Here is a 113,876-nt window from a genome sequence, read left to right on the forward strand (position 1 = left end):
CGGCCGAAGCGGCGGGATGCGTCACTGTTGATGGTTTAGGCATGCTTTTGCATCAGGCGGTGCCGGGGTTCGAACGGTGGTTTGGCGCGCGTCCTATCGTGGATCACGAAACACGCTTGGCGGCGTTGCGCTGATGTTTCTACTGGGTCTGACCGGGTCGATCGGCATGGGGAAATCGACCACCGCAAAAATGTTCGCTGAACTGGGCTGTGCCGTTTGGGACGCCGATGCCGCTGTGCATCGTCTTTATGCCAAAGAGGGCGCCGCAGTTGCTGCCTTTCAAAAGGAGTTGCCCGTTGCCGTCGTCGCGGGCGAAGTATCACGACCCGCGCTGAAAAACTTGATTGATGCGGACTCGACCGTATTGAAAAAGATCGAAGCCATTGTGCACCCGCTGGTTGGCGAAGATCGCGCGGCTTTTCTGGCCGATACCAAGGCAGAGATTGTTGTGCTTGATATCCCGTTGATTTTTGAAACCGGCGGCAACAAACGCATGGATGCGGTTGCCTGCGTTACCGTTTCGGCGGAAATCCAGCAAAGGCGGGTGATGGAACGCGGCACAATGACGCTTGAACAGTTCGAAAACATGCGCGCCAAACAGATGCCAAACGATGAAAAATGCGCTTTGGCCGACTATGTGATTGAAACAGACACCCTGCCCCATGCCCGCGCGCAGGTGCAGGCCGTTATCGACGATATCAAAGGAAAGCTGTCCCATGCGTGAGATTGTGCTGGATACGGAAACCACCGGATTCGACCCTCAAAGCGGCGATAGGATCGTAGAAATCGGCGCGGTTGAACTGATCGGGCATGTGGCGACGGGCAATACCTATCACCAGTATATCAATCCCGAGCGCAGCATGCCCGCCGAGGCATTCGAGGTGCACGGGCTAGGCGACGAGTTCCTGCGCGATAAACCCAAGTTTGCGCAGATCGGGCAGGAATTTCTGGATTTCATCGGCGATTCAAAGCTGGTGATCCACAATGCGGCCTTTGACATCAAATTCCTGAATGCTGAACTCAAGTGGATGGGCCTGCCCCAGATCCCATGGGAACAGGCGCTGGATACGCTTGCCATCGCACGCAAACGCTTTCCTGGGTCGCCGGCGTCGCTGGATGCGCTCTGCCGTCGTTTCGGCATCGACAACGCATCGCGCACGCTGCACGGGGCTTTGCTTGATAGTGAAATTCTCGCGGAGGTGTATCTTGAACTGATTGGCGGGCGGCAGCCTGATTTCGGTCTGTCGACCAAGCCAGAGCGCAAAGAAGGTGATACCACCCCTGACTGGACACCCAAACCGCGCCCGACGCCCCTGCCCTCGCGGATTACCCCGCAAGAGACTGCCGCCCATACCGAATTTGTCGATAAACTGGGCGACAGCGCTGTGTGGAAGACGCTTTAGGCGTCTGCTTTTTGTGTATTCTCGGTCTGACGGCGCGCGATTTCGTTGCGATACAGCGCGACAAAGTCGATGTTTTCGAGGTTCAGCGGCGGGAAGCCACCGTCGCGGGTCACATCGCTTACAACACGGCGCAGGAACGGGAAAATCATCCGTGGGCATTCGATCAGCAAGAACGGGTGCATCTGATCTTCTGGCACGTTTTCGACGTGGAAAATCCCGACATAGTCGATTTCAAGCAAGAACAGCGTCGCGTCGCCGCCTTTGGCCTTTGATGTCACCTTGAGCTTGATCGCGGATTCATACTGGTTGTCAGCAGACCGCTTTTTCGCATCCAGATTGACCTGAACCTGCACGTCTGGCTGCACATCCGTTGGCGCGCCTTTTTGTGCCATGATGTTTTCAAACGACATATCGCGGATGAATTGACCCAGAATGCGCATCTGCGGCTGTGCGGCTTGGGTCGGTTGTGTTGCTTCTTCTTCAGCCATTCAAAGGCTCCTTAAGACAATAAACTCATTTCGTAAGGGTTATCAGATCGCTTGGTCGCGCTCAATGGCCCGCCTTAATGGTCCGTCCAACCCGACGGGCGCTTGGGCCCGCGGTCCTGCTCTGACAGCTCGTGATATTCTCCGTCAATCACATCGCCCTGCATCGGACGATGGGGCTGCGGGCGCCGTGGCCCTGTGGTGCCGCCCATTTGAACGCCAGAAACCTTAACCTTGCTCCGGACCGCTTTGAAGGCTGCTGTGCGCACGCCTGGGACCAAAAGGGCAAAGCCGATAGCATCAGTGAAAAAACCCGGTGTCAGCAGCAGGGCGCCAGCAAACAGGATCATCGCGCCATGCACCAGCGGTTCGGTCGGGTCGCGGACTTCAGACAGGGAGGATTTGATCTGGCCAAGCGCCAGGGCCCCCTGTGCACGCATCAAATACGTCCCGATGATTGCTGTCGTCACAACAATCGCCAAGGTCCAGCCGAGGCCAATCGCCCCACCCACTTGAATGAACAACGTTATTTCTATCAGCGGTACGGCAATAAAAGCTAAAAACAGCCACATGGCAGGCGTCCTTTCCTATGGGCCAGAGTGGACTTGGCCCTGTTCACACCCTACATAGGGGCACTAGACCGACGTTTCCATGTTTCTTAGCACGAGGTACCTATGAATTCGCCCATGATACAGCTTCTGGTACTGGCCGCTATTGCCGTGTTCCTGATCCTGCGGCTCAAGAATGTGCTTGGCACACGCACCGGTTTTGAAAAGCCGGCCGAGGTCAGCGAGAAACCCGAACGCCCCAGCGGCCCCGCGTTCGAAGTCATCGAAGGTGGCCCTGATCTGGATATTACCGATCACGCGCCCGAAGGGTCCGACACTGCGCTCGCTCTGGCCGAGATGAAGCGGATCGAGCCGTCCTTCGGGGTCAGCGACTTTTTGGGCGGCGCCCGCGGTGCCTATGAGATGATCGTGATGGGCTACGAACACGGTAATCTGGACGAAATCAAACCCTTCCTGTCGGAAGAGATCTACGAAAGCTTTGTTGAAGGCGTCGCTGCACGCGAAGATCAAGGCCTGACCGTGGAAAGCCACTTTATCGGCATCCGCGAAATGGAGCTTGAGAGCGCCACGATGGACAAAACCACTAACGAGGCGGAGCTGACGATCCGTTTCGTGGCCGAACTGACGTCGGTCGTGAAAGACAGAGACGGTGAAGTCGTCGAAGGCAGCACGACAGAGGTCAATCGTCAAAAAGACACTTGGGTGTTTGCCCGTGTCATGGGCTCGGATGATCCAAATTGGCTGCTTGTTTCTACAGACGGTTAAAAGGTGCCTGTGCGGGTGCATTTCTGTGGGCGGGCCTGATGGCACCGCCCGCTTCTGCGACCGATGTGTCCTATAGCATCCTGTCGTTTGACCAGCTTGACGGCTGGCAAACCGACGACCATGCCGCAGCGTTGCGCACCTTTGTAAACACCTGCGGCGATATGAAGAGGGTGGATTGGCGCAATATCTGCGCCTATGCCAAGTCCGATCCCGACCCGCGCCAGTTCTTTGAACTGCTGTTCCGGCCCGTGTTGATCGAAGACGGTGCCGAGGCGATGTTCACCGGCTATTTCGAACCCGAACTTGATGGTGATCTCTACCCGTCTGACCGCTATCGCTATCCGGTATATGCCATGCCGCCAGAGGCAAAAGAGAATAACCCATGGCTGCCGCGCCGCGATATTCTGGACACCGATGTGATGAAGGGGCGCGGCCTTGAAATCGCCTATGTCGACGACCCGGTCGAACTTTTCTTTCTTCAAATTCAAGGGTCTGGCCGGATCAAATTGCCCGACGGCAGCTATCGGCGTGTGGGCTATCGTGGTGCGAACGGCCACCCGTACCGGTCGATCGGCGTCGAACTGGTACGCCGTGGTGTCTATGATCCGCATCAGGTCAGCGCCGAGGTGATCAAGAATTGGGTCCGCCGGAACCCCGAAGACGGGCGCGAACTGCTGTACCACAATCCGTCCTATGTGTTTTTCCGCGAGGTCAGTCAGGTACCTGCCGACCAAGGGCCGCTTGGCGCGATGAACCGGTCCGTGACAACCCTGCGCACCATCGCCGTTGACCCCAAATTTGTACCTCTCGGGGCGCCTGTCTGGATCGAAAAACAGGGCAAGGAACCCATGCACCGCTTGATGATCGCGCAAGATACCGGGTCGGCGATCAAGGGCGCGCAGCGGGCGGATGTGTTCTTTGGCACTGGTGACGAGGCAGGCCGTGCGGCCGGAAAGCTGCGCGACCCTGGCCGGATGATGGTCCTGATGCCGATCCAGCGGGCTTACGCCCTTCTGCCGGAGCCGCTGCTATGACCCGAAAACGCTTGAACAAGGATGATCTTTCCCTTTGGAAAAAGGTGGCAGAGCGGACAGAGAAGCTCGACGTTGACAAGCTGTTCCGCGCCGAAATCGACGGCGCCGCTGCTCTCAAGGGCCCTGCCCCGACGCCGCCGCAGATCCGCAAGACGACCTCTGTCCTGCTGGGCAAGCCCAATCCCAAACCACGGCGCAACACGCATGATCTGGTGCCTTCGTTGCCTGAACAAATGCGCCAGTCGCCGGTTCAGATGGATTCAAAAGCCTTCGGCAAGCTCAAGCGCGGCAAGATGCGCCCCGAAGGGCGGATCGACCTGCACGGCATGACGCTGGACCGCGCCCATCCTGCCCTGACCAAATTCATCCTCGGGTCTCACGCTAAGGGGCGGCGCCTTGTGTTGGTGATCACCGGCAAGGGCAAGATGCGCGACGAAGGCGGCCCGATCCCCGTGCGCCACGGCGTGCTGCGCCATCAGGTGCCGCAATGGCTGTCGATGCCGCCGCTCTCGTCTGCGGTGTTGCAGGTCAGCCAGGCGCACATTAGCCACGGCGGCGGCGGCGCCTACTACGTTTACCTGCGTCGCCACCGGTAACGATCCCTAGGGGGTTACCAACCGCTTGCGATACAGCAGTACGCCGGCGGTCGCCATGATCGCTGCGATGACATAATAAATTGCGATCGGGATCATCTGCTGTGGAAAATCAACGCCCAGATCAATGAAAAGCCCCGTCACGCCCGGCCCAATGGCCGATCCAAAGACCATCAGCGCGGCCCCCACGGCCTTGATCGACCCGATATAGCGTTTGCCATAAAATTCGGCCCAGAACACAGAGGTCGCAGTCGCCTGCATGCCCTGCCCCACGCCAAAGATCATCAACCCCACACCCGCCATTGCGATGGTATCGGCAAAGGCCAGAACCGCGAATGACACGGCAAAAGGCAGCATCTGCACAGGTGTCACCCGCGTCACGCCGAACCGGTCAATGGCCCAGCCCGACACAAAGGTGGCGATCACTGATGTCACTGTATAAAGCGGCATCAGCGCGACAAAGCTGACCAGTGTCCAGCCTTTCACCTCTGTCAGGTGGACTTGCTGAAAGAACAGCGCCGTGCCCCACGCGGCAGGCCCGATGACCAAGGGGATCATCAGCCAGAACAGCCCGTGCCGGAACATCTGCATCCGTGTCCAGTGCTGCCCGTCCATCCCCGCCGATTGCGTGCTTTGCGCCATGGATTGCGGTGTGCGTTCTTGCTGCAGCAATAGCAGCATGACAGGCATGGTGATCACCACCAGTACAGCTGCCAGCACCCAGAGGCTGCGCCAGTGGAAACTGGCAAACAGGGCGACGAACACAACGGGCAAGATCGCCTGACCCGCTGCAAACCCCATTGACGACAGGGACAAGGCCTTGCCGCGTGCGGCCTCGAACCAGCGGACCATGGCAACGGCACTCAGCTGGGACATCATCCCCTGACCCGACAACCGCAGCGCATAGATGACAAAGATCAGCGCGATCCAGTTCGGCACGGCAGCCATCGCCAGACAGGCCCCCGCCAACGCGACCATCACCCAGAACGACAAACGGCGTACCCGAAACCTGTCAGTAAGCACACCGGCCCAGACCATCGTGATCGCCGAGAGCGTCGTGCCGATGGTATAGATCCCGCCCCATTGACCGTCAGACAGGCCAAAGCTGCCCTTAATCTCGCCTGCGAAAAGCGAGATGAAATAGGTTTGCCCATAGGCCGACGTGAATGTCAGTAGGAAACCCGCCAACAAGAACACCCAATTGGCGCGGATAAATCTGAAGTATGCCATGCGCCATCCTTCTCAGGCGCATGGCATATTGAAAAGCCCTAAAGAACGTAGCGCGACAGATCGGTGGATCGCGTCAGCTCGCCCAGATTCTTTTCGACGAAGTCGCCGTCGACGGTGATCTTTTCGCCGGTGCGATCCGGTGCGCTGAACGACAGCTCTTCAAAGACGCGCTCCATCACGGTGTACAGGCGCCGTGCCCCGATGTTTTCGATGGACTGGTTCACATCGGCCGCAATCTTGGCCAGTGCCTTGATGCCTTCGTCGGTGAACGTGACCTCGACTTCTTCGGTGCCCATCAGCGCGGTATATTGCAGCGTCAGCGCGTTATCGGTTTCGGTCAGGATGCGAACGAAATCATCTTCCGTCAGCGCACGCAGTTCAACTCGGATCGGCAAACGACCCTGTAGTTCGGGCAACAGATCCGACGGTTTGGCAATGTGGAAGGCACCCGAGGCGATAAACAGGATATGATCCGTTTTCACCGGCCCGTGTTTGGTCGATACGGTAGTGCCTTCGATCAGGGGCAGCAGGTCGCGCTGCACGCCTTCACGGCTGACATCGCCGCCACGCGCATCAGAGCGGGCGCACACCTTGTCGATCTCGTCCAGAAACACGATGCCGTTCTGCTCCACAGACTCGATTGCCGCGCGGTTGACGGTTTCGTCATCCAGCAGCTTGTCGGCCTCTTCGCTGATCAGCACCTCGTAACTTTCGGACACCGAAAGACGCTTCTTGACCGTCCGACCGCCCATGGCTTTGCCAAACAGGTCGCCAATGTTCATCATCCCCATGCCACCGCCGGGTTGCCCGGGGATATCCATGGTGGGAAACGGGCTAGAGGTGTCGGCGACTTCAAGTTCGATCATCGTGTCGTCCAGCTCGCCCGCTTTCAGCTTTTTGCGGAACATGTCACGGGTGCCTTCGCGGGCATCTTTGCCAGCAATCGCGTCCACCACGCGTTCTTCGGCGGCCTTATGGGCGCTGACCTTTACGTCTTCGCGCATGTGTTCGCGGGTCATCACAATGGCACTATCGATCAGATCGCGAATGATCTGTTCGACATCGCGCCCGACATAGCCGACTTCGGTGAACTTTGTAGCTTCCACCTTGAGGAACGGCGCGCGCGCCAGTTTTGCCAAGCGGCGGCTGATTTCGGTTTTACCGACGCCGGTAGGCCCGATCATCAGGATGTTTTTGGGGTATACTTCGTCGCGCAGATCATCGCCCAACTGCTTGCGGCGCCAGCGGTTGCGCAGGGCCACGGCCACGGCGCGTTTGGCGTCGTTCTGGCCGATGATAAAACGATCAAGTTCGGATACGATTTCGCGGGGGGTAAGATCGGTCATTGTGAGATTTTCTCCACCGTGAGGTTGCCATTGGTATAAACACAGATGTCAGACGCGATCTTCATCGCGTCGCGTGCGACGGTTTCGGCGTCGCGGTCGCTGTCCATCATGCCGCGCGCGGCGGCCAGTGCATAATTCCCGCCCGATCCGATGGCCGCGACAGAATGTTCAGGCTCCAGCACGTCACCCGCGCCAGTGATCACCAGCAGTTCACGCCCGTCTGACACGATCAGCATCGCTTCGAGCTTTTGCAAGTATTTGTCGGTGCGCCAGTCCTTGGCAAGCTCGACACTGGCCCGGGCCAACTGCCCCGGCGTGGCTTCCAGCTTGGCTTCAAGCCGTTCCAGCAGCGTGAAAGCATCAGCGGTCGATCCGGCAAAGCCCGCCACAACGTCAAACCCGCCGGGGCTGAGACGGCGCACCTTGCGCGCGGTTCCTTTGATCACGGTCTGGCCAAGGCTAACCTGACCGTCGCCCGCGATCACGACTTCGCCGTCTTTCTTCACACCGATGATGGTGGTCCCGTGCCAGCCGGGGAATTCTTGCTTTGACATGTAGCCTCCATAGTTCAAACCTATATGAAAACCCCGCCGCTGTTTCGCAAGGCTATTGTCCGGAAAGGATTTGAATGCCACCGGTAGACGACCTTAAAGTCGAGGCTTTTCAAATGTTTGGCAGATTGGCCGCAAAGGCAGGTCTTGCGGCAGAAACCTATGTTTGTGGCGCGGAGTGGATCAAGCACGATCAGAACCAACGCCAGATCGTGCAGCGGTATGACGGGCGCGATAGTGCTGCAGTTGTATTAAAATACGTGGCACGCCCTGCGGATACCGACGGGTTCACCGCGATGCTGGGGGCGCATCAGGCGGCCTGTGACGCGCTGGACGCGATACCCGCCTATACGGTGCCGCAGATATTAGCGGCGGATAGCGAGGCGCAGGCCTATCTGATGCGTTTTGCCAAGGGCGACACGTTTCTGGACCTGTGTCGCCAGACAGACGATCACGCGCCCTTGCTGCGCCGTGCGGGTGGCTGGCTGGCGGCGTTTCACGGGGCCACGGTGCAGGGCACACGCCCGTTCCAGCCGCACTTTATGGTCAATCACCTGCAGCGGTTGGTGGCGCGTGTCGAAAGTGGCCAGCGTCGCATCAATGGCAAGCAGCGCTTTGCAGCTTATGTGGACCGTATTGCCGATTATGCACCGCAAGCCCAAGGGCACGCGGGCAGCATCGCGGCCAAACATGGTGATCTTAACGGGCTTAATCTGGTGATGTCAGTGGATGAAACTGCTGCGTTCGACTTTTCAGCGACCACACCATCGCCTGTGGGATATGACATCGCGCGATTGCTGCAAAGCTATACCCAGATGGCAGGTGACCTTGACGCATTGCCCAAGGGATACGCCGTACCCGCCGCCGCATGGGAGGCATTTTTCCAAGGATACACCCTTGTGCCGCCCGATGATCCCACGGTGCAATTTCTAACGCGGGTGCAAATTTTAACCGACTGGAACCGCATTCAGGAACATGCCTCGCTCGCCAATGTGATGCGGTTCGAGCGGATCAAAAAAATAGCGCGCCAAGCTTTTGCCTGACGCGCCAAATAATGTGCTTGCTGCAGGTGTGGCAGCTTAGATCGACTCTTCGATCCAGCCTTGCAGTGCCGCCTTTGGGCGGGCGCCGGCCAGGTTCGATACGACTTCGCCGTTCTTGAAGATGAACAGGGCAGGGATGCCACGCACACCCATCTGGGCAGGGCTGTTCGGGTTCTCGTCAACGTTGACTTTGACGATCTTTACCTTGCCATCCATCTCGGCGGAGAGTTCCTCCAGCGCGGGGCCGATTTGCTTACAGGGGCCGCACCATTCAGCCCAGAAATCCACCACGACGGGGATATCGGAATTCTTAACTTCTGCGTCGAATGTTGCGTCTGTGACTGCGACGGTTGCCATTTTGCTGCTCCTGCACGGGGGTTGGTTAGAGTGGGAACCTATGTAGCCCCATGCGTCCCGTCAAGATCGCGCACCCGCGATAGGGCGTTTGTGATCAGCGCATCGGGCAGTTCCATCAGCGCAGCAGTACGCGTCCACAAGATCGCAGTGCGAATACGGTGGTCGGGAAACACCTGCGCCAGTGCTGCGGCATAGGCCCCCATCTGGCGCAAAATCCCTTCGGGACAGCGATCGGGCGTGTCTGGCACCACGCGGTTGGTTTTGTAATCCACCAGCAACACATCCGTATCGGATACGAGCAGCCGGTCGATTGTGCCATGCAGGCGCGCGCTGCCCAACGGCGCAGTAATCGGGACCTCGGCCAATGCATCCTTGCCAAAGACATGCGCAATGGCGGGCGTATCGAGTACGGCAATCGCCTCTTTCAAGGCAGCCTGAGCTGTCACATCATCATACCCTTGGGCCAAGGTTTGTAGAACGCCGTTCCAGCGGTCGCTTTGCATCATCGGCAGTGTTTCCAGCATCTTATGGACCAGATTGCCGTATGACTTCGCCTCTGCCTCTGACTGACCATCGTCACCGGGCAGGGCCTTGGCACCGCCCAGATCAGAGGGGGCCAGCGTTTTGGAGCGTAGCGGAATATCGGTAAGGGGCGTGCTGAAAACAGGCTCTAAAACTGGCGTTGTATGGGTTTTAGGGGTGGTATCAACCACCGGCAGCGCATCCCAGTCGCCATGTTCAAAGCGCATTCCGCCCGAGCTGGCTACCGGTTTTGCACCGGCCTGACCCATGGCAGCGCCGACCATCTGATACCAGCTATTGCCATCTTTGGGCAGATCACCTGCTGCGGCGACGATCAGCCATTTTTCGGCGCGCGTCATCGCCACGTAAAGCAGCCGCAGCCGTTCCGCCATTTCGCGCGCTTTGCGGTCGTCCAGCGCACCGCGCATCGCGGCCGGCATGTCCCCTTCGGACAGTTTCCACACAGGCGTGTCGCCGATCTTGATGATCTCGTCGCGGATCACCAAAGGGCGCTTTCCGGTATCCGGCAGGATCACGATCGGTGCCTCAAGCCCCTTGGCCCCGTGCACGGTCATCACCCGCACCTGATCTGACGCGTTATCAATCTGGCGCTTGATCTCGAGGTCGTCTGTCTGCATCCACACCAGAAACCCCGTGAGACTGGCGATCGCGCCGCGTTCGTAGGATAGCGCCTGCGAGAGCATGGCGTTGATCCCGTCTTCCGCCTCTGATCCCAGCCGCGCCAGCAGCTTGCGGCGCCCGTCGTGGCGGGTGAGGATGCGTTCAATCAGGTCATAGGGTCGCAAGAAATCGACCTGCGCCCGCAAATCCCGCAAGATCGCGACGGTTTCGGGATATGCGTCGCTGCTGCGCAACGCCTGCCACAGGTGATCTTCCTTGCGGTAGTGGGACAGGGTGAACAACATCTGCTCTGTCCAGCCAAACAGAGGCGATTTCAGCGCCGTCGCCAGCGACAGGCTATCCTCGGGCGTGGCAAGAAATGACAGCAGCGCCGCCAGGTCCTTGACCGCCAGTTCGGCCCCGACCTTCAGCCGGTCGGCCCCCGCAATCGGGACACCGGCGGTTTTGCAGGCGCGAATGATCTCTGAAAACAGATCGCTGCGGCGTTGCACAAGGATCAGGAAATCGCCCGCACGGATGCGCCGTCGGGCAAAGACACCGGGGGTGTCGGTATCAACGGGAAGGTAATGGTCGCCCTCGGTCAGTTCCTTAATCTGCGACGCGACCTGGTCGGCCAGAACGACCGCATGGTGATGCGCAGATTTCTGATCCACCGGATCGGACCATTCACGGTCATCGGCCTCGTCTGTCTTCTCGACCACGGGCCATAGATCGACACGGCCGGGCAGGGCGGATTTGAACGCTTTATGCGCGGCGTTTGCCTGAAACCCTGCGTCGGTATGGGGGGCCAGCGTCGTATCTACCAGTTGCAGGATCGCCGAGGACGATCGGAACGAATACTCAAGGCTGCGCCGCTGGAAGGTCTGTCCGGCTTGGGTGATTTTTTGCTCGAACAGGTCCTGTTTGTGGTCGAATTCACGGGGGTCGGCGCCCTGAAAGGAATAGATCGACTGCTTTTTATCACCGACGACAAACAGCGTGCGGTCTTCTTCTTCGCGGGCACCGTCGCCGCTATAGAACTCATCGGCCAGCCGTTCGATGACATCCCATTGGCGCGGGCTGGTGTCCTGCGCTTCATCTACCAGAATATGATCAATGCCACCGTCGATCCGGTAAAGCACCCATGCCGCAACCGCCGGATTGGTCAGCAACGCCCGTGCCTTGAGGATAAGATCATCAAAATCCAGCCAGCCGCGTTTTTGTTTCTCGCGGGCATAAATCTCGAGAAACCGCTGCGCAAATTGGTGCAGCACATGAGTCTTCTGCGCAGCCCGCAGTGCCAGCCGCGCGTCCCGGGCATCTTCGACCCGTCGCATCAGATCATCGACCTGCGGCATCAGATCAAACAGCAGCTTTTGGGTCGGTTTGGTGGGCAGGCTGCCGACCTTGGCGGTAAAGGGTTCCTTGGCGCCCGCACCGGTCAGCATCACGTCTTCCAGAACGGGCAGGGCGGTGATGTCCATCGTCTGAATCGTGGCCAGCTTTTCCGCAGCCTTTCCGTCCAGCCCCCCCTTAGCCCGCATCGGCGGGATCATCTGTTCAAGGATCATCGCCTCTGACCCTAGAAACACCGAGGCCGTGATCTTGTCTTCAGTCAGATCGGCGGGTTGGTCGAACAGCGCCAGCACCTCTTCCCACGACAATACATCGGAAAAACCTTCACGTTGGCCGACGATACTGCGGGTGAGCTTGCTGAAATCCTCGCCCGTGTACATCCGTGCCAGCGTGGTGATCAGCCCAGCATCCTGCCCCTCTGCCATCGTGTCCACGATCTCGGCCCGCAACAGATCGGCGGCGCGGTCTTCGATCTCGGTGAACTGGGGGCTCACCCCTGCCTCTAGCGGAAAGCGCCGTAATAGAGACGCACAAAACGAGTGAATGGTCTGAATTTTCAGCCCGCCGGGGGTTTCGATCGCGCGGGCAAACAGCGTGCGGGCCATGCGCAGCTTTTCAGGGCTAAAACCGTCTTCGACGCCTAGCTCCGACAGCGAATGGCGCAGGTCAGCGTCGGTCAGCATGGCCCAAGCGCCCAACCGTTTGAATAGCCGGTTCTGCATCTCTGACGCGGCGGCCTTGGTATAGGTCAGACACAGGATATGCTGCGGCTCAACCCCGTTGAGCAACAGCCGCGCCACGCGGTCGGTCAGCACGCGGGTCTTACCCGACCCCGCATTCGCCCCCAACCACGTAGAGGCATCGGGCCGCGCCGCGTCGATCTGGGCGCGGGTGGCGTCGTCAAAGGGGGCGGTCATGTCAGATCCTCCGGCGTGGGTTCGGTCGTGGCATCCCATTCGCCAAACCGGGCCAACTGGTCATAATCGCCCGCAAAATCCGTGGTTTTAACCATCCGGCGCGCGGTAAACCCCTGTTCATCCGACAGATAGCTAGTGATCAGCGCGTGCAGCTTGGCCAGAACCTCTGCCGGTGGTTCGTCTTCCAGAGGCGCAGGACGTTCCACCGGTTTGCTCCCCAACCCGATATAGGCGGCTTGGGCGACGGGGGCAGGGCCGATCTCCTTGAAGCCGCCTTCTTCGACCATCGCGGCCTCTAGCAGCAATTGCTTATCAAAGGCCTTCTGTTCGGCCACACTGGGCGGCGTGCCGGTCTTGTAATCATAGATCAGAATGTCGCCATCTTCCGTCCGGTCGATCCGGTCGGCAAAGCCCGTAAGGGTAAAGCCCAGATCGGGGAAATCGTGACTGCCCTTCGCGGCTTTTTCAAACGCGGCAGGGGTGGAATAGCTTTGTCGCTGCGTCTCGTTTTCGATGAACCAATCGGCGATGCGTTCGATCTTGGTCAGCCACATGACACGGGCGGCGGGCCAAGGGGCTTCGGTCTCTAACACGGTTTTGGCAGTCTCTAACAGATGGCTTTTCGTCAAAAGCGCCGGGTCCGCTGTCACCGACTTAATGAACCGTTCCATGATCTCGTGCACAATGATGCCGCGCACAGGCGCATCGGGCGACTGCACCAGCGGGTTCAATGCACGCAGTTTCAGGCTGTGTTTGGCGTAGATCGCATAGGGGTCGCGGATCAGGCGTTTGATCTCTGTCACCGACAGCGCATGGGGGCGCGCGGCACGGGGCGGGCGCGGGGACGGGCGCGGCGCGGGGGCCACACGGGTCACGGTTTCCAGCGCGCGCGCCTGATCCAGCCAGTGATTGCCGCGTTTGATCATCGCTTTCCACGCCGCATCACCGCCCTGTGCGGGCAAGCCGTTCAGCAGGTTGCCCAATCGGTTGAGCCAACGCGAAGGCACGGTTTCCGCCTCGTCCGACCGGATCGCGCGGGTCAAACAGACCTCGGGCGCGGCGATGGATTGTTGATAGTCATGCGCAGACAGGCCGATCCGCCGTTCTGGCAGCAGCAATCCGGCTTTCAGGCGCATCTGGCGGTTCAGCCAAGGGTCCGGCGGCGGCGCTTCGGGCCAGACGCTGTCGTTGAGCCCGCCAAGGATCACCAGATCGGCGCCCTGCACGCGGGCCTCTAGTGTGCCCCAGATCATGACGTTTGGATGCGGCGCGTCGCGGTCGCGGATTTCGCCTTGTTGCAGAAGCGCACCGACCAGATCAGTGTAGTCCGACGCCGACATTTCGCCGCCATAGGGCGCATTTTCGGCAAGGTCGTTCATCACCTTTGCTGCCTCTTCGCCGGCGTGGTGCTGCCACAACCCGTTGGGCTGGCTTGGCGCGGCACCGTCGGCGATGGCATCGGCCAGCGCCATATGCAGGGCGACCCAATCTTCCAGCGGCCGGTCGCCTGTTAGTTCACAATCGGTCAGGTGAGTGCCGACCCAATCGGCCCAAACATCCATCTGCGCAGGGTCTTTCGACCGCGACACCGTCTTGCGCGCCAGTTTCAACACGCCTTCCGCATCCGGATAGGGCAGCCCGTCGCGGCGCAGTTGCAGTTCAAGCCGCTGGGTGTTGAGCTGGTGAATATTGCGATCCCCGCCACTATGGGTCAGCGGGTGCTTCAGCAGGGTTAACAACGCCTCTGAATCGAGCTTACGCAGGAACAGATCGCCCACGTGACGCAAGAACCGACCCGGAGGCGACAGGTGCAGCGGCAGGCCCGCGCTGTCGTCGGGCAGGATATTCCAGCGGTCCAACGCCGATGTCACCTGCCGCGACAGCATCCGGTCGGGGGTGATCAGCGCGGCGGTTTTACCGTCCTCGACCGCTTGTCGCAGACGCAGGGCAATGGCGAGCGCTTCGGCGCGCGGGGTGGGGGCTTGTATCAGGGTTAACCCTGCGGTGGCCTGATGCAAATCGGGCAGCTTCGGCCCTTCGGTCAGCCAGACGTGGGTCACTGGGGCAGGGCGCAACGACAGCGACACCAAAGCGTTCCGCGCGGCAGAGGGCGGCGGCGTGTCGGTCCAGGCCTCGATCTTGCTGCGCGACATTTCAAGCTGGCGCAGCAGGTCGCGGAAGCGGTATTGCGGGTGATCCTGCGCGATCTTTTCCTGATCCTCGCCCAGATCGGTCCAGACCGCCTGTGGCATGTCGAAACAGAAACCCGGCAGCACCAACGCACCCTGGGGCAGCTTTGCCACCGCCTCCAATAACAGGGCCGAGGTCCCCCGCGATCCGGTAGAGCCGGCGACAATTACCGGATGCTGGGGCGGGTTTTCTTGCCAGTCCGCAATCAGTCTTAACGCGACTTGCCTTTGGCGTGCGCGCGGATCAGGACGGGTAACGCTTTCGCCCAGATAGTGGTGCGCAATGGCGAGAAATTGTTTCGCGCGTTCCCAATGACCAGACTGGTCGCTGACATCCAACTCGGTCACGGCCTCGACCGGCACGCCTTCGCCCTGCATTTCATCGATCAACTGCGCCAAACTGTCCGAGAGGTCATAAAGCGACGCTCGCGGGGCCAGCTCGGGTGCTTGATCCAGTAGTTTCGACACCAGCGTAATCAGCTCTAACCGGCGGCGTAGAGCCGGACCGGGCCGCGGCAGATCAACGCCGGTCCCCAACGTGTCGAGGTTGTCGATCAGGTGGATGCGCGGCAGCAGGCTGGGTGGTCCGGCGTCAAAGATATCGCGCAAACGGCGTTGCATCCGACGGGTGTTCACCACCAGATCGATCCGCCCGATGGCATGGGCCGGCTGCCCTTCCAGCCGTGACAGCAACCCGCGCACCAGTTCCTTGGGAAAGTCGACGCCGGGGGCCAGCCCGAAAACACGCGGTTCGTCCTGCGGTTCAAACATCGGCGGCATCCAACATGTCTTCGGCAAGGGTGATCCCGCCGGGATGGCCAACATCGCACCAGCGCCCGGGGTATGCCAACCCGTACATGCGCCCACAGTTCAGCATCACGTCCCACAGTAGGTTGAGCGAGAAGGCACGCTCTGAAATCGTCTCTAACAAGTCGGTTTTGATGATCTGCACCCCGCCATAGACGACACCCGGCCCGCGTTTCAGCTGACCGTCGGCATCCATCGTAAAGTCGCCGTCACCGGCGTGACCCACAGCTTGCGCCACGGGCACACCCATCAGCAGTGCGTCCATCTTGGCAGGGTTCCATGCATTCGCCAGCAGGGACAGGGGGTTGGGGCCGGCCCAGATCGCATCGGTGTTCATGGTAAAGACGGGCCCGTTGCCCAGCAGTGGCAGCGCATTGCGCAGCCCGCCGCCGGTTTCCAGAATATCGGGCTGTTCCACAATCGTCTGCACGTCGCGCCCCGCCAGATGATCCAGCATTGCCTGAGGCTTATAATGCAAGTTTACGACAATGCGTTCCGGCGCGATATCGCGGGCCAGATCTAATGCATGGTCGATCAGGGGGCGCCCCGCGACGGGGATCATCGGCTTGGGCTGGTCTTTGGTCAGATGCTGCATCCGCGTACCAAATCCGGCGGCAAACATCATTACGGCTTTGGGGGCGTTGCGCATCTGGCTTTTAAATCCTCTAGAAAATCGGGGGACGGCACGGGAAGCGCGGCATGCAGCACCTTGGCCAGCGGTTCAAGCGCCGGATTATCAAGGTTGCGCTGCACATAGCCCCAAACACGAGGGATAAAGTCGACATAATGCGCCTTGCCATCGCGCAGGCATAGCCGTGCAAATATTCCCAGAATCCGCAGGTTTCGTTGCAGCCCGAGCAGCGCATAGGCGCTGCGGAAGGCGGCGTCGTTTTGCCCGCTGTACTGGATATAATGCGCGATCATTGCCGCTTCGATCTGCGGGGCCACATCGCGCCGCGCGTCTTGCAGGATCGACACCAGATCATAGGCGGGATGGCCTTGCAGTGCGTCTTGAAAATCCAGCAGCCCGACGCGGGCAGAACCGGAACGTTCGGGAAGCCACAATAGGTTTTCAGCGTGGTAGTCGCGTAAGATGTTGACGCGGGGAGTATTGTCGAGCGCGCGGGCCAGCGGGGTGAACAGGGCGTTAAACTCTGCCGCGGCACGGCTGTCGGGGGCATACCAGTCAAACACCATCTGCGCCGCCTCTGTCAGCCAGTCCGCATCGCAAAGCGGCAGATCGGGCGGCGGTGCTTTGTGCAGGTGCAGCAGGCAATCTGTCGCAGCAATATACAGCGTATGTGTCATCGCGGGCGTCTGGATCATCAACCGTGCGAACAGGTCATCGCCCAGATCCTCGATCAGCAGCAAACCGTTATCGATATCTTCGGCATATACCTCGGGCGCGCTGGCACCTTGTGTGCGCAGCCAGTTGGCAATGCGGATAAACGGGCGCACGTCTTCGCCTTTTTCGGCGGGGGCGTCCATCAGCACAGCGGTGCTGCCGTCGGTCTTTGTCAAACGGTCATACCGGCGGTTCGACGCGTCGCCGGCGAGCAGATCACGCCGCGCCTGCGCCCATCCAGCATCGGCAAGGAAGCTCTGGATCGTGGTCTTACGGTCGTTCATTTGCGCCATGCCCCCAGCTTTTCGGGCCATTTATCGTCGTTCCACGTGGCAGACAGCCGCCGCGTGTCGTCGCCGGTGACCGTCAATGTCAGATCAAGCGCGTCTTCGGGGCGCAGATCGCCCAGCCTGTCGGGCCATTCCACAAGGCAGATGGCATCGCTGAACGCATCGGTCAGCCCCAGCTCTTCGATCTCGTAGACAGAGGTCAGCCGATACAGATCCGCATGCCAGATCGCGGCATCTCGGGTGTCATAGGTCTGCACGAGCGTGAACGTGGGCGAGGGAACGTCTTCGGGCACGTCGAGCAAGGACTGGATCAATGCGCGGGCGAAATGCGTTTTGCCGGCGCCGACGTCGCCGGTCAATAAAACAACGTCGCCCGCTGTCAGCACGCGCCCTAATGTCACGGCCAAGCGGGCGGTTTGGTCTGCGTCCTGCAGCGTAAGATCAAATGCGTGTGATGCCATGCGCCAAGGTTACTTGGCTGCGGTGGTGCGCCGCAAGGCGAAAGCGGGGATCAGGTATCTTGTGGCGCTTTCGCGCGGTCGAAATATTCGATTTCTGCGGGATGTTTTCTCGGTTGGTGAAAACGGATCAGCGTGGCTCCGTCGAGGATCGGTGAGAACAGACAGGTCAGCTCGGTCCCATCGACGAGATACAGCGGCATGCTCCAATTCAGGCGATCGTCCCTGTTTTCCACAAAGCCCTGTATCTGCTCCCACGGCAGGTTGGGCGCGGACCGCCGTTTCCAGACCTGAATTGCATCATGGATGGTGATATCGGCAAAGGCCGCATCCGGTTCGACCTTCCAGAGCTCTTGGTAGGCTCTGTTCGAGAACGTCAAAACCCCCGAGGATGAGAATACGCCGATGGCGTCATCCAATGTATCCAGCATGGCTTGGCCCTGTTCCAGTTCGGCCCTGAAGCTGCGGGTCTGGGTGACCTGCGCGCTGATGTCTTCGATCAGAAAGGCCGTGGCACCGTCGGGATGGGGACGGCCTTTGACGCGAAACGTCTGACCGGACTCCAGCGACCAGATTTCTTCGTAGCGGCCATCATGCGCGGCGCTTATCAATTCCGATACGGTATTGCGCCATGAGGCATAATTTTTGGGTTCGGGAATTTTGCGTGTTTCGCGCAGTTTGTCAAAAAAGGTCTGGATTTCGGGGCGGGCACTCAGGAACTGCGCCCCAAGGCCGGTGAGGTCGATGAGGGCTGGATTGAATAGGACAAGCTGGTTCTTGCGATCAAATATAGCGAGCCCGATCGACAGTTGGGCAAAGGTCTTGGTCAAGGTCTGGACAAAGTTACGCTGTGCTTCCTCGGCGCGGATCAGGGGTGTGATGCAAATCGCTTGGTAACAATTGGTGGTGCGTGACTGGCTATGGGTCACGGCATACCAGTTTTTCGCGCCGGTTGTCTGATCGCGCAGCGCAAGGCGGTGTGTCGTATTGCTGAAGTCCGCAGGAAACAGCGCCCTGCTTTCGATAGCCAGCGTCGGGTGGGAGACGTTAAAAAGCTTGTGGTAGGCATCATTGTACCACAGCAGTCGGTGGTGTTGATCCGTGTGCCAAAGCGGCACAGAAACATCAGAGCGCACCCGCGACAGCGTGACCTCTGCCTCTGACCGCAGGTCAACGCCGACGTCTTTGGGATCTAGCACAACGACCCGACACAGGTGTTTGTCCCAGTTGATACGCAGCATTGTCTGGATTTTGGGATCAGTCGCCGCGACAATCATTTGGCCTTCGCCGGTGGAAGGGGGCTTGTCCGGGAATAGCCCGAAACGCGGCAAGATATTGTGATATAAATCGGGCCATTCATGGTGCCCTGCTTCCAGCGGGCAGAACTGTTGCGCCGCGCTAGAGGCATGCTGCAACACGCCGTGGTCGAACAGGTATGACAGCTCGGGTTCGCCCTGCAGGACGGGCTTATCCTTGCGTTCAGGGCTATTGAGCCACAGATAGGCGACATAGCCACTGGGTAGGATGGCCATTATCACAAGCGCGATGTCAAATGTGGAAGCCACGGCGAGACTCATTTCCTTAGGGTTCTGCTAAGTTAAGCGCCAAAAGAGTTAATGGTTTATTAACCGATCCAGAGATCGGCGGGTTTTGTCCCAGAGCGCGCTGACACTCTATTCGTGAAAGATTTACCATGAAAATTGTGTATTTTCCCCCGTCGCGCGCGGCGTGTCACCGCGGTCGGCATCGATCTTCGCCCGCGGCCAGGTCACTTTGACCACAGCCCCAACAGGCGTCTCGGTGCGCGGTGCGGTTTCGGGCCCATTGGCAAAGCGCAGCTCCGCACCGGATCGTTCCAGCAGGGTTTTTGCGATGAACAGCCCCAGCCCCATACCTTCATATTCGGGCCGCTGCGCAGCCTTTGGGTCAGACCGCCGCCGACGCATGAACGGGTCTCCGATACGGCCAAGGATATCTGGCGGGAAACCGGCACCATCGTCAAATATACGAACCGAGATCACGGTATCGGTCCAGTTGGCTTCGACCCAGACTGTCGTTGCGGCAAAATCGACTGCGTTCTGCATCAGGTTACGCAGCCCGTGAATAACCTCGGGCCGGCGCAGGATCGCGGGCTGGTCGGAGACATCACCCGCATCAGGGCCAAGGGTAAAGGTAAAGGTTTTGCCACGCATACGGTGCGGTTCGGCGGCTTCTTCCAGAACAGTCATCAACGGGGCTTGTCGCAGGTGCAGATCGTCTTTGCCTGCACGCCCCATATTACGCAAAATATCGCGGCACCGGTCCGCTTGATCGCGGATCAAGGCCGCGTCTTCTGCCAGTTCAGGCTGGTCTTGCAGTTCGTTCCAAAGCTCGCCACTGGCAAGCTTGATCGTGGCAAGGGGCGTCCCCAGTTCATGTGCAGCGGCAGCCACCACGCCGCCAAGGTCGGTCAACTTTTGTTCCCGCGCCAGCGCCATTTGCGTCGCGGCCAAGGCGTCGGCCATCGAATGGATTTCCGTCGTAACGCGGCGCGAATAGGCGGTAGAGAACAAAATCGCGATTACCAGTGCAATCCAGATGCCAAAGATAAAGATGCTTGGCAGTTCCAGCCGCCCGCCGTTAGCTGTAATCAGTGGCAGGTGGAAAAGTGCCAGCAGTGTCGCCAGCACAATCGCCGTACCGCATAGCACAATGGTCGACCGCAGGCTTAGCGCCGTGGCAGAGATGGTCACAGGCCCCAGCAGCAGCAGCGAAAACGGATTATGCAGCCCGCCGGTCAGGAACAGCAAAAACGCCAGCTGCACCAGATCGAACAGCACCATCAGCAGGTTTTCGTATTCAGACAGACGTTTGTTTTCGGGAAAGACAAGAATGGCGATCAGGTTCCCGAGGACCGACACACCGATGGCCAAATAACACAGCCCCAGTTCCAACTGCAGGCCAAAGATGCGTTGCGCCACAGTGATCGCCGTCAGCTGTCCCGCAATCGCCACCCACCGCAGCACAATCATGGTGCGTAGCCTGATCCAGTTGGCGCGGGCACCCTTGCCCAAGCCTCTCCCCACGGGAATGTCAGCGGCCTGCGTCATCGGCGCACCTTTTCAAAATGTAGATTACGTTGATAGAGGGAAAGCGTAGGTCTGTGTCCGACCGGGATCAAGAGCGCCTAACCGCGCAGGAGAATGAATATGAGAAGAGTAATGGCAATTGGTGCGGTGCTGGTCGTTCTGGCCTTTTTGGCGGTGTCCTTGATGCTCGTCTACCGGTCCGATGGCGACAGCGACAAATACGCGCAGTGCAAAAACTCTGCCGTGGCCGGTGGTGCCGAATTGGGCGGCCCGTTCGAGCTGGTGAATGCGCAAGGCCAGACCGTGACGGACGCGGATGTGATCACCGAACCCAGCCTCGTTTACTTTGGTTATACCTTCTGCCCTGATGTTTGCCCGCTGGACGTAGACCGGAACGCCCGCGCCGTCGATGAACTGGAAGCGCGCGGTATTTCTGCAACGCCGGTGTTCATCTCGGTCGATCCCGCCCGAGATACCCCTGAAGTTGTTGGGGATTTCGCCGCCAACATGCACCCCAAGATGATCGGCCTGACCGGATCGCCCGCACAGGTCAAAGCGGCAAGCGATGCCTACCGCACCTATTACAAGGCGCATGAGGATGAAGGGGAAGACTACCTCGTGGATCATTCGACCTTTAGCTATCTGGTGATGCCCGAAGACGGTTTCGTCGACTTCTTTCGCCGCGATGTCCCGCCAGAGCAGTTGGCCGACAAGGTCGCGTGCTTTGTGGACAACCAGTAGAAAATTTGACCTCCCTATGCTCGCGCCACATATCTGGATAAAGTCGGGTACAACATTCAACCAGCGGAGCATGATATGGTTCAGGAAAATACGCTCGACCTAGGCGAGGATCGGTCCCTCCTTCTGGTGGACGACGACGAACCATTTCTGCGCCGTCTGGCCAAAGCGATGGAAAAACGGGGTTTCGAGGTAGAGACCGCGGGCTCTGTCGCCGCTGGCGTTGCGATCGCGACTGCACGGCCCACGGCCTATGCGGTGGTTGATCTGCGGTTGCAGGACGGTAACGGGTTGGATGTGGTCGAGGTGTTGCGCGACAAGCGCCCCGATGCGCGGGTTGTGGTGCTGACGGGATACGGGGCCATCGCCACCGCCGTCGCCGCAGTCAAAATCGGCGCGACGGATTATCTGTCAAAACCCGCTGACGCCAATGACATCGTGAACGCGCTGTTGGCCACGGGCGATGACTTGCCGCCGCCACCGGAAAACCCCATGAGCGCGGATCGTGTGCGGTGGGAACATATCCAGCGTGTCTACGAGCTTTGCGATAGAAACGTATCCGAAACCGCGCGGCGGCTGAATATGCACCGCCGGACCTTGCAGCGCATTCTGGCAAAACGGTCACCGCAATAGGGCGCTAGACGTCGTACCGTTTGCTGATCTTGTCCACGACCTGACCCGAGGCAAGCGTGACACCTTGGTCAAAGTGCCAATCGCGAAACCCGCGGCTTTGGTAATAGGTCAGCCCGCCGTCGTTGTCAGCGCGGATCGTGGCGTTGATCCAGACATAGCCCAGCCGTTCCGCCGCCTGTGCCGTGGCATTAAACAGCGCGGACCCGACGCCAAGACCTGTGCGACCGACCTGCACAAAGCTCGCGATATCGCAGGCCTCGGGCGGCAGGTTAGGGTGTGGGCTGATCCATTGAAAACCGACGACGTTCTCTTGGTCATCCAGCGCCACATGCCATGCGCTTTGGTCGGCATTGGTGGCCATCCATTCGGTCAGATCCTTACCGGTGACCGGGCGCGTCATCGCGGTGGTGCCGCCAATGGTGACAATCTCGTTTAACAGCTGCGCCATGCTGGACGCATCCAGCGCGATAGAGGGGCGGACCTTGACCATTACAGCGCGCCCAGCAAATCCAGATGCCGCGCGGTGAAGTCATTGCGCGTTTCCACCGGCGGGCGCAGCACGATGGACAGCCCCTCCATCACCTCGGGCTTGGGCCGGCCAAAGAACTTGGACGCCTCTGCCTCCGAGAAACCGGCGATCTGCGTCGCCTCCATCCAAGCGCTGACCTTATCGGCACGTTTGATCTGCTGCTTGACCGATTTGGGCAGCGCTGCGGGCAGACCAAAGCGGATGTGGATCGCGGACATCAACCGGTCATCCAGTGCGCCATATTCCGGCCCGACTGCAGCTTTCACCGGAGAGATCATATCCCCGATCACATATTCCGGCGCATCATGCAGCAAGGCGGCCAATCGCCATTTCGCCGGAGCCTTGGGGTTCATCCGCCCGTAAAGGGTTTCGACCAGCAGGGCATGTTCAGCCACGGAATAGGCGAAATCCCCCCGCGTCTGACCATTCCAACGCGCCACAAAGGCCAGCCCATGGGCGATATCCTCGATCTCTATATCGACCGGCGTCGGGTCCAGCAGATCAAGCCTGCGACCGGATAACATGCGTTGCCATGCACGCGATTGCTGCGCCATTGTGTTATTCTGCCTTTTTTCACGTGGAACATTTGCGGGTTCATCGTGTTCTTCCCACGAAGGAGACGATCATGAAACCTGTAATTTCCGCTCTCACACTTGCCCTTGGCCTCGGGGCTGTTGCCGCGCCGGCCTTGGCCAGCGACGTCTGTATGCCCGCGCAAGAGCTCAAGGCGTCATTGGTGGACTGGTACGGCGAAACACCGGTCGAAGGACAGGATGACAGCGCCGTTCAAATCTGGGCGTCGGACAATACTGGTACATGGTCTGCCGTGAAAACCCTGTCGAACGGGATGGCGTGCGTGACGGCGCAGGGTCAAAACTGGATGGCGGGCATGAAGACCGATCAAATGGTCGTCGCCTCGGCAGAGTAACCGTTTCGTGTGACGGCGAACCACCACCGTTGAGATCACTCCCCCAAAGTGCTACGGCCCTTTTCAAATATAGAAACATTGCCGATCTTTTGAAAAGGGATGCCCCCGATGGCCAACGATTACATCGTTAAAGACATAAGCCTTGCTGCCTTTGGCCGCAAAGAGCTTGATATTGCGGAAACCGAAATGCCCGGCCTGATGGCGCTGCGTGCCGAATATGGCGAAAGCAAACCGCTGTCCGGTTCACGCATCGTGGGCTCGCTGCACATGACGATCCAGACCGCCGTGCTAATCGAAACGCTTGTCGTGCTTGGTGCGGATGTGCGCTGGGCGTCCTGCAATATTCTCTCTACCCAAGACCACGCCGCTGCGGCCATCGCTGAAAGCGGCACGCCCGTGTTCGCGATCAAGGGCCAGTCGCTGGAAGAGCACTGGGACTATCTGGATAAATCCTTCCAGTTCCCCGAAGGCCCGAACCTGATCCTCGACGATGGTGGCGACGCGACGCTTTACATCCTGTTGGGTGCCCGCGCAGAAGCTGGCGAAGACGTGATCTCTGTCCCGACATCGGAAGAAGAAATCGCGATTAAGGCACAGATCAAAAAGCGGATGGCGCAATCCCCCGGCTGGTTCACCAAGATGCGCGACCAGATCAAGGGAGTCTCCGAGGAAACCACCACAGGCGTGCACCGTCTGTACGATCTGGTGAAGCAAGGCCAGCTGCCCTTCCCTGCGATCAACGTGAATGACAGCGTCACCAAGTCGAAGTTCGACAACAAATACGGCTGCCGTGAATCGCTGGTCGATGGCATCCGCCGTGCCACCGACGTGATGATGGCCGGCAAGGTTGCCGTTGTTTGCGGCTATGGCGACGTTGGCAAAGGCTCTGCCGCATCGCTGGCCGGTGCCGGTGCCCGCGTAAAAGTGACCGAAGCCGACCCGATTTGCGCGCTGCAAGCCGCGATGGATGGGTTCGAAGTCGTCCTGCTGGAAGACGTGCTCGACACCGCCGATATCTTCATCACCACCACCGGCAACAAAGACGTGATCCGCATCGAGCATATGCGCGAGATGAAGGACATGGCGATCGTTGGCAACATCGGCCACTTTGATAACGAAATCCAGGTCGCCGCGCTGAAGAACCACAAGTGGACGAACATCAAAGAACAGGTCGACATGATCGAGATGCCTTCGGGCAACCGTCTGATCCTGCTGTCCGAAGGCCGTCTGCTGAACCTTGGCAACGCGACCGGTCACCCGTCTTTTGTCATGTCGGCTTCCTTCACCAACCAAGTGTTGGCGCAGATCGAACTGTGGGAAAACACCGGCAAATACGAAAATCAGGTCTACATCCTGCCCAAGCATCTGGACGAGAAAGTCGCACGCCTGCACTTGGACCGTATTGGTGTGAAGCTAACCCAATTGACCAGCGAACAAGCCGCCTATATCGGCGTAACACCCGAAGGCCCGTTCAAGCCGGAACACTACCGCTACTAAACCAGCGTATTGCATTCGATGAAACGCCGTCTGAATATTTGTTCAGGCGGCGTTTTTCATTTGTCATCCCCCAAGGGTAAAGCGTTCAATTTTGTGGAAACGCCCATCGGCATCTTCGCCACATAGGGTCAGGCTGTCGATGATAAAGGGGGCGGGAATATCTGTCCCTAAATAGCGCTGCAGAGCCGTTTTGACGGGCGTTAACTGGTCGGACGCAAGCGGGCCCGTAAGGGTGATGTGAAACCGGAAATACTCCATAATATGCGGGTATCCGTAGTTTTTAAGGTAAATCCGCTGCTGATCGGTGAGGTGGGGCGCATTCTTGCGGGTAAACTCTGCCTCGGACAAAGGCGCACGGAACGCATCCAGCACGACATTGGTCGTGGCCGCAAGACTGCCAAGCGCGGTGGTATCCCCCTGCGGCACCAGCGCCAGAAACCGCCCGATCTGCGACAACGCTAACCCGTCAAGCTGCACCGGTGCCTGACCTTTGCAGAAGGTCGCAACGCCCGCGATGAGCTGCGCTTCGGTCGACGCTTTTGTCAGCTCAAACGGGGCTTTGACCGTCCCGTGCAGCCCGTATTTTCGTGGCCGGTCGGTCAATTTGGCAATGTCCATATTTTCAACGGCGGGATGTGCGACCGGTATCCCCGCCTGCAGGTCCCAGCCCAACCACGCAGCACCCCGCTGGGCAAAATCCCCCGTGCGCGGCGTATAATAGATGGCATATCGCTTAAACATTCTCGGTCCCTCCGCTCGCTTAGCCTATGCGTCTAACAGCGCAGTATGACACCTTAAAGTGAGGGGCGGTCCGATTTTTTGGCAACTTTTTGAAGGTTCCTGAACAGCTAAATGACGGGGGCACAGGTTGCGCCGGAAACGGCGCAGGACCAGTGTTGCGGGAAAAATTTCTTTCGAACGCGCCAAAACCGCTCTAGGCTTTGACCCAAGGCCGGAGCTACCGGTCACATCAACGGTTGGAGACACCCTATGGGCAAGAGAGACGAATGGATCGAAAAATACGCTGACGATCTGAAAACGAAATGCGGCATGACACCAGACATGGACCTGCTGACAAAAGTGACCATCGGCTGCGGTCCGTCGATCTATAACGCCGACGCCCAAACCATCGCCGCGTCACAAGAAAGCGAGCTTGAATTGGTAAAAGCCAACTTTCTGATGAAAAAGCTCGGCCTCTCTGACAGCCCTGACCTGATGGACGGTATTCACAAAGCCGTGGAAACCTACGGAAAGTCCGAGCGAAACAAATACCGCGCCGTGGTCTATTATATGCTGACCAAACACTTTGGCAAAGAATCCGTTTACGGGTAAATTCTAGTGCATTGAATATGAGACGCCCGCTTTGCCAAGCGGGCGTTTTTCCGTATCGAAATCTCTTGATAGGGTCTAACTTTGGGTGTTCCCCATCGCGCAGATCGCGGTCCATTGTTCCGGCGTGACAGGTTGCACTGACAGGCGCGGGCTTTTGACCAAGGGCATATCGTCGAACCGGCCATCGGCCTTGATATCGTCCAGTGTCACAGGTGCCTCGAACGGGCGCAGGGCTTTGATATCAACACATTCCCACCGCGCATCCTCGGTCGAACTGTCCTGATGCGCTGCGGCACAGACTTCGACGATGCCGACAATCGCGCGTTCCCCTTGCGAATGGTAAAAGAACCCCAGATCGCCGACTGCCATCTCGCGCATAAAGTTGCGCGCCTGATAGTTGCGCACGCCGTCCCATTCCTCGCCTGCCGCGCCTTTGGCGACCTGATCCTTCCAGCCCCAGGTCGAGGGTTCGGATTTGAACAGCCAGTAGGCCATTAGCCGATCACCCGGTTCCACGGGATCAGCTGCACATCGGCGAACAGTCCTGCTTTGGCATATGGATCATTGTCGGCCCATTCCTGTGCTGCGGCTTTATCTGCCACATCCAGAATGACCAAAGACCCGATCATATCACCGGCATCATCCAGCAGCGGGCCGGCTTGGGCAACGACGCCAGTTGATTTCAGATAGTCGACATGGGCGGGGCGGTTTTCCTGACGCACTGAAAGCGCGCCAGCTTTGTCTTTGGCAATAAGGGCAACCAACATGTTATTCTTCCTTTAAGGGGCGGGTCAAAAGCGCTTTCATCGCGCTTGCCACATCTAAGCGGTTCTCGACCAGACCTGCAACGGCGGCGGTGATAGGCAGGTCCAGCCCGTTGTCTTGCGCCAGCGTATCCACGGCGCGCGCGGTGGCGGCCCCTTCGACGGTGGTGGCGCTGTCAAAGGGTTCCCCCCGGCCCAATGCAAGCCCCAAACGGTAGTTCCGCGACTGGGTCGATGTACAGGTCAGTGTCAGATCGCCAAAGCCGGAAAGCCCCGCCAGTGTCACGGGATCGGCATGGTGATGCGCGGCAAGCCGCTGCATCTCGGCAAAGCCGCGGGTCATCACGGCGGCGCGGGCGCTTTCGCCCAGACCGGCCCCGATTGCGGCACCGCAGGCGATCGCCACGACGTTCTTGAGCGCCCCGCCCAGTTCGGCACCCACAGTGTCAGAGGTGCGATAAAGGCGCAGGTTTGCCGTTGTTAGGCTCTGTTGTAGAGCAGCACAGGTAGGCTTGTCGGCACAGGCAATCGTCAACGCCGTGGGTAACCCCCGTGCGATATCGGCGGCAAAGCTGGGTCCGGTGAGGATCGCAGCCGTGGCATTCGGCAGCACCTCGCGGATCACGGCGACAGGGCCTAGACCGGTGTTCAGCTCGATCCCCTTGCAGCAGGCGACGATGGTCTTGCCATCCAGCGCTGTGGCGTTCTCGGTCAGGAAACCACGCAGCTTTTGCATCGGCACCGCCGCCAGCAAGGTCTGGGCCTTGGCGGCTTCTGCCAGATCCTCGGTGACGAACAATCCCTTTGGCAGGGGGCAACCGGGCAGGCGGGCGGTGTTTTCACGGCTTTGCCCCATGCCGTGCGCATCCCGTGCCCACAGCGTGACCGCGCCCTTTCCAGCCAAAGAAATCGCCAACGCGGTGCCAAAGGCGCCAGCGCCGAGAACAGCAATGCTCATGCTTTCGCTCCTTTTTTGCCGCTGCCCAACATGGCGGGCTGCCTTGTGTCCAGCGGCCAGCGCGGTCGGGCCGACAGGGTCAGATCATCGGGGCCGCGGAGATGGCTTTGTTCAATCGCGGCAAAGGCGATCATCGCGGCATTATCGGTACACAGCGACAGCGGCGGCGCGATAAAGGCACAGTCTACTTCACGCGCAACAGTCTCTAATCCGTGGCCTATTGCCTTGTTCGCAGCGACCCCACCCGCGACACAAAGACTGCGCACAGCAGGCGCATGGTCCAGATATTTCCGCAAGGCGCGGCGGGTCTTTTCGGCCAGCACATCGGTGACGGCAGCCTGGAAACCGGCAGCCAGATCGGCCTGATCCTGAACGCTCAACCCGCCTTTTTCGTCAATCACCTTGTCCCGCGTGCGCAGCACCGCCGTTTTCAGCCCCGAGAATGACATATCGCAATCCGGCCGATCCAATAGGGGGCGCGGTAGGGCAAAGCGTTTGGGGTCCCCCGCCTTGGCCGCCTGTTCAATCGCAGGCCCGCCCGGTTGCGGCAGCGATATCAGGCGTGCAACCTTGTCAAAAGCCTCGCCCGGCGCGTCATCGATGGTGCCCCCCAGTCGTTCAAACCGGTCCGGCCCATGCACCAGCAGAAACTGGCAATGCCCGCCCGACACCAGCAGCATCAAATAGGGATAGGGCACATCATTGGTCAGCCGTGGCGTCAGCGCGTGGCCGGCCAGATGGTTCACCCCGTACAGCGGCTTGCCCGTCGCCGCCGACAGCCCCTTGGCGCACATCACCCCCGACAGAACGCCGCCAATCAGGCCCGGTCCCGCAGTCACGGCAAAACCGTCAACATCTGCCAAAGACAGCTCGGCCTCGGCCAGCGCTTTTTCGACGCAGAGGTCCAGTTTTTCAGCATGGGCACGTGCTGCGATTTCAGGGACGACACCGCCAAAAGAGGCATGCAATTCGGTTTGCCCCACAACGACGGAGGACAGCACTTGGGCGCGCTGACCCGGCATCTGGCGTACCAGCGCGGCGGCGGTATCGTCGCAGCTGCTTTCCAATCCAAGAAGTAACATGGCTGTTTCCATTGCAAGGGTGACAGGGGGCAAGTAACACCTCGGGGCATGTGGAACAATCCTTGGGGCCATACCGAAAGATGACAAAACCAGCGTTGATCCTGACCCGCCCTCGCTTGGCCTGCACTCGCTTTGCGCAAAGCCTGTCGCCCAAGCTGCTGTCCCGGGTGACGCTGGTGATCAGTCCTTTGCTCCAGATCGAACCGGTTGATACGCCTGTTGACCTTGACGGGGTCGGTGGGGTGATTTTCACCTCGGCCAATGGTGTGATGCATGGGCCTGATGGGGACGGGGTCACGGCCTATTGTGTGGGCGAGATCACGGCAGAGGCCGCCATAGCACGCGGATGGCGGGTGCAATTTCATGCCCCGGATGCAGCGCGGTTGGTGCCTATGTTGGTTCAGCATGGCCCAGCGACGCCTCTGCTGCATTTGCGCGGTACCCGTCAACGCGGCGATGTTGCCGATAAGCTCACGCAGTCCGGTCTGCTGACGCATGTTGTGGTGCTGTATGATCAAAAGGCGCTGCCGCTGACCGACGCCGCCCAAGCTGCACTGGTGAGCGGGGCTCCGGCCATCGTGCCCCTATTTTCCCCACGCACCGCCGCCCAATTTGCCGATCAGGTACCCGATATGGCGAATGCGATCATCATAGCCCTCAGCGATGCAGTGGCCGAGGCGTTGGGGTCCAAGGAGGTTCGACAATTGTTGGTCGCAGCTGAACCAACTACCACGTCGCTGCGTTTTACGCTTGAAACTGCGGTGGATTGGAACAGGTTAGCTTGAAGGTCGGCCTATATGCCGTCTAAGGTTCAGGAATACGTCTGATATCAGGTCAGAATCGGAAAGGTTTTTAAGCGTGGCGAAAGCGAAAACACCAAATTCAGGTGACGACACCCCGAAGACATCTTCGACATCGCGGGCGTCTGCTGCCGCCGCTAAGCCGAAGACGACTGCCAAAAAAACCGGATCACCCGCCGCAGCGAAGACGACGGCATCCACGTCGACATCTTCGACAGCCAAACCCAAGCCCGCGGTCAAACCATCGCCGGCCAGCGCGGCGACGCCTGATAAAACGACGCCTGGTAAAACGACGCCTGGTAAAACGGCGACAGCTAATACGGCGACAGCTAATACGGCTAAGGACACATCGACGGGCAAGGCGGCGGGCGTGACAGCGATGCCTGACGACAAACCGTCGACCTCTGCAAAAACAACATCCACTAAAGATGTAACCACAACCATCCCCGCGATAACAAAAGCGAGCGACACACCCGCCAAGGCGTCCTCGGCCACCGCTGCAGCGTCCAGTTCTACAAGCTCTACCAAATCCGAAACGACGCCCAGCGATACAAAACCCGATCTGAAAGACGTGAAGCCGGACACAGCAGCAACCAAACCCGCGACACCCGCGTCAAAGCCCGAGAGTGCAAAACCTACACCCCCCTCCAGCGCTGCGACGGTGAAACCTGCTGAAACGACCAAGACGCCGCCGCCCGTGTCGCCCAAGGCTGAGCCTGAAAAGCGTGGCAGTGTCTTTTGGCCCATGCTCTTTGGCGGGATCATCGCCGGCGGGATCGGCTTTGCCGTGGCGGAATATGATGTACTGGAACAGGCTGGTTTGCGGCCCGCAGATACCACGCAATCTACCCTGACAGAGACGCTCGCCACGCAAGAGGCCCGGATCAAGGCGCTGGAAGAAGCCCGCCCCGCCCCTGCGCCTGCCGATGACGCCGCGCTGCAAGAGGTTCAAGCGCAGGTCGCTGAACTGGCAACACGTGTTGAAGCGCTTGGCAATCGTCCTGCGGCAGAGGCACCGGCCCCCGTCGATACTTCGGGCTTTGAACAGGAACTGGCCGCGCTGAAATCCTCGGTCGAGACACAGCGCGACGAAATCGAACGCTTGCTGGACAACGCACTTAGTGTGGAAGAAGCGACCGCGCAGGCCGCACAGGCTGCGACGTTGCAGTCTGCTTTGGGACGGATCGTATCGGCTGTTACCACAGGCCAACCGTTTGAAGCCGAGATCGCAGCGCTTCAGGAGAATGGCATTCAGGACATTCCCGCCGCGCTTGCAGACAACGCCGCGACAGGTGTTGTCACGGGTGCCAACCTACAAGACCGCTTTCCTGATGTGGCCCGCGCGACGCTTGCAGCGGCACGTGCCGCGACCCCAGAGGCAGACGGCGGCGGTATTGGTGGCTTCTTTAAACAACAGTTGGGCGCGCGGTCGGTAGCACCCCGTGACGGGGACGACGCTGATGCCATTCTGTCCCGTACCGAAGCTGCCATTCGCGACGGTCGCCTAGACGAGGCGCTGGCCGAGGTGAAAGCCCTGCCGCCAGAGGCCCAGGACCCCATGTCCGATTGGCTTGCCGATGCGCAAGCGCGCCACGATGCCCAAGACGCCGTACAGACATTGACACAACGCCTGACGGCGAACTGAGGAACCTGATTTATGCTTTGGTCACTGATTAAGATCGTTGTGTTCGTTGCGGTGATTGCCGCCATCACATGGGGCGCATCGTTCCTGCTGGAAAGCTCGGGCGGGTTGCAAGTGACTGTGATGGGCACCGAATACAGCTTTGGCCCGCTGCAATCCGTGATCGCGGTGGTGCTGTTGGTTGTCGCCGTTTGGATCTTGCTCAAGATTTTTGCACTGCTCGTTGCGGTTTGGCACTTCTTGAACGGGGACGAAACGGCGCTGTCGCGTTATTTCGACCGCAACCGCGAACGTAAGGGATACGAGGCCCTATCCGAAGGCTTGATGGCGCTGGCCAGTGGCGAAGGGCGTCTGGCAATGGCCAAGGCCGCAAAGGCAGACAAATATCTTGAACGTCCTGACCTGACAAACTTGCTGATTGCGCAAGCTGCTGAACTGGCAGGTGACCACCGCAAGGCGGAAGAAACCTATCGCAAGCTGGTGACCAACGAACGCACCCGTTTCGTCGGTGTGCGCGGCATCATGAAGCAAAAATTAGCCGAAGGCGACACTGAGACAGCGTTGAAACTGGCCGAGAAAGCCTTTGCCATCAAACCGAAGCATTCGGAAACCGGCGATGTACTGCTTAAGCTGCAAGCCGAGAAAGAAGACTGGGCCGGCGCACGTCAAACGCTGAACACCAAACTCAAGAACGGCCAGATGCCGCGTGACGTACACAAACGCCGCGACGCCGTGCTTGCCCTCTCTGAGGCGAAAGACATCATCGCCGAAGGCAACAGCATCGAAGCCCGCGAAGCCGCGATCGAAGCGAACCGTCTGTCGCCCGATTTGATCCCTGCGGCCGTGATGGCCGCGCATGGGTACATCGATCAGGGCAAACCGAAATACGCGGCCCGCGTGCTGAAAAAGGCATGGAGCGTGCAGCCGCATCCCGATCTCGCCGGTGCATTCGCCGCGATCCAGCCGGATGAAACGCCGAAAGAGCGGCTGAAACGCTTTACCGCGCTGACACGCGTGCAGCCGGACCATCCCGAAACCAAGATGCTGCTGGCAGAACTGAACATCGCCGCCGAGGATTTCCCGCAGGCGCGCCGGTCTTTGGGTGATCTCGTCGAAACCGATCCGACGGCCCGCTCGGTCACTCTGATGGCCGCCATCGAACGGGGCGAAGGCGCGTCGGACACGGTTGTCAAAGGATGGCTGGCACGCGCCCTAACGGTATCGCGCGGCCCGCAATGGATCTGTGACAACTGCCACCACATCCACGCAAACTGGAAACCGATCTGCGAAAACTGCCACAGCTTCGATACGCTGGCGTGGAAAACGCCGCCCATGTCCGAAGTCGCGATGCCCGGCGGCGTGCAGATGCTGCCACTTATTGTGGGCGCGCTGGAAGACAACTCCGGTGCCGATGCAAAGCCAGCAGTCGCCACCCGCGCCGATATCGAGGACGCAGAGCTGATCGACGACGCGCCCGAGGGCACCGTCGATCCGGTTGAAAAGCCAGCGACCCAGCCCGAGAAATAGCGCGTTATCTACAGGTTAACGAAAACAAAGGCCGGCACGCATTGTGTCGGCCTTTTGCTTGGGGACAGGCCCTATCGGGCGTTTTGGTGTCTTATCTGGTGACGGCGCCTGCGCAGGGGCGTATGCAGGGCAGTAACACGATAAAGCAAAGGATATGCCCCATGCCCGCTGATGAATTCGTATTTCCCCCCGCCCCTCAGGCCAGTCTGGCGGTGCAGGGCACAGACGCCCGCTTTCCCATTCGTCGGATTTTTTGCGTTGGCCGCAACTACGAGGCGCATGCCCGCGAGATGGGCAATGACCCGACCCGCGAGGCACCGTTCTTTTTTACCAAACCCGCCGATGCCGCGCTGGATACACCCTGCACGATCCCCTATCCGCCCCAGACAGAGGATCTGCACCACGAGATTGAACTGGTCATTGCCATAGGCAAAGGCGGGCGCAACATCGCCGAGGAAGACGTGATGGATCACGTCTGGGGCGCCTCTGTCGGGATCGACCTGACACGCCGCGATCTGCAGGCCGAGGCAAAGAAAGCAGGGCGTCCATGGGATTGGGGTAAAGCGTTCGACAACTCGGCCCCGATTGCGCCGCTGAAACCCATCGCCGATGTGCCATCGGTTGAACAGGGACGCATCTGGCTGGCTGTGAACGGGACAGTGCGACAGGACGCCGATCTGGCAGATCTGATCTGGTCGGTGCGCGAACACGTGGCGATCTTGTCGCATTCCATGTCGCTTGCACCGGGTGATATCATCATGACGGGCACACCAGCCGGCGTTGCGGCCCTTGTCGAAGGGGATGTCGTGACCGGCGGTGTGGACGGGATCGCGACGCTTGAGGTCACGATAGGCCCCCGCGCCTGAAACCCCAACATCGCCCCGCGAAAACAGGCCCCCGTTGACATATGGGAGCCTGAGCTAGGTTAAACGATGATGAATGAATATGGGAAATCGCAATGAAATATCTTTATAGCGCACTACTCGCCACCGTGATCGCGGGTCCGGCACTGGCAGACAGCCACAGCATGGGCGACGCCGAAGCTGGCGAAAAGCAGTTCGGCAAATGCAAAGCCTGCCACATGATCGTCGACGACGCAGGCGAAACCTACCAGCGCGGCGGCAAGGTCGGTCCGAACCTTTTCGGGATCATCGGCCAACAAGCGGGCACCGTCGAAGACTATCGCTACGGCGATGATCTGGTCGCGGCCGGCGAAGCGGGTCTGGTCTGGGACGAAGCCAATATGGCCGAATATCTGGTCAACCCTACCGATTTCCTGCGCACCACACTGGATGATAAAAAGGCACGTTCGAAGATGTCGTTCAGAATGCGCAAAGGCGGCGAAGACGTCGCGGCCTATCTTGCAACTTTCTCGCCTGAGGCTGAGGCTGAGGCAGAAGCTGACGCAGATGCGCCAATGGCCAAGGATTCCGAGGCCGAGAAAACCGAATAAGCGGCTCTAACCCGCGTAAAAGGCCCGCGTTCCCAGATGGGGACGCGGGTTTTTTTATGCGTATCAGCTGTTGAGGTCCGACCAGCAGGGCAACAGATCGCCCGCTGCTGGCGTAGCAAAATAGGCTGCCCGCGCAATGGCTCGTGCCAGACACAGTGACGCGGCATGGCCGATCAACGGCAGGATGCTCTCGGTGACCTCATGTGCCGCCGTACTGAGGCCAAAAACTAGATCACCGTCATAAGGCGTGTGGGCAGGCACCGTCGCACGCCCGATCCCGTCATGGGCGGCAACAGACATGCGTTGGCATTGTGCCTTTGTTAGGATCGCATTTGTGGCAACAATCGCGATGGTGGTATTTTCACGCGGCGACATCGAAGCCATCTTGCGGCTCTCCATTGTCATCCCAAGCCCCGTTGCAGGGTCCGTACCCCTACCGCCAAATTCGCCATTCACCTCAAAGGGGGCGGCATAGAAATACTTGTCGCCCGGCGTGGTGAGCGCGCCCACCGGATTGGCCGCGACCAGCGCGCCCACTATCGTGCCATCGGGTAACTCTAGCGAAGCTGATCCAAGCCCGCCCTTGACCATCGCACTCAGCGCACCGGTGCCGGCACCAATGGTGCCAAGGTTGAAGTCCGCTGTCGCGGCGTCATAGGCCGCACGCCCCAAGGCGCGGTAGGGGTTGTGCTCCCAATTCTTGTCACCGCCGTTGAGCAGGTCAAACAGGATCGCCCCCGGCACCAGCGGGATCGTGGCATCGCCCAGCCGGAACCCGCGCCCGGCAGCGCGCAGCGCGTCGACCACGCCCGAACAGGCATCCAGCCCGTAGGCCGACCCGCCCGACAGCACCAGCGCATCTACTGCGGCGACCGATTTATCGGGGGCGAGCAAATCCGTCTCGCGCGTGCCGGGGGCACCGCCCATCACATGGACAGAGGCGGTGAAGGGGGCATCCGCCAGAAGCACCGTCGTGCCTGATTTCAGCGCATCGTCCTGCGCATTGCCCACCCGCAGACCGGGCACATCGGTGATGAGATTTCTGGGTCCGGGTTTCATAGGGCAGTGCCTTTGGTTGGTGCGGGACGCGCCGCGGGGAGTTTATTTGGCAAAATGAAGCTGGGGCATCACAGGTCCGGCAAACGTGGCGCAGCGGCGAGGAGTTTTTGAGTGTAGGGGTGCTGAGGTTGGTCGAAAACCTCGGCGGTGGCACCTTGTTCAACGATCTGGCCGGATTTCATCACCAGCACGCGATCCGTGATTGTGCGCACCACAGACAGGTCATGGGAAATGAACAGGTACGTCAGGTCATAGGCGCTGCACAGCTCTGCCAGCAGATCAAGAATTTGCGCTCGCACAGAAACGTCCAGCGCGCTGACCGCTTCGTCAAAGAGGATCAGGTCAGGGCGGATAATCAACGCACGGGCAATGGCGATCCGCTGGCGCTGGCCGCCCGAGAATTCATGGATATATTTGGTCGCATCATCGGGGGACAGGCCCACGGCGATCAATGCGTCGGCGATGGCATCGGTACGGGCGCTGCCGCTTGGGGGGGCTGGCAGCAGGTGGAAAGGTTCGGTGATCAGCCGGTCCACGCGGTGTCGCGGGTTGAAGCTGCCGAACGGGTCTTGAAACACCACCTGCATTTTGCGGCGCACATCAAGGTTGGCTTTGGTGCCGCTAAAGACTGCGGTGCCGTCAAGTGTGATGCTGCCCGATTGCACGGGTTCTAGACCCAAAAGCGCACGTGTCAGGGTCGATTTTCCGCAGCCGCTTTCACCCACGAGGCCCAGGCGTTCGCCCCGTTGCAGCGTAAATGAAACATCATCCACTGCGCGGAACCGCCCCGGTTTGCCGAACAGCGTCTTGCGCGGCAGGGCGTAGTCGCGGCTGACGTTTTCCACTTTTAGCAGCGGTTGCGGGGGTGGGGCCTTGGGCAGGGCGACCGCATGGGTCGAGGCGGCAAACAGCATCTGTGTATAGGGGTGGCGCATGGTTTGCAGCAGGTATTGTGTGTGCCCCTGTTCGACGATCTCTCCCTTGCGCATGACGATGATGCGGTCGGCCATAGCGGCGACCACCGCCAGATCATGGGTGATCATCAGGAGCCCCATCCCGTCGTCCCGGGCCAGCGATTTCAGCAGATCAAGGATCTGCACCTGCGTCGTGACATCCAGCGCGGTGGTCGGTTCATCGGCGATCAGCAATCGCGGCCGCAGCGCGATGGCCATGGCGATCACTACCCGTTGGCGTTGCCCGCCCGACAGCTCGTGTGGGTAGCGGGTCAGCGGAAAGCGATCGTTGGGCAAGCCGACCCTTTCAAGCGTTTCGGCCGCCCGCTTGGCAGCGGCTTGGCGAGACACGGTTTTGTCATGGATGCGAATGGTTTCAGCGACCTGATGCCCGATGGTCTGCACGGGGTTCAACGCGGTCATCGGTTCTTGAAACACCATGCCGATGTCATTGCCGCGGATGGCGCAGAGCTCGGATTCAGGCAGGGCCAGCAGGTCTTGATCCCCCAGCATGATATGACCGCGCGCCTGCGTCCCCTTCGGCAGCAGTTGCATCGCCGCCAGCGCGGTCATGGATTTGCCAGAGCCGCTTTCGCCGGTCACGGCCACGATCTCTCCGGCATCGACGGACAGGGTGACATCATGCAGGATGTCGAACCGGTGGATCGCCAGCGACAGGTTGGTGATACTCAGCAAGGTCATTTACGGGTCACCCGCAGCCGTGGGTCCAGTGCATCGCGCAGCCCGTCGCCCATCAGGTTCAGCCCCAGCACCGTCAGGATAATCGCAAAGCCGGGCACCAGCGCCATATGCGGCGCGATGCTTACCATGGTTTGCGCGTCGGCCAGCATGCGGCCCCAGGAAGGTGTCGGCGGTTGCGCACCAAGCCCGACATAGGACAGCCCTGCCTCGGCCAGAATACCAAGGCTGAACTGGATCGTGCCCTGCACGATCAGTAGGTTTGTCACATTGGGCAGGATATGTTCGACCGAGATCCGCGCCGCCGATTTGCCCGCGACCCGCGCGGCAAGGATGAACTCACGCTCCCACAGGCTGAGCGCGGCGCCGCGGGTGATGCGCGCAAAGACGGGAATGTTGAAAATGCCGATGGCGATGATCGCGTTGATCGCGCTGGCCCCGAAGATCGCCGTGATCAGGATCGCGATCACCAGCGAGGGGAAGGCAAAGACAAGATCATTCCCGCGCATGATGATTTCATCCACCAGCGACCCGCGTTTGGCTGCGGCCCACAGACCAAGCGGCACGCCAAGGCCCATGCCGATGCCCACGGCCACCAGCGCCACGGCGATAGAGGTGCGCGCGCCGACCATGATCATGCTCAGGATATCGCGGCCAAAGTGATCGGTGCCCAGCAGATGAGCGCCGCCGACCCCTTGCAGCTTGTTCGGGATATCCATCGCCGTATGGGAAAACGGCGTCCAGACAAAGGACACAAGTGCGGACAGCAGAAAGACGGATGTCAGCAGCGCGCCAAGGATCAGGTTCCGGTTCAAGCGCGCGCCCTCAGACGCGGGTCAACCGCCGCATAGGCCAGATCCACAAGGAAGTTCACCAGGATAACCGAAAACACCAGAAGCATGACCACGGATTCCACCACGATCAAATCCCGCGCCGAGATGGATTGAAACACCAGCCGTCCGAGCCCCGGCAGATAGAACACCTGTTCAATGATGATCGACCCCGCCAGCAGGAACGAAAATTGTAGCCCGATGATCGTCAGCACCGGGATCAGCGCATTGCGCAACCCGTGACGCCACAGCGCTTGTCTTTCGGTCAGCCCTTTGGCGCGGGCCGTGCGCATGTAGTCTTCGCCCAAGACATCAAGCAGCGCAGACCGCATGACCCGCGCTAGGATCGCAGCTTGCGGCAGGGCCAGTGCGATGGCGGGCAGGGTCAGGGCATGCAGCCCCGTCAGCACGCCTTGTTCCCAGCCGACAAAACCGCCGGCGGCGAACCAGCGCAAATTGATCGCAAAGATCAGCACGAGGATCATGGCGAACCAGAAATTCGGCACCGCGACACCCAGCTGCGTGGCTCCCATGACACCGACATCGCCTGCTTTGCCACGCCGCGCCGCCGCGTAGATACCCGCTGGAAACGCGATCAGCGTCGACAGCCCAAGTGCATAGAGCGCCAGCGGCATGGATACCCAAAGTCGCGCGGCAATCATGTCGGAGACCGGGGTGCGGTAGGTGTAGGAGGTGCCGAAATCCCCCTGCAGCAGCCCACCGACCCACGCAAGATAGCGTGCTGGTTTCGATACATCGAGCCCAAGCTCACTGCGCAGCGCGGCAAGGGTTTCAGGCTGGGCGTTCATCCCCAACATAAAGGAGGCAGGGTCACCGGGGGCAATTTCGATAACGGTAAAGATCACCAGCGATGCAACAGCCAGGCTGATACAAAGCGAGAGCAAACGTTTGAGCAGATACCGGATCATGAGGCCGAAGGTAGGCGTGCAAATCAACAGCGTCCAGCGCAGAAAAACCTTTTTAAGGCGAACGGGTTACCGCGTGCTCTCTTTTTGGTGAAGCGAATTGATCTCTGACTGCGGAACCAATGCGCGCAATGCGGAGTTGGTCAGGCAGAAACGAGAATTTAGGAGATTAACGATGACCAATACATTTAAAACCCTCGTCATCGCCGCCCTCATGGGTACCGTATCTGCTCCAGCATTCGCAGCTGCACACGCCAGTTCTTCTATGACTTGCGCTGAATTCAATGAGCTGTCGAAAGACGATCAGATGATGGTGGCCTCCGCCGCGATCGCAGAGATCGACGATGGTGACAATGGTGGCTCCATGGGCAACTCTGGCCGTGACACAGGTGATACAACCACCACCACAACTGTAACAGCTGCTGAAGCAACCGACGATGAATCTGAAGAAGGTTCACTCGAAGGTGACCTGCAAGCTGTTGAAGGCACAGGTGGCAACACCGCTGAATCCAACATGACGGCTGAGCCAATGGACGAAGCCGCGATGGAAAGCTTCTTGGTTGTATGTAACCAGAACCTTGACGCAACAGTCGGCGAAGCCGCTGCTGGTCTGCCAGGCGACAAATAAAACATAGGCCCTTAGGGTGTTTTCCAAGGCGGGTGCAGTGATGTGCCCGCCTTTTGCGTGTCTGGCGTAGGTATCAGGAGACAGGCCGAGCCGCGGGTTTGCTCAGGCATTGTATCGATGCCGACCTTGTCGGGGTTCTAGCGAGCAAGTGAACCGAGGTCGGTCTTGGATAGATTTGGGGTAATGCGTCCCTGAGGCGTGGATTAAATCCAAATCGGAAACAATGATACCGAGCCATGCCGCGAGTATACATGCCGAGCCTAGCGCCTAAAATTCGCCTAAAAAGCGCGGTGTTTGGCGGTATGACCGGATTGGACAAAGAATAGGGCAACTTCCTGCCGTGCAAGCCTGGTCTGCCTTGCTGATATTGTCACAGCGAGAAATCGGCTAACGATCTGAAATTCTTATATTTTGCATATAAACTCTGCACGAAAACGGGCGAACTTCACGGCTATGCAATGCCAAATCGCTGCTACTCCTTGCCTTCCCCCGAACCTCTGACCTCACATCTGCCGTCACATTCCCGCCGCAAGTACGCCGCCGTCGGGCCCTAAGTCGCAGCCCATGATGCAGGACAGCCTCGACACCCACGTTGGGCCTGTCACGACAAGGAGCCTACCATGCAACATCCTGAAACCACCTCTCCCAAGACGGGCCTTTGGCACCTGACCGCCGGCGTGACTGCGGCAATCTTCTGCTTGGCGGGGGTGCTCGGAGGATGGGCCGCGACGACGCAGATTGCGGGGGCGGTGATTGCGACGGGTCAGATTGATGTGGCAGGAAAACCCAAGGTGATCCAGACGGTCGATGGCGGCGTGCTGGCAGAACTGACGGTTCAGAGCGGCGATATCGTAAAGGCGGGTCAGGTGCTCGCGCGGTTTGACGCGGCTGCCTTGCAAATCGATTTGCGCATGGCCCGCGCCCGGCTCGCCGATGCGATCGGGCTGCGTGCCCGGCTCGAAGCAGAGCGGGATGGCAGCGCTGTGCCGGGGTTCGATACGATCGAGTTGCCCGATAGCATTCGCCCGCTGGATATGACCCAAGCGCGGGCAGGGCAGAGCGCAATATTCAAAGCGCGCGCCCAGATGCGTGCTGGTATGCTTGATCGTATCTCCAGCAATCTTGACGCTGTCGACATGCAGGTCACTGGCATCAACGGGCAGATTTTTGCTTCAGAGCAGCAGCTTGCGATCCTTTCGGATGAGCTGACCAGCCTGTCGGTCTTGGTTGCAAAAGGGCTGGCACCGCAGGTGCGGCTGTCACAGTTGCAATCCTCTCAGGCGGGATTGCGCGGTGATCTGGCCGCCCGTCGGGCAGAGCTCGCCCAATTGATCCACCAGCGCGGGACCCTCAAACTGGAACGCCTGCAAGCGGACCGTCGCTTTCAGGAAGAGGTTGCGCTTGAACTGCGCGAGGTGAACGCCGCTGTACAACAGCTTGTTCTGGCCACCATCACCCGCCAAGCGCAGATGGACCGTATCGTCATTCGCGCGCCTGCGGATGGCATGGTGCATGAGCTGCGGGCGACGACAGTCGGGGGGGTCGTGGCAGCGGGCGCAACCTTGATGGATATTGTGCCGCAACGCGAGATGTTCGAATTCGAGGTACGTGTCGACCCGCGCTCTATCAATCTGGTGCGCTATGAGCAGCCCGCAACCATTGTGCTCTCTGCGTTTGATCCGCACACGACGCCGCGCTTGACCGGTACCGTGCGGGGTATCTCTCCGAAGGTGGTGATTGATTCAAACACCGGCGAGAGTTTCTACCGGATCAGCCTCGAAATCCCGAACACCGAGCTTAGCCGTCTGCCCGCATCTGCCCGTCTGGTACCCGGCATGCCGATCGAGGCATTCTTGAAAACAGGGGACCGAACCGTGCTCAGCTATCTGGCTGAACCTATCAGCAGCCAGCTTCGGCGGGGGTTCCGCGGCTGATCCGCCACCAGCCTTAGCGAAATATTTACTATCTTCCGGTCTTAAAGGAGGATGAACTCCGCGCCCGCCTTGCCCAGCATCACTGTTGTGATTCCACATCTGAACCAACCCGATGCCCTTGCACGCTGCCTCGCTGCGCTTGCGGGGGGCACGATTGAACCGGCCGAGGTTATCGTCGTCGACAATGGCTCTGTAAGATTGCCGAAAGAGATTGTTAACGATTACCTATGGGTATCCCTGATCAAACAGACGATCCCCGGCCCCGGCCCAGCCCGTAATCTTGGTGCGGCACGGGCGCAGGGTGCAGTCCTTGCCTTTTTGGACGCAGATTGCCAGCCCGATCCCCCCTGGCTAGAGCGTGCTGCAAAACGCCTGCAGCGGGACCCCGATACGATTCTCGGCGGGGATGTTCGCATCGCGTGTGGGCCGGGTGACAAATTGGACGCAACGACAGCCTACCAAGCGATTTTTGCCTACCGAATGGACCACTACATCGCACGTCAGGGGTTTACGGGGACCGGGAATCTGATCGTGCATCGCAAGGTGTTTCTTGCAGTCGGGCCGTTCAAGGGGCTGCGCTTTGCCGAGGATCGCGACTGGGGGCAGCGTGCCACAGCCGCGGGGCATCGCATGGCTTTTGCGCCCGAGTTGATTGTCCATCACCCGCCCCACACGGCTTCAGGGTTGCGAGCGAAATGGGACCGGCAGCTTGCCCATGACTGGGTGCGATGCAGCCGACACAGGGACAAGATCTGGTGGGCAGCTAAGTCGCTGCTGCTCATTGCTTCGCCTCTAGGTGCCGTGCCGCAGATTTTTATCAGCGCCCGGATCAACGGCAGGCGTAACCGCGTAATGGCGTTCATCGGTCTAGCCTCTGTTCGCCTATATCGTGCCAAGCGCATGTTGCATCTGCTGTATGGAAACGACCCGAACCGGCTGTTGCAGCGGTGGAACCGTTTTGATCTGCCATGATGTTCCCCCAAGTCCGACGCGGGCGGCAATGATCCGCGCCTTCAGCTTTCTTCTGTCGGGTAACGCCTGCGCCGCCGGAATTTTACTCCTGCGAACGGTGCTAATCTCGCACCTCATCAACCTAGAGAATTTCGGCATCGGCGCGAGCCTTGTTCTCTCACTAACATTGATAGAGATGCTGACCGCTCTCGGGTTCCAGCAACAAATTGTAAACGCGCCACATGGGGATGACCCAAACTATCACAGCGCTCTGCACGGTGTGGCGATGATACGTGGTGTGTTCGGTGCGGGGGTGATTTTGGTGTTCGCCCCTCCTATGGCCGATGCCTTCGGACTTTCGCATCTGGTGTGGGCGTTTCAACTGATGGCGGTGGTGCCACTGATGCAGGGGGGGGTGCACCTTGATGTTTACCGCCAGACCCGCCAGCACAAACATCGCGCTGCAGTATGGATCGCACTGGCCCCACCGCTTGGCTCGTTGATTGCGGTAATGCCGCTGTCGGTTCTCTTCGATGATTTCCGGATCATGCTCGGTGCGCTTCTGGTTCATATGGCGCTGGGCACCCTCGTGCACCATGCAGTCGCAAAGCGCCCCTACCGGCTGCGGCTCAACCTCGCTATCACGCTGCACAGTTTGCACTTCGGGTGGCCCCTAATGGCCAGCGGCGCAGTGATGTTTCTTGTGTTCAACGGAGAACGTGCCATCGTCGGTCGGTTCTTGGGGCTAGAGCCATTGGCCCTTTTCTCAATGGCGGTATCCCTGACGCTGGTGCCGTCGCTGGTCCTGATGCGCAGCACGATGAGCTTTTTCCTGCCGCGTCTAACGGCTTGTGGCGGGCCCAATGCGTTTGCGGACTGTGCGGTCAACACGCTCCGCGGCCATATCGTACTTGCGGGCGCGATGGTGGCGTTGGTCAGCCTGCTTGGTGCGCCATTCGTGCAGTACGTCTTGGACGACACATACCGCGCGGCCCTACCGCTGCTCACACTTATGTCGGTGGCGCAGGCCCTACGGGTTGTCAAAGGCGGTTGCGCAATCGTGGCGCTGGGCAAAGGGTTTCGCAAGACCGAGCTGATGACCGATCTTTTGCGTATCGCGTTTCTACCCTTAGCCGCATGGAGCGTCATACAGGGCGCAAGCCTGGTCCGCGTGGTGCAAATCGCGGCGCTGGGCGAAGGCGCTGGGATGGTGATTGCGCTGCTATGGATGAATCGGGTGCAACATGTGCCGCTGCGCCCGCTTGGGCCACCCATGCTCTGGTTGGCAGGCACGCTAATTTGGGCGGTTCTTACGCATGAAGATCCTCTTGGCTACCGGATTGCGGGCTTCATGATGCTGTTCGCGTGGATGGCTATGACGTTGATCGGGATACGCAAAATTTTAACGAGAAAAGGAACAGATGATGGGATGGAGCCTCCTGCGGTCCCGGGTTGTTTGGGCAATAACAACGGTCTGCATATCAGGCTGTGGTCGAAAAATTCTTAACCCTTTTTCATGACAACAAGTATCAAACGGGCAAGATTGTCCGACCTTGCCGTCGGGCGCGAAAACCATTTCAACCTGATCCGCTTTTTCGCGGCAGGGGCGGTGCTGGTCTCTCATGCGTGGCCGCTCGCCCTTGGGCGGGGTACGGTAGAACCATTGAAAGACGCGCTTGGGTACTCCTTGGGTGAGCTCGCGGTTTTTGTCTTCTTTGGCCTTTCCGGTTTCTTTATCGCGGGCAGCTTTGCACGGCAGTCATCTGTTTTTGCTTTCATTTTGGCGCGCGCGTCCCGTCTTTTGCCGGGGTTGGCTGTATCGATCCTTTTCGTTGCGTTAATCATCGGCCCGCTGGTCAGCACGCTTGACCTCGCAAGCTACTTTTCCCACCCGGACACGGGGCGGTTCGTTGTCCAAAATATCCTGATTTTCAAGCCAGTATATACGTTGCCAGGCGTGTTCACGGATAACCCTTACCCTGCCGTTGAAGGGTCCATCTGGACCCTTGCGCATGAGGTCGCCTGCTATGCGTTGATCCTGCTGCTCGGCCTCGCGGGGGTACTGCAGCGAAAGTCGATGACGGCGGGGCTGGCGGTGCTATACCTTCTGAGTTGGATCGCCATGCCAACCCTTCAAGAGTTCGTTCATCCGCGTATACAGCAGACGCAGGAGCTTTCATTCCCTTTTGTGATTGGCGCAGCATGCTGGATCTGGCGCGCACATATCTTCTTGTGGTGGCCCATCGTGCTCGTATCAATTGGGCTGGCATGGGCCACGCAAGGCACAGTTCTCGCTTTCCCGATGTTGGCATTAACCGTGACTTATAGCAGTTTATGGGCGGGATACTGCAGGGTACCGCCTCTGCTTATGTTCAATAAAGTCGGTGATTATTCATACGGTATATATGTTTACGCGATGCCCCTACAGGGTTTGACCGTTTGGCTATGGGGCGACGTGACGCCGGTTGCAAACATAGCTATGGCGCTCCCGTTAACCTTGATCTGCGCCATCATATCTTGGCATTGGGTCGAAAACCCCGCGCTGACTTTTGGCGGAAAAGCAGTCAGCGCGGGCAACAGCTTAGGCGGCCGAAAACACAGCCCCGATAAAGGCCCCTTCGGCCACCGGCGTGTTGCCAAACAGATCGGTCGAATAGGGCATGTTTTCAGGCGCAACCTTGGGGAGCGAAGATGACGCGGCAGGCACATAGCTGCCCCCGCCTGTATTATCTCCACTGTGAGAGCGATCATGAACCCAAGGTGTCGCGATATGAGCAACCTCCCGAACCGAAGGGAACTCCCCCAACCATGATGACGCGCCATACCCGGGTTCATTGCTCGATCCGGCGATAGCGACATTGTCGGCCCATCCGACTTTGTACCTCGCAGGCCAGTTTCCGGTATTTGAAGTTTGAGCGGAAAATATGTCGCTTTTTATGTTTATGCGGTGAAATAAATTATTTCGGAAGGAGCCCGACTTAGGGACGTTTACCGCACCATCCAGATACAGCAAATTTGCGCGTTCTCCCGCGATGGTATTGTTGTGAAAGACAATATTCTGCGCCGGATTTTCATCGCTATCCGCATTCAGTCGCAACGCGGCATTGGTAGACGTGCCCCAGCTTTCGATTATATTCCCGACGAATGCAAAACCGCGCTGGCCGATTTCGGTTCTTATGGCGACAATAGCGTTTGTTGCGCTGCCGTTGCTAAACTTATTCCAACCTAGGAAGGTCCCAACCATCGCAGGCCGGTCGCCAACCGGCGCACGCAACGTAAATTCGTCAAGGTCACAACAGCCTACCGCATTATACGTAATGGTGCCGGCGCAGCCCTTGCAGCCGATCGCGCTGACCATGATTGCCTCTGTCGAGAAAGAGTTTCCCTGACGGGGATCATTTCCTTCGCTTGCCGTGCAGTTGATCTGCACAAAACGTCCGACGCGATAGACCCAAGCCCCATAACTTCCCATTTCATTTGCATCCCAAGCGCAATTTTCAGCGATTAACAGATTTTCAGCCGACGCCGCTCCGCTGTCTAGAAAGACGGAGTTCGGCCCGCCCTTTCGCAAAGTTAAGTCACGCAACCTCAGGCGCGTTGGGATCCCGTTGAACCGATTGACGCCACCATCCGTCAGGACCGTGGTATCACGTTTGGCAGGATCAGACGCCGCAATGCACAAAGGGATGTCGGACGAGTGGCCCTCGGTTTTGAAAGGGGTAAGCGCATGTACCCCTTCGGCCAATAGGATAACTCCGCCACCGGCGTCATCTACCCGCCCGTGGTGCGCAGCGTTCAGGTCCTTTATTGCCCCAGCGGCTGCAACGATGGTCGCGAAGGGCGAAGTTGCGGAATCTACCCGAGCTGTTGCCACTTGGCCCGTTGCGTCATCGCCAGTCGTTGAGTCTACCAGTGCATAAAAGGCTCCATATCCTCCATTCGTGTCATTTAACAAACGTAGTATCGTGAGGTTCGGGGACGGGTAGGGATCGGCCCCAATTGAAAGTGTAAAAGCCTCCCCCACCCAAGGGTAGATCGTAGCGTCGACCGTCAGCAGCACCCCCTGAGCAAGGCTGGATAAATCAACATTGGCCGCGAAATGTGGGATTTGCAGACCTGAGGCTTCAAACCTCAAACTGCTTTGCATTGTCGCTAACTGGGTTACCTCATTTCCAACGGCATCCTTGACGATAAATTTGACGGCAGCGACGGGCTGCCCGTCCCGAGCATGGGCGTGCGCAACTGCGAGACGTAGTTCATGCGTAACGCTGACAACGCGTTCGCGATCATGGTTTAACCACATCGCAATTGGCTGGGGCGCTGAGCGCATGCTGTGGTTAGATGCACCTTCAATACTATCGGCGGTGTAAACAAATTCGGAACAAGCAATCGAGTTGTCCGTAAAATTTGATTGATCAGGATAAGGCTGCCTGACCCGACCGGTGAGATCGACCGTTGTTTCAGCTAAGGTCGGCGTGGCAAACCGATCAAATCCCGGGCGAGAAACCAACAATTTTTGTGGTTCTGACGCATTCAAATAATGCGTCATGTCGCTTTGTAATACTTGCCAGCCATCAGCCAAAATTTCTGTATTGGGCAAAGAATTTAGAGCATAAGGCTCTGCCCCAGTTTGCCCCAATTTCATCCCCACACCGAGTGTCATTTGCATAGTCGGCCCCTTGCGATCAGTTTGCTCAAGCCGTGAGGTATATCAGTGAGCCGATAGCGTTGCTTCGAACAGGGAGCGGGCGGGAGCAGGATTAATTTTTACGTAATATTAATGTTTAGCCCGCAGGGTTGTTCTAGTCGCCGATGCAGCTTTTGAGAGGGCAACTATGATTTGGATTTAAAATACCAATACATGCCAGTACGGTGCTGCGTGGCAAAGCGACGCCTGATGGGCCGAAGCACGCCTGTCTCGATGGTAGTGCTTATCTATATGCTTTTGTTGCTGTTGCCGGCGGGCTTTAGCATCGGGTCGGTCTATCTGACTGGCACTAGGATCCTTCTGGCTTGCGTCATCGTACCGCTTGCTGTGCGTTTGTTTTGTGGGCATTTCGGGCGCATCCAACTAACGGATATTTTGTTCCTGCTACATTTTTTGTGGGTTGGGCTCTCCTTAATGATTAACAATCCCGAGCAAGCGACGGAAAACGCGGGGTCCGTTGGAGTTGAGTTCCTAGGGGGCTACTTGATTGGACGCGCCTATGTCCGAGACAGGCATAGTTTTGCTGCCTTAATAAAAATTCTGACGACGTTGATTGTGCTCTGCTTTCCCCTCGCTGTGATCGAAGCCCAAAACGGCACGTCGGTTCCGATCCAGCTTTGGCAAATGACAGGTCTGTCTACGCCGCCTGACCTTTCGATCGATCGCCGGATGGGACTGGAGCGCGTTCAGCTCGCTTTCGAACATCCCATTCACTGGGGCTTATTTTGCACTATTGCCACGTCGCTCTATTTTGTCGGCTTGGCGCGGCAGCACAGTTTTGGATTGCGGCTAATGATACTGGCGGTGATTTGTGCCAGTTGTTTCCTGTCCCTTTCCAGCGGTGCACTACTCGCCGCTCTCGTCCAGATAGGTCTGATACTATGGGGCTTCTTGTGTCGAAGACTCGCGCAAAAGTGGATTGTTCTCTCAGTTGGTGTGGCGGCCCTCTACATTCTCGTTGATCTAATCTCTGACCGCGCCCCAATCCAAGTTTTCATGAGCTACGCCACATTTTCGGCTCAAAGTGCCTATTGGAGATCGGCGATATTTCAATGGGGCATGGTTAATATCTGGAGTGCGCCGGTGACAGGGATTGGGCTGCATGATTGGCTTAAGCCGATCTGGATGCACACGACAAGTATCGACAATTTTTGGCTTTTTATCGCAATGCGTTTTGGGCTGCCCGCGTTTGCTTTTCTGACCGTCGGTTATGGACTCGCACTTTGGCGAGTTGGCCGCATAAATTTCCAGGAAGACCCTACATTACGACAGATGCGACGTGGCTGGGTTTTATGCTTCGTCGGACTAAGCCTATCGCTGTCCACGGTACATATTTGGGGTGCCATCTACGGGTTCGTCTTTTTCGTATTCGGAGCGGGGCTTTGGATGTTGGACGAAACACCGAGTTCGCCGCACGAATAATATCCAATTTGACCTATCAAGACGTTTAGCCGACGCCAAATTTTGCAGTCTAGTAAGGAAATTCCTTTAACTCAGATACAGGGTCGCGAGGAATTGCCGGCCAAAATGATCGAATTGTATTTGGGATTATAGGTAACGTGCCCACGCTAAATCTCTATGGCATCGCGTTAAAGGCTCAATCAGGTGGGATAGTGCTGCTCGTCGCGATAAGTGGGATAGTAAATCTTTTGATGCTGACTGGGTCAATCTATATGATCCAGATATACGACCGTGTCTTGCCGAGCGGATCTATTGTGACCCTGCTTGGATTATTCGGGATTGTGCTGCTTCTATACTGTTTTCTGGGCCTATTCGATCTCACAAGGCAACGGCTTTTGGCGCGCATTTCAGTGCGCATGGACCTTGCGCTTGGGGCGGCGTGCTTTGGTGATTGGATCAGCGTTCAAGAGCATAGCCGCGCGCAGGGAGGAGGGGAGCTGTCGCCTCTGCAGCAGCTGGTTCACCTTAGGCGATTGTTGTCCAGCCCTGCATTCGTGTGCGTGTGTGATATGCCGTTTGTACCGATATTCCTGGTGGCGCTGTATCTCATTCATCCATGGCTGGGGACAATGGTTCTCGCAGCGGCTGCGCTGGCCTGTGGCATGGTGGTGTTCGGCCGCTGGTTGACGCGTAGAACAGGTATCGCCTCTGTCGCTCAAGACACTATTCTCACTGATATGTCATATCAAAGCCGCCGACTGACCGAGCCATTGCGCGCCATGCGTATGGAGGATGATCTTGCGGCATATTGGCTAGGATTGCAGCGCAGTAGCCTGGTTTGGCACCAACGGTTGCATTTTGCCCCTGAAGCGCTGGCAGCCTTTAGCAAAACATTTCGACTGATGTTGCAATCGGCGATCCTGACGGTGGGTGCTGTTCTTGTTATTCAGGGAAAAATTTCCGCTGGGATGATTATGGCGGCATCCATCTTGGCAGGGCGCGTACTGGCACCCATTGACCAAATCACCGGTGGCTGGCGGCTAATCGCTGGCGGTTGGGCCGCACATCGACAGCTACATACCTATTTTGAACACTATGCGCCGACGCTCGAAGCGGTTGAGCTCCCCGCGCCGACAGGGCGCATATCGGTTTCATCTGTTTCTCAGACACCAGCCCCTCCGCGGGGGGACGGTTCACAATATAGCCTACAGGACATCACGTTCGACCTGCAGCCAGGAGATGGCCTGTGTATTCTAGGGGGTCTCGACGCAGGGAAAAGCGCGTTGGCAAAGCTCTTAGTAGGTATCTCGCCGCCGACCTCCGGTGAGGTCCGTTTTGATGCAGTCAAACTAAGTCTCTGGCCGTCTTCCCAGATCGGTCCTGCCATCGGCTATCTGCCTGAGGTGGTGGAGCTTTTGCCGGCTACGATCTTTGACAACATCTCGAGGTTCCGCGCCGAAGCCACAGATACGCAGGCTATCAACGCGGCCAAGCTTGCTCGGGTGCATGATGAGATTATGGCGCTCCCCGACGGCTATTCGACATTTTTAGGGAGGGGGGAGCAATCGGTTCTGAGCCAAGCACAGCTGCAGAAAATCGGCTTGGCACGAACCTTAGTTTTCGACCCTGCGCTCATCGTGATGGATGATCCTCGCCGATCCCTTTGCCGCTGCCCTGATGTCGAAGAAATCGTGCACGACGTCACACGCCATATGCGGAACAGAAACTGCACGGTGGTGATTACAGCGCGTCAGCCTTGCGCAATTTCGGCTTTGAATAAGGTATTAATCCTATCTGACGGGCGCATGAAACGGTTCGGCCCGACAGAGGAAGTCCTGGGGCAGCCATATCCGGCGCGGGTCGCGGCTAAGGTTAGGGCGTTGCCCTCGCGCGGAAATGATACTTCACAGGTGGGGAATAGATGACCTTGTTCATACGATCGAGGGCATTGGGCTCTGCATGCTGCGCCCAATGCCCTCTAAAGCAGCATGCTTGTTACATCAGTCCGTCCAGGAAACTCCGGTCAGATCGACAGCCTGTGTCGGTGCGTTGCGCCAAAGCCCGGTTAGTCCCGCCTTAGCGACAGAGAGCGAAGCAAGCTGGAAGAGGAACCCGTTGACGTAATCCTGAGAGATCATGGTTTGTGCCTCGCCCAGGACATCGTTGCGCATGTCGGGGTCTGTCGTTGTGTTCAACTTGGCCATTAACGTTTGGAAGTCGGGATTGTCGTACTGAAAGTAGTAGTCGGGGTTGGCATAGACGCCGATGTCCATCGGCTCGGTGTGGCTAACGATGGTCAGACCAAAATTCTTGCCCTTGAACACTGTTTCCAGCCACTGGGCCCATTCTACGTTGTTGATCTTGGCGGTGATACCGACTTCGGCGAGTTGCGCGGCGATGATTTCCCCGCCGCGACGGGCATACGAAGGGGGCGGCAGATCCAGTGTGGTTTCAAACCCATTGGCAAAGCCGGCTTCGGCCAGTAGCGCTTTGGATCTGTCGACGTCATACATGCTCAGCGCGGTTTGGTCGATGTAGGCTGGATTGTGGGGCGCGAAATGTGTGCCGATGGGCGTGCCATATCCGAACATTGCCCCGTCGATGATGGCTTGTCGGTCAATGGCGTGCGCTACCGCTTCGCGGACCTTCGGATTATCAAACGGAGGCTGCTTGTTGTTCATCGCCAGAATTGTCTCGCCCTCGGATGATCCGACAAGCACTTGAAACCGGGGGTCCGCTTCGAACTGCGGCAGGTTTTCAGGGGCGGGGAAGCTGACGAAAACGTCGACATCTTCCGCCATCATCGACGCGAATGCGGCCGTCGGGTCAGAGATGAATTTAAACGTGGCCATGTCCAGCGCAGCCGGTGTCCCCCAATAATTAGGGTTCTTTTCAATGCGGATATTGTCGCCCTGGGTCCAGCTGGTGAATTTGAACGCGCCGGTCCCGATGGGCAGCTGTTTGATGTTGTCGATGCTTTCGGGAGCCACAATCACCGCGTCGCCCCATGCGAGGTTGAACAACAGGTTTCCATCCGGCTTGGACAGTTTGATTTCAACGGTGGAGGGGTCAACGATGGTCACCTCGGAAATCGCGGCGAACAGCGCTTTTTGGGCATTTGCGCTGTCTTCGGCATTGATCCGATCAAGTGAAAATTTAACGTCGGCGGCGTCCATCGTCGTGCCGTCGTGAAAGGTCACACCGCTTTGCAACTTGAACGTATAGGTTAGGCCATCGTCAGCGATTTCCCAAGATTGCGCAAGTCCGGGTACGATTGATCCGTCCCCCATGAACCGCGTTAAGCCTTCGAAAACGTTGGAATAAAGCACAGAATCAATAGCCCCCGCCGCGGCGCTGGTTGGGTCCAGATGCGGTGGTTCAAGCTGCATCGCGACGGTGATATCGCTTTTCGCAGCGACGCCACTGGCCATCAGCGCGGCAGCGCAGGTGCCTATGATAAGTTTGCGAAGATGGGCCATATATCCCTCCTGTTGGAAATAATAAAAAATGTTAACCAGTTCTGTCAGGTTTGACCAGCGTCGGGTTCGCTGGACAATTATCGGTTGTGCCTTGTCTGTCTGCGGTTTATGCGCCGTTTTTTGAGGTTTTGCAGGGGCGCACCATGGCTACGATATCTACCACTTTGGGTATTGATTTCGGGACGTCGAACTCTGCCGCCGGCTATGCGATAGACGGCGTGCCGCACCTGATCAACGTCGAGGCTGGGCAGAACACGCTGCCGACCGCGCTGTTTTTCGATAATGAGGAAAAGCGCATCATTTATGGGCGCGGTGCCCAAAAGGCGTTGATCGGCGGCGAGGACGGGCGGTATATGCGCGCGCTCAAAAGTCTGCTGGGCACGCCGTTGATGCGGGAAAGCCGTGTTTTGTTGGGCAAGCGCATGGATTTCATCGCCATTGTGGCGAGCTTTCTAGCGGAGTTGAAAGCAAAAGCAGAGCGCGCCACCGGCCAGCAGTTTAATCGAGCGCTGTCCGGGCGGCCCGTGATGTTCCATAGCGCCGATCCCGCGCGGGATGCGCAGGCGTTGGTGGATCTGACCGAATGCTATACCCAAGCCGGCTTCAAAGACGTCCGTTTTATGCCCGAACCAGAGGCCGCGGCACTGGCCAACCGCGCTGTATTAGAGCCTGGCGATCTGGGGCTGATCGTCGATATTGGCGGCGGTACCTCTGACTTTACCCTGTTTCGGCAGGAAGGTGACGCCGGCATTCATATCCTCGCAAGCAAAGGCGTTCGCATTGGCGGTACGGATTTTGATCGGGAACTGAGCCTTCAGCACGTGATGCCGCATCTGGGGATGGGCAGCCAGATCAAGCATGTGTTCGGTGATGAAACCCACGCGGCGCCGCATGCCGTATTTGCCGATCTGGCGACGTGGCAGAAAATTCCGTTCCTTTATACCCGCGAACAACGCCGCGCCGTTGAGGATCTGGTGAAATACGCGGTAGAGCCCGAGCTGTTGAACCGCCTTGCCCGTGTCCTGGAAGACGAGCTTGGCCACGACATGGCCTTTGCCGTCGAGGCTGGAAAAATTGCCGCCAATGACCCTGATGCCAGCGCCCCGCCACAAATCGACCTAAAGATCGTCGAGCGCGGGCTGACGGTGCCGTTGCCGCAAGCGATGATGGCTACGACCTTGTCGGGGATGTCGACAGAGGTTGCTCAGGTGGCGACCGATCTGGCGGCGCAGGCGGAGGTAGAGACCGACGCCGTGACCAAACTGATCTTTGTTGGCGGGTCTAGTCTGATGGGGGTCATCGACCGCGCCATGCGCGACGCCTTCCCCCAGGCGGAGGTGCATCGGGGGGCCGCGATGACTGCAATCGTCGATGGGCTCGCTATCGCAGCGCCACACGCATTTTCCGACCTGTGACGGCGCGGGCTGACGCTATTCTTTCGGGAGCAGGAGCGTCTCTAGCGCGGCACCCATAACGCAGGCACTGTCTACCATATCGTCGATTCCGATGTATTCGTCAGGTTTATGCGCGAGCTCCAGCAGGCCCGGGCCATAGGCGATGCAGTTCTTAAGCTTGCCAATACGGTCGATGTGTTTTTGGTCATATGATCCCGGAGACGCGACGTATTCGGGCGCTTTGCCCATGATATTTTCAATCGCGTCGGCGACGGTCTTTACGACAGGGGCATCACGGTCGGTCATCGACGGCAGGACAGAGTTCAGTTCTGTCAGCTCATAGTCAAAATCGACCCGTGTTTCGCGTAGCCCTTCCAGCAGCGCGCGCACTTCGCCGCGCACCTGATCCAGCGGTTCTTCCAGCAGAAACCGCCGGTCGATGGTAATGCGGCAGCTGTCGGGGACGCAATGCGCCGGTAACCCGTCAAAGTCCGCATCGTTTTCCTTTTGTCCACCGTGTATCGAATTGATGTTCATGGTTGAACTGCGCGCCCCTTCGGGGACCACGGGCATATCGGTGTGGCGGGCGGCCATGGCCGGGAAAAGCTTGTTTTCGAACTCGGACAGCACCGCGCCCATGTGGCGCACGGCGCAGTCGCCTAGAAACGGCATCGAGCCGTGGGCGATTTCGCCCTTGGTTTCGATCTCGGCCCACCAGCCGCCGCGGTGACCCAGACAGATACGGTCTTTTTGCAACGGTTCGGGGATGATCACATGTTGCACGCGGTCGGGGTTGAAATGCCCGTGTTCTGCCAGATAGGCGACGCCACCATAGCCGCCGGATTCCTCATCCGCCGTGCCAGAGATTTCGATGGACCCGCTAAAGTCGGGATGTTGTTCGATAAAGGCTTCCGCCGCGATGATTGAGGCCGCCAGCCCGCCCTTCATATCGCAGGTGCCGCGCCCGTATATCTTGCCATCCGAGATTTCCGCCCCGAATGGGTCGAACGTCCAACCTGCGCCCACCTCGACCACGTCGGTATGGCTGTTAAAATGCACGCATTCGCCGGCCCTGCGCCCTTCGCGACGGGCGATGATGTTCCAGCGGGGGTATTTTTCGCTGTCGCCGGGGGTGCCAAACGCGCGGATCAGCTGCGTCTCGAACCCGTGCTGGCGCAGGCGGGTATCGAGGTATTCGCAGATCAGCCGATAGTCCTGCCCCGGCGGGTTCAACGTCGGGATGCGGATCAAATCTTGGGTCAGGGCGATCAGGTCGTCGCGCTTGGCGATAATTGCGGTAGAGAGTGTGCTTGTCATGGTGCCATGTTTGAACGGGCGTTCATATATGGCAAGCGAAGTTTGAAGTTGCCCCGTCGGATTTGAGTTTATTTTGCAAAATGAAGCCGCGAACGGACGTTTATGCGGCGATGTCTTTTATCGCGGTGAGCAGGGCGCGGACTTCGTCCATCGAATTGTAATGGCACAGAGAAACGCGTACCGCAGCATCCAGCCCCAGCGGCGTAAGGATATTGCCGGAGTAGTGATCGGCCTTGCGCACATGGGTCCGGATGCCTTGGGCGTTGAGCTTTGACACGATATCTGCAGCGGGCAGCGTGTCGAGGGTGAACGATACCAACCCCTCGCGGTCGGGGTTGTCTGTTCCGCCAAGGATGGTGACGCCCGCCAGATCAGCTAGTCCCGCAAGGTTGCCGGTACCGAACATCAGCGCGTTGGTAAGCTGATGCTCATGCGTGTGAATTGCAGCCGCGGCGGCCTCGATACGTGCGCGCGGATCGCTGGCGTCGGATACTTGCGCCCCCAGCCAGTCAAAATAACGCACCACATCCGAAAATGTCGCATAGGCTCCTGTGTCTCGGGTGCCCATTTCCCAGTTGCCAGCGGGACCGTTTGCCAGTGTTTCAATCGGCAGCGATGAAAGGCGATCAGAGGCCCAGGCGATGCCATAGCCGTGGCGCGAGAACAGTTTGTACGGCGAGATGACATATCCATCGATATCATAGCTGGCGATGTCGATATGGCCGTGGCTGGCGTGCTGGATGCCATCAACAAAGATAAAGGCGTCGGGAGAGACGGCGCGGATCGCGGCGCTGATGCCCGCCACATCGTTGGCAATTCCTGTAACTGGCGAGGTGTGCAAAATTGTAGCGACCCGTACCTCGGATGTCATCAAGGCAGCATAAGCATCGGGCGTGACCTGTCCTGTCGCGTTGTCGTGGGGCACGCTGATATATGGTTTGCCTGCCACATCGGCCCAGTGTTGCGCGGCGCTGCGCGAAGCGGGGTGTTCGACGGTGGACCCGATGACGGCACCGGGGGCGCTGCCCATGACCGCGGTGCGGATTAGACGGAACGACAGCTCGGTTCCGCTTTCGCCAACAAAGAACTGCCCGACGGGGGCGTTAAAGAACAGCGCCATGTCGGCGCGAGCCTTTTTGATAACATCGACCAGCGCATGGGATGCCGGATTATCGCGGCCTTGGTTGTCAGGGATCGCCGCGAATTTGGCAGAAGTATCGACGACAGATTTCAGCGTTAGCGCGCCGCCAGCGTTTTCGAAAAACACGCGCGGACCCTGAAACGGGCAGTTGTCTACATGGGCAAAGCTGTCGCGGATTGCTGTCATGACTTTGGGGTTATCGGTGAACATTCTAGCGCTCCGCTACGTTAAATTGTGTGCTTATGCAGTTTCTGCGCTAGTTTGAGGCTGGATAACAATGGTATTTTAAGGCCTCGGCCCTATTCCTTAGCCTTTTTCAGGAGCGCAAACATGGCCCCTCTTATTCAACGCAGGGTTTCGCGCAAGAAATCGCAAGACGCGCAGGCCGAAGAGAAATCTGTGAGCGAAGCGACGGCCCTGTCGCCCAAGCTGATTTACGAGGTTATCCGCCGCGAGGGCGAGGAAGAGCTGGCGCGCAGTAAGCGGTCTTTGATCTGGTCGGGCATCGCCGCTGGTATCATGATCAGCCTGTCGGTTCTGGGCGAGGCGGTGTTTCGCACCTATCTGCCCGATACGCCGCACCGGTTTTTGATCGAAAATCTGGGCTATTCGCTGGGGTTTCTGGCCGTAATCATGGGCCGGATGCAGTTGTTTACCGAAAATACCATTACGACCGTTTTGCCCATCATGCGGGCTAAGACATGGCATTCGCTGATGTGCATGTTGCGACTGTGGGGGGTCGTACTGGCAGCGAATGTGGTGGGCGCATTTGCCGCCGCGATGCTGTTCCTATGGACGCCAGCGATCTCGCCCGACGTGCTGTCGGCGATACTTGACCTGTCGCATCACGCAACCAGCATGGGGGCCTATCAGGGGTTCTGGCGGGCAATACCGGCGGGAGTGATTGTGGCGCTCATTGTTTGGATGATGCCGCAGGCGGATGAGACGTCTTTTTTCCTGATCTTGGTATTCACATGGCTCATCGCGGCAGGGGATTTTGCGCATATTGTTGCGGGATCGGTTGAGATGGCGGTGATGATCCTGAACGGTCAGCTTGGCGTATTTGCAGCGGTGTTCGAGTTTTTCCTACCGGTGCTTGCGGGCAACATTGTCGGAGGAACGATCATCTTTACGCTCGTGGCTTGGGGTCAAGTGCGCGATGAGGTAGAAGAAGACAAGTAGCGAATAATTGATGCGGTAGCTGTAGCGGCTGCAGAAGACAAGGATCAGGGCTTTTGGCAGAAAAATCGGTGGGCATCTTCAAGCTGTACTGGGACGCGTTGAAGGCTGCGCTGGTTGATATCGCCGATAAAAACGTATCGCTGATCGCTGCGGGGGTGGCATTTTATGCAATGCTGTCGTTGTTTCCGGCGATTGCGGCGTTGGTCACGATCCTTAGCCTGATCTCGGACCCGGTCGTTGTCATTGCCCAGCTTGAGGACATGCGTGGCCTGCTGCCGAATGATGTCTATGATATTTTGAACGATCAGGTTGTGTCTTTGGTGACGACCAGCACTGGCAAGCTCGGCTGGGCGGGTGCGGTCTCTGTTCTGGTGGCGATGTGGTCGGCGCGAGCGGGCGTTGGCGCGATGATGATCGGTTTGAACAGCGTCTATAGTGAGCGAAACAGGAATGCCGCACGACATTATTTCCGCGCACTTACGCTGACGGCAACCTTGGTGCTGGTCGGATTGATCGCACTTGTGACGGTGGTGATTGCGCCGATCGTCCTGTCGTTTATCCCGATGGGCGTGTTCGGTTATTTCGTGGCAGAGGTCATCCGGTGGAGCATCGCAATCACGGTCCTGCTGGCCGGTGTGGGCGTACTTTACCGATTTGGTCCGAACCGTCGTGCCGCGCGGATCGGCTGGCTTACATGGGGTGCCGTCTTTGCGGTATTTTCATGGGCCGTCGTGTCGATCGCCTTTAGCTATTACGTGGCGAATTTCGGGAATTACAATCAGGTCTACGGGTCCATCGGGGCTGTCATCGCCATGCTGGTCTGGCTGTGGATCAGCAGCTTTTTGGTATTGATGGGGGCCTCGTGGAACGCACAGGTGGAACTGCGCACACGTCCTGACAGCACCATCGGGCCTGATCGTCCGCGCGGGAACCGGGGCGCGTATGTTGCGGATAATCTGGTCGGTTTTTCAGAGGAATAACGGCTACATCAACGGGCGTTTTGTCGGTTTGCTTCGTTCCGTCTCGGCAACGTCGGCGAGCTTATCCAGATCATTAACCTGCAGCACTTGATCGGACCATGATGCAAGCTGCTGATCGCGCAGCTTTGCAAGGGTTTTGTTGGTGTGAACCAGGGACAGGCCCAAAGCGTCCGCCAGATCACGCTGCGTAAAGGGAAGGGTCATCGTATTGTTGGTGACCATACCCAGCCCCATACCGCGTTCAAAGAACTTGAGCATCGCCCATGACACGGCTTGCAAGGCAGTGCGTTGACCGACAGTGGCCAGCGTCTCGCCGAGAAAATGTTCCTCGATTGCAGCGAGCCACGTGATGTCAAAGGCACGGTTGGGGTTGCTGCGGAAAAAGGTCCAAAAGTCGGATCGGTTGAATACACACATACGCATATGGGTGCGCGCATCAATGCTATGCCCCATTTCGCCTAGCATACCGGCCTGTAGCCCAAGGAAATCTCCGGGGAAAACAAAATTTATGACCTGTCGTTCACCATTGTCCAGCGACCTATGGCGAATCCCCATGCCTGAAAGCACAGTATAGAGTTGGGGGGAGTTTGATCCTTGCATCAGGATCGTGGTGCCGGGATCAACGGACAGCTCGCCGACCTTGAATTTCTTCATGAATTCGAGCTCTTCCCGTGTCATTGTGACAAAGGCGTCCTTTTTGTGCAGAGGACAATAACGACAATCGATACCCATTAAAAAATTCCTAACTCGTATGTCATAGTTTAACGCGATGCCGGATAGAGTTTGCTACACTTGCGTCAACAGAAAGGCGCGTTGTGATTCCTTTTTTCGTCTTTGATACAGACCCGATTGTTCGGGCCGATGTGGTCGATATCCTCGAACAGGCATGCGGCTGCACTGCCCTGTTTGTGTCCGAAAGCCTGACGGCTTTTGTCGAAGATCTGCGCAGTTGTTCTGCCCAAGCGGTTGCGCTTGTTTCTGGAACGAGACACGATCTGGCAGAGCTTTTTGCCTATGATCTACCCAAGACCAACGTGGCTTATGTCTTATATGGCCAAGGTCAGGCGCTTCCCGAACAGTATGTCTATTCCGTTGTCGACCGGCCTTTCACCAATGAAACCATGATGCAAGGCATTAGTGACGCGCTTGCTTCCCTGCGTTCAGACCGTTGACGAAAGCCATAATGATCGCAGCAATTCCGCCCACGCCGCCAGTCACTTGGGCTTGTTGCATTGCTTGCGCTCGCAAGGCCGCTTCGCGCTTTTGACGCCGAATCGCACGGGCGCGAATTGACAGGGCAGCGATCAGAACAAGACCTAGCCCAAAGAACAAACTTCCCAGAATTAGGCACGCCACCAAGGCCGAAGTAAACGTTAGCAGAAATAGCCAGAAGGCGACTGCGAGAAATGCCCCACCTACAATCAGGCAAAGCATCGCGCCGAAACCAATCGCTGCGGTTTGCGCAGTTCGGGTCGCCTTGAGGGCAACCCTATCTGTCACATATTCGAACATTAGCGGCGGGTCGCGAACAGACCGGCGATGAACCCAACACCCGCAGCGATGCCTAAGGCGGCAGTGGGCTGAGTGCGTACAAAATCTTCGGCGGTTTTCTGAGCTTCTAGCGCCTTATCGCGTCCGGAGTTTGCCATATCCTGAGCGGTGGACTTCGCCGTCGAGGCGGCTTCGGCGCTTTTGGCTTTGGTCAGATCGGCCATCGTGCTTGTCAGAGACGCAATATCGTCTTTTAGGACGCTCAGTTGGACCGAAATGTCATCGACAGACAGCGCTTTTGTGGTGGTTACGTCCTTGGCCATGGTGATCTCCAATATTCATGTGTTCACCAACCAAACGCGTCCTGTGGGTATAAGTTCCGACGCAATGTGTTTCACTTGGCACATCGCGCATAAAAAAAGGCCACGGTGGAACCCGTGGCCTTTTGTTGGTTCCCATGGCGGAGCTTAGCTGTTCAGCGTTTCTGTCGAAGAGAAGAACATCGCCTGCGAAACCGCGGAAACAACCTGATCCACAGTATATGGTTTAGAGATCAGGAACGCGGGCTCGGGCTTGTCACCGGTCAGCAGGCGTTCGGGGAAGGCCGTGATGAAGATAACCGGACGGTTACCCAGATCGCGCAGCAGGTCGTTGACCGCATCGATACCGGAGGAGTTATCGGCCAATTGAATGTCGGCGAGGATCAGGTCCGGCACGTCAGCCTTGCCTAGTTTTACGGCCTCTTCGCGTGTGCGTGCAACACCGGTGACCCGGTGACCCATCTCGGCAACGATAGATTCGATATCCATCGCGATAATCGCCTCGTCTTCGATGATCATGACCGAACCGGTTACACTATCGGCCATCTCACGGCGCGCAATCTGCACCAGCTGGCTGGCTTCGCTTTCTTCAACGCCGATGATTTGACCGACCTCTTTGAAAGAAAACCCTTCAATCGTGTGAAGCAGCAACGCTTCGCGGCTGTGGTTGGTCAGCTTAGCGAGGTGTTTTTGCGCTTTGGCCCGGAGGCCGCTTTCGCCTTCTTCAACAGGTGCACCGGCACTGGCCCAAATGCCGTATAACACCCGAAAAACACCTGTACGCGTATCGACACCATCCAGAACCGACCGATCTGTCAGGATCGCTTCGAGCGACGCGGCTGCAAAAGCATCGCCGCTGTTTTGGCTACCGGTAAGCGCGCGCGCGTAGCGACGCAGGTAAGGAAGGCATTCACCCAACGCATCGCTGACACTTGGTGTTTCGGTGACATCCGTCATTTATTGTCGTCCTTTTAAAATATTTCTGGAACCAAACCCCCTAACGTTAAGTTTGGTTCCATGTCATATGTATATATATAGTATTTAGAGAAGGCAGGAAACTTGTTGATGCAATCAGGCCAAAACGACGAGCGTGAGCGCTTTATCGATGAAAATCTTCGCCGCGTTTACGATGAAACGATGGAAGAAGGCGTTCCAGATAAATTCAAGGACCTGCTCAACCAGCTGAAAGAGCAGGATAAAACTGTTGGTAAAAAGGGATGAGCGCCGCTGATCCGCGCGATCAACTGGTAGAGCATTTGCCAGCCATGCGCGCCTTTGCCATTAGCCTGACCCGCAATGGTGCGATCGCCGATGACATGGTTCAAGACACTTTGGTCAAAGCCTGGACAAATATCGAGAAATTCGAGGTCGGCACGAACATGCGTGCGTGGCTCTTCACAATTTTGCGCAACACGTATTATTCGTCGCGTCGTAAGGCCAACCGTGAAGTCGCGGACGTCGATGGTGTGTTCACTGAAAGCCTGGCTGAAAAGCCGGCACACGATGGGCATATGCAAATGACAGACTTCCGCAAGGCTTTGGGTCTATTGAAGGACGAACAACGCGAAGCTTTGTTGCTTGTGGGTGCATCCGGATTCTCTTACGAAGAAGCTGCAGATATGTGTGGCGTGGCAGTAGGGACAATCAAAAGCCGGACCAACCGTGCACGTGCGCGCCTTGCTGAGTTGATGGGCTTGCGTGACGATGAAAGCCTCGAAATGACGGATGATGCGACAATGTCTGTAATTTCTGCATCCAAAGTTTCTTCCTTCTGACCATGACCTCGGGGTTCCTATCAACGAATATTTTTCGTGGCCTCGCGTTTCGCGTGCTGCTTTTCCTATCGCTCGCACTGTTGCCAATTGGTCTGATTGCTGTCGTTCAAACACGCGAGATCGCCGATCAGAGCCTTGAAAACGCAGAGCTTTCTTTGCTTGCAATAACAGAGCAGGCCTCGACGTTGGAAAATGGCACGATCAGGGAAGCCTTTGGTGCGGCTGCTGCTTTGGCGTCGGTGGTCAAGCTAATAAAATCCGACGATGTCTCGTGCAGCGCCTTCATGCGCGAATACCAAGAGCTATCTGAACTTTATACCGTCGTGAGCTTCATCACGCCGGAGGGGAACATGGACTGCGTTTCTACTGGCGTCTCGGGTAATGTATCAGACCGGGATGTCTTTCAGAAGATGACCCAATTCAAGACCCGGATGGCGAATGTCACCGACAATCCGGCGCAAAGCTCCGAGCCGGTGATGATCGTCACAAATCCGCTTAAGGTTGATGATGAGTTAATCGGGTTCATCAACCTGTCTGTGCCGCTTAAAAGTTTCGACGACGCTCCTGAACCGGAGCAGTCGGCGCGCCCGATCTCTATGCTGACGTTCAATGCGCAGGGCGATATTCTGACGTCAAAAGGCGCGCTCGACACGACCCTAAAGGAACTGCCGTCTTTCGCGGCATTAAAATGGTATGCGGGCAAATCTGGCCGCGTCTTCCATGAAACCAATCAAGAGGGTGAGGAGCGCGTATATGCGGTGCTGCCGATCGTGTCTGGCGTCGGGTATGCCATGAGCGTTTGGCCCAAAAACTCCCCGCTGCTGAAGGCCGGTGCGATGACCCGGTTGAGCTTTGTGCTTCCGATTGCGATGTGGCTTGCCAGTCTTATCGTCGCGTTTTGGGCGCTGAACCGCCTGGCCATCAAACATATCCGCAAGCTTGGCCGGCAAATGCACCACTTTGCGTTGAACCGGACCTTGCCGAGAACGACGCTCGGCGGTGTCGTTCCAACCGAAATCGTCAATATGGAACATGCTTTCGTTGGCATGGCGGAATCTATCCTACGGGATGAGGCCGCGCTAGAAGATAACCTGCGCCAAAAGAACATCCTTCTAAAAGAAGTTCACCACCGGGTGAAAAACAATCTTCAGCTGATCTCGTCGATCATGAATATGCAGATTCGTCAGGCCACCACGCCGGATTCCAAGCGTGTCTTGCAGCGCCTTCAAGATCGGATCCTTAGCCTCGCGACGGTGCACAAAAGCCTGTACCAAAACGATAACCTGTCCCGCGTCGACGGGGGCGCGCTGATGCATGAAATTGTGAACCAACTACTTAGTGTTGGGTTGCCTTCGGGCTCTGCCGTGAAGGTGATGCAGAATTACGAAGCCGTGCAGTTGGACCCCGACGACGCTGCTCCTTTGACGTTGTTGGTATCCGAGGCGATCACAAATGCGCTGAAATATGTCGCTGCCGACGCGACGGGTGCGGGTCAAATCGAAGTGAGCCTGTCGCATACCCAACCCGAAATGGCGCTGCTGTTGGTCAAGAATACCGTCGGCAAAGGCGAAGTCGAAGACGGCACGGGGCTTGGCTCTCGTTTGATCAACGCGTTTTCACGGCAGTTGAACGGACAGGTGGAGATTACCGAGGATGACGGGCTTTATGTTCTTCGGGTTGAATTTCACGTGCCCCTGCAGGCGAAAGATGTTTACGACTATTAAATTGCCGTAGACTAAGCGAAAATAATTGAAATTTTTTTGCTATGTCGCGGATGAATCCCGCGGCGGCCTGTCACTAGGTCCACTTTTCACGCAACTGTAGGGATTCATGGGCCTTTTGCCGATTTCACCTCGATTGCGGTTCTCGGTGACTATGTCAGGCGACATTCTTGGGCGCAGCGGATTATAGCCCACGCTCTGCGGTGCAGCATTTAGGGGGGTCCAAGGCTGGAACCTTGTGATCCCCCGACTGTTACTCTCCTGAACGAGCCACACAAAGCGTACAGGAGGCATCAATGACGACAGACTTGTTTATCGCATCATTTTTGATTCTCGCTTTGGCTGCAATCGCTATCGTTTCGCTGACCACGCAGCGCGGCAGCGAAGAGAAAAAGCGCCAAAGATCGTCTTTGCATCGCCCTATCCGGCGCGACGACGAACGATAATCAAAGGCATAGTGCGGGGTATCCGCACTTCCACATATAACGAATTCAAAAACTCGGCGGCGTACATGCACTTACAACAATGCATAGGACGTCGCCGATGTTTCTGAAACGGTGCGGCAATCGGCTGTCGAACAGGTAGCCATCGCCAGCGGCCAGAACAGCCACAGCACCATCTACGGTCACCTCGATCTCTCCTGATATGACAACGCCGGCTTCTTCGCCTTCGTGCACCAACAGTTCGGGCCCTGTATCTGCGCCGGGGGGATAGGTTTCGTGTAGCACCTGCAGGGAATGCTGTTCAGCGTTTCCGAGCTGCCGAAGCGAAACCTGTCCGTCACTGGTCGGTGAGACTTTGGTAAATTCGCTCTCGCGGTAGAACACCTTGGGGGTCTGGGTGTCTTCCAACGTCGAAAAGAATTCCGCCATGCTGATCGGGATCGCGTCCAGCAAGCTCTTCAAAGACGCAACCGACGGGCTCGTCTTGTTCTTTTCAATGAGGGAGATGGTGCCGTTGGTCAGCCCCGCCTTGGTCGCCAGTTCGCGCTGAGACAGGCCGCGGTCTTCTCTAATCGATCTTAGTCTTTGACCTATATCCACGTCCGGTCCCCGGATTATTTCTTTCAGCTTCCTAACCCGTATCATGGTGCGATCACAGGCAAATTTTAGCGCAGTAACTTCAAGTAAATTTTGCTGGGATAGATCTATATTGACAATTAAATTAAACGCAATAATAGGATTTTAAACGCAGGTCGCGTTTCAAAATGAGGATTTGTATATGCCTAGCACTGTCAAAAAACAGCCGCGCAATGCCGCTGCAAAGAAATCGGCAAAAAGCAGCGTCGTGCCCGACATGCTTGATGCGAATGTATCTGTCGAAACCAACGCGCAGCTGATTGCACGCCGTGACCTTGCCGTCCCACGTGGTGTCGCGTCTGCCGCGCCGATCTATGCGAAATACGCCGAAAACGCAGAGCTCTGGGACGTAGAGGGCAACCGCTATATCGATTTCGTCGGCGGCATTGGTGTGCTGAACACCGGCCACCGCCACCCCAAGGTGATCGCCGCGGCAAAGGCGCAAGAAGACCAGTACACGCACACCAGCTTTCAGGTCGTGCCTTATGGGCCCTATATTGATCTGGCCGAAAAGCTGAACGCGCTGGCCCCTGGGGATACACCCAAGAAAACCCTGCTGGTCACAACCGGTGCCGAAGCGGTGGAAAACGCCGTTAAAATTGCACGCGCCGCGACAGGCCGCCCCGGTGTGATTGCCTTTACCGGTGGCTACCACGGGCGCACGCTGCTGACGCTGGGGATGACGGGTAAAATCTCTCCTTACAAAAAAGACGTTGGTCCCTTCCCGTCAGATATCTTCCGCGCGCCCTTCCCTTCGGCCCGTGATGGGATCACCGTTGAGGACGCGATCACTGGCCTGAAAAACCTGTTCCTGACCGACGCGCAGCCCGAACGTGTGGCCGCGATCATCATCGAACCCGTTCTGGGCGAGGGCGGCTATACCCCTGTGCCCTTCGACATGATGCGCCAGCTCCGCGAGATCTGTGACCAGCACGGTATCATGCTAATTGCAGACGAGGTTCAGGCAGGCTTTGGCCGGACTGGCAAATGGTTCGCGATTGAACACTCCGGCGTAGTGCCTGACCTGATCACCGTGGCGAAATCCATGGCGGGCGGTTATCCTTTGGCCGGTGTTATTGGCCGCGCCGATGTTATGGACGCGATGATCCCTGGCGGTCTGGGGGGCACCTATGGCGGCAACCCCGTCGCCTGTGCCGCAGCGCTTGCCGCGATTGAGGCGATCGAGGAAGAGGGCCTGTTGCAGCGGTCGCTGGACATGGGCGAACACCTTAAGGCGCGCTTTGCCGAGATTGGTGCACGCTCCGCGCCGTTCCGCATGTGGGATATCCGTGGTTTGGGTGCGATGGTTGCAGTCGAGTTTGTGACCGACTTTGACACCGCAACACCCGACGGTGATTTCACCAAGCGCGTCATTGCGCATGCGCTCAAGCGCGGTCTGTTGCTGCTAAGCTGTGGCATGCAGGGCAACGCTGTGCGTGTGATGGTGCCGCTGACCGCGTCCGATGCGATCATCGAAGAGGGGCTCGAGATATTCGAAGCCTCCGTCGCTGCCGCGGTTGCCGAAGACGCAAAGTAAACTGTCCAGACTGACTGAAAGGCGCGCCGGGAAACCTGCGCGCCTTTTGTGGTTCTGATCTTGGCGGCGGCTAGTCGAACGGCACAAAGCTGTCGGCCTGCGCCCGTGCCCAACGGGTTTTGTTGCCGTTATAATCGGGTGATTGATCGTCCAGCAAATAGCCTTCGGGCAGGTAGCCATAGACCTGATCTCCCTGCACCATACTGTTATCGCTTTGCCGCATCATCATATGCCGGGGCAGGAAATTGCTGGGGCTTTCCAGGCCGGCGGCACCGGCCATCTCGCCCAAGGCCATCAGCGTATTGTGGTGAAACCGCGCGACACGCTGGCTTTTGTCGTCCACATCCAGCGCGCGTTGCCGCGTGGGATCTTGGGTCGCGACGCCAACGGGGCACTGATTGGTATGGCACGCCTGCGCTTGAATGCAGCCCACCGCAAACATGAACCCACGGGCCGAGTTGCACCAATCCGCGCCCAAGGCCAGCGCCCGCGCAATATCAAAGGCCGACACAACTTTGCCCGCGGCCCCCAGTTTCACCTGATCGCGGATACCGGCACCGCGCAAAGTGTTGTGCACAAAGGTCAGCCCCTCGACCATCGGCATGCCGACGTGGTTGGCGAACTCTAGCGGGGCGGCGCCCGTGCCGCCTTCGGTGCCATCCACGACGATAAAGTCGGGCACGATCCCGGTCTCCAGCATCGCCTTGACCATACACATGAATTCGCGCTGGTGTCCGATGCACAGCTTGAACCCGACGGGTTTGCCGCCTGACAGATCGCGCAGCTTGCCTAGAAACTCCATCATCTGCACAGGCGAGGTAAAGGCAGAGTGGGCTGCGGGCGAGATACAGTCATGCCCCATCGGGATGCCCCGTGCCGCCGCGATCTCGGCGCTGATCTTTGACGCGGGCAGCATCCCCCCGTGGCCCGGTTTGGCCCCTTGGCTAAGCTTGAGCTCGATCATCTTGATCTGGTCGCTGGCGGCTTGTTCCTTGAACTTGTCGGGGTCAAACTTCCCATCTTCTGTGCGGCAGCCAAAATAGCCTGACCCGATTTCGTAGATCAGATCACCGCCGCCCTCGCGGTGATACCGGCTGATCCCGCCTTCGCCGGTGTCATGGGCGAACCGGCCCATCTTGGCACCCTTGTTCAGTGCGCTGATCGCATTGGCCGACAGCGACCCAAAGCTCATGGCAGAGATGTTATAGATCGACGCATCGTAGGGTTGCTTGCAGTCCTTGTTGCCGATGGTCACGCGAAAATCTGTATCGGTGATATGCACAGGCTGCACCGAGTGGGTGACCCATGAATATCCAGCATCATAGACACGCATCCGCGTCCCGAAAGGTCGTGCATCTTCAACGCCCTTGGCGCGTTGGTAGACCAACGACCGGTCATCGCGGCTGAAGGGTTCTTCGTCCTGATCGGATTCAATCAGGTACTGCCTGATCTCAGGGCGGATGCCTTCAAAGAAGAACCGCATGTGACCCAGAACAGGATAGTTGCGCAGGATCGAATGTTTGGTTTGGATCAGATCGTAAATCCCCATCGCCATGAGGGTGCCCAAGATCACTGCCGGTAGGATCATCCACCACGACCACAGCGTCGAAAGCGCCGCGAACAGAACGAAAAGCGCTGAGATGAGCGCAAAAGGGCCAAAGCGGCCGAGGGACTTTAGTGCTCTCATAGGGAGGAGGCTCCTGCTGGAATGGCGAAGGTCAAATGCACCTTTTTCGGAGGGTATATAGCACGATAAACCTCAATGTACTGCGCAACCCAGTCGGATGTTCGGCCCTACTGCCGGCGCGCAGTTTTGATAATTCGTCAATCCGCGCTATCATTATCCCATATTGGAATGGGCGTTTAGAAATAGCTATGAAAAATCAGTTGATTACAGGACTATCGCATTGATATTTGTGCCCTGCGTCCGTTAAATGACGGTGGCCTTTTTGTACCGCATAGTGAAAATAAAACACAGTTTCATCACGCGAAACATATAGGGTCAGAGCATGTTTTCGGGGAGGAAACGGAATAAATCCGCTTGTTATGCTTCGGAATATCTGCGCTCATTTCAACCATCACGGAGAGCATACGCATCAATGACGTGTGTTCAGACAACTAAGTTGGGAGACTTCAAATGACGATTTTCAAGTCCATCGCCATCGCCTCTGCATTGGTCGCGGGTACCGCAGCCACCGCGCAGGAAAAATTCATCACTATCGGGACCGGCGGCCAGACCGGGGTATACTTTGTTGTGGGTCAGTCGATCTGCCGCTTGGTAAACCGTGACAGCGCCAAGACCGGCCTGAAATGTACCGCCCCGTCCACCGGTGGTTCCATCGCCAACATCAACGCCATCAAGGCGGGTGACATGGACATGGGTGTTGCCCAGTCCGACTGGCAGTTCCACGCCTACAACGGGTCTTCGCAGTTCGAAGGCGATAAGTTCGACAAAGAGCGGGCGGTATTCTCTGTCCACGCCGAGCCTTTTAACGTGATCGCGCGTGCTGATTCCGGCATCGAAAGCTTTGACGACCTAAAAGGCAAACGTGTCAACATCGGCAACCCCGGTTCCGGTCAGCGCGCCACAATGGAAGTCGTTCTGGATGCCAAAGGCTGGACCCTGGATGATTTCGCGCTCGCATCCGAGCTGAAGCCAGCCGAACAGGCTGCGGCTTTGGGCGATAACAAAGTCGACGCGATCATCTATACCGTGGGCCACCCCAACGGGTCGATCCAGGAAGCCGTATCCACCGTAGACGCCAAACTGGTGCCGGTAGAAGGCGAAGCGATCGACAAGCTGGTCGCCGATAACCCCTTCTACGCCTACTCCACCATCCCCGGTGGCATGTACAAAGGCACCGATGCGGATGTGAAAACATTCGGCGTGAAAGCGACTTTTGTGACTTCTGCCGACGTGGATGATGAAGTCGTGTACGAAGTTGTCAAAGCCGTGTTCGACAACTTTGACCGCTTCAAAAAGCTGCACCCCGCATTTGAGAACCTCAAAGAAGAAGAGATGATCAAAGACGGCCTGTCTGCGCCTCTGCACGACGGTGCGGCGAAGTACTACAAAGAGCGTGGCTGGATCGAATAAGCCAAACTCTTGACCATTTACGAACGCGGGGGAGACCTCGCGTTCGTACCCTGCGGCAACGACCGCAGCAGTAAGACAATAAACGTGCACCTGTCCTGATACGGGGCCACCAAGGGGACGAAGATGTCACAAAATGACCAACACCAAGCCGCCGCAGTAGAAGCTGAAGCCGCCGGCAAAGCCGGGCTGAGCCAGAGTGACCTCGACGAACTTGTCGCGTCTTCGGATACGGGCGGCAGGTCTGCGACCGGCAGCGTTGGTGTTTTTCTTGCGCTAACTGCGCTGGCATGGTCGCTGTTCCAACTGTGGATCGCATCCCCTCTTCCCTTTATTTTCGGGTGGGGCGTCTTTAACGACACCGAGGCACGCTCGATCCATCTGGCTTTTGCCATTTTCCTTGGCATCGCGGCCTTCCCTGCAGCGCGCACGAAGGTGCAGCTAGGACTTGGCGTTCTTGTGCCGGTGATGCTGGCCTATCTATTTATGGTTGCGGCCAAGGACGGCACCCCGACATGGTGGATCCCGCTGGTCGCCATCGCCATTGTCGCAACTGTTGTGCTTGGATCGCCCAAGGATCGTATCCCGCTGTGGGAATGGGCCTTGGCATTGGTCGGTGCGGCGTCGGCCCTATATCTGTTTGTCTATTACCGCGAAATCTCGGGCCGCGTGGGGGCACCGAACATGCAGGATACGGTCGTCTTTGTGATCGGCATTATGATCCTGCTTGAAGCAACGCGCCGCGCACTTGGGCCTGCGTTGATGATCGTCGCCTCGGTTTTCCTTGTATATAACGTGTTGGGGCAGATGATGCCCGACATCATCGCGCACAAAGGCAATTCCTTGTCCGAGATCGTGAACCACCAGTGGATCACCACCGAAGGCGTGTTCGGGATCGCGCTTGGGGTTTCTACCTCGTTCGTCTTTCTCTTTGTGCTGTTTGGCGCCCTGCTGGATAAGGCCGGTGCCGGTAACTATTTCATCCAGGTTGCGTTCAGCCTGATGGGTCACATGAAGGGCGGGCCGGCAAAGGCTGCCGTGGTGTCCTCTGCGATGACGGGTCTGATTTCGGGGTCTTCCATCGCGAACGTGGTGACCACGGGGACATTTACCATTCCGTTGATGAAGAAGGTGGGTTTCAGCTCTGAAAAAGCCGGCGCGGTAGAGGTGGCATCGTCGGTCAACGGGCAGATCATGCCGCCCGTGATGGGCGCTGCGGCCTTCTTGATGGTTGAATATGTGGGCATCCCCTATTTCGACGTCGTCAAACACGCCTTCTTGCCAGCCGTGATATCCTACATCGCCCTAGTCTATATCGTGCACCTCGAAGCGCTTAAGGCCGGTATGGTCGGGCTTGAACGCCCCTATACGCCCAAGCCGATTGTGCAACGTCTACTGGTGTCTGCCTTTATCATCGCCTGCATTTGCGCGCTGAGTTTTGGAGTTTATTATGGCATGGGTTGGCTGCGCCCGGCCTTCCCCGACACTGCGGGCTATATCATCTTTGCGCTGCTAACGGCGGTCTATGCCGGTCTGCTGTATATCGGCTCGAAAGAAGAGCCGCTGGTGCTGGATGATCCGAACGAGCCGGTGACACGTTTGCCCTTGCCCGGTCCAACGGTGCGGTCGGGCCTGCACTTTATCCTGCCGATCGTCGTGCTGGTCTGGGCCTTGATGGTGGATCGCCTGTCGCCGGGACTGTCGGCCTTTTGGGCCACGACCTATATGGTCTTTATCCTCGTGACACAGCGCCCGCTGATGGCGTTGTTCCGTGGTGAAAGCCAGTTCGCGAATGATGTGGTCGCGGGTATCCGTGATTTGATCGATGGGTTGGTCGTCGGTGCGCGCAACATGATCGGCATCGGTATCGCCACAGCGACCGCCGGCGTTATCGTAGGTGTCGTAAGCCAGACCGGGGTTGGATCGGCGCTGGCGGATGTGGTCGAGGTGCTTTCGGGCGGTAATATCCTTGCGATCCTGTTCCTGACCGCGATCCTGTCGCTGATCCTTGGGATGGGGTTGCCCACAACGGCGAACTATATCGTTGTATCGGCCCTGCTTGCGCCTGTCATCGTGACGCTGGGCCAGCAGAACGGCTTGATCGTGCCGCTGATCGCTGTGCATCTCTTTGTGTTTTACTTCGGTATCATGGCTGACGTGACGCCTCCGGTTGGATTGGCGAGCTTCGCCGCCGCGGCCGTGTCCGGTGGCGATCCGATCAAGACCGGTGTTGTCGCGTTCTTTTACAGCTTGCGGACGGCGGCGCTGCCATTCCTGTTCATCTTCAACACCGAACTTCTGTTGATTGATGTAACGGTGGTGCAGGGCATTTTTGTCTTCATTGTCGCGACCTTTGCGATGCTGCTGTTCGCGGCAGCGACCCAAGGCTGGTTCATGGCCCGCAACCGTTTCTACGAGACGATTGCCCTGCTGCTGATAGCCTTTACCCTGTTCCGGCCCGGTTTCTGGATGGATATGGTCTTTCCGCCCTATACCGAAGAGGCACCGGCCGCGATCGTGCAGGCCGCCGCCGATACTCCGATGGGCGAAGACCTGCGTCTGCGGGTGGCTGGTATTAATGATTTGGGCGATCCGATTGAGTTTGTGGCGCTGTTGCCAATCAGCGAAGGCACCGCCGGCGAGGAACGGCTGGAGGCAGCGGGCGTGATCACCCGTGTCGAGGACGATAAGATGTTCATCGACGATGTGCTCTATGGGTCTGCCGCGCAAGCTGCCGGTCTGGACTGGGATCAAGAGGTGCTGCGTGTCCTGAAACCCGTCGCAACCCCAAGTAAATATTGGATGTTCATCCCCGCGCTGTTACTGCTGGCCCTCGTGGTCGTGCTGCAACGGGGTCGCACAGCGCGTGCGGCGCGCAAAGAAGCGGTGGTGTAGAAAATTAGTTTGTGCAGGTTACGCATAGAGGCCATGCAAATGCCGGTGGGGTCATCATCACGTCACGTGTTTAATATTCCCAACAATGGGGGTATGGACACGTCACCTTGGGCGTATGGGCGGAGTATTTCCGGCCCCTTCCGCCCATTTGGACGGAGTGACAAGTTATGACACCTTTTGCGATTGCAGGCGTACAGATGTACGTCAACGCGCTGGAGTCCAACGTTGATGGCATGATCCAGCGACTGGACATCCTGATGGCGCGTTTTCCATGGACCCAGATGGTCCTGTTTTCCGAGCTGGCGCCTTTTGGCCCGCTTGACCAGTTTGCACTACCCCCCGAAAATGAAACGCTTGAGGTGTTTCAGGCTGCTGCACGCAAACACCGTGTCTGGCTGATCCCCGGCTCCATGTTCCTAAAAAATCCCGAGGACGGGCGCGTGTACAACACCGCCGTGGTGATCAACCCCGAGGGCGAGATCATCCGCCGTTACGCCAAAATGTTTCCGTTCCGGCCTTATGAATCCGGCATCGCGGCGGGCACTGAATTCTGCGTCTTTGACGTGCCAGAGGTCGGGCGTTTCGGGTTGTCAATTTGCTATGATATGTGGTTCCCCGAAACCACCCGCCAACTGACCAGCCAAGGCGTTGAAGTGTTGCTGACACCGGTCCTGACCGGCACCACTGACCGCGATGCAGAGCTGGCGATTGCCCGTGCGACCGCGGCGCAGTTCCAGTGTTATGTCTTTGCTGTCAACGGTCTGGGCGCGGGCGGCGTCGGTAAATCGCTGGTCGTTGATCCCACGTCGATGGTGCTGCACCAGTCCGCGGGTCAGGAAGACATGTTCCCGATCGAAGTCGACCTGTCGATGGTGCGTCGTCAGCGCGAAACCGGCATGAAGGGCCTGGGGCAGGTGCTTAAATCCTTCCGCGACCGGTCTACCGATTTCTCGATCTATGATCGCTCCAGCGGGACGGACGCCTATCTGAACACGCTTGGCCCGCTTGAGGTGCCCCATCAGGGGACCCGCGCCGGCCTGCACGTTGATGTGCCCGCACAACGGGTACCGGACGCGCCCGTATTCAAAGGGCATGAAACAACGACACCAGCGGTTCAACCGGGCTTTGCCCCCGAACCGCTGCCAAATCCAACGGCAGGGACCGCCAATATCGAGGCCTCTGTCGCACCACCTGTGGCTCCGGCTGCAGCGACACCAAATCCACCCGCAAAGCACGGTGATCTGCCGGGCAGCGGGCCGACATCTAGCGGCTAGGCTGCGGCACTCAGGTCCGGCACTTTTTAAAAGTGCCGGACATCGGGATGCAGCAGTCGACCGCCCAAAGCGGAGTACGATTGATGCATTCTATGAACGATTATTCGTCGGCAATTCAGTTGCGGTCCGACCGATGGAGCGCGCTGCGTGAAGCAGCAAGCGGGCTCACCCGCGCTACCACAGCGAAAGAAACCGACACCCTGCGCGCCAAATGCGTAACGCTGTTTGAATCCCTGGCGCTGATCGAACCCTATTGGGCCTTTCCCGGCATGGCGGCGTTCGAACACCTGCAGCGGATGCTGAACAACAACAGCGTTGACGATATGTCCTTTGCGGTAAACCGCATAACGCGGGCGCTGACAACGGGGGCCTATCGCCGTCGCACCATCCCGCTGGAACGCGACAGCATCGATCATGACGAACATGACGACGAGGCCATGCTGTCCCCCGAAGCGCGGGCGCTGACCAAGCCGTATTTCGAGGTGTTGATCGTCGATGACGTGAATGACCAGCAGGAACGTTGGCTGAAATCCAACGTCAGCCGGATGCGCCGCCCCGAAGACCCGTTCCACTATGAGGCGGTGGTGGTCAAATCCATCGAAGACGCGCTGATCGCGGTGCTGTTCAACCACAATATCCAAGCCATCGTTGTGCGCCCGGGTCTGACGCTCAAATCCAAAATGGACGAGACTATTCTGGCTCGGTATCTCGCGCGCGCCGGCGGGCAGGAGGAGATCGACAAGCTCCAACCCGAAAACTATGGCCCCGAACTGTGCCGGATGATCGCCAAGGTCCGCCCCGAGCTCGACGCCTATCTGGTGACCGAACGGTCGGTCGAGGATATTGCCGGACTGGATCTGGGGATCTGCCGTCGGGTCTTTTACAACCAAGAAGACTTTATGGAGCTGCACCTGAACATTCTGCGCGGAGTGCAGGCGCGAAACAAATCGCCGTTCTTCACCGCACTTGTCGAATATTCCAAACAGCCCACGGGTGTCTTTCACGCGATGCCGATCAGCCGCGGCAAGTCGATAACGCGGTCGCATTGGATTCAGGATATGGGCGCGTTTTACGGGCCGAACATCTTCCTCGCGGAAACCTCTGCCACGTCCGGCGGGCTGGACAGCTTGCTGGAACCCCATGGGCCGATCAAAGAGGCGCAGGAACTGGCAAGCCGCGCTTTCGGATCCAAGCAGACCTTCTTTGCCACCAACGGGACATCGACCTGCAACAAGATCGTCGTACAGGCGCTGGTCCGGCCCGGTGACATCGTGCTGGTGGACCGCGACTGCCATAAATCCCACCACTACGGGATGGTGCTGGCAGGCGCGCAGGTGTGTTACCTCGATAGCTATCCGCTGAACGAATACTCCATGTATGGTGCCGTGCCGCTGCGTGAGATCAAGCACCAGTTGCTGGCGCTCAAGGCGGCGGGCAAACTGGATCAGGTGCGCATGTTGCTGCTGACCAACTGCACGTTCGACGGGCTGGTCTATAACGTCGAGCGGGTGATGGAGGAGTGTCTGGCGATCAAGCCCGACCTGATCTTCCTGTGGGACGAGGCGTGGTTTGCCTTTGCCCGCTTTAACCCGACCTACCGCCAGCGCACCGGCATGAACGCCGCCAATACGCTGCGTGTGCGGTTCAAGTCGGACGATCATCGCGCCGCCTATGAAAAGCAGCAGGCAGAGCTGAAAGACGCGGACGACGAGACGTTGCTGAATACGCGGCTGATCCCCGCGCCCAATGCGCGGGTGCGGGTCTATACGACGCAATCGACCCATAAAACGCTGACATCCCTACGGCAGGGGTCGATGATTCACGTGAACGATCAGGACTTTAAGGGCGAGGTGGAGCAGAGCTTCCACGAAGCCTATATGACCCATACCTCGACCTCGCCGAACTACCAGATCATTGCCTCGCTTGATGTGGGGCGGCGTCAGGTCGAGCTTGAAGGCTATGAATTCGTGCAGCGCCAGATCGAGGCCGCCTTGTCGATGCGCCGCGCGATTGCCGACCATCCGCTGCTGAACAAATACTTTAAGGTGCTGACCGCGGGCGACATGATCCCACAAGAATATCGCGAAAGCGGGGTGACCAGCTATTACGATCAGCAACAGGGCTGGACCGATATGTGGGACTGCTGGGAGAAGGACCAGTTTGTCTTGGATGCCAGCCGTGTGACGCTGCTGGTCGGTGGTACAGGCTGGGACGGTGACACGTTCAAGACCGATATCCTGATGGACAAATACGGCATCCAGATCAACAAGACCTCGCGCAATACCGTTTTGTTCATGACCAACATCGGCACCACGCGGTCCAGCGTCGCCTATCTGATCGAGGTGCTGGTCGAGATCGCCAGATCGTTGGACGACCGTCTGGATGACGCCAGCAAGATGGAACGGCGGTCCTTCGACAACCGCGTTGCCAACCTGATGGAGAACTATCCGCCGCTGCCGGACTTTAGCCGCTTCCACGAGGCGTTCCGAAACGACAATGTGACCTCAGAAGGTGATATTCGCACGGCGTTCTTCCTCGCTTATGACGAAAAGAACACCGATTACCTTGAACTGAACGGCTCGCTAAAGGATGCGATGGACGCCAACCAGACGGTCGTGTCTGCCAGCTTTATCATCCCCTATCCCCCCGGCTTTCCCATCCTTGTCCCCGGACAGGTGGTAAGCCAGGAAATCCTGTCGTTCATGCGGAATTTGGACGTCAGCGAAATCCACGGTTACCGCCCCGATCTGGGGCTGCGCGTCTTTACGGATGCGGCGCTGAAACGGGTGCGCAAGAAAAACCTGTCGTCTTCACCTGACTAAGATTGAGCAAAGGACCAAAATATCATGACAACGACTGTTCTTAAGAATATCTCGGAAATTCGCCGGTTCTTTCACCGTAACGAAGACCCTGTGTACTTTATCTCGGCCACGAACTTTAACCTTCTGGGTCTCGATGAGTGGGTGAAAAACTTCAAATACATCTGCTATATTGACTGCTACGGCGGCAAGCACCCGAACGTGTTCTGCCCCTCGGAACAGCCCCATGCGGAATTCCAGAGCATCGAAGACATCAACAATTATCTGCTGCAGCACAAAGAGGTTATCGACTTCATCAAGCGGCGCGGTGGCAAGCCCAAGTTCGTGTTCCTGATGTTTGACGAGGAAACCGAACGCCTGTCGAAAGAGCTGGGGGCGGATGTCTGGTTCCCCAAGGCCAAGCTGCGTCAAAAGATGGACAACAAGATCGAAACCGTCCGGATCGGCAACAAGGCCGGTGTGCCGTCGGTGCCGAACGTGCTGGCCGAGGTCAAAGATTACGAAGACCTCAAAAAGACCTGCGAGAAGGCCGGGATCGGGCACGATCTGGTGCTCCAATCCGCCTTTGGCGATAGTGGCCACACGACGTTCTTTATCAAGTCCGAAGCAGACTTCCGCCGTCATGAATCCGAGATCGTCGGCGAGGGCGAGATCAAGATCATGAAGCGCATCGACTGTCGCGGCTCGGCCATCGAGGCATGTGCCACCAAGGAAGGCACGATCGTGGGCCCGCTGATGACCGAGCTCGTTGGCTTTAAGGACCTGACGCCCTATCGCGGGGGCTGGTGTGGCAACGAAATCCTGTCGACGGCCTTTCCACCCAAGGTCCGCCAGAAAGCGCGCGAGCTGACTTATAAATTCGGGGAACAGCTGCGCAAAGAAGGCTATCGTGGCTATTTCGAACTGGATTTCCTGATCGACAAAAAGACCGGAGACATCTGGTTGGGCGAGCTGAACCCGCGCATCACAGGCGCGTCGTCGATGACGAACCACGCCGCCTTTGCCCATGCCGATGCGCCGCTGTTTCTGTTCCACCTGCTGGAATTCAGCAAGAAGAAGTTCAATCTGGATGTCGAAGAGCTGAACAACCGCTGGGCTGACCCGCAGAACATCGATGGCTGGAGCCAGATGGTGATCAAACACACGGACGACAGCGTCGATATCTGCACCGAAGCGCCAGAGACTGGTATCTACAAGATGAAGGAAGACGGCAGTGTGGTGTTTGACCGCTTTGACTATCACCGTCGTGCCGTGGAATCCGAGAACGAGGCGTTCTTCCTGCGCATCTTGCAGCCGGGTGATTACCGCTATGAAGGGGCCGACATTGGCATCCTTGTGACCCGTGGGCGGTCGATGACCAAGTCTTTCCAGTTGAATGAGCGCGCGAAAAAGTGGATTCACGGGATCAAACAATCGGTGAATGGTCGTCCGTTGCCCGTCGCAGAGGCGGGGCCAGCGATGTCTGATCCGGCGTTCAAGATCCTTTAAGCACCGAAAGGGCAGCATATGCTGTGGCGTGCCATTTCAGAAGAATTGCCCGGCCCGAAATGGGCCGGGCTTTTCGCCGAATATTGGCCTTTCTACCGTAAATGGTGGCTGAAGGAAGGTGAACCCGCGCGCCCGACCTATGCCGAATGCCGTCGTGCACTTAAAACTCATATGCCCGACCTCATCCCGCTGTACGAAGACCTGTGCGACCAGGCGGGCGGCGGTGATCTGGCAGCAAGGTTCCTGAGCTTCTATTGCCCGCCGCCCTATCTATCGGGGTGCAGTCAGGCGGTATGGGGTGGCAAGGAACCTGTCATGGTGCGCAACTATGACTATAATACCAACGCGTTCGACAGTCTGGTTTTGCGCACCGGCTGGAATGGTCGTCGCGTGATGGGCACATCTGACGGGCTGTTCGGGTTGGTCGATGGGGTGAATGATGCGGGTTTGTCGATTTCGCTGACGTTTGGTGGCCGGCGTGTGGTGGGCGTGGGCTTTGGCGTGCCGCTGATCCTGCGCTATGTGCTGCAAACCTGCGAGACTGCCGAGCAAGCGGGCGAAATTCTGGCGCGTGTGCCGACCCACATGAGCTATAACGTCACCGTGCTGGACCGCAAACGCAAGTATCTGACCGCGCTGATGGCGCCGGATCGTCCGGCGATCATCACCAAGGCGGCCGTGGCGACGAACCATCAGGAAAACGTCGAATGGATCAGCCACGCACGGTTCACCGCGACGGTCGAGCGTGAGAGATACCTGCTGCAACGGCTGCGGTTTCACCGTGATCCGGAAGAAAAGTTCATCAGCACGTTCCTCAAGCCGCCGCTTTATTCGCACCAGTTTAACGCAGGCTTTGGCACGCTTTACACCGCCGTCTATCGCCCCCGTAAACGCGAGATGGAGCACCGTTGGCCCGGAACCGTCTGGCATCAAAAACTGGATGCGTTCGAGGAAGGGTCACGCAATGTGCTGATGCCCGTCACGGTAACGTAGACCGCGGGCACGCATGAAAAAAGGCGGGACATCTGCCCCGCCTTCGTCCTCCGCTACACCGGATTTATGCGGCTTTGCGGTTGTGTTCACCTTCTTCCACTTCCTCGACGATCTTGGCGATAAACGCTTCCAAATCCTCGGGAGAGCGGCTGGTGATGATGCCCTGATCCACAACAACTTCGCTGTCCTCGTAATGCGCACCGGCGTTTTTCACGTCTGTCGCAATAGAGGCATAGGAGGTTGCTGCGCGGCCCTTGATGATGCCTGCTTCGATCAACAGCCAAGGGGCGTGGCAGATCGCGGCCACGGTCTTGCCCGCGTCGGCAAAGCTTTTAATCAGGGCTACGGCGTCCTTGTTGGCGCGCAGCAGATCGGGGTTGATCTGGCCGCCGGGCAGCACAATCGCGTCATAGTCGTCGACGGTGACATCTGACAGTGCTTTGTCAGCGGCAATGGTGTTGCCCCAGTCGTCCTTGTCCCACCCTTTGATATCGTTTCCATCGGGGGTCGCGACATGGACTGTTGCCCCGTTGGCCTTGAGGTCATTCAACGGGCGTTCCAGTTCGGATTGCTCAAAACCATTGGTGGATAGGATCAGAATTTTCGCGTCTGTGATCTGTGTCATTAGAAAGCTCCTTTCGTGTTCGCTATCTTCACCGACACAACGTCGCGGAATAGCGAATGTTCCTGAACGGAAAGCAGCACTGGCGGGCTCTTGCCTGCGTCAGGGATGACCATTTCGTGTCTAGAAACCGATACACACGGGTCATGATCTCCACTATACCAGCGGGATGAAAGACACGGACGATCACACCTCCCCCCCTGATCTGGAGCAGATAATCGTCTGCCCCCAGTGCGATGCTGTGTATCAGCTGAAAATCCCCAGCATCGGCGAAAAAGCAGTGTGCGAACGCTGCCACACGGTGCTGATCGAGCCGCGCAAGCAGGCGGGGCTGAAAATCATCGCCATCGCCTTCGCAACTTTTGTCCTGATCCTTGGCGCGACGTTCTTTCCGTTTTTGAATATCGATGCGGCAGGGAACAAAAACTCTGTCTCGGTGATGGATGCTGCTCTGGCGTTCTCGACCGGGCCGCTGCTGTTGCTTTCACTGGCGACGGCTGCCCTGATCATGCTGGTGCCCTTGGCGCGGGTGATGCTGACGCTCTATGTGCTGGTGCCCGTTGTACTGGACCTGCCACCTGCGCGTCACGCCATGCAGGCTTTTCGGCTGTCGCAGGCGTTGCAGCCTTGGTCGATGGCCGAAATCTTTGCGCTTGGCTGTGCGGTGGCGCTGGTCAAGATCGCCGACCTAGCAACTGTGGGGTTTGGGCCAGCATTTTGGATGTTCTGTGGTTTGGTTGTTCTGATTGTGGCGCAGGACAAATTCATGTGTAAATGGTCTGTATGGAATTCGCTGGAAAATCCCAAAAAATCCTAAGTGCCCGCGAAATGGGTCTGGTTGCCTGCACACGGTGTACGCGTGCCTGGCCCATCGGTACGCCGGTTTGCCAACGTTGCGGCCACAAGATGCTGTCGCGCGACTTTGGTAGTATGCAGCGGGTTTGGGCGTTCTGGGTCATGGGGCTGCTGTGCTACATTCCGGCCAATGCCTACCCGATGCTCAAGACGCGCACGCTGTTTCAGGTGGACGAAAGCACCATCGTCGGCGGTGCGGTCGAACTGGCACATCACGGGGCCTATGGCATTGCGTTCATCATCCTGCTAGCGTCGGTCGCAATCCCGCTGGCCAAGTTCTGGGCCATCGCCTTTCTGGCGGTCAGCGTCAAAAGACCCAATGCCGAAGCGCAGCGGTCGCGCCATGTGATGTATGAAATCGTAGAGTATATCGGCCGCTGGTCGATGATCGATATCTTTGTGGTTGCGATCCTTTCGTCGCTGGTGCAACTCAAGACATTGGCGACAATCAATCCCGGCCCTGCGAGCATGTTCTTCGCCTTGTCGGTCATCTTTACCATGCTATCTGCACAAGCATTCGACTCCAGACTGATCTGGGACACGAACGCTTCCGATGGGGATCCCAATCAACATGTCTGACACGCCACCCGAGGTTAAGGTTAAATCCGCGCGCAAGCTGTTTTTAAGCGGCGCGTCCATCGTCTGGATCATTCCGATTTTGGCGCTGGTTGCGGCATTGGGTGTGGCGATCAGCAGCTACAATTCCCGCGGTCCTGTGATCTATGTTGAGTTCGATAAAGGGGCAGGGATCAAAGCGGGCGAGACCGAACTGCGCTATCGCGACGTGACCGTGGGCCGCGTCGAGGAAGTTGGTTTTACCACCGGCTTGGGCAAGGTTGTCGCGACAATCCGTGTCGACAAGAACGTCGGTCCCTTCATCGACGCCAGCGCGTCGTTCTGGATCGTGCAGCCCCAAGTATCCGCGCAGGGCATCACCGGCTTGGGCACCGTGCTAAGCGGCGTCTACATCGAGGGCAGCTGGAACGATGAAATAGGCGAATTTGCCGAACGCTTCGTCGGGTCGGATGCGCCGCCCTTGATCCGCGCGGGCCAATCCGGTTTGCAGATCGCGTTTCGCACCGTGGGGAATGGAACGCTGACGGATGACGCCCCCATTCTTTATCGCGGGATTGAGGTCGGTCGTATCGGTAAGGCGGCAATCGCGCCAAGGGGCAATTTCGCCATCGTAGAGGCGCTGATCTACGAAGAGCACCGCAACCTGATCAACAGTAGCACTCGTTTCTGGGATACCTCGGGGTTCAGCCTGTCCTTTGGGCCTGGCGGCGCCGAAGTCGATTTTGAATCGATTGCGACGTTGATCGGCGGGGGGATTACCTTTGACACTTTCGTCTCTGGTGGCGACCGCGTGCAGGATGGCACTGTTTTCGATATCTTCCCCACCAAGGAGGACGCGCGCAGTGCAGTGTTCAACGCCACGGATGTCGAACCTTTGATGCTTAACGTTATTTTCGACGACAACGTTTCGGGCCTCGCCGTCGGTGCCACCGTAGAGTTGAGCGGGCTGAACATCGGCGAAGTCGATACGCTGTCTGGGATCGTGGATTTTGATCAGTTCGGCGACAGTCGTGTGCGGTTGAACGCAACGCTGGCAATCCAGCCGGCGCGCCTTGGATTGCCGGGGGATGTGACTGCCGAAAGTGCGTTTGCCTTCTTGCAAGACCGTGTCGTGAATGGGCTTCGGGCAAGACTTGCATCTGCAAGCCTGCTGACGGGCGGTCTGAAAGTGGAACTGGTGGTCGTCGACAACGCTCCGACCGCGCGGCTTGTCCCTGCGGGCGACAACTTCCCCGTGATGCCCACGACCAAGAACGAAACATCTGATGCCGCAGCCACGGTCGAAGGTGTGTTTAGCCGTATCAACAACCTGCCGATCGAAGAGCTGCTGAACAGCGCCATCGGTCTGATGAATTCGCTGCAAGCTTTTGTCGGCAGCGATGAACTGCAACAGACCCCCCGTGATGTCCGCACGTTGATCAACGAGGTCACGGGGCTGGTCTCGTCTGAATCGGTGCAGAATATTCCCGTCTCGCTGAATGCCACTCTTTCGCGTGTCGAAACGCTTGTCGCCACGCTCGAGGAAGAGCAGATGGCAGCACGTCTGCTGGCCGCTGTGGACTCTGTCTCGGAAGCTGCCGATTCCTTCACCACCTCGACCGAGGGCGTGCCCGAGTTGATCGAAGAAATGAAGACTGTCGCCGCCAACGCAAGCGAGCTTGAATTGCAACAGCTGGTCGACGAACTGACAGCGCTGACACGGTCCGCCGATCAGGTTATTGGCACACCAGACGCCGTTGCGCTGCCCGGTTCGCTCAAGGATGCGTTGGACGAGCTGAACTACACCCTGCGCGAGCTCCGCGAGGGCGGAGCGGTCGAGAACGTGAACCGTACCTTGGCCTCGGCGCGCAATGCGGCGGATAACATTGCCGTTTCCGCGAAGGATTTGCCACAGATCGTGACTCGCCTAACGTCCGTCTTTACGCAAGCAGAGCGGACGATCGAAGGGTATAACAAGGGCGACGAGATCAGCCGCACCGCACAGGAAACCATGCGGGACATCCAAAAAGCGGCCGATGCGCTTGCATCTTTGGCGCGCACCATCGAACGTAACCCCAATTCATTGTTGCTGGGACGGTAAAATATGAACGTAGTAAAAAGTATCGCAAGCCTTGGTCTGGTGGCAATCTTGGCAGCCTGCGGATCTGCCGATCGCTATGCCGTCGAGATGCCGCCTGTCACAGAGCGTGTCGGTATCCAATTCAACGCGGTTGAGGTACGTGACGTATCACTGCCCAGCTATGCCGCTGCCGATGAGATCCATATGCGTGCGTCCAATGGTGCTTTGGTCAGCTCTTCGGACGAACTGTGGGCCGACGCGCCTGAACGCGCCGTAGCTTTGGAGTTAAGCGAGAACCTGTCGCGCCTCACAAGCCGCCGTATCGCGTCAGAGCCATGGCCCTTCGAAGCCTACCCCGACGCCCGCCTTGAGCTGCGATTCAGCGAATTGCTGGCGACCGAAGCAGGCCAGTTCCGCGCTTCCGGCCAATACTTCGTCGCCGTCCTTACCGGTGGGCGTGAAAAATCGGGGTTATTTGATCTGTCCGTCGCATTCGACCCCAAGGGCGGCCCCGCGGCCATCGCTAAGGCGCGCGGGCAACTGATCCTTGATTTGGCCAGCTATATCGCGAAGAATGGCCTTAAATGATGTTTCTACGGGATCATTTCCCAAGATGTAGCAAATTTTATACGACTTTTGATTGAATTTTTCTCATAAGGATTTAGCAAAGCCGCCAACACCCCTTGGGGCGCAATCGCAGGACAGGCAGATCCTCTCTCCATGGTCACCAACCCGCATATCTGTGATTACGAAAGCGCTTTGCCTCGACCCTTCTTTTTAGCCATTTCCGGCAATGACCAACGGACGACATGCATATGATGAACCAAAGCCAATCGAACTTTTCCGCGCCTAGGGACGAAGATGACGATACCATCGACCTTGGCGCGCTGATTGGTACATTATGGCGGGGCAAATTGATCATCGCTGCGGTCACGCTGATTTTTATGCTTTTGGCCGGGTATTACGCCTACGGCGTCGCGGTCCCGACCTACCGGTCAACGGCGGTGGTGGTGTTGGACACCAAGGAAGACAGCATCGTCGACCTGCAAGCCGTCGTGGGCGGGTTTTCCGGCGATTCAACTGAGGTTAACACCGAGGTCGAAGTCTTGCGCTCGCGCGGGCTGGCCGGAAAGGTTGTCGACCGTCTGAACCTGATCGATGATCCGGAGTTTAACGGTAAACTACGCGAGCCGTCGATGATCGGCGGTATGATCTCGGGCTTGCGCGGGGTTTTGACATCACGCACCCCTACAGAAGAGCTGGACCCCGAACTTCAAAAAACTAAAATTCGCGACTCCGTCGTGCAGGCTTTGCTGAACAAGGTTTCGGTTTCCAACATTCGCCAAAGCCTGGTTTTCAACGTTACTGCCGAAACAGAATCAGCAGTAAAATCAGCCCTGATTGCAAACACAATTGTCGAGCTGTACATCCTGAACCAGATCGAAGTGAAATTCGAGGCGACAGAGAAAGCCACAGAATGGCTGAGCAACCGGGTATCCGAGCTTCAGATCGAACTTGAGAACGCGGAGAAAAAGGTCTCTGACTTTACAGCGCGCACGCAGCTTGTCTCCATCGAAGGGCTGCAAGCGCTGGAGCGTCAAATCAAGGAATTGCGCGACCGTATTGACGGTGCCGCACTCTCACGCCAAGCGCTGGAAACACGGCTCGCCAATCTGGAAGCCGCGCAGACACCCGCAGAAAAGCGTGATGCCGCACAAGACGCCGCGCTGACGCGTATTTTTAGTAACGGTCTTTCGTCAGACACCAACCAGACGGCATTCGATCTACGGTTCGAGACAGTGGTGAACCGGGTCCGGTCTGATCTTGCGCGCAGCAGCCAGCAGCTTGAAGCGCTGCGTACCTCGGAAAGCGAGCTTGCCGCACAATTGGCGTCGCAGGGTCAGGACCTGATCGCGCTACAACAGTTGACCCGCGAGTCCGAAGCAACCCGGCTGCTCTATGAATATTTCCTGACCCGCCTGAAAGAAACCTCCGCCCAAGAGGGGATCCAAAAGGCCGACAGCCGCATGCTGTCGAATTCAGTGGTCCCTGATGCGCCAAGCGCGCCCAAGAAATCGCAGATCATTGCGTTGGCAATGATCCTGGGCGCGATGGTTGGTTCTGGCTTGGTGCTGCTTCGCGAATTCAGAACCCGCACCTTCCGCACCGCGACTGAGCTGGAGCATCACACCGGCTACACTGTAATCGGGCAGATCCCTTTGATCCCTGCGCGTGACCGGAAAAACACGCTCAAGTATCTTGAGGATAAACCCACATCTGCCGCCGCAGAAGCGATCCGCAACCTGCGTACATCATTGATGCTATCGAACCTCGATAAGAAGCCTCAGGTTATCGTCTCCACGTCATCGATCCCCGGTGAAGGTAAGACCACAGTTTCGCTGTCGCTTGCTAAATTCCTGTCAGGACTCGGAAAATCAGTCCTGCTGGTCGAAGGCGATATCCGCCGTCGTACTCTGAACGAGTATTTCCCCGACATGCCGCGTAACGGCATCGCGTCGGTGCTCAACGGCGATGTGAAATTTGCAGATGCGATCCATCGGCCGGACGGTTTCGGCGCGGATGTTCTGGGTGGGGAAAAGACCAATGTGAATGCGGCGGATATTTTCTCCTCTGACCGGTTCAAAGCCTTTATCTCCGAGATGCGCGACCAGTATGATTTCATTATCATCGATACGCCGCCCGTTCTGGTTGTTCCTGACGCACGTATCATTTCCCAAAACGCCGACGCGATCCTGTTTTCGGTTAAATGGGATAGCACGAACAAGGGACTTGTCGAAGAAGCTATGCGGTTCTTCCACAATTCGAACCAGCGGATCACTGGGCTGGTGCTAAGCCAGATCGATGAAAAGGGCATGAAGCGCTACGGCTACGGTGGCGAATACGGTGCCTATGGCAGCTACGGCAAGGGCTATTACGATAGTTAATCAGGGCTTGGGCGTGCCTCAAAACCGCCCAAATCTTTCCCCTCAAGGGTCATAACAGGGCCGCTGTGATGCGCGATATTCATTGGGAAGTTATTCCCAGTGAGGACCATCAGATGGCACGTATGAATAAGATCGCGACAGCTGCTGGCACGCTCGCCTGCGCCTTGGGCATCGGCTACGTGATGCAAAATACCGACGCTGCGACAGCCCGCTATGGGTCTGAGGCGGCGGTGAAAGAACAAGAGCTACGTCGCCTCAGCAGCGAGAACGCTGTACTTGAGGTTGAAGACATCGTGTTGACCTCGGCCGAGTTTAGCGCTGCGCCGCTGGAGCCGACGCTAGCGCTGCCTGATTCGGCCCCCGTCATGTTGGCCGCGGCGAGCGCGGATGAACCCATTGCGCGCCCAGTTTCCGCCCCAATTTCGGCGGAAGCGCCCCAGTCTCCGACCGCTGAGACACAAACCTGCGATATCAGTGCCAATGCGCGCCCTGTGGCGGGTGCTATGGTGAACCTGACGCTGGCTGCCCCGTGCATGCCCAATGAACGGATTACCGTACACCACAATGGGATGATCTTTACGCAAACGTCTTCGGAAAAGGGCACCCTCGACATCACTGTTCCCGCTCTTTCGCAAGACGCGACTTTCGTCATTGCGTTTGGCAATGGCGACGGGGCGATTGCAGAGGCCAAGATCGACGATCTGGCAGAGTTCGACCGGGTGGTTCTGCAATGGAAAGGTGACACTGGTTTTCAGATGCACGCACGTGAATTCGGGGCTGACTATGACAGTGCCGGCCATGTCTGGGCAGGCACGCCGCGCAGCGTAGCATCTGCCATCACCGGAGAGGGCGGATTCATGACGTTGAACGGCGACCTCAGCGCGGCTGAGCCCCTGATCGCGGAGGTCTATACTTTCCCCGTGCTAACCGAAGGTCAGGACGCACGCGTGGCACTGACGGTCGAAGCCGAGGTGATCAAGGCGAATTGTGGTCAGGAAATCGAAGCGCAGTCCATCGAACTTCTTGGGGATGCAAAGATCAAAACCCAGGACTTGAGCGTTGCAGTGCCGGATTGTGATGCCGTAGGCAGCTTTCTTGTGTTGAATAATCTGCTCCAAGACATGAAGGTTGCGGGACACTAACGCAACGCTTGGGGCCTTATGATCACGATTATACGTGCGGCGGTTTTCGCCGCACTTTTCTTATGTTCGGCGGCGCAAACGATATGGGCGCAGGACATCGCGCTTTCGTCCCGCGACGGCAAGATCGAATTGAGCGGCACACTGCTGGGCTTTGATGGCGAATTTTATCGCGTCGAAACCGAATACGGCGAGCTGACGATCGACAGCACCGGCGTGCAATGCGAGGGGCCCGGTTGCCCCAATCTGGATCATTTCATCGCAGAACTGCAGCTTTCGGGGTCTGCCACAATGGGCGAGATACTGATGCCGGCCCTGATCGACGGGTTCGCGCAGCGCAATGGCTATCAAGCCACCCGCGAGGACGAAGAGGGCAACCGTTTCACCTATCGTCTGGTCGACGAGAAAAGCGGCCAGACCGTTGCTCTGTTTATGTTTCGGGCCAGCAACAGCGACGAAGGCTTTGCCGATCTGTTGGCGGATGAAGCAGACATTGTGATGTCCCTGCGTGAGATGCGTACCGAGGAACGGGTCCGTGCCCGTGAAGCGGGAATGGGCGACATGACGGGCCTGAACCGCAGCCGCGTGCTGTCATTGGATGCGGCAGTCCCTGTGGTGTCGGCGTCGAATCCGGTAAAGCAGATATCGCCGCTGATGCTGGCGCGGGCGTTCGCCGGCAAGGTGACGAACTGGCAAGCACTTGGCGGGCCGGACGCGCCGATTGACCTGCATTTGCCCGACGACAGCAGCGGGTTAGCACAGGCGATCAGTGATCAGGTCATGCGCCCCGCAACGCTTACGTTTACGGACACGATCACGCGACACGCCCGACCCGCCGATCTGGCCGAAGCCGTCGCTAAAGACAGTTTTGCGCTTGGCATCACGAGCTATGCCGAACAGCGCGATACTGAGGTGTTGACGCTGTCGGGCAGCTGCGGCTTTGCGCTGGACGCATCGCGCCGGACCATTAAGACCGAAGACTACCCGCTGACCGCGCCGATGTTTCTGTATTTCCCGGCCCGACGTTTGCCGCAGGTGGCCCGCGAATTTCTGGCATTCACCCGCAGCCCTGCTGCCCAAATCGTGATCCGGCGTGCAGGATTTGTCGATCAAGCACCCGAGGAAATCCCGATAGAGGAACAGGGCAACCGCTTTACCAACGCGATCGCGGTCGCCGGGCCCGAGATCACGCTTGATGAATTGCAGCGGATGAACGCGACGCTGAAACCCATGGCGCGGTTGTCGACCTCTTTTAGGTTCGAGGCCGGGTCGGTGCGGCTGGATGCACAGTCGCGATCAAACGTGCAGCAGCTCGCGCGGGCGCTAGAGGTCGGTCAATACGATGCCCGCCGTCTGTTGTTTGCGGGTTTCAGCGACGGGCAGGGTGCGTCTTTTGCCAACCGTGACATCGCGCTGCGCCGTGCCGAGGCGGTGCGCCAAGCTGTCATCGCCGCCGCGGTCACCGCCAATCTTGAACGGGTCACGCTGGATCTTGATGCCTTTGGCGAAGCGATGCCGATGGCCTGCGATGATACGGCGTGGGGTCGGCAGGCCAACCGCCGTGTAGAGGTCTGGGTTCGCTAGCATCGGCCCTGTACCGGCGCTGGCGCACAGGGCTGCTTTGCAATCACAAATATCCGGCGCTGCGAAAGCTTAGCTCGCGGGATTTGCCGATAATTAGATGGTCGTGCAACGTTAGCCCCAATGTGCTGCAGGCCGCAAAAATCTGCTGTGTCATGTCGATGTCGGCCTGTGATGGCGTCGGGTCGCCCGACGGGTGGTTGTGCACCAGAATAAGCGCGCTTGCATTCAGCTCTAGCGCGCGTTTTGCAACCTCGCGGGGGTAGACAGGCACGTGATCTACGGTGCCTTTGCCTTGTTCCTCGTCGCCGATCACGACGTTCTTGCGATCAAGGTAGATCACGCGGAACTGTTCGGTTTCTCGGTGCGCCATGGTGGTGTGGCAATAATCCAGCAGCGCGTCCCAGCTCGACAACACATGTTGGCGCAGGAGCCTCGAACGCGCCATGCGGTGGGCCGCTGCCTCTATTATCTTGAGTTCGACGATGACCGCGTCGCCCACACCCGAAACGTCCCGTAGCCGTGGCTCTGAGGCGGTGATCACACGGTTGAAGTCGCCGAAACGGTCCATCAGCGTTCGGGCCAGCGGTTTCACGTCACGGCGGGGGATGGCGCGGAACAGGACCAGTTCAAGCAGCTCGTAGTCGGGGATGGCCGCAGCACCGCCCTGCATAAAGCGCGCGCGCAGCCGTTGCCGGTGATCCGCGATGTAAGACGGTTGTTTGCCCGAGGGTGCAGGCACCGCCACAGCCTCATCCCCCAGAAAGGGTAGGCGCGGGTCAGAGAAATGAGCGTTGTTGCGTCCCATAGGCCCAGAATGTGGCCAAAGAAGTTTTCATCACGTTAATGCGGGCAGAGGGGGAACAAAAAAGGGCGGAGCCTGCGCCCCGCCCGATGTCTTCAATGTCGGCCAATCAGCCCTTCATCGAATCCCAGAAGGATTTCACCGACGAAAAGAAGCTGCTGCTTTCAGGGTTGTTGTTAGAGGATTCTTTTTCGAATTCCTGCAACAATTCCTTTTGGCGGCTGGTCAGGTTCACCGGCGTCTCGACCGCCAGTTCGATGATCATATCGCCCGTGCCACCCCCACGCAGCGGGGGCATACCCTTGCCACGCAGACGCATCTGGCGACCAGACTGGCTGCCCGCCGGAATTTGCACGCGCCCACGGCCACCGTCGATCGTCGGCACTTCGATGCTGCCGCCAAGGGCGGCTGTGCTCATCGACACGGGAACGCGGCAGAACAGGTTTGGCCCATCGCGTTCAAACAGCTTGTGTTCCTGCACCTCGATAAAGATGTACAAATCACCCGTTGGACCGCCTCGCATACCCGCTTCGCCTTCGCCGGCCAGACGGATGCGCGTGCCGGTTTCAACGCCCGCAGGGATGTTCACAGACAGTGCGCGGTCTTTTTCAACGCGGCCAGCGCCACGGCAGGATTTACACGGGTTCTTGACGATCTGGCCCATGCCCGAACAGGTGGGGCAGGTGCGTTCGACGGTGAAGAAACCTTGCTGCGCGCGGACTTTACCCATGCCAGAGCAAGTGGGACAGGTTGTCGGCTCTGCGCCGCCCTCTGACCCGGAGCCGCTACAGGAATCACAGGCCACCGAGGTGGGCACATTGATCGACTTTTGCATGCCCCGGTACGCATCTTCGAGTGTGATCCCAAGGTTGTAGCGCAGATCGGCACCGCGTGCGGCACGCCGTCCGCCACCACCCCGTTGGCCGCCCATAAAGTCGCCAAATAGGTCGTCAAACACATCAGAAAACGCCGAGGAAAAGTCGCCCTGACCGCCACCACCACCGAACCCGCCGGGTCGTTGGCCGCCACCGCCCATGCCCCCTTCGAAAGCTGCGTGACCATAGCGGTCATAGGCGGCTTTCTTTTCGGGGTCTTTCAGGACTTCGTAAGCTTCGTTCGCTTCTTTGAACTGGGCTTCGGCGTTGGGGTTGTCGGCATTGCGGTCGGGGTGCAATTCCTTGGCTTTGGTGCGGTAGCCTTTTTTGATCTCGTCGGCAGAGGCACCTTTAGCAACGCCGAGCGTCTCGTAGTAATCACGTTTGGCCATGAATTAACTCCTACGCTGGAACGTGATGGGCCGGCCCGGCAAGCGGACCGGCCCCATCAGTGGTTCCGTGGGCGTGCTTACGCGCGCTTGTTATCGTCCAGATCTTCGAAGTCGGCATCGACGATATCGTCGTCACCACCGGAGGCGTCAGCAGCCGGAGCAACGTCTTCGTTTTCGTCCTGAGCCGCCTTATAGATGGCTTCGCCCAGTTTCATCGCTGCCTCGGTGACGTTCTGGATGCCGTTGTTGATCTTATCAACATTGTCGGTCGCCAGTTCATCGTTCAGCGCAGCAATAGCCAATTCGATCGCTTCGACGGTGGTCGGGTCAACCTTGTCACCGTGCTCTTCCAGCGACTTTTCGGTCGAGTGGATCAGCGATTCAGCCTGGTTCTTCGCTTCGATCAATGCGCGGCGCTCTTTGTCAGCGTCGGCATTTTCCTCGGCGTCTTTCACCATTTTGTCGATGTCCGCATCGGACAGACCACCAGAAGCCTGGATCGTAATCTTCTGCTCTTTGCCCGTGCCTTTATCCAGCGCGCCAACGGCAACAATACCGTTTGCATCGATGTCAAAGGTCACTTCGATCTGGGGCATACCGCGCGGTGCGGGAGGAATGCTTTCCAGATTGAACGCGCCAAGGATCTTATTGTCCGCAGCCATTTCACGTTCCCCTTGGAAGACGCGGATGGTCACGGCGCTTTGGTTGTCCTCAGCGGTCGAGAAGACCTGCGACTTTTTGGTCGGGATCGTGGTGTTGCGGTCGATCAGACGGGTGAACACGCCACCCAGCGTTTCGATGCCCAAGGACAATGGTGTAACGTCCAGCAGAACAACATCTTTCACGTCGCCTTGCAGAACACCCGCCTGAATGGCGGCACCCAAGGCAACAACCTCGTCAGGGTTCACACCCTTGTGCGGCTCTTTGCCAAAGAACTTGGACACTTCTTCGATCACGCGTGGCATACGGGTCATACCGCCGACCAGAACGACTTCGTCGATTTCGGATGCGGATACACCGGCATCTTTCAACGCAGCAGCACAGGGTTTCATCGACGCTTTGATCAGGTCACCCACCAGCTGCTCCAGCTTGGAGCGGGTCAGCTTCATCACCATGTGCAACGGCGAGCCGTCTTTGCCCATCGAGATGAATGGCTGGTTGATCTCTGTCTGGCTTGCGCTCGACAGTTCGATCTTGGCCTTCTCGGCCGCTTCTTTCAGACGCTGAAGCGCCATCTTGTCTTGGGTCAGATCAACGCCGTTGGTCTTTTTGAACTCATCCGCAAGGTAGTTCACGATGCGCATGTCAAAATCTTCACCACCCAGGAATGTATCACCGTTGGTGGATTTGACTTCGAAAAGACCATCGTCAATTTCGAGAATGGTCACGTCGAATGTACCGCCGCCAAGGTCATAGACCGCGATGGTTTGCGTTTCTTTCTTGTCCAGACCATAGGCCAGCGCGGCCGCTGTCGGTTCGTTGATGATCCGCAGCACTTCCAGACCGGCAATCTTGCCCGCGTCTTTTGTAGCCTGACGCTGAGCGTCGTTAAAGTAAGCAGGAACAGTGATAACTGCCTGGGTAACTTCTTCGCCCAGGTAGGATTCAGCCGTTTCCTTCATTTTGCCAAGGATGAACGCAGAGATTTGCGAAGGGGAGTATTTCTCGCCCTTGGCTTTTACCCAAGCGTCGCCGTTCCCGCCGTCGATCACGGTGAAGGGCAGGTTCTTTTTGTCCTTGGCCAGATCTGCGTCGTCATTGCGACGGCCGATCAGGCGCTTAACGCCGAAAATTGTGTTGTCCGGGTTGGTAACCGCTTGCCGTTTGGCAGGCTGGCCAACCAGACGTTCGTCGTCTGTAAAGGCGACAATGGATGGCGTGGTGCGTGCACCTTCCGCGTTTTCAACAACGCGAGGCTGGCTGCCGTCCATGATGGCGATACAGCTGTTTGTCGTTCCTAGGTCGATACCAATAACTTTGGCCATGTTTGATCCCTCATTTACTCAAGGCGATGACACGAAGCGCAGGCCCGTTGTGGCACCCTTGCCCCGATCTTTTTCACCAAAGGCCGGATGCCTTCAGCGGTTCTCGGCGTATATAAGGAGCAGATATGGACCCTGCAACCGTTGCATGAGAAAGGAAACGCGGATTCTGCGTGGATTTTTCGCCAAAGCAGGCAAGAAGGGCGTTTAGATGACGATATTGCGGTTACGCGGCTTCGAAATTCATAAATCCCACCTTACGCTGTCAGCACAACGCACGTTGCTGGATACTGTGCGCGGGGTGGTAAAGCAGGCACCGTTCTTTCGGCCCGTCATGCCGGGGGGGCAGCAGATGTCGGTGCGTATGACGTCTGCGGGCGATTATGGTTGGCTGTCAGACGCGCAGGGCTATCGCTATGCCGAGGTCCATCCAAATGGCTCGCCCTGGCCGGCGATCCCCTCGGATGTCCTTACGATCTGGAATGACCTGACCGGATTAGAGCGTCAGCCGGATTCTTGCCTGATCAACTACTATGCGTCGGACGCGAAAATGGGGCTGCATCAGGACCGGAACGAGACCGATTTTCGCTGGCCGGTCGTGTCAATCTCGCTCGGGGACGAAGGATTGCTGCGCGTTGGCGGGCAAAAACGCGGCGGCAAGACGGATAGCCTTTGGCTGCAATCAGGGGATGTCGTTGTCATGGGGGGCGAGGCGCGCCTGAACTATCACGGGATCGACCGCATCCGTGCGGGGTCATCGACATTGCTGCCCAAGGGCGGAAGGATCAACATCACGCTCAGGGTTGCGACCTGAGATCAGCGTCGCGCGCTCCAGCTGGCAGAGGCATGTTTGCGCGTATAGAATTCGCCCATCAGCCCGATCACCATCAGCACCACCCCGACCCAAACGGCATATTCCCAGTTACTATAGCGCGGGTTGTAGTTGATAAATGCATACCCGCGGGCCTGATCAATGGCGTGGAACAGGGGGTTCCAGTCAAACATGGCCAGCATGAAGGACGGCAGCGAATTGGCCAGAAACATCTTGCCTGAAGCAATCATATTCGCCCGCTGGTAGATCGTCGTAAAGATCTGCGTAAAAGAGGGTGCCCACGGTTTGATGGCCAGCAACACCATGCCGACAGCAACCCCGGTGAACCACGCGATCAGCATCATGAAAAACACGCCAGCGGTGTCGTAAATCACGATCGGGTTGAACGCCAAATGGTAGATCGACATGATCAGGATCAGCGACAGCATCTGGATGTAAAGCGACCCAAGTGCGGCAGCTGCCAGGGAAATCATCGTGGTCATCGGCGCATGTTTCATCATGGCGCTGGCGGGCCCTTCGGAACCGGCCACGGCTGATACCGTCTTGGTGTGCATCATGAACAGGAAAATACCCGTCATGATATAGATCACGAAATCACCCCGAATGGCAGATCCGCGCATACCGAGGACCGAAAACATCACATAGAACACGCCCACGAAAATGACCGTTTGCATAATGTTGATGGCGATGGCTGCAAACGCATTGTTGTGCTGCTTGCGCACAGAGCGGACGATCGAATGGTAGACGAGTTCGAAAAAGTTGACTGCCGAGCCTATATTGCCCCTGTTGGTGCGCCGTGGTTGAAACATTGTTGTAGCCTCTTTGTGACGTACCCTCGCACGGAATTCTTGCTGTTCCGTCAAGGCGCAATCATAAGGGGTTTGCGCAAAGTAATCAACGAAACTGAAAAGGTCGCGACATTATGGATTATGAACAGCTGGTAACGGTGATGCGCCGTTTGTCGATCGAAGCAGGCGACAAGATCATGGAGATTTACGGCTCGGATGATTTCGAGGTCAAAACCAAATCTGACGAAAGCCCCGTGACCATCGCTGACGAAGCCGCGGACCAGATCATCTCGGACGGGCTGCGCGCCGCTTTCCCTGATGTGATGCTTGTAACCGAAGAGCAATCCGCCACCCATTCGGCGTCGGGCGATACTTTTCTTATTGTGGATCCGCTGGACGGCACCAAGGAATTCATCAACCGCCGTGGCGATTTTACCGTGAATATCGCATTGGTCGAAGGCGGCGTGCCGACGCGCGGTGTCGTCTATGCACCGGCCCGATCGCGGATGTTCTTTACGCTGGCCGACGGCAGCTCCGTCGAGGAAACCGGTGATTTCCCCAAGGATAGCATAGGACCGGTGCAGCCGATATCAGTCTCTAAACCAGATAATACGGCTCTGATGGTGGTGGCGTCAAAGTCACACCGCGATCAGGCGACCGATGATTACATCGCCAAATACAATGTGCGCGATATGAAAAGCGCGGGCTCGTCGCTGAAATTCTGCTTGATCGCGACCGGCGAAGCGGACCTTTACCCGCGCGTTGGCCGGACGATGGAATGGGACACGGCTGCGGGCCATGCCGTTCTGACCGGTGCTGGGGGCGCGGTTGTGCGTTTTGACGATCTGACCCCGCTCACCTACGGCAAAGCCGATTTTGCCAACCCTTTCTTTATCGCCCATGCGCCGGGCGTTGATTTGAAAGCCTCCTGATGTCTGTCCTAATTGTTATTCCTGCGCGGTATGCCTCTACGCGCTATCCCGCTAAACCGCTGGCGATGCTGACGGGGGCGGGCGGCGATACGCGCAGCCTGATCGAGCGCAGCTGGCGTGCAGCCAGCGAGGTCCAGGGCGTCGACAAGGTGGTCGTGGCCACCGATGACGACCGCATCAAGGACGCCGCCGAAGCCTTCGGGGCCGAGGTCGTGATGACGTCAGTCGATTGCGCCAACGGCACAGAACGTTGCGCCGAAGCCCATACGGTTCTGGGCGGCGGGTACGACATCGTCGTGAACCTGCAAGGCGACGCACCGCTCACGCCGCATTGGTTTGTCGAAAGCCTTGTGCAGGGTCTGCGAAACGACCCTAACGCAGGGATTGCGACACCTGTGTTGCGCTGCGATGGTGCCGCGTTGAACGGGCTGCTGGCTGATCGCAAGGCCGGTCGCGTGGGGGGCACCACTGCCGTGTTCGCGGCTGATCATGCGGCGATGTACTTCTCTAAGGAAGTCGTGCCGTTCACATCGAAAACCTATGACGATGCGGACGCGACACCGGTCTTTCACCACGTAGGCGTCTATGCCTATCGCCCCGATGCGTTGGCGTCCTACTCGTCGTGGAACGTGGGCCCGCTTGAACAGCTCGAAGGGCTTGAACAGCTGCGGTTCATGGAAAACGGCCATAAGGTGCTTTGTGTAGAGGTCGAGGCCAAGGGCCGCCAGTTCTGGGAACTGAACAACCCCGAAGATGTGCCCAAGATCGAAGCAATGATGGCCGAGATGGGGCAGGACTGACCGCGCTGCCCAATCGCTCTCGCCGAGATTGCGTTTGGGCGGGCAATCTGCAACGAATAGGCCCGCAGCCTGCAGAGGTTTTCATTTATTTTCAGAAAACGGCGGATAAGGCGCAAAATTGCGCAGGCTGTGACGCAAGGGGGGTTTTGTGCCGCAAAATCAGCAAGAAGCCGCCACAATTCGGGCGCTGGTCTTATTTAGGACTGGCAGCATGATGGTTTGCAATTCACTGAGCACTAACTTCAGTTATCCGCACGTATATTTATAAGGGCAGCGATTTCACATGGCTAAGAAAGTAACAAAAGCGATTTTTCCGGTGGCTGGTTTGGGAACGCGGTTTTTGCCCGCGACGAAATCTGTTCCCAAAGAGATCATGACCCTGGTCGATCGCCCGCTGGTGCAATACGCCATCGACGAAGCTCGCGCGGCCGGAATCAAGGAATTCATCTTTGTCACATCCCGCGGCAAGGGTGCGCTGGAAGACTACTTTGACCACTCTCCCGTGCTGGAACAGGAACTGCGCTCCAAGGGCAAAACGGAGCTGTTGGAGATCCTTAAGGACACCAATATGGATAGTGGTGCCATCGCCTATATCCGCCAGCACAAAGCACTTGGTCTGGGCCACGCGGTATGGTGCGCCCGTCGTCTGATCGGCAACGAACCCTTTGCGGTGATGCTGCCCGACGACGTGATCGCAGCTGACAAGCCCTGCCTGCAACAGATGATCGAAGCCTACAATGAAACCGGCGGCAACATGGTTGCGGCGATGGAGGTGAACCCTGAAAAGTCCTCTTCTTACGGTATGTTGGACATTGATGACGGTCAATCCGATGGGGCGTTGGTCAAGGTCAAAGGCATGGTCGAAAAGCCTAAAGCCGAAGACGCACCGTCGAACCTTGCCGTGATCGGTCGTTATATCCTGTCGCCAAACGTGCTGAAGAACCTGAACCAGCTGAAGTCCGGCTCGGGCGGGGAAATCCAGCTGACAGATGCCATCGCGGCAGAACTGACCCAAGGCAATGATGTCTATGGCTACCGTTTCAAGGGCCAGCGTTTCGACTGCGGCTCCAAATCCGGTTTCCTGCAGGCGACGGTCTCCTTCGGGCTGGCCCGCGAGGAACTGCGCGATGATTTGCGCGCCTATCTGCAAGACATCATGCAGGGCGAAACTGCGGCGCAATAAGCGCTGGACACAAAGGACGGGCGTATGGCGAATATCTTGGTCACCGGCGGCGCGGGGTACATCGGTTCGCATGCGTGCAAGGCGCTGGCCGCTGCAGGCCATACGCCTGTCACTTTTGACAATCTGGTCACCGGCTGGCGTGACGCGGTAAAATTCGGCCCGTTCGTGCAGGGTGATCTGCTGAACCGGGCCGAGATTGATGCCGTGTTTGAACGGTACCAACCGGTCGCCGTCATGCATTTCGCCGCGCTTAGCCAAGTGGGCGATAGCATGAAACAACCCGGCACCTATTGGCGCAATAACGTCGAAGGGTCGCTGAACCTGATCGAGGCGACGGTCGCGGCGGGCTGCAAACAGTTTGTCTTTTCATCCACCTGCGCGACCTATGGCGATCAGGATAATGTCGTGTTGGACGAAAACAGCGCGCAACATCCGATTAATGCCTACGGGGCCTCCAAGCGCGCAATCGAAGATATCCTGCGCGATTTCGAGGCCGCCTATGGGTTGCAAAGCGTGATCTTTCGCTATTTCAACGTGGCCGGTGCCGACCCCGAGGGCGAAGTGGGCGAACTCCACCGCCCCGAGACGCATTTGATCCCGCTGATGCTGGATGCCATCGACGGCAAACGGGATGCGCTGACGATCTTTGGCACCGATTACGATACGCCGGATGGCACCTGCATCCGCGACTATGTGCATGTCTGCGATCTGGTCGACGCCCATATGTTGGGGCTGAACTGGCTGCTTGAGGATAAGGGCAGCCGCGTGTTCAATTTGGGCACCGGCACGGGGTTTTCCGTGCGCGAGGTTGTTGAACAAAGCCGTGAGGTGACCAGCCGTGCCGTGCCGATGACCGAAGGCGACCGGCGACCGGGTGATTGCACCAAGTTGGTCTCGGGCTCGGTCCGCGCTGAGACGGAGCTGGGCTGGCGGCCCAAACGATCGACCCTGCCGCAGATGATTGCAGACGCATGGAGATGGCACCAAACCGGCGACTATAGCGCATGACGGATAGCGCCGCTGGTCCTGCGTCCCGATGGGCCCGCCTGTGGGGCGCCTACCGGATGCGGTTGAAACGGCGGCGGCTACTGTGGCGTGGGTTGCGGTCGCGGCATCAGCTCGGGGCCTCGTCGGGGCAAGGGGCAATCCCGCCTGACGGGGTGCTCGCCTTTGTCGTGCTGCGTAACGAGGCCGCGCGGCTTCCGTATTTTCTGCAGCACTACCGCGACCTTGGCGTTGCCCATTTTCTAATTGTCGACAACGGCAGCGATGATGGCAGCGCCGACCTGCTGGCGGCGCAGCCCGATGTGACCCTGTGGCAAACCTCGGCCAGCTATCGCGGGTCGCGGTTCGGCTTGGATTGGCTCAACTGGCTGCTGTGGCGGCATGGGCACGGGCGCTGGTGCCTGACCGTCGATGCCGACGAACTGCTGGTCTATGACCAGATGGAGAAGGGGAAACTGCCCGCGCTCGCAGGGCAGCTTGAGAGGGTAGGCCGCGTCGGATTCGGCACGCTGATGCTGGATATGTTCCCAAAAGGGCCCTTGGGCGCACAGGCCTATGTGCCGGGAGATGATCCGTCGCGCATATTGAACTGGTTTGACGCCGGACCATACCGCGCTGTACGTCAGTGGCCGCTGAACAACCTGTGGGTGCAGGGCGGGGCGCGTGAACGCATGTTCTTTGCTGATAAGCCTTCGCAATCGCCAACGCTGAACAAGATACCGCTGGTGCGCTGGAACCGGCGCTATGTCTACGTCAATTCAACCCACTCTTTGCTGCCACCGGCGTTGAACGACCTCTATGATGGGCCGGGAGCGGAGACCCCGTCAGGGGTGCTGCTACACAGTAAGTTCCTGCCAGAGATCGTTGCAAAATCCCTTCAGGAAAAGGCGCGTGGGCAGCATTTTCACACACCTGAGCAGTTTGACGGCTACTATGACCAGATCGCCGATGCCCCCGATCTGTGGCGCGCTGGCGCGCAGCGCTATACCGGACCGGCGGATCTAGAAGCCTGCTGCTTGATGCGCAGCCCTTGGGGTTGATGGCCGTACCGGCTGCTATTCCACCAGCGCAGCGTGTAACTGTTTCAAATTACGTTGTTTATAAAGACGGCCCATGACATATTGTCCTCAAACCTGATGCAATAAAGGCGACGCTCGGGCGGGGCGTTCTGAGCAGGGTATGGAGAAGACGTGAGCCTTTGGGATTCTTACAAGATGCGCGTGCGGCGCAAGCGGAGGTTGATCCGGGCCCTACGCAAGTCGTCCGAGCTGAAAAATGTTCAGGACAATACCCGCGCGATCCGTCCTAACGATGTCTTGCTTGTCTGCACAATGCGGAACGAAAAAATCCGGCTGCCCTACTTTCTAGAGTATTATCGCGCGCTCGGGATCAACCACTTCCTTTTTGTCGATAACGGGTCCGACGATGGCAGCGCAGATTACCTGCGCGGGATGAAAGATGTGTCCGTCTGGCATACCGACGCCAGCTATCGCCGGTCCGGTTTCGGTATCGACTGGATGAACTATCTTAAACGCAAATACGCGCACGGCCACTGGGTGCTGGTGGTCGATCCGGATGAATTCTTTGTGTATCCGTTCTGTGACACGCGACCGGTTCAGGCGCTGACCGATTGGCTGGATAACTGCGAGATCCGCAGCTTTGGTGCGATGCTACTGGATGTCTACCCCAAGGGGAGGCTGGAGGATGAACCCTATCAGGCTGGTCAAAACCCGATGGAGATCGCCGCGTGGTTCGACAGCGGCAACTACGCGATTTCGCGTAATGAAAAATACGGCAACCTCTGGATACAGGGCGGGCCGCGTGCGCGGGTGTTCTTTAAACATAAGCCTGCCAAGGCACCTGCGCTCAATAAGGTGCCTTTGGTTAAATGGGACCGTCGCTATGCCTATGTTAGTTCGACCCATACGCTTCTACCGCGCGGGCTGAATCGGGTTTATGACGAATGGGGTGGAGAGAAAGCCTCGGGCGTTTTGCTGCATGCTAAATTCCTTGATACCTTCGGGGCCAAGGCCGCAGAAGAGCTTGAGCGTGGCCAGCACTACGCCAAGTCCATCGAATACAAGACCTATGCCAACAACCCTGACCAGAACCCGCAGCTTTGGGGTAAGTGGTCCGAGAAATATATCAACTGGCGCCAGCTCGAGATTCTGGGCCTGATGTCCAAGGGCAACTGGGCATGAGCGTCGGACTGGTCATGCTGGTCCATACCGCCCTAGACCGCGCCGAACAGGTGGCACGGCATTGGGCTGCGGCGGGCTGTACGGTGGTGATCCACGTCGACAAATCCGTACCGGAAAAGACCCATGACGATTTTGTGCAGGCGCTGTCTGATGTCCCTCATCTGATGTTCAGCAAGCGCTATCGCTGCGAATGGGGAACGTGGGGGCTGGTTGCCGCGTCTCAGACCGCGTCCGAGATGATGTTGGACAGCTTTGCAGACGTGCGCCATGTCTATTTGGCGTCTGGTTCATGCCTGCCACTGCGTCCGGTGAAAGAGCTGATCGATTATCTTGCCGCCCGTCCGCGTACCGACTTCATCGAAAGCGCGACAACAGCAGATGTCCCTTGGACAGTTGGGGGGCTGGATGTCGAACGTTTTACCATGCGTTTCCCCTTTTCGTGGAAGCGACACCGGTATCTGTTCGACAAGGCGGTAGCTGTTCAACGCTTCGTCGGGCTCAAGCGGCGCATCCCCAAGGGCCTTGTGCCGCATATGGGGTCGCAATGGTGGTGTCTGACGCGGCAAACCCTGTCGGCGATCCTGCAAGATCCGAAACGCGCCGCATACGATGCCTATTTCCGCCATGTCTGGATACCGGATGAAAGCTATTTCCAGACGCTCGCGCGGCTCTATTCCATCCAGATCGAAAGCCGGTCACTGACACTGTCCAAGTTCGATTTCCAGGGCAAACCACATATTTTCTACGATGATCACCTGCAGCTTTTACGGCGGTCCGATTGTTTCGTCGCACGCAAGATCTGGCCCAAGGCGGGCCGCCTTTATGACGCGTTCCTGACCGATGAGGCGGGTGCGATGAAACGGACAGAGCCGAACCCGGGCAAGATCGACCGCGTCTTTGCCAAAGCCGTTGAACGCCGCACGCGTGGACGCGCAGGGCTGTATATGCAAAGCCGGTTTCCGAACGAAGGCTGGGAAAATGGTGTTACCGCCGCGCCCTATTCGGTCTTTCAAGGCTTTGCCGCGCTGTTCGAGAATTTTGAGCCTTGGCTGGCAAAATCCACCGGCGCGCGGGTCCACGGCCATCTGTTTGCACCGGACCGCGTGCATTTTGCCGATGGGCAGAATGCGATCAATGGCGCGCTGAGCAATAGCGCCAAGATCCGCAATTATGACCCCAAGGCGTTTCTGACCAATCTGATCTGGAACACCCGTGGCGAACGTCAGTGCTTTCAGTTCGGTCCGCAGGACAATCAGGACATCTGCTGGGAGATCGCCAAAGACCCGAATGCACAGGTGTCGGTGATCACCGGCGCGTGGGCGGTGCCGCTGTTCCGGTCGAATAAAGATTTTGCCGAGATCCGCCGTACCGCCGCTGCGCTGCAAAAGATCGAAAGCGAGCATATGGCGATCCTGCGGTCGCATTATGCCAAAGCGCGGGTGCGCATCTGGACGATGGCGGAATTCATCGAAGCCCCGATGGAGCCGTTGCAAAGCATTCTCGACGAGATCGGACAGGTCAAAACGGGCCGTTTATCCGAGGTGCCGAAGATGGCGGACCTGACTGGCTTTGGGCAATTCCTGCAAAACCTCAAGAACCAGGGGATGCACCCCTATCTGATGGGCGATTTTCCCGTAGAACCTGGCCTGTCGGCCCCCCAGAAACCGCCGCGCAAACCCTATTTGGTGCAATAAAATATGACATTGAAATTTAAAAGCTTCGTCGTCTTTGCCGAGATGCGCACAGGCTCCAATTTTCTGGAAAGCAACCTGAACGCCTTTGACGGGATCACCTGCCACGGCGAGGCGTTCAACCCGCATTTCATCGGCTACCCCAAAAGCGCAGAGATTTTAGGCGTGGATCAGGAAACGCGGGACGATGATCCGGCCGAGTTGCTGGCCGCGATACGTGACAAGACCAAGGGCATCGGCGGATTTCGCTATTTTCACAACCACGACCCCCGCGTGCTGGCCCCGCTGTTGGAAGATGACACCTGCGCCAAGATCATTCTGACGCGGAATCCGGTAGAAAGCTATGTCAGCTGGAAGATCGCGCGCAGCACAGGGCAATGGAAGCTGACTGACGTCAAGGCGCATAAAAAGGCGCAAGCGGTGTTCGACGAGGCAGAGTTCTCTGACCATCTTGAGGCGCTGCAAGAGTTCCAGTTGACGCTGTTGAACCGGCTTCAAAAGCTGGGGCAGACGGCGTTTTATGTGGCGTACGAAGACCTGCAAAGTGTCGAGGTGATGAACGGTTTGGCGCGGTATCTGGGGGTTGATCATCAGCTCGACGCACTGGACAAGAGCCTGAAAAAGCAGAACCCCGAACCGATCTCGGCCAAGGTCAGCAACTATGATGAGATGCTGGACGCGCTTGGCCGGATGGATCGTTTCGACCTGACCCGAACGCCGAATTTTGAACCCCGACGCGGGCCGGTGGTGCCGTCCTATGTTGTCGCGGCCAACGCTCCGCTGCTGTATCTGCCACTGCGCAGCGGGCCCGAACCGCAGGTGCTGGATTGGATGGCGGCGCTGGACGGTGTCGGGCGGGGCGCTTTGCAAACCAAGCTCAACCAAAAGCAATTGCGCCAGTGGAAGCGCAAGCATCCCGGTCACCGCAGCTTTACCGTGCTCCGGCACCCCATAGACCGCGCCCATGACGCTTTTTGCCGGCATATCCTGACCACGGGCAAAGGCAGCTATGCTCAGCTGCGCGCAACGCTGATCAAACGCTATAAGATGCCGCTGCCGCAGGGCGAGCCGGACAATAACTATGACGCCGATGCACATCGCGCCGCGTTCAAGGCCTTTCTGACCTTTCTCAAGGGGAACCTGAACGGGCAGACGGCGATCAGAGTGGATCAGGCGTGGTGTACCCAAGCGCAAGCGGTGCAGGGTTTCGGAGAGTTTGCCTTGCCCGACCGGATCATCCGCGAAGACGAGTTGGCAGCAGAGCTGTCGGCGCTGGCGCAAAGCGTTGGCGTTCAGCCCCCGGCCACGATGATGTCGCGCCCGGTGACCCAACCCTATGTGCTGGCCGACATCTACGACGCCGAGATCGAGAAGCTTACGTCCGACGCGTATCAGCGGGACTATATGATCTTCGGTTTTGATAGCTGGGGGTAGGGCCGCTTAGGCGGCCTGAGTTGCCTGTGCTTCGGTCAGGATCGCATACAACGTGGCAGGATCCGGATTGGCCCGCAGCTTGGCGCAGACAGAAGCATTGCGCAGGGTGCGCGACACCAGCGCGAGCGCCTTGAGGTGTTCGACGCCGGCACTTTCGGGGGCGAACAGCGCAAAAGCAATATCAACCGGCTGGCGGTCAACCGCGTTGAAATCGATCGGTTTGTCGAGAAGCACAAAGGCTCCCAACACGTCTTCCAGTCCTTCAAGACGCGCGTGGGGCAGCGCAACCCCTTGGCCCACACCTGTTGGCCCAAGAGATTCACGCGTCATTAAGGCATCGACCACCGCAGTGGCCTTCAACCCGTACGCATTATGCGCCAGCTCCCCGATATCGTGGAGCAGGCGTTTCTTGCTTGAGGCCGATGTGAGGACTTTGACAGCCCCCGGTTTTAGGAGTTTCGCAAAATTCATTCTGCTCGCTCTGTTCTCGGCCGCTTACGGGTCCGGTTTCTGTTACGACGGATCAATCCAGCCGATGTTGCCATCCTCGCGGCGGTAGACAACATTCACGCCTTCTTTGCCGTCTTTGCGAAAGACCACGACAGGTGTACCCGAAATTTCCATCTGCATCACAGCTTCACCGACAGACAAGGTCGCAATCTTGGTCTGCATTTCCGCAATGATCATGGGTTGGAGGGTTTCGGGTTCCTGCGCGTCTGAATCGCTTTCTGAAGCGAGGATATAAGAGGACGCACCGAAAAGTTCAACCGGTTGCGCACGCTCGCGATGGTGATCCTTCAACCGACGCTTGTAACGGCGCAGTTGCTTTTCCATCTTCGCTGCGCATGAATCGAAAGATCCATAGATATCAGTAGCATGTGCTTTCGCTGACGCCGTAAGGCCAGTCGATAGGTGCACCGTCGCTTCGCAGACAAATTCGTGACCGGATTTTGAAAAGATGACATTCGCGTCCGTCGGACGTTCAGCATACTTCTGGACAGCTTCGCCCAATTCCGTTTTCACATGCGTTTGCAGGGCTTCGCCGATGTCGATTTGTTTGCCACTGATTTGGTACCGCATAAAATCTCCTTACTCTAATGATCCGGACAACACCATTGGCCGCACTAAGTGCGGTAAAGGCGGGGTCAGATGCGGGTGAATGACGATGCGACCAGCGTGTGAAACATTGCCCCTTCGGGAAGGGGGGGATGCAGCACGAACATGATACGCAGTCTCGCCATGGGACCATTGAGCGCCCGAATGGGCCGCGTTGTCAAATGAATCCGGCTTAAATCTGTGCGGAAACTAGCGCAATATTTCTATAGTTGATCAAGAAATGCGGAAGTTATCGCCAAGGTAGACGCGGCGTACATTTTCGTTCTGTACGACCTCTTCGGGGGTGCCAGACATCAATACCGTGCCTTCGTGCAAAATGTAGGCGCGATCCACAATATCCAATGTTTCCCGAACGTTATGGTCCGTGATCAGCACGCCGATACCGCGTTTTTTCAGGTCGGCGACTAGATGCCGGATGTCATCCACAGAAATCGGATCGACCCCGGCAAAGGGTTCATCAAGCAGTAGGTATTTGGGGTCTGCGGCCAGACAGCGGGCAATTTCGACCCTGCGCCGTTCCCCGCCCGACAGCGCCAAAGCAGGCGCGCGGCGCAGGTGTTCAATGGAAAACTCCGACAGCAATGCCTCGAGCCGTTCACGCCGCCCGCGCGCATCAGAGATCGAGATGTCCAGGATGGCCGAGATATTGTCCTGCACGCTTAGCCCGCGAAAGATGCTCATCTCTTGGGGCAGATAGCCGATGCCCAGCTGTGCGCGGCGATACATCGGGAGGGTGGTGACGTTCTTGCCATCTATGGTGACGGTGCCACCTTCGGGCATGACGAGACCAGCCACCGCATAGAAGGTAGTGGTTTTACCGGACCCGTTCGGCCCGAGCAGGGCGACGACTTCGCCGCGGTTCAGCTCCATCGAGAAGTCGCGGATCACGGTTTTCTTGCGGTATGATTTACGCAGATGTTCAATGCGCAGACCGCTTGCGCCATCCGTAACCGTTAAATTGGGGGCAGACATCAGTTATTGCTGCCCGTTTGTAGAATGGTTTTCACGCCGCCGGACATTTGCGCGGTGCCCTCGGATAATTTGACGCTCATGGTTTCAGAACTGAGCGCGTTGCGCCCTTGGGTTAGCAACACATTGCCCGACATGACGATCGTGCCGGTGTCGATATCATAATCCGCCCGCTCTGATTCGGCGGCGTCTTTGCCTGACACAAGGGTCACACCGCCGGTCGCTTCCAAACGGGCGATGCCTTCGGCTTCGGCCCGATATACAACCAGAACCCGTGCGGCGGACAAGCGCATCTCGCCCTGACCGATCAGCACATTTCCGGTGAAAACAGCCGTCCCATCGCCCTGATCGACAGACAGGTTATCAGCGGTCACCTCGACGGGGAGGCCCGTATCCTGACGGATCGTCCCAAAGGCCACATTGGTCCCCTGTGCGGCGATTGGCATCGCAGAAAAAAGCAGGAAAACAGACATTAATAGGTGTTTCACGCGCGTCACTCTGATTTGGGTTTCGGTTTGTATATCAGCTTCACTCGATTTGTGAAAACCAATTGGGGCGAGGCTTCGTCGTCTGTTTGTGTGATCGACATGGCACCGGCCTCTAGGGTGCCACCCGGGGCTGTGCCATAGACTGTGCCCGGCGATTTGATGTTCAGGCCGGACAGGTCCGATGTGATCTTGTCACTTTGCAGCCGGTACCCCGTAGAGGTCGTCAGCACCACCCCGCCCAGCAGGTCGGCCACATCTTTGGCGATGTCGAAATCGGCCAGGTCCGATTGCAGGCGAAAGGTCGATCCTTCGGGGGTCTTTATGGTCGCGCGCAGGTTTTCAGCGTGGTTCATGCCGGTCTGCCCGTCCGGACGGGTCAGCACATCAGCATAGAATGACAGCTCGTCACCTTCTGCTGTCGCACCGGTAAAGAAGGGTCCGGTGATTTGCTGGTCGCGCAGGCGGTCCTGCACATCCTTTTCAGCAAAGGGGATCGCCTGCCCGGGATCAATTGCGCGCGACAGCAGGAACAGCGTCGACAGCAGGCCAAGCGCTGCAAGCGGGAACAGCACCTTCAGCCAAGAGATCAGTCTGGTATAGCGGTCCCGTTGCATCGCCGCTTAGCCTAGGCCGACGCGCAGGCAGTCGTGGATATGCAGCAGACCCGCGGGGACGTTCCCTTGGGCGGGGTCCAGTACCAGCAAACACGTGATCTTGCGCGCGTTCATCATGCCGACGGCCTTTTCCGCCAGCGCGTCGGGGGCGACGGTCACAGGGGTTGGCGTCATAACCTCGCGCGCCGTTTTTTCCATCAGCCCGTCCAGATGCCGCCCCAGATCGCCGCTGGTGATGATTCCTGCCAAGGCACCGCTGGCGTCGGTGACGATCACCACACCAAAGGATTTGCTGCTCATCGCCATCAGCGCATCAGACATGGGGGCATCGGCCTGCACCAAGGGCAACGCATCGCCTGTGTGCATCAGGTCTGCAACGCGGCTGAGCCGTGCGCCCAGTTTTCCGCCGGGGTGGAATTCACGGAAATGTTCGGCGGTGAAAGAGCGGTTTTCCATCAGCGCAATCGCCACGGCATCCCCCATTGCCAGCGTCATCGTGGTCGAGGTTGACGGGACAACGCCGGTGCCGCAGGCTTCTGGCAACTGAGGCAGTTCAAGCACCACGTCGCAATGCGCGCCAAGGCTGCTGGTCGCACGGCTGGTGATGCCGATCAACGGTATGGAAAAGCGGCGCGAATAGGCGATCAGATTGGCCAGTTCAGGTGCCTCGCCCGAGTTCGAGATCGCAAGCACGACATCATCGGCGGTGATCATGCCCAAATCGCCGTGGCTCGCCTCGGCGGGGTGGACGAACTGCGCGGGCGTGCCGGTGCTGGCCAGCGTCGCTGCGATCTTTTTGGCGATATGGCCGGACTTGCCGATGCCGGTGACAATCACGCGCCCGCGTGTCGCAACCAACAAGTCGATTGCCTGACGAAAACGATCATCAAGGCTGTCGGCCAGCTGCTCAAGCGCTTGGGCTTCGGTGCGGATGACGCGGCGGGCGGTATCTAGGAATGGTGTGGTCATGCGTGTGCAAAAATATCCGTTTCGGGCCAGCCGTCCAAATCGAGTTGGGCACGGGTTGGCAAAAATTCAAAACACGCTTGCGCGAGCTCGATCCGACCTTCGCGGATCAACATCTGGTTCAGCACGTCGCGCAGTTTGTGAAGGTGCAGCACATCGGACGCGGCATAGTCGATCTGTGCTTTGGTCAGTTTTTCGGCCCCCCAATCGCTGGATTGCTGCTGTTTGGAGATATCGACGCTCAGCAGTTCCTGGCATAGTTTGGCCAGCCCGTGGCGGTCGGTATAGGTGCGCACAAGGCGGCTGGCGATCTTGGTACAATAGACCGGTGCGGCCTTTGCCCCAAAGGCGTTCAGCATGGCCGCGATGTCAAAGCGCCCATAGTGGAACAGCTTGAGCACATGGGGATCTTCGAGCAGGGCACAAAGATTGGGCGCCTCGGTCTGGCCCTTGGCAATCTGGATCAGATGGGCGTTGCCATCGCCACCAGAGAGTTGCACGACACAAAGCCGATCGCGGTGCGGATGGAGCCCCATGGTTTCGCAATCAATCGCGACCATCGGTCCAAGGTTCAGCCCGTCAGGCAAGTCATTTTGGTAAACTGTATTTGTCATGCCTTCCCTATATCCCGCTGGTGCGCTTTGGGAAAGCATCGCTTTGTATGCTGCTTCCAGACGGTGGCGATTTCCGGCAGATCGGGGCGCGGATAGCGTGACAAAAGCTCTGCGACCATCTGATGCGCAGTCAGTCCGGCCCAATCGTCGCGGATCAAAGGGCGGGGCAACGCCGGATGTTTGAGAGCAAGACGGCGCCAATTATGCACAATCAGGCAGCGTAGGGTCGCAATTTGCAGCGGGGTCAACGTCTCGGCTGCACAGAGGTCGCGCGCCACCCTGTGCAGCGCGTCTGACAGTTGCGTATAGCTTTCGGCCAGCGATGCGGGCTCTAGCTGGCGTTTCATCCAGTCGGGCGCGTCTTGCCCGGGCAGGGCGGCGGCCCCTATTGGCACAGGCAGGGACGCATTGCCGACATACAGGCGCGGCATCAGGGCGGTGAACCCCGCCTTCTCATGTGCATCACTATCGGCATCGTCGGTCACGATCATCTGCCAGCGGTCCGGCAGCTCGGCAGGTGTCGCATAAATCCTGCCACTTGCCGCCTGACTTTGCGCGCGGCCTGCGGGCGTCAGGCTGTGGTGGCTGATCCGCCCGTGCTTTTCTGACGCGATCCATTTGTCTTTGCGCAAGCGGTGCAAGGCGACCCTAGCTGCTTCGGGGCGGACATCCATTGCCGTCATGATCGCCGACAACACCGGCCCGCCAATAATCTGCCCCTCTTGTCTGGCCATGTCGCCAAAGAGGCTGATCATCAGGGACCAGACGCGCTGCCCGCCAAGGTCTTTCAGAGGGGCGATCGCAAGGTCAAAGTCGTCAATAGGCATTCATCGTCAGCAATTCATATTCGGCCACGGCGGCATCATCCTGATTGGTCAGGGTCACGTGCCAGCGTACTTCACCGTAGTCATCATTGCGAGGCGTCTTTGCCTTGACGCTTAGGCGCACCTTGATGCTGTCGCCGGCCTGCACCGGTGCCATAAAGCGCAGGTTGTCCAGCCCGGTATTCGCCAGCACAGGACCGGGGTCAGGCTGCACGAACAGCCCTGCGGCAAAGCTGAGCAGCAGGTACCCATGAGCAACGCGTCCGGGAAAGAACGGGTTTGCCTTGGCCGCGGCGTCGTCCATATGGGCATAGAACGTATCGCCGGTGAAATGCGCAAAGGTTTCGATGTCTTCCAGCGACACGACACGGCTGGCCGAGTTGAACGTCTCGCCCAGATCAAGCGCACCAAACTGGCGGGTGAACGGATGGCCGCGGTCCGAAATCTCGGTCGCGCCGGGTACCCATTGTTTGCCGATGGCGGTCAGAATGTCGGGGCTGCCCTGAATGGCGGTGCGCTGCATGTAATGCATGACGCCGCGCACGCCGCCAAGCTCCTCGCCGCCGCCGGCACGTCCGGGCCCGCCGTGCACCATATGGGGCAGGGGGGCACCATGGCCCGTCGCCTCGGCCATAGAGTCGCGATTGTTGAAATAGAGCCGCCCGTGAAACGCGCCTGCTCCCATCACCATGTCGCCTGCGGTCTCGCCGTCGCGGGTGATGATGGATGCGACCAGCGACCCTTTGCCTTTGTTCAGCAGCGCGATGGCATGATCGGTGTCGCGGTAAGGCATGATGGTGGACACAGGGCCAAAAGCCTCGGTGTCGTGCACATGCGTGGCGGCATCGGGATCGGCGCAGTGGAACAGCATCGGCGGGACAAAGGCACCTTTCTGCGCATCCGCACCCTCGACCGCAAAAGCATCGGGGTCGCCAAAGACACGCTCTGCCTCTGACCCGATGAGGGCGGCTTTCTCAAGTACGTCGCGGCGTTGCGAGTGCGAAACAAGCGCGCCCATTTTCGTGCCTTCAAGACGGGGATCGCCGATAGTGACTTTGGCCAACCGGTCCGACAGCGCGGCGATCAGCGCATCCACATGGGGTTGCGGTACCATGATCCGGCGGATGGCGGTGCATTTCTGCCCCGCCTTGGCCGTCATCTCGCGCTGGACCTCTTTCACAAACAGATCAAATTCGGGCGTGCCGGGGCCCGCATCAGACCCTAACACAGAGGCATTGAGGCTATCTTGTTCAGACGCGAACCGGACAGAGCGTTCGACCAACACAGGGTTGCTGCGCAGTTTCAAGGCCGTTTCGGCTGATCCGGTAAAGCTGACCACATCCTGACAATCGAGGTGGTCCAGCATTTCGCCCAAGCCCCCCGTCACCAGCTGGATCGCGCCATCTGGCAGAATGCCGGATTGGATCATCAGGCGGAAACAGGCCTCGGTCACCTGACAGGTGGCCGTGGCGGGTTTGACGATGGCGGGCACCCCGGCAAGCAGCGTCGGGGCGAGCTTTTCCAACATGCCCCAAACGGGGAAGTTGAAGGCGTTGATATGCACCGCGACGCCCTGCAGCGGTGTGCAGATGTGACGGCCCATGAACTGACCGGTGCGGCCCAACTGTTCCACGGGACCGTCCAGATAGATCTGGTCATCCGGCATCTCGCGACGGCCCTTGGCGGCGTAGACCTGCATCGTGCCGATCCCGCCATCCACGTCGATCAGGTGATCGGCCTGTGTGCCACCTGTGTCGAACGACAGCTCGTATAGGCTCTGTTTATGGTCATTGAGGTAGAGCGCGACGGCCTTGAGCATCTTGGCGCGGTCATGAAACGTCAGCCTGCGCAGGGCAGGGCCGCCGATGTCACGGGCATAGGCCAGCATCGTCTGAACCTGCAGCGCGTCATTGCCTGCTTGGGCGATGATCTCGCCGGTGATCGCGCTTGCGATGCTACGTGCACCGGCACCGGGGTTGATCCATTGTCCGGCGGCAAAGCTTTGGATATCGCGCATGTCAGGCCCCTTAGTGATGGTCGTAGTCAATGAAAAGCGTGTCGCTCAGCGGATAGCTTTGGCAGCTCAGCCGGTAACCACGTTCGACCTCGTAATCTTCCAGCGCGTGGTTCGACAGCATCTCGACCTCACCTTCGGTGACCTTGCACATGCAGGTCGAGCAGACCCCCGCCTTGCAGGCAAAGGGCGCATCAAGGTTATTTTCCAGCGCGGCATCCAGCACCGACTGCCCCTTGGCCATGGTAAAGCTGTGCTGCGCGCCGTCGATTTTGACGGTCACCTGTGTTTGCGCCTGACCTTCGCTGCGCTTGGCCATCTCCTGTTTCGCCAGACGGCCCTGTTGGCTTTCGCTGAAGAGCTCGAATTTAATCTGATCAGGCTCTAACCCGTGGGTTTTTAGCGCATCCGCGATGGCTAGCATCATCGGCTCCGGCCCGCAGATGAAGGCCATGTCCATGTCCGACACATCGATCCAAGTCTTGAACAGTTCGGCGCATTTATTCTGGTCTACGCGGCCGGTGAACAGGTCGATGTCCTGCCCGCTTTCCAGCATGTGAATGACGCTCAACCGGCCCATATAGCGGTTCTTAAGATCCTCCAGCTCTTCGCGGAACATGATCGTGTTCACGGCGCGGTTGGCATAGACCAGCGTAAAGGTTGATTTGGGCTCGCGTTTCAGAACGGTCTTGAGGATCGACAGCACCGGCGTGATCCCCGACCCGCCGGCAAATCCAAGGTAATTCTTCGCACGATCAGGCTCTAATCCGGCTGAAAACGTGCCTTGGGGAGGCATTGCGTGCAGCGTATCCCCGACCTGTAACATCTCGTTCGCAAAGCTAGAGAACGCGCCGCCATCAACCCGCTTGATCCCCACTTGCAGCACACCGTCGTCCAGACCGGCGCAAATGGAATAGTTGCGTCGCAGCTCGGTCCCGTTGAAATCCTGTTTGAAGGTCAGATACTGCCCCTGCTTGAAGGCGAATGCCTCTGGGTCTTCGGGTTGCAGGGTCAACACCACGGCGTCGCGGATCGTGCGGTGAATATCAGTTACTAATAACGGGAGAAATTGGCTCATAGGTCAGATACACTTAAAATAATCGAAGGGTTCCAGACAGTCGGTGCAGCGCCATTGCGCCTTGCAGGGGGTTGATCCGAACTGGCTAATTTTTTCCAGCTGTGTGGATTTGCAGCGGGGGCAGCGTTCGGGGCCACCTGCGGGTTGGGGCGGGGCAATGCCGTAGCTTTCCAGCTTGGCGCGGCCCGCGTCGGTCATCCAGTCAGAGGTCCAAGCCGGCGAAAGTTGCCGCTTTAGAGCCAGTTTTTCGATCCCGTGCCCGCGCAATGCCGTTTCGATATCAAGGTTAATGATCGTCGTTGCAGGGCAGCCGGAGTAGGTCGGCGTTACCGTGACCTCAAGCGTGTCATCCTGCCATTGCACATCACGGATGATCCCCAGATCAGTAAGCGAGATTACTGGAATCTCGGGGTCCGGCACGGCGTGGAGCCAGCCCCAAACAGTCTCTAACGAAGGCTTTTCGACTACCATGTCGCATCCGGATAGGCGCGTTGCAGCCACTGCATTTGCGTCAGCATATGCCCCAGATGTTCCGAATGGCGTTTACCCGATTTGCCGCCACGATGGCCGAAATCATCTTGGGGCTTTGTCAGTGTGGCTGCGGTGAAGACATCATTCACCAAAGTATCATAGGCGGGGCGCAGAGACGCAGGATCAGGTGCGATGCCTGCTGCGACCATAGCCTCGTCCACGGCATCTGCGACGAACATTTCCCCGACATAGGGCCACAACAGGTCCAGCGCATTTTGCATTCTGCGGTGGCTTTCATCGGTCCCGTCGCCAAGGCCGATCACCGTGTCTGTCGCGCGCTCCAGATGGTAGGTCACCTCTTTGCTCGACTTTTCCGCGATGGCGGCGATCTGTGCATCGCTGCTTTCCATCAGGGCGGTCAGCTGCGACAGGTGCCATGCGTCAAACAGGAACTGGCGCATGATCGTCTGACCGAAATCGCCGTTGGGTTGTTCGACCAACAACAGATTGCGGAAATCCCAAACGTCACGGTGAAAGGCCAGCCGATCCGCATCGCGACCCGCGTCTTCAACCTTGCCTGCCAGATCCAGCCACAGCGTGGTCTGGCCGATCAGGTCCAGCGCGGTATTCGCCAGCGCGATGTCTTCTTCTAGCACGGGGGCGTGGCCGCACCATTCCGAAACGCGGTGTCCGAGGACAAGGGTATTGTCCCCCATCCGGCAGAGAAATTCGAACAATTCGCCTTTGTTAGGCTCTGTTTGGGATGTGCTCACATCGCCCCCACTTCGTCTGGAATGTCAAAGAAGGTGGGGTGGCGATAGACTTTGTCGTTGGCGGGCTCGTACAGCGGGCCTTTTTCCTCGGGGGAGGAGGCGGCGATCTGGGTCGCTTCGACGACCCAGATGCTCACGCCTTCGTTGCGACGGGTGTAAACATCACGAGCGTTCTTGATCGCCATTTCGGCATCTGCCGCGTGTAGCGAGCCGACATGCCGGTGGCTGAGCCCGTGCTGGCCGCGAATGAAAATCTCGAACAGGGGCCATTCATGTGTTGTGCTGCTCATCTTGCTTACTCCGCTGCCAGTTTCGCGGCGCGTTTCTTCGCCGCATGTGCCATCAGGCCGTC

The 113,876-nt window shown here is 58.1% G+C and carries 109 protein-coding genes (2 of these 109 cut by a window edge); 55 read left to right on the forward strand and 54 right to left on the reverse strand.

All coding sequences use genetic code 11. The features are described 5' to 3' along the window. The 3 genes in view from GLP52_RS12200 to dnaQ are tightly spaced (each overlapping or abutting the next) and all read left to right on the forward strand, a layout consistent with a single transcriptional unit that may run on beyond the window. Positions 1-134: the 3' portion of a shikimate dehydrogenase gene (locus GLP52_RS12200; RefSeq protein ID WP_237272532.1), read on the forward strand. Its footprint begins 700 nt before the window's first position; only the last 134 of its 834 coding nucleotides appear in the window; its start codon lies beyond the left edge, outside the window; the stop codon is at positions 132-134. Further along, entirely contained in the window at positions 134-724 is a 591-nt protein-coding gene (coaE, locus tag GLP52_RS12205) for a dephospho-CoA kinase (protein WP_237272533.1), read from the forward strand. The genes GLP52_RS12200 and coaE overlap by 1 nt, the downstream gene beginning before the upstream one ends. Next, entirely contained in the window at positions 717-1,403 is a 687-nt protein-coding gene (gene dnaQ, locus GLP52_RS12210) for a DNA polymerase III subunit epsilon (RefSeq protein ID WP_093732792.1), read from the forward strand. Before coaE ends, dnaQ begins: the two co-directional genes overlap by 8 nt. Here the strand turns inward: dnaQ and secB are convergent. Beyond that, positions 1,400-1,891, reverse strand: coding sequence for a protein-export chaperone SecB (gene secB, locus GLP52_RS12215; protein ID WP_093732793.1), 492 nt, complete (start codon positions 1,889-1,891; stop codon positions 1,400-1,402). The genes dnaQ and secB overlap by 4 nt on opposite strands. A gap of 74 nt (positions 1,892-1,965) precedes the next feature. Further along, positions 1,966-2,460 carry an FxsA family protein gene (locus tag GLP52_RS12220; protein WP_093732794.1) on the reverse strand — a complete coding sequence of 165 codons (495 nt, stop codon included), beginning with the start codon at positions 2,458-2,460 and terminating at the stop codon, positions 1,966-1,968. A 102-nt stretch (positions 2,461-2,562) separates the two neighbouring features. Here GLP52_RS12220 and GLP52_RS12225 point away from each other — a divergent pair, with 102 nt between their 5' ends. Genes GLP52_RS12225 through GLP52_RS12235 form a run of 3 tightly spaced genes read left to right on the forward strand, consistent with a single transcriptional unit; the run spans position 2,563 to position 4,852 of the window. Further along, positions 2,563-3,222: a Tim44/TimA family putative adaptor protein gene (locus GLP52_RS12225; protein ID WP_237272534.1), complete on the forward strand. Its 660-nt coding sequence runs from the start codon at positions 2,563-2,565 to the stop codon at positions 3,220-3,222. Positions 3,223-3,260: 38 nt separating this feature from the next. Beyond that, positions 3,261-4,256, forward strand: coding sequence for a murein transglycosylase A (gene mltA, locus GLP52_RS12230; protein WP_237272535.1), 996 nt, complete (start codon positions 3,261-3,263; stop codon positions 4,254-4,256). Further along, positions 4,253-4,852 (forward strand): Smr/MutS family protein, encoded by a 600-nt coding sequence (locus GLP52_RS12235; protein WP_093732797.1) that lies wholly within the window; start codon positions 4,253-4,255, stop codon positions 4,850-4,852. The genes mltA and GLP52_RS12235 overlap by 4 nt, the downstream gene beginning before the upstream one ends. Positions 4,853-4,858: 6 nt before the next feature. Here GLP52_RS12235 and GLP52_RS12240 read toward each other — a convergent pair whose 3' ends face one another. The 3 genes from GLP52_RS12240 to hslV are packed head-to-tail and all read right to left on the reverse strand — an operon-like array spanning position 4,859 to position 7,979. After that, a complete protein-coding gene (locus tag GLP52_RS12240; RefSeq protein ID WP_237273554.1) occupies positions 4,859-6,079 on the reverse strand; it encodes an MFS transporter in 1,221 nt (406 codons plus the stop codon). A gap of 38 nt (positions 6,080-6,117) precedes the next feature. Further along, entirely contained in the window at positions 6,118-7,425 is a 1,308-nt protein-coding gene (hslU, locus tag GLP52_RS12245) for an ATP-dependent protease ATPase subunit HslU (RefSeq protein ID WP_093732799.1), read from the reverse strand. Further along, the gene (hslV, locus tag GLP52_RS12250; protein WP_237272537.1) at positions 7,422-7,979 is read right to left on the reverse strand and encodes an ATP-dependent protease subunit HslV; all 558 of its coding nucleotides are present in this window, start codon (positions 7,977-7,979) and stop codon (positions 7,422-7,424) included. The genes hslU and hslV overlap by 4 nt, the downstream gene beginning before the upstream one ends. A gap of 113 nt (positions 7,980-8,092) precedes the next feature. Between hslV and GLP52_RS12255 the strand changes: the two genes are divergently transcribed. Next, positions 8,093-9,019: a phosphotransferase gene (locus GLP52_RS12255; RefSeq protein WP_237273555.1), complete on the forward strand. Its 927-nt coding sequence runs from the start codon at positions 8,093-8,095 to the stop codon at positions 9,017-9,019. Positions 9,020-9,055: 36 nt separating this feature from the next. Here GLP52_RS12255 and trxA read toward each other — a convergent pair whose 3' ends face one another. The 8 genes from trxA to regB form a co-directional block, all read right to left on the reverse strand. Next, the gene (gene trxA / locus GLP52_RS12260; protein ID WP_093732802.1) at positions 9,056-9,376 is read right to left on the reverse strand and encodes a thioredoxin; all 321 of its coding nucleotides are present in this window, start codon (positions 9,374-9,376) and stop codon (positions 9,056-9,058) included. A gap of 38 nt (positions 9,377-9,414) precedes the next feature. Then, positions 9,415-12,792 carry a double-strand break repair helicase AddA gene (gene addA, locus GLP52_RS12265; RefSeq protein WP_237272539.1) on the reverse strand — a complete coding sequence of 1,126 codons (3,378 nt, stop codon included), beginning with the start codon at positions 12,790-12,792 and terminating at the stop codon, positions 9,415-9,417. Then, on the reverse strand, positions 12,789-15,752 hold the full coding sequence (addB, locus tag GLP52_RS12270) for a double-strand break repair protein AddB (protein WP_237272694.1): 2,964 nt from the start codon (positions 15,750-15,752) through the stop codon (positions 12,789-12,791). The genes addA and addB overlap by 4 nt, the downstream gene beginning before the upstream one ends. Beyond that, the gene (locus GLP52_RS12275; protein WP_237272540.1) at positions 15,745-16,437 is read right to left on the reverse strand and encodes a nucleotidyltransferase family protein; all 693 of its coding nucleotides are present in this window, start codon (positions 16,435-16,437) and stop codon (positions 15,745-15,747) included. The genes addB and GLP52_RS12275 overlap by 8 nt, the downstream gene beginning before the upstream one ends. Beyond that, positions 16,413-17,426 carry an aminoglycoside phosphotransferase family protein gene (locus tag GLP52_RS12280; protein ID WP_237272541.1) on the reverse strand — a complete coding sequence of 338 codons (1,014 nt, stop codon included), beginning with the start codon at positions 17,424-17,426 and terminating at the stop codon, positions 16,413-16,415. Before GLP52_RS12280 ends, GLP52_RS12275 begins: the two co-directional genes overlap by 25 nt. Next, positions 17,414-17,884, reverse strand: coding sequence for a tRNA (adenosine(37)-N6)-threonylcarbamoyltransferase complex ATPase subunit type 1 TsaE (tsaE, locus tag GLP52_RS12285; RefSeq protein WP_093732806.1), 471 nt, complete (start codon positions 17,882-17,884; stop codon positions 17,414-17,416). Before tsaE ends, GLP52_RS12280 begins: the two co-directional genes overlap by 13 nt. Before the next feature lie 50 nt (positions 17,885-17,934). Further along, complete coding sequence (locus GLP52_RS12290; protein ID WP_237272542.1) at positions 17,935-19,446, reverse strand: PAS-domain containing protein; 1,512 nt, start codon at positions 19,444-19,446, stop codon at positions 17,935-17,937. A gap of 123 nt (positions 19,447-19,569) precedes the next feature. Beyond that, positions 19,570-20,970 carry a sensor histidine kinase RegB gene (regB, locus tag GLP52_RS12295; protein WP_237272543.1) on the reverse strand — a complete coding sequence of 467 codons (1,401 nt, stop codon included), beginning with the start codon at positions 20,968-20,970 and terminating at the stop codon, positions 19,570-19,572. Positions 20,971-21,069: 99 nt separating this feature from the next. On the opposite strand from regB, the gene GLP52_RS12300 reads away from it, so the two are divergent. Next, positions 21,070-21,690, forward strand: a complete 621-nt coding sequence (locus tag GLP52_RS12300) for an SCO family protein (protein WP_208596034.1) — start codon at positions 21,070-21,072, stop codon at positions 21,688-21,690. A 75-nt stretch (positions 21,691-21,765) separates the two neighbouring features. Continuing rightward, the gene (locus tag GLP52_RS12305) at positions 21,766-22,320 is read left to right on the forward strand and encodes an ActR/PrrA/RegA family redox response regulator transcription factor (protein WP_093732809.1); all 555 of its coding nucleotides are present in this window, start codon (positions 21,766-21,768) and stop codon (positions 22,318-22,320) included. Between the two features lie 4 nt (positions 22,321-22,324). Here the strand turns inward: GLP52_RS12305 and GLP52_RS12310 are convergent, their stop codons facing one another. Further along, entirely contained in the window at positions 22,325-22,810 is a 486-nt protein-coding gene (locus GLP52_RS12310; protein WP_237272544.1) for a GNAT family N-acetyltransferase, read from the reverse strand. Next, on the reverse strand, positions 22,810-23,403 hold the full coding sequence (locus GLP52_RS12315) for an HD domain-containing protein (protein WP_093732811.1): 594 nt from the start codon (positions 23,401-23,403) through the stop codon (positions 22,810-22,812). The genes GLP52_RS12310 and GLP52_RS12315 overlap by 1 nt, the downstream gene beginning before the upstream one ends. Before the next feature lie 71 nt (positions 23,404-23,474). Here GLP52_RS12315 and GLP52_RS12320 point away from each other — a divergent pair, with 71 nt between their 5' ends. Together GLP52_RS12320 and ahcY are read left to right on the forward strand one after the other, a co-directional pair. Further along, positions 23,475-23,777 (forward strand): S-adenosyl-L-homocysteine hydrolase, encoded by a 303-nt coding sequence (locus tag GLP52_RS12320; RefSeq protein WP_167354523.1) that lies wholly within the window; start codon positions 23,475-23,477, stop codon positions 23,775-23,777. Between the two features lie 108 nt (positions 23,778-23,885). Then, the gene (gene ahcY, locus GLP52_RS12325) at positions 23,886-25,274 is read left to right on the forward strand and encodes an adenosylhomocysteinase (RefSeq protein ID WP_237273556.1); all 1,389 of its coding nucleotides are present in this window, start codon (positions 23,886-23,888) and stop codon (positions 25,272-25,274) included. A gap of 63 nt (positions 25,275-25,337) precedes the next feature. Here the strand turns inward: ahcY and GLP52_RS12330 are convergent, their stop codons facing one another. Then, the gene (locus GLP52_RS12330) at positions 25,338-26,015 is read right to left on the reverse strand and encodes a DUF1045 domain-containing protein (RefSeq protein ID WP_093732813.1); all 678 of its coding nucleotides are present in this window, start codon (positions 26,013-26,015) and stop codon (positions 25,338-25,340) included. Positions 26,016-26,264: 249 nt separating this feature from the next. Between GLP52_RS12330 and GLP52_RS12335 the strand changes: the two genes are divergently transcribed. Then, the gene (locus GLP52_RS12335) at positions 26,265-26,606 is read left to right on the forward strand and encodes a DUF2853 family protein (RefSeq protein ID WP_093732814.1); all 342 of its coding nucleotides are present in this window, start codon (positions 26,265-26,267) and stop codon (positions 26,604-26,606) included. A 75-nt stretch (positions 26,607-26,681) separates the two neighbouring features. Here the strand turns inward: GLP52_RS12335 and GLP52_RS12340 are convergent, their stop codons facing one another. From GLP52_RS12340 to tsaD, 4 genes are read right to left on the reverse strand one after another with little or no spacing between them, the layout of a single operon-like run. Beyond that, positions 26,682-27,101 (reverse strand): EVE domain-containing protein, encoded by a 420-nt coding sequence (locus GLP52_RS12340; RefSeq protein WP_093732815.1) that lies wholly within the window; start codon positions 27,099-27,101, stop codon positions 26,682-26,684. Continuing rightward, a complete protein-coding gene (locus GLP52_RS12345) occupies positions 27,101-27,373 on the reverse strand; it encodes a YciI family protein (RefSeq protein ID WP_093732816.1) in 273 nt (90 codons plus the stop codon). Before GLP52_RS12345 ends, GLP52_RS12340 begins: the two co-directional genes overlap by 1 nt. Before the next feature lies 1 nt (position 27,374). Further along, on the reverse strand, positions 27,375-28,328 hold the full coding sequence (locus GLP52_RS12350) for an NAD(P)H-dependent glycerol-3-phosphate dehydrogenase (protein ID WP_093732817.1): 954 nt from the start codon (positions 28,326-28,328) through the stop codon (positions 27,375-27,377). Beyond that, on the reverse strand, positions 28,325-29,422 hold the full coding sequence (gene tsaD / locus GLP52_RS12355) for a tRNA (adenosine(37)-N6)-threonylcarbamoyltransferase complex transferase subunit TsaD (RefSeq protein ID WP_237272695.1): 1,098 nt from the start codon (positions 29,420-29,422) through the stop codon (positions 28,325-28,327). Before tsaD ends, GLP52_RS12350 begins: the two co-directional genes overlap by 4 nt. Before the next feature lie 68 nt (positions 29,423-29,490). Between tsaD and GLP52_RS12360 the strand changes: the two genes are divergently transcribed. Then, entirely contained in the window at positions 29,491-30,195 is a 705-nt protein-coding gene (locus GLP52_RS12360; protein ID WP_237272545.1) for a uroporphyrinogen-III synthase, read from the forward strand. Here the strand turns inward: GLP52_RS12360 and GLP52_RS12365 are convergent. After that, positions 30,187-30,957 carry a hypothetical protein gene (locus GLP52_RS12365; protein ID WP_237273557.1) on the reverse strand — a complete coding sequence of 257 codons (771 nt, stop codon included), beginning with the start codon at positions 30,955-30,957 and terminating at the stop codon, positions 30,187-30,189. The two genes, GLP52_RS12360 and GLP52_RS12365, sit on opposite strands and share 9 nt — an antisense overlap. On the opposite strand from GLP52_RS12365, the gene GLP52_RS12370 reads away from it, so the two are divergent. The 4 genes from GLP52_RS12370 to GLP52_RS12385 all read left to right on the forward strand — a co-directional run bounded on the left by GLP52_RS12370 (position 30,956) and on the right by GLP52_RS12385 (position 34,832). Next, positions 30,956-31,855, forward strand: a complete 900-nt coding sequence (locus tag GLP52_RS12370) for a COG4223 family protein (protein ID WP_237273558.1) — start codon at positions 30,956-30,958, stop codon at positions 31,853-31,855. The genes GLP52_RS12365 and GLP52_RS12370 overlap by 2 nt on opposite strands. 12 nt (positions 31,856-31,867) lie before the next feature. Further along, positions 31,868-33,379 carry a heme biosynthesis protein HemY gene (locus tag GLP52_RS12375; RefSeq protein ID WP_237273559.1) on the forward strand — a complete coding sequence of 504 codons (1,512 nt, stop codon included), beginning with the start codon at positions 31,868-31,870 and terminating at the stop codon, positions 33,377-33,379. Positions 33,380-33,540: 161 nt separating this feature from the next. Further along, on the forward strand, positions 33,541-34,245 hold the full coding sequence (locus GLP52_RS12380) for a fumarylacetoacetate hydrolase family protein (RefSeq protein WP_237272548.1): 705 nt from the start codon (positions 33,541-33,543) through the stop codon (positions 34,243-34,245). Between the two features lie 92 nt (positions 34,246-34,337). Beyond that, complete coding sequence (locus tag GLP52_RS12385) at positions 34,338-34,832, forward strand: c-type cytochrome (RefSeq protein WP_237272549.1); 495 nt, start codon at positions 34,338-34,340, stop codon at positions 34,830-34,832. 63 nt (positions 34,833-34,895) lie between these two features. Here GLP52_RS12385 and GLP52_RS12390 read toward each other — a convergent pair whose 3' ends face one another. The 4 genes from GLP52_RS12390 to GLP52_RS12405 all read right to left on the reverse strand — a co-directional run bounded on the left by GLP52_RS12390 (position 34,896) and on the right by GLP52_RS12405 (position 39,302). Beyond that, positions 34,896-35,891: a P1 family peptidase gene (locus GLP52_RS12390; protein WP_237272550.1), complete on the reverse strand. Its 996-nt coding sequence runs from the start codon at positions 35,889-35,891 to the stop codon at positions 34,896-34,898. Between the two features lie 68 nt (positions 35,892-35,959). Then, positions 35,960-37,546 (reverse strand): ABC transporter ATP-binding protein, encoded by a 1,587-nt coding sequence (locus tag GLP52_RS12395; RefSeq protein WP_237272551.1) that lies wholly within the window; start codon positions 37,544-37,546, stop codon positions 35,960-35,962. Continuing rightward, entirely contained in the window at positions 37,543-38,358 is an 816-nt protein-coding gene (locus tag GLP52_RS12400) for an ABC transporter permease (RefSeq protein WP_093732826.1), read from the reverse strand. The genes GLP52_RS12395 and GLP52_RS12400 overlap by 4 nt, the downstream gene beginning before the upstream one ends. Further along, the gene (locus GLP52_RS12405; RefSeq protein WP_093732827.1) at positions 38,355-39,302 is read right to left on the reverse strand and encodes an ABC transporter permease; all 948 of its coding nucleotides are present in this window, start codon (positions 39,300-39,302) and stop codon (positions 38,355-38,357) included. Before GLP52_RS12405 ends, GLP52_RS12400 begins: the two co-directional genes overlap by 4 nt. A 172-nt stretch (positions 39,303-39,474) precedes the next feature. Here GLP52_RS12405 and GLP52_RS12410 point away from each other — a divergent pair, with 172 nt between their 5' ends. From GLP52_RS12410 to GLP52_RS12430, 5 genes are all read left to right on the forward strand, one after another. After that, positions 39,475-39,927 (forward strand): hypothetical protein, encoded by a 453-nt coding sequence (locus GLP52_RS12410; RefSeq protein ID WP_237273560.1) that lies wholly within the window; start codon positions 39,475-39,477, stop codon positions 39,925-39,927. A 620-nt stretch (positions 39,928-40,547) separates the two neighbouring features. Next, positions 40,548-41,861: an HlyD family type I secretion periplasmic adaptor subunit gene (locus GLP52_RS12415; RefSeq protein WP_093732829.1), complete on the forward strand. Its 1,314-nt coding sequence runs from the start codon at positions 40,548-40,550 to the stop codon at positions 41,859-41,861. Between the two features lie 51 nt (positions 41,862-41,912). Beyond that, positions 41,913-42,833: a glycosyltransferase family 2 protein gene (locus GLP52_RS12420; RefSeq protein ID WP_237272553.1), complete on the forward strand. Its 921-nt coding sequence runs from the start codon at positions 41,913-41,915 to the stop codon at positions 42,831-42,833. 28 nt (positions 42,834-42,861) lie between these two features. Then, a complete protein-coding gene (locus tag GLP52_RS12425) occupies positions 42,862-44,319 on the forward strand; it encodes an oligosaccharide flippase family protein (protein WP_093732831.1) in 1,458 nt (485 codons plus the stop codon). Between the two features lie 9 nt (positions 44,320-44,328). After that, the gene (locus GLP52_RS12430; protein ID WP_237273561.1) at positions 44,329-45,507 is read left to right on the forward strand and encodes an acyltransferase family protein; all 1,179 of its coding nucleotides are present in this window, start codon (positions 44,329-44,331) and stop codon (positions 45,505-45,507) included. Here the strand turns inward: GLP52_RS12430 and GLP52_RS12435 are convergent. Next, complete coding sequence (locus GLP52_RS12435) at positions 45,394-47,481, reverse strand: hypothetical protein (RefSeq protein WP_237272555.1); 2,088 nt, start codon at positions 47,479-47,481, stop codon at positions 45,394-45,396. The two genes, GLP52_RS12430 and GLP52_RS12435, sit on opposite strands and share 114 nt — an antisense overlap. Before the next feature lie 252 nt (positions 47,482-47,733). Here GLP52_RS12435 and GLP52_RS12440 point away from each other — a divergent pair, with 252 nt between their 5' ends. Beyond that, positions 47,734-48,942, forward strand: coding sequence for an O-antigen ligase family protein (locus GLP52_RS12440; protein WP_237273562.1), 1,209 nt, complete (start codon positions 47,734-47,736; stop codon positions 48,940-48,942). A gap of 137 nt (positions 48,943-49,079) precedes the next feature. Continuing rightward, entirely contained in the window at positions 49,080-50,846 is a 1,767-nt protein-coding gene (locus GLP52_RS12445; protein ID WP_237272557.1) for a type I secretion system permease/ATPase, read from the forward strand. A 75-nt stretch (positions 50,847-50,921) separates the two neighbouring features. On the opposite strand, the gene GLP52_RS12450 is transcribed toward GLP52_RS12445, so the two are convergent. Next, positions 50,922-52,400 (reverse strand): ABC transporter substrate-binding protein, encoded by a 1,479-nt coding sequence (locus GLP52_RS12450; protein ID WP_237272558.1) that lies wholly within the window; start codon positions 52,398-52,400, stop codon positions 50,922-50,924. A 143-nt stretch (positions 52,401-52,543) separates the two neighbouring features. Between GLP52_RS12450 and GLP52_RS12455 the strand changes: the two genes are divergently transcribed. Then, on the forward strand, positions 52,544-53,815 hold the full coding sequence (locus GLP52_RS12455) for an Hsp70 family protein (RefSeq protein WP_237272559.1): 1,272 nt from the start codon (positions 52,544-52,546) through the stop codon (positions 53,813-53,815). Positions 53,816-53,830: 15 nt separating this feature from the next. Here GLP52_RS12455 and GLP52_RS12460 read toward each other — a convergent pair whose 3' ends face one another. Together GLP52_RS12460 and GLP52_RS12465 are read right to left on the reverse strand one after the other, a co-directional pair. Next, positions 53,831-55,111, reverse strand: a complete 1,281-nt coding sequence (locus GLP52_RS12460; RefSeq protein ID WP_237272560.1) for an acetylornithine deacetylase/succinyl-diaminopimelate desuccinylase family protein — start codon at positions 55,109-55,111, stop codon at positions 53,831-53,833. A 100-nt stretch (positions 55,112-55,211) separates the two neighbouring features. Next, on the reverse strand, positions 55,212-56,462 hold the full coding sequence (locus tag GLP52_RS12465) for an aminotransferase class V-fold PLP-dependent enzyme (RefSeq protein ID WP_237272561.1): 1,251 nt from the start codon (positions 56,460-56,462) through the stop codon (positions 55,212-55,214). A gap of 120 nt (positions 56,463-56,582) precedes the next feature. Between GLP52_RS12465 and GLP52_RS12470 the strand changes: the two genes are divergently transcribed. Further along, entirely contained in the window at positions 56,583-57,434 is an 852-nt protein-coding gene (locus GLP52_RS12470; RefSeq protein WP_093732139.1) for a formate/nitrite transporter family protein, read from the forward strand. 53 nt (positions 57,435-57,487) lie between these two features. Continuing rightward, on the forward strand, positions 57,488-58,414 hold the full coding sequence (locus tag GLP52_RS12475) for a YihY/virulence factor BrkB family protein (RefSeq protein WP_237272562.1): 927 nt from the start codon (positions 57,488-57,490) through the stop codon (positions 58,412-58,414). Positions 58,415-58,417: 3 nt separating this feature from the next. Here GLP52_RS12475 and GLP52_RS12480 read toward each other — a convergent pair whose 3' ends face one another. Beyond that, positions 58,418-59,146, reverse strand: coding sequence for a Crp/Fnr family transcriptional regulator (locus GLP52_RS12480; protein WP_093732138.1), 729 nt, complete (start codon positions 59,144-59,146; stop codon positions 58,418-58,420). Positions 59,147-59,229: 83 nt separating this feature from the next. Between GLP52_RS12480 and GLP52_RS12485 the strand changes: the two genes are divergently transcribed. After that, the gene (locus tag GLP52_RS12485) at positions 59,230-59,586 is read left to right on the forward strand and encodes a hypothetical protein (protein WP_093732137.1); all 357 of its coding nucleotides are present in this window, start codon (positions 59,230-59,232) and stop codon (positions 59,584-59,586) included. Here GLP52_RS12485 and GLP52_RS12490 read toward each other — a convergent pair. From GLP52_RS12490 to GLP52_RS12500, 3 genes are all read right to left on the reverse strand, one after another. Continuing rightward, a complete protein-coding gene (locus GLP52_RS12490; protein ID WP_237272563.1) occupies positions 59,549-59,926 on the reverse strand; it encodes a hypothetical protein in 378 nt (125 codons plus the stop codon). The two genes, GLP52_RS12485 and GLP52_RS12490, sit on opposite strands and share 38 nt — an antisense overlap. Then, positions 59,926-60,228 carry a DUF883 family protein gene (locus GLP52_RS12495; protein WP_237272564.1) on the reverse strand — a complete coding sequence of 101 codons (303 nt, stop codon included), beginning with the start codon at positions 60,226-60,228 and terminating at the stop codon, positions 59,926-59,928. Before GLP52_RS12495 ends, GLP52_RS12490 begins: the two co-directional genes overlap by 1 nt. 144 nt (positions 60,229-60,372) lie before the next feature. Then, the gene (locus GLP52_RS12500) at positions 60,373-61,182 is read right to left on the reverse strand and encodes a response regulator (RefSeq protein ID WP_093732134.1); all 810 of its coding nucleotides are present in this window, start codon (positions 61,180-61,182) and stop codon (positions 60,373-60,375) included. Positions 61,183-61,290: 108 nt separating this feature from the next. Between GLP52_RS12500 and GLP52_RS12505 the strand changes: the two genes are divergently transcribed. From GLP52_RS12505 to GLP52_RS12520, 4 genes are all read left to right on the forward strand, one after another. Continuing rightward, a complete protein-coding gene (locus GLP52_RS12505) occupies positions 61,291-61,446 on the forward strand; it encodes a NepR family anti-sigma factor (RefSeq protein ID WP_093732133.1) in 156 nt (51 codons plus the stop codon). Further along, positions 61,443-62,000, forward strand: a complete 558-nt coding sequence (locus GLP52_RS12510) for an RNA polymerase sigma factor (RefSeq protein WP_093732132.1) — start codon at positions 61,443-61,445, stop codon at positions 61,998-62,000. Before GLP52_RS12505 ends, GLP52_RS12510 begins: the two co-directional genes overlap by 4 nt. An 80-nt stretch (positions 62,001-62,080) precedes the next feature. Continuing rightward, a complete protein-coding gene (locus tag GLP52_RS12515) occupies positions 62,081-63,724 on the forward strand; it encodes a sensor histidine kinase (protein WP_237273563.1) in 1,644 nt (547 codons plus the stop codon). Positions 63,725-64,017: 293 nt separating this feature from the next. Next, on the forward strand, positions 64,018-64,167 hold the full coding sequence (locus tag GLP52_RS12520; protein ID WP_167354505.1) for a hypothetical protein: 150 nt from the start codon (positions 64,018-64,020) through the stop codon (positions 64,165-64,167). A 45-nt stretch (positions 64,168-64,212) separates the two neighbouring features. Here GLP52_RS12520 and GLP52_RS12525 read toward each other — a convergent pair whose 3' ends face one another. After that, positions 64,213-64,764 carry a cupin domain-containing protein gene (locus GLP52_RS12525; protein ID WP_093732130.1) on the reverse strand — a complete coding sequence of 184 codons (552 nt, stop codon included), beginning with the start codon at positions 64,762-64,764 and terminating at the stop codon, positions 64,213-64,215. Between the two features lie 253 nt (positions 64,765-65,017). Here GLP52_RS12525 and gabT point away from each other — a divergent pair, with 253 nt between their 5' ends. After that, complete coding sequence (gene gabT, locus GLP52_RS12530) at positions 65,018-66,337, forward strand: 4-aminobutyrate--2-oxoglutarate transaminase (protein ID WP_093732153.1); 1,320 nt, start codon at positions 65,018-65,020, stop codon at positions 66,335-66,337. 70 nt (positions 66,338-66,407) lie between these two features. On the opposite strand, the gene GLP52_RS12535 is transcribed toward gabT, so the two are convergent. After that, positions 66,408-68,024: an FMN-binding glutamate synthase family protein gene (locus GLP52_RS12535; protein WP_237272566.1), complete on the reverse strand. Its 1,617-nt coding sequence runs from the start codon at positions 68,022-68,024 to the stop codon at positions 66,408-66,410. 450 nt (positions 68,025-68,474) lie between these two features. On the opposite strand from GLP52_RS12535, the gene GLP52_RS12540 reads away from it, so the two are divergent. From GLP52_RS12540 to GLP52_RS12565, 6 genes are all read left to right on the forward strand, one after another. After that, positions 68,475-69,434, forward strand: a complete 960-nt coding sequence (locus tag GLP52_RS12540; RefSeq protein ID WP_093732128.1) for a TAXI family TRAP transporter solute-binding subunit — start codon at positions 68,475-68,477, stop codon at positions 69,432-69,434. A gap of 123 nt (positions 69,435-69,557) precedes the next feature. Further along, complete coding sequence (locus tag GLP52_RS12545) at positions 69,558-72,326, forward strand: TRAP transporter permease (protein ID WP_237272567.1); 2,769 nt, start codon at positions 69,558-69,560, stop codon at positions 72,324-72,326. Positions 72,327-72,493: 167 nt separating this feature from the next. Further along, positions 72,494-73,600, forward strand: coding sequence for a carbon-nitrogen hydrolase family protein (locus tag GLP52_RS12550; protein WP_237272568.1), 1,107 nt, complete (start codon positions 72,494-72,496; stop codon positions 73,598-73,600). 83 nt (positions 73,601-73,683) lie between these two features. Then, complete coding sequence (locus GLP52_RS12555; RefSeq protein ID WP_093732125.1) at positions 73,684-76,422, forward strand: aminotransferase class I/II-fold pyridoxal phosphate-dependent enzyme; 2,739 nt, start codon at positions 73,684-73,686, stop codon at positions 76,420-76,422. Positions 76,423-76,446: 24 nt separating this feature from the next. Next, entirely contained in the window at positions 76,447-77,907 is a 1,461-nt protein-coding gene (locus tag GLP52_RS12560; RefSeq protein WP_093732124.1) for a biotin carboxylase, read from the forward strand. 18 nt (positions 77,908-77,925) lie between these two features. After that, positions 77,926-78,900, forward strand: coding sequence for a C45 family autoproteolytic acyltransferase/hydolase (locus GLP52_RS12565; protein WP_093732123.1), 975 nt, complete (start codon positions 77,926-77,928; stop codon positions 78,898-78,900). A 64-nt stretch (positions 78,901-78,964) separates the two neighbouring features. On the opposite strand, the gene GLP52_RS12570 is transcribed toward GLP52_RS12565, so the two are convergent. Next, complete coding sequence (locus GLP52_RS12570) at positions 78,965-79,525, reverse strand: type 1 glutamine amidotransferase domain-containing protein (RefSeq protein WP_237272569.1); 561 nt, start codon at positions 79,523-79,525, stop codon at positions 78,965-78,967. Positions 79,526-79,691: 166 nt separating this feature from the next. Between GLP52_RS12570 and GLP52_RS12575 the strand changes: the two genes are divergently transcribed. From GLP52_RS12575 to GLP52_RS12605, 7 genes are all read left to right on the forward strand, one after another. Beyond that, positions 79,692-80,339: a paraquat-inducible protein A gene (locus tag GLP52_RS12575; RefSeq protein WP_237272570.1), complete on the forward strand. Its 648-nt coding sequence runs from the start codon at positions 79,692-79,694 to the stop codon at positions 80,337-80,339. 11 nt (positions 80,340-80,350) lie between these two features. Beyond that, positions 80,351-80,956 (forward strand): paraquat-inducible protein A, encoded by a 606-nt coding sequence (locus GLP52_RS12580; protein WP_237272696.1) that lies wholly within the window; start codon positions 80,351-80,353, stop codon positions 80,954-80,956. After that, positions 80,949-83,033, forward strand: a complete 2,085-nt coding sequence (locus GLP52_RS12585) for a PqiB family protein (protein WP_237272571.1) — start codon at positions 80,949-80,951, stop codon at positions 83,031-83,033. Before GLP52_RS12580 ends, GLP52_RS12585 begins: the two co-directional genes overlap by 8 nt. Positions 83,034-83,036: 3 nt before the next feature. Then, complete coding sequence (locus GLP52_RS12590; protein ID WP_237272572.1) at positions 83,037-83,600, forward strand: PqiC family protein; 564 nt, start codon at positions 83,037-83,039, stop codon at positions 83,598-83,600. 227 nt (positions 83,601-83,827) lie between these two features. Continuing rightward, a complete protein-coding gene (locus tag GLP52_RS12595; protein WP_237272573.1) occupies positions 83,828-85,957 on the forward strand; it encodes a polysaccharide biosynthesis tyrosine autokinase in 2,130 nt (709 codons plus the stop codon). 113 nt (positions 85,958-86,070) lie between these two features. After that, positions 86,071-87,099, forward strand: a complete 1,029-nt coding sequence (locus tag GLP52_RS12600) for a hypothetical protein (RefSeq protein WP_237272574.1) — start codon at positions 86,071-86,073, stop codon at positions 87,097-87,099. A gap of 18 nt (positions 87,100-87,117) precedes the next feature. After that, complete coding sequence (locus GLP52_RS12605) at positions 87,118-88,680, forward strand: substrate-binding domain-containing protein (RefSeq protein WP_093732117.1); 1,563 nt, start codon at positions 87,118-87,120, stop codon at positions 88,678-88,680. A 43-nt stretch (positions 88,681-88,723) separates the two neighbouring features. Here the strand turns inward: GLP52_RS12605 and radC are convergent, their stop codons facing one another. From radC to dnaK, 3 genes are all read right to left on the reverse strand, one after another. Further along, complete coding sequence (gene radC / locus GLP52_RS12610; protein WP_093732116.1) at positions 88,724-89,485, reverse strand: RadC family protein; 762 nt, start codon at positions 89,483-89,485, stop codon at positions 88,724-88,726. Positions 89,486-89,591: 106 nt separating this feature from the next. Further along, complete coding sequence (gene dnaJ / locus GLP52_RS12615; RefSeq protein ID WP_093732113.1) at positions 89,592-90,749, reverse strand: molecular chaperone DnaJ; 1,158 nt, start codon at positions 90,747-90,749, stop codon at positions 89,592-89,594. A 77-nt stretch (positions 90,750-90,826) separates the two neighbouring features. Further along, a complete protein-coding gene (dnaK, locus tag GLP52_RS12620) occupies positions 90,827-92,734 on the reverse strand; it encodes a molecular chaperone DnaK (protein ID WP_093732112.1) in 1,908 nt (635 codons plus the stop codon). Between the two features lie 208 nt (positions 92,735-92,942). Between dnaK and GLP52_RS12625 the strand changes: the two genes are divergently transcribed. Beyond that, on the forward strand, positions 92,943-93,545 hold the full coding sequence (locus GLP52_RS12625) for an alpha-ketoglutarate-dependent dioxygenase AlkB family protein (RefSeq protein ID WP_093732111.1): 603 nt from the start codon (positions 92,943-92,945) through the stop codon (positions 93,543-93,545). Positions 93,546-93,547: 2 nt separating this feature from the next. On the opposite strand, the gene GLP52_RS12630 is transcribed toward GLP52_RS12625, so the two are convergent. Further along, positions 93,548-94,372, reverse strand: a complete 825-nt coding sequence (locus tag GLP52_RS12630; RefSeq protein ID WP_093732110.1) for an ABC transporter permease — start codon at positions 94,370-94,372, stop codon at positions 93,548-93,550. Positions 94,373-94,485: 113 nt separating this feature from the next. On the opposite strand from GLP52_RS12630, the gene cysQ reads away from it, so the two are divergent. The 8 genes from cysQ to GLP52_RS12670 all read left to right on the forward strand — a co-directional run bounded on the left by cysQ (position 94,486) and on the right by GLP52_RS12670 (position 103,597). Further along, positions 94,486-95,283 carry a 3'(2'),5'-bisphosphate nucleotidase CysQ gene (cysQ, locus tag GLP52_RS12635; RefSeq protein WP_093732109.1) on the forward strand — a complete coding sequence of 266 codons (798 nt, stop codon included), beginning with the start codon at positions 94,486-94,488 and terminating at the stop codon, positions 95,281-95,283. Continuing rightward, complete coding sequence (locus tag GLP52_RS12640) at positions 95,283-96,083, forward strand: 3-deoxy-manno-octulosonate cytidylyltransferase (RefSeq protein WP_237272575.1); 801 nt, start codon at positions 95,283-95,285, stop codon at positions 96,081-96,083. Before cysQ ends, GLP52_RS12640 begins: the two co-directional genes overlap by 1 nt. Before the next feature lie 283 nt (positions 96,084-96,366). Next, positions 96,367-97,266 carry a UTP--glucose-1-phosphate uridylyltransferase GalU gene (gene galU / locus GLP52_RS12645; protein WP_138924725.1) on the forward strand — a complete coding sequence of 300 codons (900 nt, stop codon included), beginning with the start codon at positions 96,367-96,369 and terminating at the stop codon, positions 97,264-97,266. Positions 97,267-97,290: 24 nt separating this feature from the next. Next, positions 97,291-98,274 carry a UDP-glucose 4-epimerase GalE gene (gene galE, locus GLP52_RS12650; protein ID WP_237272576.1) on the forward strand — a complete coding sequence of 328 codons (984 nt, stop codon included), beginning with the start codon at positions 97,291-97,293 and terminating at the stop codon, positions 98,272-98,274. Next, positions 98,271-99,311 (forward strand): glycosyltransferase family 2 protein, encoded by a 1,041-nt coding sequence (locus tag GLP52_RS12655; protein WP_237272577.1) that lies wholly within the window; start codon positions 98,271-98,273, stop codon positions 99,309-99,311. The genes galE and GLP52_RS12655 overlap by 4 nt, the downstream gene beginning before the upstream one ends. Before the next feature lie 174 nt (positions 99,312-99,485). Further along, positions 99,486-100,472: a glycosyltransferase family 2 protein gene (locus tag GLP52_RS12660; RefSeq protein ID WP_093732104.1), complete on the forward strand. Its 987-nt coding sequence runs from the start codon at positions 99,486-99,488 to the stop codon at positions 100,470-100,472. Then, positions 100,469-102,166, forward strand: a complete 1,698-nt coding sequence (locus GLP52_RS12665; protein WP_093732103.1) for a DUF5927 domain-containing protein — start codon at positions 100,469-100,471, stop codon at positions 102,164-102,166. The genes GLP52_RS12660 and GLP52_RS12665 overlap by 4 nt, the downstream gene beginning before the upstream one ends. Positions 102,167-102,169: 3 nt before the next feature. Then, complete coding sequence (locus GLP52_RS12670) at positions 102,170-103,597, forward strand: nodulation protein NodH (protein WP_237272578.1); 1,428 nt, start codon at positions 102,170-102,172, stop codon at positions 103,595-103,597. Between the two features lie 6 nt (positions 103,598-103,603). On the opposite strand, the gene GLP52_RS12675 is transcribed toward GLP52_RS12670, so the two are convergent. The 14 genes from GLP52_RS12675 to paaA form a co-directional block, all read right to left on the reverse strand. After that, complete coding sequence (locus tag GLP52_RS12675; RefSeq protein ID WP_093732101.1) at positions 103,604-104,068, reverse strand: PTS sugar transporter subunit IIA; 465 nt, start codon at positions 104,066-104,068, stop codon at positions 103,604-103,606. A gap of 42 nt (positions 104,069-104,110) precedes the next feature. Continuing rightward, positions 104,111-104,677 (reverse strand): ribosome hibernation-promoting factor, HPF/YfiA family, encoded by a 567-nt coding sequence (hpf, locus tag GLP52_RS12680; protein WP_093732100.1) that lies wholly within the window; start codon positions 104,675-104,677, stop codon positions 104,111-104,113. A 249-nt stretch (positions 104,678-104,926) separates the two neighbouring features. Next, positions 104,927-105,685, reverse strand: a complete 759-nt coding sequence (gene lptB / locus GLP52_RS12685) for an LPS export ABC transporter ATP-binding protein (RefSeq protein ID WP_093732099.1) — start codon at positions 105,683-105,685, stop codon at positions 104,927-104,929. Continuing rightward, a complete protein-coding gene (locus GLP52_RS12690; RefSeq protein WP_093732098.1) occupies positions 105,685-106,179 on the reverse strand; it encodes an LptA/OstA family protein in 495 nt (164 codons plus the stop codon). Before GLP52_RS12690 ends, lptB begins: the two co-directional genes overlap by 1 nt. Continuing rightward, positions 106,176-106,784 carry a hypothetical protein gene (locus tag GLP52_RS12695; protein WP_093732097.1) on the reverse strand — a complete coding sequence of 203 codons (609 nt, stop codon included), beginning with the start codon at positions 106,782-106,784 and terminating at the stop codon, positions 106,176-106,178. The genes GLP52_RS12690 and GLP52_RS12695 overlap by 4 nt, the downstream gene beginning before the upstream one ends. 6 nt (positions 106,785-106,790) lie before the next feature. Then, positions 106,791-107,753 (reverse strand): KpsF/GutQ family sugar-phosphate isomerase, encoded by a 963-nt coding sequence (locus GLP52_RS12700; protein WP_237272579.1) that lies wholly within the window; start codon positions 107,751-107,753, stop codon positions 106,791-106,793. Continuing rightward, positions 107,750-108,364, reverse strand: coding sequence for a ribonuclease D (locus GLP52_RS12705; RefSeq protein ID WP_093732095.1), 615 nt, complete (start codon positions 108,362-108,364; stop codon positions 107,750-107,752). Before GLP52_RS12705 ends, GLP52_RS12700 begins: the two co-directional genes overlap by 4 nt. Further along, entirely contained in the window at positions 108,361-109,191 is an 831-nt protein-coding gene (locus GLP52_RS12710) for a PaaX family transcriptional regulator C-terminal domain-containing protein (RefSeq protein WP_237273564.1), read from the reverse strand. The genes GLP52_RS12705 and GLP52_RS12710 overlap by 4 nt, the downstream gene beginning before the upstream one ends. Beyond that, positions 109,181-111,205, reverse strand: a complete 2,025-nt coding sequence (gene paaZ / locus GLP52_RS12715; RefSeq protein ID WP_237272580.1) for a phenylacetic acid degradation bifunctional protein PaaZ — start codon at positions 111,203-111,205, stop codon at positions 109,181-109,183. Before paaZ ends, GLP52_RS12710 begins: the two co-directional genes overlap by 11 nt. 10 nt (positions 111,206-111,215) lie before the next feature. Then, positions 111,216-112,280, reverse strand: coding sequence for a 2Fe-2S iron-sulfur cluster-binding protein (locus tag GLP52_RS12720; RefSeq protein WP_093732092.1), 1,065 nt, complete (start codon positions 112,278-112,280; stop codon positions 111,216-111,218). Positions 112,281-112,283: 3 nt separating this feature from the next. Beyond that, positions 112,284-112,751 carry a 1,2-phenylacetyl-CoA epoxidase subunit PaaD gene (gene paaD / locus GLP52_RS12725; RefSeq protein WP_093732091.1) on the reverse strand — a complete coding sequence of 156 codons (468 nt, stop codon included), beginning with the start codon at positions 112,749-112,751 and terminating at the stop codon, positions 112,284-112,286. Next, on the reverse strand, positions 112,745-113,467 hold the full coding sequence (gene paaC, locus GLP52_RS12730; RefSeq protein WP_237272697.1) for a 1,2-phenylacetyl-CoA epoxidase subunit PaaC: 723 nt from the start codon (positions 113,465-113,467) through the stop codon (positions 112,745-112,747). Before paaC ends, paaD begins: the two co-directional genes overlap by 7 nt. Before the next feature lie 53 nt (positions 113,468-113,520). Beyond that, entirely contained in the window at positions 113,521-113,814 is a 294-nt protein-coding gene (paaB, locus tag GLP52_RS12735) for a 1,2-phenylacetyl-CoA epoxidase subunit PaaB (RefSeq protein WP_093732089.1), read from the reverse strand. A 5-nt stretch (positions 113,815-113,819) separates the two neighbouring features. Further along, positions 113,820-113,876, reverse strand: partial view of a 1,2-phenylacetyl-CoA epoxidase subunit PaaA gene (paaA, locus tag GLP52_RS12740; RefSeq protein ID WP_237272581.1) — the final stretch only. Its footprint extends 936 nt past the window's final position; the window shows 57 of its 993 coding nt (coding positions 937-993); the start codon falls outside the window, past its right edge; it ends in the stop codon at positions 113,820-113,822.

This window comes from Sulfitobacter sp. M22, from assembly GCF_021736025.1.
Classification (GTDB): Bacteria; Pseudomonadota; Alphaproteobacteria; order Rhodobacterales; family Rhodobacteraceae; genus Sulfitobacter; species Sulfitobacter litoralis.

Excerpts from the sequence above, each read along its gene's own strand:
- GLP52_RS12480 (WP_093732138.1), bottom strand. The coding sequence starts at position 59,146 with ATGGGTATCGATTGTCGTTATTGTCCTCTGCACAAAAAGGACGCCTTT.
- coaE (WP_237272533.1), top strand. The coding sequence starts at position 134 with ATGTTTCTACTGGGTCTGACCGGGTCGATCGGCATGGGGAAATCGACC.
- paaZ (WP_237272580.1), bottom strand. The coding sequence starts at position 111,205 with ATGCGCGATATCCAAAGCTTTGCCGCCGGACAATGGATCAACCCCGGT.
- GLP52_RS12305 (WP_093732809.1), top strand. The coding sequence starts at position 21,766 with ATGGTTCAGGAAAATACGCTCGACCTAGGCGAGGATCGGTCCCTCCTT.
- GLP52_RS12385 (WP_237272549.1), top strand. The coding sequence starts at position 34,338 with ATGAAATATCTTTATAGCGCACTACTCGCCACCGTGATCGCGGGTCCG.
- hpf (WP_093732100.1), bottom strand. The coding sequence starts at position 104,677 with ATGCGGTACCAAATCAGTGGCAAACAAATCGACATCGGCGAAGCCCTG.
- GLP52_RS12675 (WP_093732101.1), bottom strand. The coding sequence starts at position 104,068 with ATGAATTTTGCGAAACTCCTAAAACCGGGGGCTGTCAAAGTCCTCACA.
- GLP52_RS12330 (WP_093732813.1), bottom strand. The coding sequence starts at position 26,015 with ATGTTTAAGCGATATGCCATCTATTATACGCCGCGCACGGGGGATTTT.
- GLP52_RS12720 (WP_093732092.1), bottom strand. The coding sequence starts at position 112,280 with ATGAGCCAATTTCTCCCGTTATTAGTAACTGATATTCACCGCACGATC.
- addB (WP_237272694.1), bottom strand. The coding sequence starts at position 15,752 with ATGTTTGAACCGCAGGACGAACCGCGTGTTTTCGGGCTGGCCCCCGGC.
- GLP52_RS12370 (WP_237273558.1), top strand. The coding sequence starts at position 30,956 with ATGCTCTTTGGCGGGATCATCGCCGGCGGGATCGGCTTTGCCGTGGCG.
- GLP52_RS12240 (WP_237273554.1), bottom strand. The coding sequence starts at position 6,079 with ATGGCATACTTCAGATTTATCCGCGCCAATTGGGTGTTCTTGTTGGCG.
- GLP52_RS12510 (WP_093732132.1), top strand. The coding sequence starts at position 61,443 with ATGAGCGCCGCTGATCCGCGCGATCAACTGGTAGAGCATTTGCCAGCC.
- GLP52_RS12350 (WP_093732817.1), bottom strand. The coding sequence starts at position 28,328 with ATGAGCATTGCTGTTCTCGGCGCTGGCGCCTTTGGCACCGCGTTGGCG.
- GLP52_RS12345 (WP_093732816.1), bottom strand. The coding sequence starts at position 27,373 with ATGTTGGTTGCCCTTATTGCCAAAGACAAAGCTGGCGCGCTTTCAGTG.
- GLP52_RS12220 (WP_093732794.1), bottom strand. The coding sequence starts at position 2,460 with ATGTGGCTGTTTTTAGCTTTTATTGCCGTACCGCTGATAGAAATAACG.
- GLP52_RS12340 (WP_093732815.1), bottom strand. The coding sequence starts at position 27,101 with ATGGCCTACTGGCTGTTCAAATCCGAACCCTCGACCTGGGGCTGGAAG.
- GLP52_RS12605 (WP_093732117.1), top strand. The coding sequence starts at position 87,118 with ATGATCACGATTATACGTGCGGCGGTTTTCGCCGCACTTTTCTTATGT.
- GLP52_RS12280 (WP_237272541.1), bottom strand. The coding sequence starts at position 17,426 with ATGGCGCAAATGAACGACCGTAAGACCACGATCCAGAGCTTCCTTGCC.
- GLP52_RS12360 (WP_237272545.1), top strand. The coding sequence starts at position 29,491 with ATGACAAAACCAGCGTTGATCCTGACCCGCCCTCGCTTGGCCTGCACT.
- GLP52_RS12575 (WP_237272570.1), top strand. The coding sequence starts at position 79,692 with ATGAAAGACACGGACGATCACACCTCCCCCCCTGATCTGGAGCAGATA.
- secB (WP_093732793.1), bottom strand. The coding sequence starts at position 1,891 with ATGGCTGAAGAAGAAGCAACACAACCGACCCAAGCCGCACAGCCGCAG.
- GLP52_RS12380 (WP_237272548.1), top strand. The coding sequence starts at position 33,541 with ATGCCCGCTGATGAATTCGTATTTCCCCCCGCCCCTCAGGCCAGTCTG.
- galU (WP_138924725.1), top strand. The coding sequence starts at position 96,367 with ATGGCTAAGAAAGTAACAAAAGCGATTTTTCCGGTGGCTGGTTTGGGA.
- GLP52_RS12495 (WP_237272564.1), bottom strand. The coding sequence starts at position 60,228 with ATGGCCAAGGACGTAACCACCACAAAAGCGCTGTCTGTCGATGACATT.
- GLP52_RS12225 (WP_237272534.1), top strand. The coding sequence starts at position 2,563 with ATGAATTCGCCCATGATACAGCTTCTGGTACTGGCCGCTATTGCCGTG.
- GLP52_RS12320 (WP_167354523.1), top strand. The coding sequence starts at position 23,475 with ATGAAACCTGTAATTTCCGCTCTCACACTTGCCCTTGGCCTCGGGGCT.
- paaB (WP_093732089.1), bottom strand. The coding sequence starts at position 113,814 with ATGAGCAGCACAACACATGAATGGCCCCTGTTCGAGATTTTCATTCGC.
- dnaK (WP_093732112.1), bottom strand. The coding sequence starts at position 92,734 with ATGGCCAAAGTTATTGGTATCGACCTAGGAACGACAAACAGCTGTATC.
- GLP52_RS12670 (WP_237272578.1), top strand. The coding sequence starts at position 102,170 with ATGACATTGAAATTTAAAAGCTTCGTCGTCTTTGCCGAGATGCGCACA.
- ahcY (WP_237273556.1), top strand. The coding sequence starts at position 23,886 with ATGGCCAACGATTACATCGTTAAAGACATAAGCCTTGCTGCCTTTGGC.
- paaC (WP_237272697.1), bottom strand. The coding sequence starts at position 113,467 with ATGGGGGACAATACCCTTGTCCTCGGACACCGCGTTTCGGAATGGTGC.
- GLP52_RS12440 (WP_237273562.1), top strand. The coding sequence starts at position 47,734 with ATGGTAGTGCTTATCTATATGCTTTTGTTGCTGTTGCCGGCGGGCTTT.
- dnaQ (WP_093732792.1), top strand. The coding sequence starts at position 717 with ATGCGTGAGATTGTGCTGGATACGGAAACCACCGGATTCGACCCTCAA.
- GLP52_RS12505 (WP_093732133.1), top strand. The coding sequence starts at position 61,291 with ATGCAATCAGGCCAAAACGACGAGCGTGAGCGCTTTATCGATGAAAAT.
- GLP52_RS12695 (WP_093732097.1), bottom strand. The coding sequence starts at position 106,784 with ATGCAACGGGACCGCTATACCAGACTGATCTCTTGGCTGAAGGTGCTG.
- GLP52_RS12590 (WP_237272572.1), top strand. The coding sequence starts at position 83,037 with ATGAACGTAGTAAAAAGTATCGCAAGCCTTGGTCTGGTGGCAATCTTG.
- paaD (WP_093732091.1), bottom strand. The coding sequence starts at position 112,751 with ATGGTAGTCGAAAAGCCTTCGTTAGAGACTGTTTGGGGCTGGCTCCAC.
- GLP52_RS12425 (WP_093732831.1), top strand. The coding sequence starts at position 42,862 with ATGATCCGCGCCTTCAGCTTTCTTCTGTCGGGTAACGCCTGCGCCGCC.
- GLP52_RS12630 (WP_093732110.1), bottom strand. The coding sequence starts at position 94,372 with ATGTTTCAACCACGGCGCACCAACAGGGGCAATATAGGCTCGGCAGTC.
- GLP52_RS12570 (WP_237272569.1), bottom strand. The coding sequence starts at position 79,525 with ATGACACAGATCACAGACGCGAAAATTCTGATCCTATCCACCAATGGT.
- GLP52_RS12430 (WP_237273561.1), top strand. The coding sequence starts at position 44,329 with ATGACAACAAGTATCAAACGGGCAAGATTGTCCGACCTTGCCGTCGGG.
- GLP52_RS12420 (WP_237272553.1), top strand. The coding sequence starts at position 41,913 with ATGAACTCCGCGCCCGCCTTGCCCAGCATCACTGTTGTGATTCCACAT.
- dnaJ (WP_093732113.1), bottom strand. The coding sequence starts at position 90,749 with ATGGCCAAACGTGATTACTACGAGACGCTCGGCGTTGCTAAAGGTGCC.
- GLP52_RS12655 (WP_237272577.1), top strand. The coding sequence starts at position 98,271 with ATGACGGATAGCGCCGCTGGTCCTGCGTCCCGATGGGCCCGCCTGTGG.
- GLP52_RS12700 (WP_237272579.1), bottom strand. The coding sequence starts at position 107,753 with ATGACCACACCATTCCTAGATACCGCCCGCCGCGTCATCCGCACCGAA.
- GLP52_RS12710 (WP_237273564.1), bottom strand. The coding sequence starts at position 109,191 with ATGCCTATTGACGACTTTGACCTTGCGATCGCCCCTCTGAAAGACCTT.
- galE (WP_237272576.1), top strand. The coding sequence starts at position 97,291 with ATGGCGAATATCTTGGTCACCGGCGGCGCGGGGTACATCGGTTCGCAT.
- GLP52_RS12665 (WP_093732103.1), top strand. The coding sequence starts at position 100,469 with ATGAGCGTCGGACTGGTCATGCTGGTCCATACCGCCCTAGACCGCGCC.
- radC (WP_093732116.1), bottom strand. The coding sequence starts at position 89,485 with ATGGGACGCAACAACGCTCATTTCTCTGACCCGCGCCTACCCTTTCTG.
- GLP52_RS12390 (WP_237272550.1), bottom strand. The coding sequence starts at position 35,891 with ATGAAACCCGGACCCAGAAATCTCATCACCGATGTGCCCGGTCTGCGG.
- GLP52_RS12585 (WP_237272571.1), top strand. The coding sequence starts at position 80,949 with ATGTCTGACACGCCACCCGAGGTTAAGGTTAAATCCGCGCGCAAGCTG.
- regB (WP_237272543.1), bottom strand. The coding sequence starts at position 20,970 with ATGACGCAGGCCGCTGACATTCCCGTGGGGAGAGGCTTGGGCAAGGGT.
- GLP52_RS12395 (WP_237272551.1), bottom strand. The coding sequence starts at position 37,546 with ATGACCTTGCTGAGTATCACCAACCTGTCGCTGGCGATCCACCGGTTC.
- trxA (WP_093732802.1), bottom strand. The coding sequence starts at position 9,376 with ATGGCAACCGTCGCAGTCACAGACGCAACATTCGACGCAGAAGTTAAG.
- GLP52_RS12455 (WP_237272559.1), top strand. The coding sequence starts at position 52,544 with ATGGCTACGATATCTACCACTTTGGGTATTGATTTCGGGACGTCGAAC.
- addA (WP_237272539.1), bottom strand. The coding sequence starts at position 12,792 with ATGACCGCCCCCTTTGACGACGCCACCCGCGCCCAGATCGACGCGGCG.
- GLP52_RS12405 (WP_093732827.1), bottom strand. The coding sequence starts at position 39,302 with ATGATCCGGTATCTGCTCAAACGTTTGCTCTCGCTTTGTATCAGCCTG.
- cysQ (WP_093732109.1), top strand. The coding sequence starts at position 94,486 with ATGGATTATGAACAGCTGGTAACGGTGATGCGCCGTTTGTCGATCGAA.
- tsaD (WP_237272695.1), bottom strand. The coding sequence starts at position 29,422 with ATGGAAACAGCCATGTTACTTCTTGGATTGGAAAGCAGCTGCGACGAT.
- GLP52_RS12465 (WP_237272561.1), bottom strand. The coding sequence starts at position 56,462 with ATGTTCACCGATAACCCCAAAGTCATGACAGCAATCCGCGACAGCTTT.
- GLP52_RS12375 (WP_237273559.1), top strand. The coding sequence starts at position 31,868 with ATGCTTTGGTCACTGATTAAGATCGTTGTGTTCGTTGCGGTGATTGCC.
- hslU (WP_093732799.1), bottom strand. The coding sequence starts at position 7,425 with ATGACCGATCTTACCCCCCGCGAAATCGTATCCGAACTTGATCGTTTT.
- GLP52_RS12275 (WP_237272540.1), bottom strand. The coding sequence starts at position 16,437 with ATGCGCAACGCCCCCAAAGCCGTAATGATGTTTGCCGCCGGATTTGGT.
- tsaE (WP_093732806.1), bottom strand. The coding sequence starts at position 17,884 with ATGGCATCACACGCATTTGATCTTACGCTGCAGGACGCAGACCAAACC.
- GLP52_RS12410 (WP_237273560.1), top strand. The coding sequence starts at position 39,475 with ATGACCAATACATTTAAAACCCTCGTCATCGCCGCCCTCATGGGTACC.
- GLP52_RS12600 (WP_237272574.1), top strand. The coding sequence starts at position 86,071 with ATGGCACGTATGAATAAGATCGCGACAGCTGCTGGCACGCTCGCCTGC.
- GLP52_RS12550 (WP_237272568.1), top strand. The coding sequence starts at position 72,494 with ATGACACCTTTTGCGATTGCAGGCGTACAGATGTACGTCAACGCGCTG.
- GLP52_RS12415 (WP_093732829.1), top strand. The coding sequence starts at position 40,548 with ATGCAACATCCTGAAACCACCTCTCCCAAGACGGGCCTTTGGCACCTG.
- GLP52_RS12595 (WP_237272573.1), top strand. The coding sequence starts at position 83,828 with ATGATGAACCAAAGCCAATCGAACTTTTCCGCGCCTAGGGACGAAGAT.
- GLP52_RS12535 (WP_237272566.1), bottom strand. The coding sequence starts at position 68,024 with ATGAGAGCACTAAAGTCCCTCGGCCGCTTTGGCCCTTTTGCGCTCATC.
- gabT (WP_093732153.1), top strand. The coding sequence starts at position 65,018 with ATGCTTGATGCGAATGTATCTGTCGAAACCAACGCGCAGCTGATTGCA.
- GLP52_RS12335 (WP_093732814.1), top strand. The coding sequence starts at position 26,265 with ATGGGCAAGAGAGACGAATGGATCGAAAAATACGCTGACGATCTGAAA.
- GLP52_RS12555 (WP_093732125.1), top strand. The coding sequence starts at position 73,684 with ATGCATTCTATGAACGATTATTCGTCGGCAATTCAGTTGCGGTCCGAC.
- GLP52_RS12640 (WP_237272575.1), top strand. The coding sequence starts at position 95,283 with ATGTCTGTCCTAATTGTTATTCCTGCGCGGTATGCCTCTACGCGCTAT.
- GLP52_RS12235 (WP_093732797.1), top strand. The coding sequence starts at position 4,253 with ATGACCCGAAAACGCTTGAACAAGGATGATCTTTCCCTTTGGAAAAAG.
- lptB (WP_093732099.1), bottom strand. The coding sequence starts at position 105,685 with ATGTCTGCCCCCAATTTAACGGTTACGGATGGCGCAAGCGGTCTGCGC.
- GLP52_RS12560 (WP_093732124.1), top strand. The coding sequence starts at position 76,447 with ATGACAACGACTGTTCTTAAGAATATCTCGGAAATTCGCCGGTTCTTT.
- GLP52_RS12705 (WP_093732095.1), bottom strand. The coding sequence starts at position 108,364 with ATGACAAATACAGTTTACCAAAATGACTTGCCTGACGGGCTGAACCTT.
- GLP52_RS12580 (WP_237272696.1), top strand. The coding sequence starts at position 80,351 with ATGGGTCTGGTTGCCTGCACACGGTGTACGCGTGCCTGGCCCATCGGT.
- GLP52_RS12625 (WP_093732111.1), top strand. The coding sequence starts at position 92,943 with ATGACGATATTGCGGTTACGCGGCTTCGAAATTCATAAATCCCACCTT.
- mltA (WP_237272535.1), top strand. The coding sequence starts at position 3,261 with ATGGCACCGCCCGCTTCTGCGACCGATGTGTCCTATAGCATCCTGTCG.
- GLP52_RS12660 (WP_093732104.1), top strand. The coding sequence starts at position 99,486 with ATGCGCGTGCGGCGCAAGCGGAGGTTGATCCGGGCCCTACGCAAGTCG.
- GLP52_RS12365 (WP_237273557.1), bottom strand. The coding sequence starts at position 30,957 with ATGGGCCAAAAGACACTGCCACGCTTTTCAGGCTCAGCCTTGGGCGAC.
- hslV (WP_237272537.1), bottom strand. The coding sequence starts at position 7,979 with ATGTCAAAGCAAGAATTCCCCGGCTGGCACGGGACCACCATCATCGGT.
- GLP52_RS12540 (WP_093732128.1), top strand. The coding sequence starts at position 68,475 with ATGACGATTTTCAAGTCCATCGCCATCGCCTCTGCATTGGTCGCGGGT.
- GLP52_RS12470 (WP_093732139.1), top strand. The coding sequence starts at position 56,583 with ATGGCCCCTCTTATTCAACGCAGGGTTTCGCGCAAGAAATCGCAAGAC.
- GLP52_RS12450 (WP_237272558.1), bottom strand. The coding sequence starts at position 52,400 with ATGGCCCATCTTCGCAAACTTATCATAGGCACCTGCGCTGCCGCGCTG.
- GLP52_RS12255 (WP_237273555.1), top strand. The coding sequence starts at position 8,093 with ATGTTTGGCAGATTGGCCGCAAAGGCAGGTCTTGCGGCAGAAACCTAT.
- GLP52_RS12520 (WP_167354505.1), top strand. The coding sequence starts at position 64,018 with ATGACGACAGACTTGTTTATCGCATCATTTTTGATTCTCGCTTTGGCT.
- GLP52_RS12435 (WP_237272555.1), bottom strand. The coding sequence starts at position 47,481 with ATGCAAATGACACTCGGTGTGGGGATGAAATTGGGGCAAACTGGGGCA.
- GLP52_RS12460 (WP_237272560.1), bottom strand. The coding sequence starts at position 55,111 with ATGACAAGCACACTCTCTACCGCAATTATCGCCAAGCGCGACGACCTG.
- GLP52_RS12565 (WP_093732123.1), top strand. The coding sequence starts at position 77,926 with ATGCTGTGGCGTGCCATTTCAGAAGAATTGCCCGGCCCGAAATGGGCC.
- GLP52_RS12545 (WP_237272567.1), top strand. The coding sequence starts at position 69,558 with ATGTCACAAAATGACCAACACCAAGCCGCCGCAGTAGAAGCTGAAGCC.
- GLP52_RS12310 (WP_237272544.1), bottom strand. The coding sequence starts at position 22,810 with ATGGTCAAGGTCCGCCCCTCTATCGCGCTGGATGCGTCCAGCATGGCG.
- GLP52_RS12490 (WP_237272563.1), bottom strand. The coding sequence starts at position 59,926 with ATGTTCGAATATGTGACAGATAGGGTTGCCCTCAAGGCGACCCGAACT.
- GLP52_RS12300 (WP_208596034.1), top strand. The coding sequence starts at position 21,070 with ATGAGAAGAGTAATGGCAATTGGTGCGGTGCTGGTCGTTCTGGCCTTT.
- GLP52_RS12315 (WP_093732811.1), bottom strand. The coding sequence starts at position 23,403 with ATGGCGCAGCAATCGCGTGCATGGCAACGCATGTTATCCGGTCGCAGG.
- GLP52_RS12500 (WP_093732134.1), bottom strand. The coding sequence starts at position 61,182 with ATGACGGATGTCACCGAAACACCAAGTGTCAGCGATGCGTTGGGTGAA.